Here is a 115,343-nt window from a genome sequence, read left to right as displayed (position 1 = left end):
TGTGGATCCTCCACTTTCCTTCGTCGAAGCGAAGGGGTATTCGTCGCAAGTCGAGTCGGGCACAAGCGGGTCCCTTGGATAGCTCGTGGGGCAAACCTTGTCTCGATTGCTATCCCTGACACCCTGATCCGTCTCACGATGGAGCGGTGAATTCGCTGTCTTGCTACCCGGGTGGGAAGGGAGTTTTTTCATGAGTACCCAGTACATCGCGCTTGCGGTGGGGTGCTTCGCGGTATTCACCGTGAAAGTTGGCGTGTATCGAGAAAAAACACAGCCCACATTGAAGCCGGTGCCAGAGGGCCGCTGGTCGCACCGCACATTTGCATCGATCTCGCTCCAGAGAACATTGTCCGGAGTGGCTACGGGAGAAGTAAAGAAGAGGTTCCATCCGAGCATAAGATTGCTGTAGTCACCACTTCCCTTCTGCCACGAGTTGCTGAAGCTGGCGGTGGCGACATGCTTATCGTCGGGGAGCCATTCTGTCAATCCATTCCAGTACACCTGACTGGTGCTGCATTCGGGGGTCGGAAGGCAGGACGGCACTAGGTTCACTGCCAGCGATACGAGCTTGGGGTCCATGACGATCGGCTGGATGGCCATCGTCTGATTGAACGATGATTCGTTCTCCCACAGTTTTACTTCTTGGCGGGCGAGCCAGCTTGAGGTGCCGACTGGATTGCCATTCAATTTCAGGGTCACCTGGATGGTTTCCCAGAAGCAACCCTCGAAACGGTTTATATGCTTACCGGGCGTTGTTTCGCACCAAGGAACAAAGGAGGAAGACTGCGCCGCCAGGGCCTTTGCTTCCGGCGCACTGACAGGGCTGGCGGTCACGCAGAGCGTTGCCTGCTTCTTGTCGGCGACATCGGAGCACTGAGGCTCGGAGCTGGGCGCACTCTTGGCGAGGCCGCTCGGGCCGCCGCCGATGTCCATCGGTGTTCCGCCGGCGGAGTAGTCGATGTCCGGGGCGTTGGGGTTATCTGCCGGGAGGGTGATGTTGGGGATGATTGAGGCGTCGGCCTCGGTCGCAGCGACAGCAACAGCGTCGAAGGCGATGTCCTGGTCACCGGTTCCGTCAGCCGTGATGGTGGTGAGCCGAATCTTGGGTGCTTCGGCGAAACGGTAGGTGCCCAGGGACACCCAACGGTTACTGGTTCCGGCTTGGCTGATTTCCCGGTATTGCTTTCCGTACGCAGTCTCTATCTCGTACCGTGCCTTTGCCGTCCGGGCGGCGTGGCTTGGTATGTGCACGAATACTTCGGTCAAGCCAGCAATCCGGTCTGTGAAGGACCAGGTACCTGTCACCTTGAGGCGCTGGCCCTTGGCGTCGTCGGCGCGGGTGTGGGCGAAGAACAGGTGCCCGCCGAAGCCGGCTCCCAGTTGGTGTGTGTCGATCTTGGCTGGCCAGCCGGTGGCCGGGGCGCCGTTCTGGTCCTTGATGGTTTCCCCAGGGCCGAAGTCCATCGAGAAGGATCCGGCGTGGGTCCATGTGCGGGGGCAGCCGGGCCGGACGGAGGGGATGTCGTCGGCAACGTCGTCAACGATTCTGGCATTGGCGGGCAGGCCGCTTGTGGAGCAGTTGGGCGGGTAGGCGGTGCCGTCGGGTTCTTCGGGGTAGGTGCTGTTGAAGCGGACGAACTCGTTTCCGCATGAGTAGTCGCAGTCGGTCTTCCATTGCACGGGTTTGTTCCACCAGCAATGGAGGTCGGCCAGAGTGCAGGGTCCTTGGCCGAGCGCGTTAGCAGCGCCGGTGCTGATCTTGGTGGGGTCGCAGTTGTTGTCCGCGCTGCAGAACATGCTGATCGGAGGCTTGGCCTTCGCGCGGTTGTAGGCGGCCGTTCCGACGATCGCCGCGGTGCCGCCGGAGCCGTTCCACCAGGCGGCGCGGAAGCCCGCCACCGTCGTGCCGGGCGATTCGAGGCCCTCGACGGGGTGGCCGGCGAATCCGATGACCTTCTCGGGGTAGGGCCAGTTCTGCGGGTGCGCGGCGTCGGCGTAGTGGTTGTTGCCGAGGCTGTCCTCGAGGAAGGGGTTCCGAGATTCGTCCCACTCGGGGTTGGCGGGGTTGTTGGCCCAGCCGACCCCCCACTTGCCTGCGTTGGAGCCGGCGTCCGCCTGCGGGTAGAAGCCGGAGTTGTAGGCCCACAGGGCGAAGAACCAGTTTTCGATCTTCGCGCCGTTGCCGTTGTTCACAATCAGGCCGGCGCTGCGGGTCTGGTTCCACTTGTCGGTGATGATCTGCATGCCAGCGGCCAGGTTCGCGGTGTAGTCGAGGGCGACGGCGCGCTGCGTCTGGTAGTCCCAGGCCGCTCCGCCCTTGTCACCCTCGCGACCCGCGAGCCGCATGTGGTCGGTGACCTGGGTGACGCCGTAGCCGCAGTCCGCCTTGGACCAGTCGATGTCCCAGTCGTTGGCCGTGGTGCTGTCGTAGATCTGGAGGCCGTAGTAGTTGCCGATCAAGGGGTTCGCCGTCTCGCCCGGCACAGCGCTGCGGGCCGCCTGCCACAGGTTGGACTCCTGGGCTGCGATGCCGAGAAGGACCTGAACGGGAATCTGGCCGCCACCGTTGAGCGGTGTGGCCGGGAAGAGTGCGGTCGGTTGGTACGCCGGCATCCCAAGGTTCTTCCAGTTCGCCGGGCGGCTGAGGGTCATGGTGCCCTTGACCAACTGGTCGGCGGCCCATTCGACCTGGCGAGGCTTGGGCTGCATCGCCTGGTTGCGCGGGTCGTTGCGCGGCACGGAGCAGCTTCGGTCCGACTCGGCGGTCTCGGTGGGTGATCCGGGAGAGGTACCGACGGCGGCCGATGCCTGCGGCTGGGGCAGGGCCGGTGACGGCGAGCTCCCCTGTGCAGCGAGGGGGGCGGTGGCTGCGGCCGGATCAACGGTGAACGCGGTCTCACGACCGGTGCCGATGACCGTCATGTCGATGGCCACCGGCCGGGCACGGTCGGCGGACGCCTCGACGCGGGAGTCCTTGCCGTCCGCCCAAGCGGTCTTGTTGAGGACGGACTGGCCCTGGGTCGACACCGTCGCGTCCTTGGACGCCTTGGGAAGCAGGTGTACCGCGCCGGGAAGCTTGGCCGCGACCTGCTTGGTCGCGCCGGTCACGTACACGGCGCCCTGGCTGCGGGTCACGCCCGTGCCCGTCAGGGGTCCTTCTGCGAGTACCTCGGGCTTGGTGCGGCCGGCATCCGCCGTATCGACCTGGGCCGCTGTGATCCGCTTGGCCTCGGTGGTCATCGCAGCCGTAGCGGGCAAGGCATCTGCGGTACGGGGGAGTGCGGTGCCGCTGGAGCCGTTGACCGAGTCGAGGAAGACAACGCCGCCGTCGCCGTCCGGTGTGATGCGGTACGGCACGGAGTCGGTGCGTACGAGGGCGGCGCGTGTGCCGTCGGCGCCGACCTTGACGACCTCGGCGCCCTCGGCCGCTACGATGCTGCCGTCCTTGACGGGAACGGCTGAGGTGAGCTGGCCGGAAGCCTCGATCGGCGCGCTGAGCGTGCCGCTCTCCGTGTCGAGTCGCAGCAGCCTGGTGGTTGTCTTGTCCTCGCCGGGCGACTGGGTCAGGACGGCAGTCTCACCGACGCCGCAGCCGGGGTTGTAGTAGGACAGCGAGGTCTGCACGCCCAGCTTGGTGACCTGGCCGCTGTCGAGGTCGACGACGGCGGTGAAACCGCCGCGCGCCATGAGCTGGGTCTTGTTGGTGAACGTGCGCGGCGCGTAGACGACGACAGCGCGTTTGCCGGATCCGGTGACGCACGCGTTGCCGATCCACTGGTCGGCGTCGAACCCGGCTTCGCGCAGCGTGGTGACGGTATGCCAGTCGTAGCCGGCCTTGGCGTCGGCTGCGAGGATGTGGAAGCCGTCTGCGTCACCGCTCGTGCTCCAGGCCCGGTCGGCGGACTTCTCCCAGCCCTTGCCCAGGATCTCCCCCCGCTTGGCCGGGGCCACCGCTGACGGGTCCGCCGCGGAAGCGGACGTCTCTGGCTTCTCAGCTCGGGCGCCTGCGCCCGTTAATATCGATGCCGACACCAGGGCGGCCGTCATCACGGCAACTGCGGATCTGGCACGTGGTCGTATCCTCATAGAGTCCCCTCTTTCGGTGCTGTCGCCACGCAGATAGCGCGTGGTCGGTCCCGCGGTCCGCGATCGTTGAGGATCGGTGCGGCGGGAGGTTCGTGTCGCGCCTCGCGCGAGGATGAGGTCCGTAGTCGGGCAGGCGCTCAGCGCCGCAGTGTCTCGGCGGACGGAATTCTGGATGCCCGCCGGGCCGGGTAAAGGCCGGCGGGCAGTCCGGTGGCGAGGCCGGGCGCGGAGGCCGCAGCCAGCGCGGCGGGCTGGGGCTGGGAGTCCAGTGCTTGCCGGCTGTTGAGCCCGGCCGTGGAGGGCGCTACCGTCTCAGCGCCTCGGCAGGCTGGATTCGAGAGGCCCGCCAGGCGGGGTAGGCGCCGGCCAGCAGGCCGGTGACGAGACCCAGGAGCGGGGCAGTGGCGATGGTGGCCGGGTGCAGCACCGGAGTCCACTGCTTGACGGTCGCAACGGCGACGATCGTCACTGTCCCGAGTGATGCTCCGACCACACCACCCAGCAGCCCCAAGGCCATGGATTCAGCGAGGAACTGGGCGGTGATGTGCCGGGCTCTCGCGCCCAATGCCCGACGCAATCCGATTTCACCGCTACGTTCCAGGACGGCGACCAGGGTGGTGTTCGCGATTCCTACGGCGCCGATCACCAGACAGATGGCCGCGAGCAGGAGGAAGAGCTGTCCGAGGTCGTTCTCCACCCCGGACCGCAGATTACGGGGGTCGGGCGGTGGGATCGCACGCAGGTAGTCGGGGTGGTCAGGACGCAGAGCGAGGGGCACCTCAGAGGCGATCTGGGCGGCCGCGCCGAGTTGGGTCGTGATGAGCATCTTGGCCGGGTCGTCGACGGGCGCCCCCCAGAGGTCCTGGGCGCTGGCACGGGGAATGATCACGGACGTCAACAGATCAGGGCGACGTTGGACGTCTGCGAGGATGCCGATGACGACGAAGGACGTACTGCCGATGAACACGGCGGGCTGGCCCTGCAGGTTGGTGATGCCCAAACGGGAGGCGGTAGCCGAACCGAGGACGGCGACGCGTTGGCGGTGCTCCTCGTGGAACTTGTCGTAGACACGGCCTTGTTGGAGGGTCGGGCCGACTGCGCGCAGGGCTCCTGCGGAGACCGCTGTCAGTTGGGCCTGACGGTCCGTGACAGCGTAGGCGGCTCCGGGAGGACCGCTTGCGATGACCTGCCCGGGCTGAAGCCGCACGTGCCAGGAGACGCCGGCAGCGGTCACCCCGTGGAGCCGTTCCACCCGTGCGTCGGCGTCGGCGGGGAAGGCCGGGCCCGGCTGCCCGGGCAGGCTGGGCCCGATGTCGTCGACGGTCACCTCGGTCGCCGTCAACTGGTTGAAACGGGCGTCGATCTGGGAGGCGGCTGTACTGGTCAGGCCGGTGACAGCGATGAGCGCCCCGACGCCGAGGACGGTACCGACGGCAGTGAGTGCTGAGCGGGCCGGGCGCTGCATGACGCCGGCTGCGGCCTCTGCCCCGAGGTCGCGCAGAGACATGCGGGATCGGGGAAGTTTCATGCCAGCACCTGGCCATCGCGAATGGTGATCGTCCGCCGACCGCGGCGGGCGACCTCCGCATCGTGGGTGATCACGACGACTGTCATGCCGTCCCGATTCAGGCCGTCGAGGAGATCCAGGACGGAGGCCGCAGTCTGGGAGTCGAGGTTGCCTGTCGGCTCGTCGCACAGCAGCAGCGAGGGCTGGGCGGCAAGCGCCCGTGCGATCGCGACCCGTTGGCGCTCGCCGCCCGACAGTCGGGAGGGCAGTGCGTCCAGCCGGTGCCCCAGACCCACCCTGCAGAGGGCCTGTTCCGCGCGCTGCCGGCGCGATCCCCGCGCAGTTCGCTGGTAGACCATGGCCAGCTCGACATTCTCGCGGGCGGTGCGGTGGGAAAGCAGGTGGAAGGACTGGAAGACGAATCCGATGCGCGTGCCCCGCAGCGCGGTGCGTTCGGCGTCCTTCACGGCCGCCGTGTCGATGCCGTCCAGTAAGTAGCTGCCGGACGTCGGTTCGTCCAGCAGGCCGATGATGTTGAGGAAGGTGGATTTTCCCGCGCCGGAGGGCCCGACAATAGTGACGTATTCACCCCGCTGGACTGTCACGTCACAGGGACGCAGCGCCACCACCTCAGGTGGTCCCGGATACGTCAGACCGGCTCGGCGTAGATCGATGACCGGTGAAGGGTTCATGGAGTGCTGCCCACCACGACCTTGTCACCGGGCGTCAGTACTGCCCCGGCGCCGGGCGTCACCGCAACGAAGCCGCCTCCGGAGGCACCGGGGCGAACCTGCACCCGACGGAGGTGTCCGTCGGCGCCGAGTACGGTCACGCTGGTCTGGCCGTCCGCGCCTGCCGAGATGGCGGCGGACGGTACGGCGAGGACCGCCCCATCGGTAGAGGAAGCGGTGATGGAGATCCGTACCTCTTTACCGGCGAGTTCGGCGGGTAGGGGACTGCTGGGCATCACACGCAGCAAGTAGCCGACAGCCGGACCCTGCTGGTCGCCCTTGGTGGTCGGCGGCGCATCGACGACGGCCTGAACGACTCCCGGAACCTTCAACCCGCTGTCCTCGGAGAGGATGTCGACCGGCTGCCCCTCCTTCAGTAACGACTTCTCCTGGGCTGACACCTCGGCGACCACCACAGGGGAACCGGCGGAGACGGTCAGCATCTTGTCGGCCGGGGCCTTGCCCACTGCGGCCGAGACCGTGTCCACACGCACGGGCAACGCGCCCAGGAACACCACCTCCGACATTGGCACGGTCACGACGGTCTGGGGTTCGGAAGTACTGGCGGGTGTCCCGGTCGAGGGCGTTTTCGTATCGCCCCCCTTGTCGCTCGTGGCTGGCGGGACGGTCCTCACCCCACCCGGCTTGTCCTCGGGGACGCCGGCCGAAGTGCGGACGGGGCTGTACCCGATCGACTTGTAGAAGGCGACCACCGCCCGTTCAGTGCCCGCTCCGAACGTCCCTGCGATGTCCGGAGCAGTGCGGTACTTGAGTGAGGCCAGGGCCTTCTGGAGCTGGGCGACGTCCTCACCCTTGGAACCGGTCTGCAGGTCGCGATACGCGGGCAACGCGCCGGGAAGACTGAACACCGGCCGACCCGAGATCTCGAACAGCACCTTTCCGTAGGAGAGCTGGTCTCCGGCCTGGACCTTGACCTTGGTGACCACCGGGCGGGTTCCCGGAGCCCCCGCGGACGCCGGCACCGAGATCTCCGCGGCCGATGCCGCGGTCACCTTTCCGCGGGTGACCAGGGTGTCCGCAATCACCCGCTGCTCCACCTCCGCAGTCAACGTGTCCGGGGCGGGCGGAGCGGTCTCCGCGGCCACCTGCGCCGGTGACTTCAGCAACGCGGCGGCCCCCACCCCCGCCGCGCCGACGAGGGCCGAACCGATCACGACGGCGACCAACCATCCATTCCGACGCGTGCCGGACCGGGTGCGGCGACCGTCCGACGCCGAGACCACCGTCTGGGGCTTCCCGACGTCATCCCCATCGGGGGCGGGAGAACTGCCGTGCGTCATCCGACCGCTCCTCTAGCGCTTGCCGGCCAGGACGGCGTTCACGTTCTTCATCGCCGTGTCCAGCTTGGCGCGCCCTTCCTGTAGTGCCTGGGCGTTCTTCTCAAGCTCGGCCTTCTGAAGGCGCACCTCAGCCTCGTACCACACCAGGGCCACATTGGTCCGGTCCCGGCATTTGAGATCGGCCAGCGCGGTGTCGATCTCCTCCTTGGTCACATCACGGCCGAACTTCGGGTTGTCCACCGCGTCGAGCGGCTCAAGGTAGTTGTAGCCGCTCTCCTTCATGCACTTCGACCATTGGGCGAAGGCAGTGGCGGCGTCGGGCTCCTTCTTCGCCTTGGTGAAGGCCCCGTTGGCCAGCTGCTCGGCGAGTTGAAAGCCGGCCTGGGCGTCACCGATCCTCTGCTTGCCCTGCTGACCACAAGTCCTCTCGGCCGCCACCGGTACCCCTTCGGGACGGGCAGCGATCGCAGCCTCGACGGCCGCGTCATGCGCCGCCTTCTCTGCGGCGTCAGGGTGGTAGCCCCGCTTCGCGACGAGCGCAGCGTCATGGATGCCGTATCGCAGGTCCGTGAGGGTTTTGGGCCCCGCCTTGGGCAGCTCCGGCGGAGGACTCCAGCTGCCGTACCCGGCCTTGTGCATGCAGTCCTCGGTGAGCGCGCTCATCGCCCGCCCCAGCTGGCTCTGCTCGTCGTCGGTCATGAGGTAGGCCTCCAACGGAAGCTTCCACGTCGCCGGATTCGCACGGTCAAAGTCTGCTGCGCGGGATTTCCCATCGGCCGACGAACCCGACTTGGGCACAGACCCCGGACGGGTATCCGAAGACGGTGAACCTTGAGAACACCCGGCAGCCGAAGCACATATCAGTGCAGCCCCCAGTGCCACCAAACCTCGTCGACCAATCAGCATTACGAATATCCGATCATTTCGTTCAAGGGCGCCAGAAGTCATGACTTAGCATTCGAAGATTCCGTGGCGGGCGATGATATCGCCCGCCACGAAACCCGTCACCGCCAGTCGAAAGATGCGTTGTTGTTGTAGGTCTCCTTCAGCTTGAACCAGCTCGAGAACGGAGTGAGCGTGTCCCGAGCGCCCTGGCACCAGCTGCTGTAGAAAACTACTGCGCTGTACCGCGTGTTCCGGTTCTGTGCGGAAGCGGCGTTATTTTTGACCCCCGCGTTCGAGCCGTTACCCCAGCCGTCGCAGAAGTACAGAGGCTGCGGCTCGTCGCTCGGAAACGAGCCGCCGTAGGGCTCATCCGCAAAGTTGTTTACACCCGATCCGAAGTTCCGATGGGACCCGGAGTACGACGAGTTGTACCAGAGAGTGAAGTCAAAACCACTCTCGGTGTGAGCGTTGCATGCGTTTGGACTCTGGTGGTTGTCCGCACCGTTCGCGTACGCGGCGGGCCCCGAGAGTGCGCCTATCGCTAACGCGGCGGCGACTCCGGCCAGAGTTGCACGAAGAGATCGCGAGATTCCCATAAACTCCCCCTTTATGGTGTGGATTTACTTCCGACACGGAAGCAGACCCCGCCGGGGGGCAATCAACTCGCAAAGTGGCGGAACTCTGCCGAGCCACCCTCACCCAAGCATCGCCATTTCCACCCCCCGGAAGAAATCTGCATCGATTAAAGCATGCCAGGACTGGGGAAAGCAACCACCAGCGACCCTCAACCAGTAACGAGTCGGCATCTTCAAATTGGCCGAATGGCCTCTTGCCTGTCGAGGACGAAGCCGGGCCATGGATCGACAGGGGACAGGCCGCCAACAATCGGTTGAGCGACTGGTGAACGAACTTCTGATTGACATGCCGAGGACCGTTCTGTCCGGATCCATCGGCGGAAGTCGGTAATCGGAGGAACAGGTGGGGACGAACTGTCGCGAACCAGGCGGTACAGCGCTCGCGCGGCGGTGAGGTTGCACTCGCCCGTACTCTCCGATCCGTCTGGTCGGCGGGACGTGCCGACCTTGGTTGTCAGTGGACGTTAACCTGCGCGTTTCATCCGGGGTCGCGTCGGGATCATCGGAAACGCGAAAGTGCCTTCTGAGCTGCAACGGTGAGGCTTGCCTAACGACCTGGTGCGTGATTGCGGCGCCGATGTGACCAGCGGCGTTGTGGGCGCAGTGATCTGACGCTGTGAAGATCAAGGTGAATCGTGCGGTCCTCGGCCATCGGGTGCTGACCGGCATCTCGCGGCGGCACCTCGCGGATCTGGTCGCCGAACTGGCCGCTCCGTGGCAGGCCGTGGTCGAGGGCTGGCGTGACATTGCCCGTGGTGGAGCGCGGCAACGGGCAGCCGGTGCGGGTTCCCGGCATCGGCTTGTGTTCGTCGGCCGGGTGGGCGCCACGCTCATCCACCTGCGCCACGACCTGCCGCACGCCGTCCTGGCGTTGCTCTTCGGCGTCGACCGCTCAACGATCAGCCGGGCGGTCGGCGAGGTCAGGCGCCTGCTCGCCGCCCGAGGCTTCGCGGTGCCCGACCGTCCCGGGGTCCGTCTGCAGACCCTGGCGGACGTCTTCGCCTACGCCCAGGCCGAGGGCGTCGTGCTTCAGCTCGACGCCACCGAGATCCAGGTCCGCCGCGCAGCCTCTCATCGTGGTGGGCGGCGGGCCTTCGTCTCCGGCAAGAAGAAACAGAACACGATGAAGGCCACCGTCGTCGCCGACGCGAAGGGCCGCACCCTGTGGGCTGGCAGCCTTCGCCCCGAACGCATGCACGACACCAGCGCGCTACGGGCAAAGGCATCGACGACCTCTTCCGTCAGCCCCCAAGGCCCAAGTGCTCCTCTACGATGGTTACTTGGGCCTCCGGAGAGATCATCCTGGCAAGGCCGTCACACCGCCGAAGAAGCCAAACAAGATCGCCGCGCCGGAAGTCCACGAGGCCCGGGAGCAGGCCCGCCACAACCACTTCTCCCAGCGCATTCCCGTCGAGCATGCCCTCGCCGACCACAAGCGCTGGAAGGGACTGGCCCGCTGGACCCACCGCCACGGCACCTTCCCGGCCACCTACCTCGCCGTCGCCGGCCTCGTCTCCGACCGCGCTGCCACCACCTGACAGCGACGGCGGCTCAGGTTGCCACATCGGCGCCGCAATCACGCACCAGGTCGTTATTGCGTCGGCGATCAAGACCTCCTCGTCACCCCCTGTGAGACCGGCCTGCCTCGCACAGTCACTCCCGGTAGGCCAACAAGCAACCGGCCGCGCACTCTCGTGCCTTGGGCCGCGCGTGGACCTCCGCATCACAGCAGCCGACTTATCAGATATCGACAAAATCGATGCTCAAGGATGCCTGGCGAGAATGACCTCCGCACCCCTCGCCAGCAGCCTCGCTACACAGATGGCCGCACCTTGGCCCCACCTGCCGACCGATGGTACGTCGGATGGGACGCACTCCTTCACAAACCCGCAGGTCAGCACCCCAAATTGAGCCCGCTACTACTGAGTGTCCATAAGTCCCGACCTACGCACTCCATGCATAGCCCCACAGGGCTCGATTCGAGCCCTTTTCATGGTCAGACAAGACGAAAAACCCCAGGTCAGAGTCCTGACCTGGGGTTTCCCTTAGAGCCGCCTGCGGGATTCGAACCCGCGACCTACGCATTACGAGTTTGCCCAATCACAGTCCGTGACAGTCCACCCTCGTCCGCACCCCAGGTCAGTGGGCCTCCTGGACGACCACGGACCGGAGCAGGCGCGGTGGACTGAGACTAGAAGTGAGACTGAACGGCGCGCGCCCGGCCGCCGGGCCCCGTCAGCAAGTCCATGCTCCTCCGGGCAGGGACGGCAGAGACCCGGAGGCTCCGCCACTCCCCATATGATCTTCCGCGATCTGGTCGATTCGCCAGAGGGGGATGACGGGGGCAAGTGGATACCACTACGCAGCTGATCACCATCGCTGCCGTGTTGCTGGGCTCACTGACGACGTACGCCACCAACCAGCTGATTGAGTGGAGCCGGCGGCGGGAGACTCGGCGCGTTCGGTGGGATGAGGCAAAGCTCAACGCCTACGCCGAGTACATCGGCCAGGTGCGCGCGGTCATCCACGCCAACGTGCTGCTCTACGAGGTCAGCGCGGGCATGCGGACCATGCCGCGAAGCGAGCATGATCTCTCGATGGACCTCACCGAGGCTGGCGCCGCTCAAGCGATCGCCTTTGAACGGGTCATGCTCCTGGCGGAAGACGACGTGGTCAACGCGGCGCACTCCGTGCAGGAGGCGACGGCTGCGATCGGCTGGCAGGCCAGAGGCGTCGTGGACGGCACGCTCGACGACTGGCGCCGGCTGAACGCTGCGGCTTTTGCTGCCATCAACCGGTTCCACCAGCGCGCGCGGGCTGACCTAGGCGTGAGTGGGCGCTTTGAGGGTGATCAGCACTCCGCCCGCGGCCTGTTGCTTCCCGGTAGCAGGGCGGAGGAGTAAGAGACCAAACGGCCCGGGGCCGACAGCTGCGGCTGTCGGCCCCGGGCCGTTCTGCGTTCTGGGTCAGGCGTCGATACGCCAGCTGGGAAGGGCCGCCAGGGCCCGTGCCCGTGCCTCGACCACGGCCATTCGCGCAGCCCACTCACCTTCGTGGGTATGTGCCGCCTGGCTGGTGCTCTGCCCCGCCCATTTGCGGTAGAGCAGCCCGGTCTCCGCCGTGAACCACCCCCGGCTCACCGCGTTCAGGGCCATCAGCAGGCCCGTGTCCTCAGATGCCGGCAGGGCCATCCATCCACCGAGGGCGAGCAAGACATTTCGCCGGACGAACAGTGTTGCGGGGTGCACCTGCGCACGGTAGCTGTGCGTCGACCAGTGGTCCAGCACCGCGCCGCGCTCGACCGGCCCCTCGGGTGGATCCTGGTCGAAGCCGACCGTCGACCCGTCCGGGAGCAGGTCGAGCACCCGGGACGTAGCCCAGCAAATGCCGGGATGGTCCGTTAGAGCAGCCAGATCCCGTGCCAGGGCTCCGGGGGTCAGCATGTCGTCAGCGTCCAAGACTTTGACGTACTGGCCTGTTGCCCGAGGCAGCGCGAGGGTGCGTGCGACGCCGGCGCGGCCGTGTCGGCCCTGGCCGAAGCTGACCCTGGGGTCAACAGGCAGGTAGGGGCGGACAGCGTCTGTCTCCCCGTCCTCTTGGATGACCCACTCCCAGTCCCACCCGTCGGGGAGCTGCTGGTCGAGCAGCGACTTGTACGCATCCGGCAGGTGCTCGGCTACAGGGCCGTGCACAGCCGTGATGACGGAGATGAGGTTGATCATGGTCACCACCTGTCCAAGGGAGTCGTGAACACCATCTCGGTGCGGTCGCCCGGCAGGGTGACCTCTGAGAACTCGACCACGTGCCCCTCCGTGTCTGTGGAGGTCTTCCGGAGAACGAGCACCGAGACGCCGGCCTTGATGCCCAGCTCCTCCGACTCTTCGGCGGTCGGGGGTCGGGCCGTGATCCGCTCGGTGATCTTCCCCAGCTCAATGCCCAGGGTGAAGAGCTGGTTCTGTGTGCCACCAGGCCACGGCTCCAGTTCCTCGTTGAGAAGATCAGGATTGGCCGCCACGGTGTCGTAGACGAGGTAGGAGCGAACCAGGTTGAACGGCACTCCTTCCTCTCGGTAGCTCGTGCGGTAGCTCCGCTCAAGCAGCCTCGTACCTTCCGGCACACCGAAGACCTCTGCAAGGTCCGACGAAGCAGGAACCTCGTCGTACTTCGCGCTGAACTCAAGGTCGTCGATGGTCAGCCCGGTGTCATGCTCAGTGGCGCCGGTCGTCCGACGCACCTCCTCTGGCTGGCGTGCCCGATCCTTCTCCCACTGGTGGCGCTCGTTGATCCGCTCGACCCGCCTCCGGGGTCGGCGGACGAAGTTGCCGCGGCCGTGAACCTTCTCGATCAGCCCCTCGGCCTCCAGCACGCCGAGCGCCTGCCGCACGGTAGGAAGACTCTTCCCGTACCGCTCCGCCAGGGCAGTTTCGGCAGGCAGCTTCTCGCCGGATGCGAGCTGACCTGAGCGGATGTCCTGCCGCAGCCCGTCAGCAATCCGCTCGTACAACTTCGCCATGGTGGCTCCACCGTCCCTGGTTGATGACTCGCTCAGCATAAGTCCTCAAGAGGAGTTGACGACTACCTGAGAACCCGTCATAGTCTTCAACAGCTCCTAAGGAGGAGTTGAGGACAAGACCTCATTATGAGCAATGAGGCTCCGTCCTTTATGCCCGGCCGACCGTTCGTTTCTGTTCAGGAGGCTTCGCCATGCTCGCCACGTCCCGTTCGTTTGCCACTCCGGCCGTGACCGGTCGTTCCTACGCCCGTCGTGTGGCATCGCTGACCAGCGGTTCCGGCCGGGTGTCGGCCGGTGCCTGGGTGGCGGAGGCCCGGGGTGTCGAGCGGCGGCGCCGGGCGGTGGCGTGCCGGATCGGTCGGCTGACCGGGACGCGGGCGCCGCGGTGGACCGGCGAGATCGGCGAGCAGGAGTGGCGCACGATCCTCGCGGTCGGTGTGGCGGCGCTCGCCGACAGCGCGGCGGCGCCCCGGACCGCCCCCGAGGAGAAGCGCTCCTGCAGCACCTGCGGTGCGCGGCTGAACCGGGCGAGCCCCGGCACGGTGTGCGGCCCCTGCTTGGCCTCCTCCGCTCACGGACCGGCGGAACAGGCCCCCGCCGGCACCCGCCCCGCGCCGGACATGGGCCACCTGGCCGACACCGCGCGGGAGGTCGCGCCGCACCTGACCAGCGGTACGGGCGGCGGCGTGGTCGACCGGACCCGCAACGGCCGCGTCGAGGCCCTGGTCGACGAGCTGCTCGCCGCCCGGCCGGCGGGCGCGCTGGACGTGGTCGGCGAGGACGAGCGCAAGTTGGTCGCGAAGTGGAGCCCGTTCCGGGGAGGTCCGCGCCACGTCGTGCGGTGCGCCGACGGCTCCCGCCGGTACGGCAACGGCGGGCCGGCCCGGGAGCACTAGATCCGCAGTTCAACCCATCTTTTGCCCTGCGCGGTGGACGGCTCCCTAGTCCTTGGCCGGAAGAGGAGCCGTCCCCGCCGGGCCCACCCACCAAGCAGGAAGAGGTAGACCCGTGAGGTCGATTGTGACAGGCAAGAGGACCCGGATTGTGGCAGGCCAGCGGGCCCTGAACGAGGACGAGTTCGCCGAACTCGCGCTCGGAGTGGATTCCGAGTTCACCCGCCTGTTCACCGGGGTGCCCGGTGAGAGCGAGAGCGAGTGCGAGGCCCGGACGGACGCTGCGGCCGACGTCCTGGTGGACCTGCGCCGGGAGGACCCGGCGCTGGCCGCCTTCGCCGAGCGCCTGATGGACCGGGCGCCGGTGCCGCTGCGGCGCCCGGCGGTCATCCGCCGCACCACCAGCGTCGAGCGGGTGGCGGCGTGAACTGCCACGCGCTCAGCACGCTCACGTGCGCCGTGAGCGTGCTCACCACCCGCTCACCGCGGGCGGATCGGGGGCCGCGATGAAGACCGCCATGTCCCCCGCGCAGATCCGTTCCGCCGAGCGCGCGCTGACCGCCGGGACGTGGGCGATCACGTTCGGCGCGGTCCTCTACAGCGTGCTCACGGTGACCCCGCTCATGGCCGGCCACAGCCCGAAGGGCTGGCAGTGGACCGCGCCGATCCTGCCGCTGGTCGTGGACGCGGCGGTGGTGATCGTGGTGCGTATGGACGCCACGCTCGCCCGCCTTCAGGGCGACGGCGGGCGCTGGCCGGCCGTGCTGCGCTGGATGACCGGCCTGATGACGGTCCTGCTCAACGTGGGTCTGTCCGCCCTGGACCGGGACCTGGTCGGGGTGGCGGTCCACGCGGTGGCGCCGCTGCTGCTGATCGTCACGGCGGAGACCTCGCTGGCCTACCGGCGGGCGATCGGCGCCGCGCTGGCTGCCCGTGAGGCCGCTGAGCGGGCCGAGCGCGAGCAGCGCGAGCAGCAGGCGGAGGCCCGGCGCCGGGAGGAGCGGGCCGACCGCATCGAGCGCTTCGCGGCCGCCGAACGGGCCGAGCGTGAGCGCCGTGAGCACGAAGCACTGCTCGCCCGTGAGCAGCGTGAGCACGACGCGAGCATGGCCCGCGACGTGCGCGAGGAGGCCGCCCGGCGGGAGGCCGCGGCGCGTGAGGAGCAGGGGCGGCGGGAGGCTGCCGAGCGGGCCGAGCGCGAGCGCCGTGAGCACGAGGCGAGCGAGCGTGAGCGCCGTGAGCACGCCGCCCGGGCCGAGCGTGAGCGGGGTGAGCGGGAGGCCGCCGAGCGGGCCCGTGCCGAACTGCTGGCCGCCGGCCCGGCCGCCGAGCGCCTGCCGGAGGCACGAGCGCGGGAGGTCGCTGCCGCGGCCGCCGCAGCGGGCCTGTCGCAGCGCATGGCGGCGGAGGTGACCGGGTGGTCGGCCGGCTGGATCGCCGCCCGCTACAAGGACCACCACGCCCGTCCCACCCTGCACTCCGTCCCCGCCACCACGACCAGCAAGGAGCAGGCATCGTGACCACGCTCGCCAGCCAGGCCGACGCCGCACACGCGCTGATGATGATGCTCGCCGAGCACGAGGGCATGCCGCAGCCGGAGTTCGAGCTGTACGACTACGAGACCGACACCGGCGCCCCGGACTGGGGCGTGACCCTGGTCGTCCGCAACCTCGCCCTGTTCGAGCAGTGGCGCGCCGCCCTCGACCTCGACCCGGACGACATCGCCTACCGCGCCTGCCACCACGGCGCCTGCCTGGTCGCCGTCGGCGAGCACGGCGGCGTGCCGGTGGAGCTGTTCGCCGTCGCCGACGTCCCCGGGAAGTAGCCGTGGGCCGGCCCCGCTTCTGGGACCCGGCCGGTGAGCGGCACGGCGGCATGCCCACCTACTCGTGGCGCATGGCCCCGGACGGCCTGCTCACCCGCCGCCAGCTCCGCGCCCTCGGCCTGCGGCCCGGCGGACAGCCCGTCGCCGCCCAGCTCCTGTGGCGCTCCCGCCTCACCACCAGCCCGCGCCCCGCGTACCTCTACCGCCTCGCCCTGGCCAAGCCGGTCCGGCCGATGACGCCGGGCCGCAGGCGGGCCCTGGCCGCCGCCAACGCGGCGCGCCGCACCTGCCCCTCCTGCGGCGCGGACGCCGGTTACATCCTGCCCGCGCACCTGGGCACCTGCCTGCCCTGCGCCGACGGCCTGCCGCTCGCGGCCTGAACCCTCCCCAACTTCCCCGCACCACAGTCTCTTTGGAGAGCATCGTGACCAGCATTCGCGCTGCCCGGTTCGCCGCCGTCTACGCCCTGCTGCGGGTATCGGCGGACGTCGCGGACCACTGGATCCAGACCGACCACCAGGCCGCCACCAAGGGCCAGCACGACCACACCCCGGGCCAGTCCAGCGCCGCCGGGCGCCGGGCCTGCGCCGCGCACGTCGCCGCCTACACCGCCACCCAGGGCGCCGTCCTGCTCGCCGGAACGCGCCTGCTCGGGGTGCGGCTGCGGCCCGCCCCGCTGGCCGCCGCCCTCGCCCTCTCCGCCGTCACCCACTACGCCGCCGACCGGCGCGAGCCGCTGCGGCTGCTGGCCGGCGCCACCGGCAAGAGCGCGTTCTACGCGCTGGGGACCCCGGCGCACCCCGCGCACCCGGTCACCGCCGGCGGCTCCTACGCGCCGACCCTCGGCACCGGCGCCTACGCCCTCGACCAGGCGTGGCACCACGCCTTCGAGACCGCCGCCGCCCTCATCGCCTCCGCCTGAACACCGACGCCACCACCGCCCCGACACCCGCCGAGACAAGGGGAAAGCCCGTGTCCGACCAGCTGTTCATCGCCTACATGGTCGCGTTCCAGCTCTCCGTCAAGCACACCGCCGACTGCGGGCCGTGCCTGGCCATGGAGCCCTGCCCGACCGGTGACCCGCTCCACGACGACTTCGCCACCAAGCAGGACGCCTGGACCGCCGAGCAGCGCGTCCGGGCCGCCAACGAGCGCCGCCGGGCCAAGCGCCGCGCCGACAGCCGCGCCCGGATGGCCCGCCACGCCGCGCACGAGCTGGTCGCCCACGGCCAGTGGGTGAACGGGGCCCCGGCCGCGACCCCGGCCTCCGTCGCACGCCGCGCCAGCGCCATGTACAGCGGCCACCTCAAGGGCGAGCTGATCACCACCACGGAGGCCGCCGCCGCCCTCGCCGCCGTCCTCGGCAACTGACCTGTTCAGCACTGTCCCGGGACGGCCGTCCTGCTTGCCGGCGCGTCGACCGTCCCGGGTCCTTTCCCGCACCACATCGCAGTGAGGAAGGAACACCCAGTGAACCAGCACACCCCGGGCCCGGTGCCCGGTGACGACGCCGAGAACGAGATGTTCGAGCGGCTGTCGGCGGAGATGGCCGCCGAGGGGCTCGGCGTGGTCGATCTCGACAAGGCCCGTGCCGAACGCCGCCCCACCACCACCACTCTCGCCGACGACACCGACCCGGACACCGACGACGGCGACGACGAGCCGCCGGTGTTCGTGGACCGGCCGGCCCCGCCGCTGCCGCTGCCGGTGGGCACGCGCCGCCGGATCCTGCCCGCGTGGCTGCTGTCGAAGGCCGAGCTGAAGACCCAACTCACTTACGCCGCCCACCTCGCCGGACACACCACCGCCTACCACGCGGTCCGCACCCCGCTCTACGTCGGGAAGCTCGCCGCCCGCTCCCCCCGCGGCGCCGCCCGGACCATGACCTTCCTCGGCCGGTGGACCTCCGACGCCGAGGGGCAGCCGCTGCGGGCGGCCGCGGCCCGGCGGGAGGACGCCGAGCTGTACCTGAAGCTGTGCCGCCAGCGCGACAACCGCGTCCGCCTCCGCTCCCTGATCAGCCTCCTGGCCTCGGTGTTCGGCCTGGCCGCGGTCGTGGTCCTGTGGGTCATGACCAGCACCGCCACCCTGCTGGTGCTCGCCTCGGCGGTGGTGCTTGCGCTCGGTGTGGCCGGTGCCCCGGTGGACGAGCCGCTGATCACCCGCGCGGTGGTCAAGGCGAAGGCGCCCAAGCTCACCTCGGACATGGTGATCCGGGCGCTGGAGTCGCTGGGGATCGGCGGGATCACCTCCGCCAAGTCCAAGGGGTCCGGGATCACGTTCCCGGCGCCGATCATGCGCGACGGACCGGGCTGGCGCGCGGACGTGGAGCTGCCGCACGGTGTGGAGGTGGCGGACGTGATGGGCCGGCGCGGTCAGCTCGCCTCCGGTCTTCGCCGCCCGCTGGGCACGGTGTGGCCGGAGCAGGCGCCGGGCGAGCACCCCGGCCGGATGGTGCTGTGGGTCGGGGACCAGGACATGGCAACTGCCAAGCAGCCTGCCTGGCCGCTGGCCCGCAAGGGCACGGTCGACCTGTTCGACCCGATCGCGTTCGCGACCGACCAGCGCGGGAACTGGGTGTCCGTCACCCTGATGTTCATCGCGGGGATCATCGGCGCGGTGCCGCGGATGGGCAAGACGTTCCTGCTCCGCCTGCTGCTGCTGATCGCCGCCCTCGACCCGCGGGCCGAGCTGCACACCTACGACCTCAAGGGCACCGGTGACCTCGACCCGGTCGGCGACAAGGTCAGCCACCGCCACCGGGCCGGGGACGACGAGGAGGACATCGAGTACGCGATCGCCGACCTGCGCGAACTGCGCGAGGAACTGCGCCGGCGCACCAAGGTGATCCGCTCGCTGCCCCGGGACATCTGCCCGGAGTCGAAGGTCACCAGCAAGCTCGCCGACACCAAGTCCCTGCGGCTGCACCCCATCATGGTCGGGGTCGACGAGTGCCAGGTCTGGTTCGAGCACCCCAAGTACGGCGCGGAGTTCGAGGAGATCTGCACCGACCTCGTCAAGCGCGGACCCGCCACCGGCATCGTGCTGCTGCTGGCCACCCAGCGCCCCGACGCCAAGTCCCTGCCCACAGGCATCTCCGCGAACGCGATCCTGCGGCTGTGCCTCAAGGTCATGGGGCAGGTCGAGAACGACATGGTCCTCGGCACCTCGGCCTACAAGCGGGGGGTGCGGGCGACGACGTTCACCCGGGCAGACCGGGGCATCGCCTACTACATCGGCGGCGAGGGCGCGGACGCGCAGATCATCCGCTCGGTGTTCGTGGACGCCCCCGCCGCGGAGGCGATCGCCCAGCGCGGCCGGGAGGCCCGCGAGCAGGCCGGGCTGCTGTCCGGCCACGCCGCCGGCGGGCAGGACACCGCGCCCGCCTCGGCGGCCCCGGCCCACGACCTGCTCGCCGACATCCTCGCCGTCGTCGGCCCCGACGAGCCGAAGCTGTGGTCCGAGACCGTCGTCGCCCGCCTCGGCGAGCTGCGGCCCGATGCGTACGGGGCGTGGGCCGGGCTGGAGGGGCGGGGTAAGGCCGACCAACTGGTGACCGCGCTCAAGCCCTACGGCATCGCCACCGGGCAGGTGTGGGGCACCGCCGAGGACGGCAAGGGCGCGAACCGGCGCGGCATCACGCGCGCCGACATCCTCAAGTCCGTCACCGAGCGCGACAAGAAGCGCGACGCCGGATAGGCCCGAACGGGCGCTAGGTCTAGCGGGCCGCCCCGCTAGACCTAGCAGCCCCGCTAGCGGCCCCCATAGGCCCTGATCAGCGCGCTAGCTCCTAGCGCGCGGCCCCCGCGCACCCCGGAAACCGCCCCGGAGGCAACCGTGACCCCCCTGATCCTCACCCTGCTCGCCGCCACCCTGCTCGCCGGACTCGGTTACGCAGCGTTGTGCTCGGCCAGTCCGTTCGGCGACTGCCGCAAGTGCGACGGCCTCGGCTTCCAGCTCGCCTACGACCGCCGCGGCAAGCCCAAGCGCGGCAAGCACTGCCGCCGCTGCCAGGGCGTCGGCAAGCGCATCCGCATCGGCCGCCACCTCTACAACCTGGCCCACCGCACGTGGCGCGCCGGCACCAACTAGCCCCGCTCCACAGTCCCGCCTTCACCGCCTCGGGAGAGCTCATGACCGTCACCCTGTCCGTCGCCGTGATCACCGGCGTCATCACCGGCGTGCTCGTGTGGACCAAGCGCGTCGGCGCCGGCACCGCCATCGTCGTCTGGCTGTCCGGCCTCACCGCCGCCTCCACCGGCCTCGCCGGACCCGTCAACAGCTTCCTGGCCGCGGTCGTGACCGCCCTCAGCAACCACTGACCGGCCGTGACGACCGCCACCGCCCCGGCCGCGATCCGCCCGCTCGCCGCCGTCCACCTGCGCGAAGCCCTCACCGCCGCCGCCGACCACCGGCCCGCCGCCGCCCTCGCGGCCCTGCTCCACATCGACCCGACGTCCTGGACCGCGATCGAGCAGCGCGCCGCCCTGCTCGGCACCGACCTGATCGACCTGCTCGCCAACGCCGCCCGCACCGGAGGTACCCCGTGAGCACCACTGCTGACCTCGTCACCGCCGCCGTCGTGTTCGGCCCCGGCGCCGTGCTCGGCGCCTGCCACCTCGTCTCCCGCCGCGGCGACAAGAGCGACTCCGCCGCCGTCCGTGCCGTGCTCGCCGAATCCGCCGCCGAACGCGCCACCCGCACCGCCGGCCCGGACACCGCCCCGCCCGACGGCGGCGAGGGCGCCCCCACCCCCGCCGACGGGCAGAACGTCCCGCTCGCCACGGTCCTGGCGTTCCCCGAGGGGCGGGTGCGGCGTGCTGCCTGACACCACCGCGCGGCACACCGGCGGCGGGCTGAGGATCGCGTCACTGTGCTCCGGCTACGGCGGCCTGGAGATGGCCGTCCTCGGCGCCCTCGACGGCCAGGTCGTCATCGGCGCCGAGATGGACCCCTTCGCCGCTCGCGTCTTCGCCCACCACCACCCCGGCGTGCCGAACCTCGGGGACATCACCACCGCCGACTGGCGCACCGTCCGGGCGTTGTACCGGCCCGATGTCGTCGTCGCGGGTTTCCCCTGCACCGATATCTCCAACACCGGCCCGAAGGCAGGCATCCATGGCACCCGTTCCGGGATCTGGAAGAACGTCGCTGAGGCTGTTCGCGTCCTGGAACCCCGAATCGTCTTCCTGGAGAACGTCGCGGCGATCCTCTCGCGCGGCATCGACGTCGTCGCCGCGGACCTGGCCCAGATCGGGTACGACGCGCGCTGGACATGCCTACGCGCTGGTGACCCCGCCGTCGGCGCCCCCCACCCCCGCGACCGCTGGTTCTGCGTCGCCCATCCCGCTGATGCCCACCCCGACCAGTTCGGACGGCAGTGGCGGACCGGGCACCTCGCCCAAGCGCCGGGGCGGGATGAATCTGCGCACCCTGGTCACCAAGCTCCCGCCAGCCGACTGAGGCTCCTCCCCACCCCCAAGGCCAGCGACGGCCCCCACGGCGGCCCCAACCAGCGAGACACCCAGGGCCGCTACTACCTCCCTGGCCAGGCCGTTCGCCTCGACGAGCGGTGGACCGCCGAGGACGGTACCGACTACGGGCCCGCGATCCGCCGCTGGGAGGCCGTCATCGGCCGTCCGGCCCCGGCCCCGTGGGCGCTCGGCCCCCGCGGCGGCCGGCAACTCACCGCACGGTTCACCGAATGGATGATGGGCGCCCCCGACGGCCACGTCACCGGCCTCGGCCTGCCCCGCGCCCAGGAGATCAAGATCCTCGGCAACGGCGTCATCCCCCGACAGGCCGCCTGCGCCTACGGCCAACTCCTCGGCGCACAGCAGGCCACCCCCTCCACTATCCCGCTCGCCGCCTGACCGGAGGGCACGCCCGTGTACGACTACGACTGCGACGACTACGGCCACGACGCGTACGACCCCGAGGACGCCGAGGACTGGATGCCCGGCGCGTGCGACCACTGCCCCGGAGGCGAACCCATCGAGACCCCGATCGGGCTGCTGGGCTGTGCCTGCCTGATGGGGCAGGGCACCGGGCCCATCGACTGCGCCTGCGGTCCCGACCAGGACTGACCGAGCACCGACCCCCGGGGCGGCCGCATTTGCTGGCCAGCTCACCGGCCGCCCCGGGTCCCTGAACCGGCACAACCGAATCAGGAGACACCAGCATGGACCTCAAGCCGTTCTCCCCGCAGCACTTTCCCGCCCTCGCCGCGGCCCTGCTCCCCCTCGCCGGGTGGGGCACGCACGCCGCGGTCCTGCGCCGGCGCCTGGACCGTGCCCGCCGCGATCCGCTGACGGGCCTGCTGACCCGCGAGGGCTTCACCACCGCCGCCGCGCGCCTGCTCCACCGCCCGGACACCGGCGTTCTCGTCCTGGACCTGGACCAGTTCAAGCAGATCAACGACACCCACGGCCACGCCGCCGGGGACGCGGTCCTCGCCGACGCGGCCCGCGTCCTCACCGAGTGGGCCGGGGAACACGGCATCACTGCCCGCCTCGGCGGCGACGAGTTCGCCGTCGCCCGCCCCCTGCCGGCCGCGTGGACCGCCGTGCGCATGGGCCAGCTCGCAGGCGAGTTCGCCCGCCCCGTCGCCTGGCACGGCCGGGCCCTGCACTACGGCGCTTCCGTCGGCCTGGCCCGTGTCGCCGACCTGCCCGACCGGGCCCTCGACACCGCCCTCGGCGCCGCGGACGCGGCGATGTACCGGGCCAAGCGCGCCGGCGGCGGATGGCAGCAGCACATCCCCGGCACCGACCTCGCCACCGCGGACCGCCGTTGGCGCCGCACCCGCGCCGCCGCCTGACGACAGCGGAAACGGCCTTGTCCGGAGCGGCTGGCACATCCCGCCAAGGCTTCCGGCCGCTCCGGTTCCCCTGCTCGAACGAGATGAGGAGACCACCCAGCATGACCCATTCGACCGAGATCCGGGGAGAGCACCTGCTCGTCGCTCTCGCCCTCGCCGCCTCCGGCGTGCCCGTGCTGCCGCTGCGGGCCGGGAAGGTGCCGTTCGGCAACTGCCCGACCTGCGCCGGGAACGCGTGCGGCGGCCGGCCGAACATGAAGACCCCCGGCCCCTGCGTCTGCCCGGCGCCGTGCCACGGTTGGGCCGCCGCCACCACCGACCCCGACGTTCTGAAAGGCCCGGGGTGGGCGCGGGCGTGGCGGGAGGCTGCGGCCGTGGCGTACCACCCCGGCGGCGCGGGCGTGACCGTCGTCGACCTCGACAACGCGCAGGCGATCGCGTGGGCGCGCGAGGCCCTGCCCGCCACCCGGACCGTGCCGACCACCCGGGGCGAGCACTGGCTCTACCGGGGCGCGATGCCGTCCGCCAACCACGTCCGACCGGGCGTGGACGTCAAGTCGTCCATGGCCTACGCCCGGTGGCTCGGCCCCGGCACGGGCACCATGGCGACCCTGCCGGACGTCGTGCGCGCCCTGGTCGTCAGGGAGCCCGTCCCGGTCCGGCCGGCGGCCGTCGCGGTGTCCGTCCCGGCCGGGGGCGGGAAGTGCCCGCACCGCACCCGGACGTTCCTGGAGCGGGGCATCGCCATGGCCGAGCAGCGCATCACCGAAGCCACCGCCGCCGTGCACAACACGGTGTTCGGGGTGTTCCTGGCGGTGCTGTCCACGCATGGGCGGTGCGGATGCCTGACCGTGGCCCACACGGAGCGCCTGTTCGCCGTGGCGCAGGCCAAGGGAGAATCGCCCCGGCACTGCGCCGACGCGTGGGCGAACGCCCTGACGAAGTTGGGGCTGTAGCCGTGGCCGAGGACGAGAAGACCCCGGCGCGCGAGATCATCGCCGACTACGCGCAGGCCCACTTCCGGTACTTCCGCACCGCCGACGGCACCGTCTACGCCCAGAGGACCGGGCACCCCGTGGCGCGTCCGATCCGCTCCCAGGGGACGACCGGCAGCCACCGCCAGGAGTTGATGGTCGGCCTGTACCGGGACGGCATCGGGGTGTTCAACGGGTCCGCGCTCAAGGAGGCGTTGGACCTGATCGAGGCGCTCGCCCTGGTCGAGGACGTGCAGCCCGTCCACATCCGGGTGGCCCCGGGGTTCGACGGGGCGACGTGGCTCGACCTCGGGCGCTCGGACGGCCTGTCCGTGCGCATCCACCCCACCGGCTGGGACATCACCGTCCCGGACCCGCGTGAGGTCTGCTGGCGTCGCACCCAGCTCACCGGGGAGCTGCCGGTGCCGGTGAAGGACACCGACGGCAAGGGCATCGACCTGCTGCTGCGGCTGTGCAACTTCGCGAATGCCCAGACCGAGTGCCTGGCGATCGCGTGGCTGATCGGCTGCCTGGGGCCGTCCGTGCCGGTGCCGGCGCCGTTCCTCACCGGTCCGCAGGGAGCGGGCAAGTCCACCGGCGGGCGGATGCTGGTGCGGATCATCGAGGGCATGAGCGGTGACCTGCGCCGGGCTCCGAAGGACGAGGAGAACCTGATCGCCGCCGTGGCGGCCGGGTGGGTCACCGCCCTGGACAACCTCTCCCACATGGGCCCGGACCTGTCCGACGCGATGTGCTGCATCGTGACCGGCGCCGAGAGCGTCAAGCGCGCCCTGTTCACCGACGGGGACGTCCACCGCTCCAGCTACCGCCGGCCCCTGCTCCTGACCGGCATCGACGTCGGCGTCATCCGCCCCGACCTCGCCGAACGCCTTCTACCGCTGCGGCTGGAGCGGCCCCGCGTCCGGGTCACCGAGGCGGCCTTGTGGGCGGACTACGAGGAGGCTCTGCCCGTCGTGCTCGGGTCGCTGCTCGACCTCACGGTCAAGGTCCGCGCGGCCGAGGCGGAGACCCCGACCGACCTGCGCATGGCGGACTTCGCCCACCTCTGCGCCCAGCTCGACGCAGCCACCGGATTCGGGGCGCTGGCCGCCTACCGGGCCAGCCTGGACGACCTGAACGACGACGTCATCGAGGGCGACCTGCTCGCGCAGACCGTCCTGCGGCACGCCGAGACCATCGAACCCGGCGCCGCGCAGCGCTGGACGTCCACCGAGTGGCTGCTTCGCCTCAGCCGCCTCTACAGCGGCGACGACCTCCGCGCGCTGCCCAAGGGCTGGCCGACCACCGGCAAGGTGCTGTCCGACCGCCTCAAGCGCCTTCAGCCGACCCTCGCAGCCCGAGGCGTCCTCATCGACACCGGCCGCACGAAGGAGGGCCGCTACCTCGAAATGGCCCGCCCCGCACCCGCACCCGCACCCACGCACGAACAGCCCGCGCTGCACTGACCTGCCGCACGGACAAGCAAGAAGAGCACCGGTCGGCGAACAGGTGCTCTTCTTGCTGTTCGGCGAAGCCGCCCAAGGGTCGTGCCGCGCAGCGGCTCCTCACTTCGCTCTGAGAAGGGCGCCCAAGTACGACAGGCAGCCCCACCTTTTTCCTAAGTAGGAAGACGCTGCGTCACCTACGTCACCCGGGCCGGAAAACGGCTCCCGACCTGCGCCGGAACGGGTGACGCAGGCGACGGGCCCTACGTCATCCTGCGTCACCTGCGTCACCCGATGACGCAGCCAATGACGCAGCGGTGACGCACACCCCAACCCCTGCGTCACCCAAAACCGCAGGCCAGAAGCTCGAATGACGCTGATGACGCGGTGACGCAGAAATCCCCACCTCGGACAACACGCGCGGCGGGACCGCAGCACTCCCTGCCCCAACGCCGCCAGCGCCAAGCACCAGCCAGCTGACCGGGCGATCGAGCCCCAGGAAGGAACCACCATGACCGTGCCCACCGCCACGATTCAGCCGGTCCTCCTGACCGCCGAGGACGTCGCGAAGATGATGCGCATCGGACGCTCGACCGTCTATGAACTCCTCTCGGGAGGGGAGTTGGCTTCGATCAAGATCGGCCGATCCCGCCGCATCCGGCCCGCCGACGTCCACGCCTACATCGAGCGGCAGGCCACCGCCACCTGACCGACCCCGACCGACCCACGAGGGCATCCGGCGCGCGCCGGGTGCCCTCGCCCTCTTCCAGGAGCCTCACTTGAACGAGCGCAAGACCCGTCTGCCCAATATGGAGTCGACCGTCTACCCGGGCGTGGACGGCGACTGGCACGGCCGCGTGACCATGGGCGTCAAAGCGGACGGCAGTCCCGACCGGCGCCACCGCAGCGCCAAGACCGAGGCCGAAGTGCGGCGCAAGGTAAAGAAGTTGGAGGCCGAGCGCGACGCCGGGCAGGTCGCTGCGGCTGGCCGGCCACCAACGGTCGAGCAGTGGATGACCACCTACCTCACGACGATCGCGAGCCAGCGTCTGAAGCCGCGCAGCCTGGACGACTACTGGTCGAAGACCCGGAACCACATCATCCCGGGCATCGGCAAGCACCGGCTGGACCGGCTGTTGCCGGAGCACTTGGACGAGCTGTACGGGCAGCTTCGCGCCGAGGGCCGGGCCGGGTCGCACATCCTCAAGGTGCACCGGATCATCTCTCGCGCGTTGAAGATCGCCCACCGCCGGGGGAAGGTCGCCCGCAACGTCGCCACGCTGGTGGACTCCCCCATGGTGGAGGAGACGGACGCGAACCCGTTCACGCAGGAGGAGGCGCGACGCTTCCTGGTGGCCGCGATGAAGCGCCCGACCCGCGTGCGGTGGGTGATCGGCGTCGGTCAGGGTCTGCGCCAGGGTGAGGCGCTGGGGCTGCGCTGGAGGTACGTCGACGAGGAGGCCGGGCAGATGGACACCTCCTGGCAGCTCCAGCGGCTGAAGTGGCGCCACGGGTGCGAGGACCACCACGCGTGCGGCGAACGGCTGCACCGGGACGCGTGCGAGCCCGGGTGCACGAAGCACCGCCGCTACACGCGCGGGTGCCCGAAGCCCTGCCCCCCGAAGTGCGACCGGCACGCCAGTACCTGCCCGAAGCGGCACAGCGGCGGCCTCGCGTTCACCCGTCCGAAGACCAAGGGCAGTCGCCGCACGACCCCGTTGCTCCCGCCGCTGATCCCGCTCCTCGGCGAGCAGCGCCAGCAGCAGGAGGAGTGGAAGGAGGCGGCTGGCGACACGTGGCAGGACTACGACCTGGTGACGTGCCGACCCGACGGCCAGCCGGTCGACCCCCACGCGGACTGGGAGGAGTTCAAGGAGCTGCTGGCCGAGGCCGGGATCGAGGACCGGCGCCAGCACGACGGCAGCCGTCACTCGGCCGGGACGATCCTCAACGAGCTGGGGGTGGACCCGTTCACGATCATGGAGATCCTCGGCCACTCGCAGATCAGCATGACCCGGCGATACGTCAAGACCACCGCTCCGACGACCCGCGAAGCGGCCCGCCGGATGGGCGCCGCGCTCTGGCCCCAGCCGGCCGAAACTGAGACTACGACTGAGACGGGGAACACGCGGGCGGCCCGCGCGCGACGGCGCCGACGGATGCAGTAAAGGCAAAAGCCCCAGGTCACGGCGAGTGAGTCCTGGGGCTTCTACAGAGCCGCCTGCGGGATTCGAACCCGCGACCTACGCATTACGAGTGCGTTGCTCTGGCCAACTGAGCTAAGGCGGCACCGCTGCCGAAGTGTCGGCAACGCGGGCCAGTCTACACAGGTTCGCGGGTGATCCGTAACGCGGTGGGGAGGGGCCGCGGGAGGGGCCGGGGGGTCAGGCGGAGGAGACGGCGAGCTTGGCGGCGAAGCCGGCGAAGAGGGCGGCGACGCTGCCGGTGAGGGTGGCGGAGAGGCGCTTGCGGCGGCGGAAGGCGGAGGCGAGCGAGGTGCCCGCGAAGATCAGTACGGAGAGGTAGAGGACGCTGAAGCCCTGCAGGATCCCGCCGAGGAGGGTGAAGGAGAGCACCGGGCTGCCGTAGGAGGGGTCGACGAACTGGGTGAAGAAGGAGAGCAGGAAGAGGATCGCCTTGGGGTTCAGCAGGCTGATCACCAGGGCGCGGCGGAACGGGCGCTCGGTGGGCCCGGGGGCCTCGGCGGCGACGCCGTCGGCGGCCTCGTCGAGGGCCCGGTGCTCCCGCCACAGGCCGCGGGCGGCACGCAGCATGCCGATGCCTATCCAGAGCAGGTAGGCGGCGCCGCCGAACTTCACCACGGCGAAGACGGCCGGGTTGGCCTTCAGCAGGGAGGCGGCTCCGAGCGAGGTCAGGCTGATGAGGGTGAAGTCGCCGACGAAGACGCCGGCGGCGGCCTTGTACCCGGTGCGGACGCCCTTGCGGGCGGCGACCGAGAGCACGTAGAGGGAGTTGGGGCCGGGGAGGAGGACGATGACGAGGGCGCCGAGGACGTACGTCGTCAGGTCGTTGACTCCGAGCACGGTGGGCTCCGGGAGGGGCGAGGAGGGGAGGGGGCGCCCATCGTAACGGGCGCTCCCTCACCGTCCACAGGTCTTGCCGTTCTCCGGCGGCTCGCCGCCCAGCAGGAAGCGGTTGACCGCGCCGTCGAGGCAGCTGTCGTGCCGGCCGTACGCGGTGTGGCCGTCGCCGTCGTAGGTCAGCAGCCGTCCGGACTCCAGCTGACCGGCCAGCGCCTGCGCCCACGCGTAGGGGGTGGCCGGGTCCCGGGTGGTGCCGACGACCACGATCGGGGCGGCGCCGGCGGCCCGGACGGTGTGCGGTGTGCCGGTCGGCCGGACCGGCCAGTAGGTGCAGGTCAGCGCCATCCAGGCCATGTCGCGGCCGAACCTCGGCGAGGTCCGCTCGAAGTCGGGCACCGCGCGGGCGGCGTCGTCGGGGCCGACGAACGGCGCGGGCAGGTCGAGGCAGTTCACCGCCATGTTGGCGAACATCAGGTTGGGGTACGAGCCGTCCGCCTCCCGCCCGTAGTAGGCGTCGGAGAGCTTGAGCAGGCCCGTGCCGTCGCCCGCCTCCGCGTCGGCGAGCGCGGTGCGCAGCCGGGGCCAGAGGAAGTCCGCGTACATGGCCTGGATGACGCCGGTGGTCGCCTGCGCCTCGCTGAGCCGGCGGGCGCCGTCGTCGGTCGTCAGCGGGTGGGCGTCGACCGCGGCGAACAGGGCGGCGAGCTGCTCGCCCGCCTGCTGCTCGGTCCGGCCGAGCGGGCAGTCCTCGCGTTCGACGCAGTCCCGGGCGAAGGCCGTCCAGGCGGTCTCGAAGCCGCCCGCCTGGGTGCGGTTGCCGGCGAGGGAGTCGAGCGAGGGGTCCATCGCGCCGTCGAGCACCATCCGGCCGGTGCGGCCGGGGAACAGGCCCGCGTAGGTGGCACCGAGGAAGGTGCCGTAGGACTTGCCGACGTAGTGGAGCCGTTCGTCGCCGAGCAGCGCGCGCAGCACGTCCAGGTCGCGAGCGGCCTCGACGGTGCTCAGGTGGCCGAGCCGGTCGCCGGACCGCTGCCGGCAGCCCTCGGCGAACTCCTTGGCGGCGGCCACCAGGGCGTCGACCTCGGACTGGTCGTCGGGGGTGATGTCGGCGGTGGTGTAGGCGTCCATCCGTTCACCGCTGAGGCAGGTGACGGGCGCGCTGCGGCCGACCCCGCGCGGGTCGAGGCCGACCAGGTCGTAGCGGGCGCGGACCCCGGCGTCGTAGGTGCGGGCCACGCCCTCGACGTACTCGACGGCCGAGCCGCCGGGGCCGCCCGGGTTGAGCAGCAGGGAGCCGATCCGCTCGCCGGGGGCGACCGGGTCGCCGGCCCCGGCCGGACCGGCGGGAACGGCCGGAACGGCGGGGGCGCGGACGGCGGCCAGGGTGAGGTCGCCGTCCGCGGGGCGGTCGTAGTCCAGCGGCACCCGGAAGGTGGTGCACTCGTAGCCGTCGTCGCAGGGTGTCCAGCCGAGCTGCTGCGCGTAGTAGGGGGCGAGCGCGGGCGGCACGGCGGCGGGCAGCGGCTCCAGCGGCGTGACGGCCGACGCGCCCCCGGCCGGCCCCGCGAGGCCCGCCGGACCGGCCCCGGGAGAAACAGCCCCGGGAGAAACAGCGGCGGAGGAAACAGCACCGGAGGGAACAGCGCCGGACGGAACATCTCCGGACGGGGCGTCACCGGCGGAGCAGCCGCCCGCCACCAGCCCGGCCGCCGTCACCAGTGCCACCGCGACGGCGATGCCGGTACGACGCTCGCGCGCCCGAGCCCGCGATGACACGTCCTGCCGCCCGTCGGCCCGCATGTGGGATCCCCTCAGCCGTCCACGCCCGCCGGCGGCCGCGCCGCCACCTGGGAGTACCGGAAGCGTAGTGCCCGCGCCGGGCCTGCTCAGGACGCCTTGCCGAGCGTCTCGCCCAGGTACTGGGCCGCCTGCCGGACCAGCCGCAGCCGGATCCGGTCCGCCGAGTAGTCGGTCGCGTTGTCGGAGATCCGCACCTCGGCGCGGGCGGCGGCGCCGGTGCCGCCGTGCAGTGCCGACTGGAGCTTGCGGGCGGCGTCCAGTCCGGCGGTGTCGGCCTTGCCGGCGGCGAGCAGCAGCCTCGGGGTCCCGACGGCGGGCGCCTCGGCGCCGGTCCGGGCGAGCGCGGCGGGGTCGTACCGGCCGGAGACGGCGGCCGCCGCGCCGTACAGGTCGGGGCGGGCGAGACCGGCCGCGGCCGCGCAGGGGGCGCCGTCGCCGACGCCGAGCGTGCCCCAGCTGGCGGGGCCGGGCGGCAGGGTGCGGAAGGTGGCCGCGATGGTGGTGCGCAGCGCCGCGTCGTCGGCGACGGCCATCGGGGCGGCGGCGACCAGTTCGCAGGGGTGCGCGGTGCCGTTCGGCGCCTCGGGGGCGACCAGGATGAACGGCTTGGACTTGGCGCTCTGCACGGCGGAGGCGAGGCCCTCGAAGACGTCCGGGACCTCGGTGTCCGCGGTCTTCCGGGGAGTGGCGGCGTGCATCACGACGACCGGGAAGCGGGCGTTCGGGTCCTTCGCGTACTGGGCGGGCAGCCAGACCCGGACGTTGCGCGGGTGGCCGTCGGGGCCGGGGACCGCGGACTGGAGCAGTTCGCCGCCGCCCGGGTGGCCGACGCTGTCGAACCGGCTGGCCACCGGCAGCGGGGAGGGCGTCGGCGTACTCGCGGAGGTGGTGGAGGCGGCAGCGTCGACGGCCTCGACCGGCGGTGCGGCGGGGCGCCCGGCGACCGGCCCGTCGGCCCCGCCCCCGAGCTCGTTGCCGACCCCGGCCCCGCTCCCCTCGAACCGCTCGGCGGCCGAACCGGTCCGCCCGGAGGCCCCGCCGTCGAGGCTCCCGAACGCGCCCACCGCCGTGAGCAGCGTCAGCACGGTGACGCAGATCCCGCAGACCATCGCCCCGGCCGCGCGCACCAGCATCGGCCACTGGTCCCCGCTCAGTTCGTACGTCTCGGCGACCCGTAGGTCCCGCCAGCGCACCAGCGCGCCGCGGGCCAACCAGACCCCTCCCCCGGCGACGGCGAGCAGGGGGACGAGCAGAAGCGAACGGACCATGGGACGCACCACCTCGGGGGAGGGCCGGACGGGCGGTCGGGCCCGGCACCGTACGGGACGCGACGGCCCCGGCGGCGGGGCGCAGTCGGCCCCCAGCGTGCAGGGCGAGCGGGACGTCGTACGACCGTGCGCCCGGCGCGTATCGCTCGTTCACTCGAAGGTGGGACGCGGCACTGGGGCGGGAAGCCGTACCGACCCCGGCGCGGGACGCCGTGAACAACCCCGGCACGCCGTGGACGACCCCGGCACGAGCCCGCCCCACCGGCCCCGCCCCGGCTCTGCGCGGCGGTCAGCCCGCGCGCAGGGCCACCGTCATCGCCTCGACGGCCAGCAGCGGATCGACGTTGCGGTCCAGCGCCACCCGGCAGGCGAGGATCGCCTCGATCCGGCGCAGGGTGGACTCCGGCGGACCGGCCTGGGCGACCCGGTCGAGCGCCTGCCGCTGGTCCTCGTTTGCGAGCGCGCCGGTCGAGCCGAGCTGGATCGCCAGCACGTCCCGGTAGAAGCCGAGCAGGTCCAGCAGTGCGACGCCGAGGGTCTCGCGGCGGGTGCGGGTGGCCCGGCTCTTCTGCCGCTTCTCCAGCTCCTTGACCGCGCCGGCCATACCGCGCGGCGCCTTGCCGCCCTCGGAGACGCCGTACACGGCCCTGAGGTCGTCGGTCTCCTTGCTGTCCTGGGTGTCGGCGAGCGCCTCGGCGTCGGCCTTGGCGGTGTCGACCAGGCGCTGGGCGGCGGCCAGGCAGCCGCCGATGTCGCCGACCTCCAGCGGGATCCGCAGCACCTCGGTGCGCCGCGACCGGGCCTGGTCGTCGACGGCCAGCCGACGCGAACGCTCGATGTCGCCCTGCCCGGCCAGCGCGGCCAGCCGGGCGGTGTGCGGATCGACGCCGTCGCGCCGCACCAGCATGTCGGCGACCGCCTCGGCGGCCGGGGTGCGCAGCACCAGCAGCCGGCAGCGGGAGCGGATGGTCGGCAGCACGTCCTGCACGGAGGGGGCGCAGAGCAGCCAGACGGTGCGCGGGGAGGGCTCCTCCACGCCCTTGAGCAGCGCGTTGGCGGCGGCCTCGGTGAGCCGGTGGGCGGCGTCGACCAGGATCACCGACCAGCGGCCGCCGGTCGGGTAGCTGGAGGCGCGCAGCACGAGGTCGCGCATGTCGCCGACGCCGATGGACAGGCCGTCGGTGCGGACGTACTTCACGTCGGCGTGGCTGCCCGCGAGAACGGTGTGGCAGCCGTCGCAGAAGCCGCAGCCGGGGGTGCCGCCGAGCGCGAGGTCGGGGCTGGTGCACTGGAGCGCGGCGGCGAAGGCCCGCGCGGCGGTGGTCTGGCCGGCCCCTGGAGGTCCGGTGAACAGCCAGGCGTGCGTCATCAGCGAGGCGTTCGCGCCGGACACCGGCCCGGTGCCCCGCCCGGCGCCGACGATCGCCCCGGCTGCCCGGGCGGCGCCGGTCAGCTGCTCGACCACCCGCTCCTGGCCCACCAGGTCGTCCCAGACGGCCACTGCTGCTCCCACGCTCGGTACGGACCTGCCGCCCCCGCCCGAACCGGCGACGGCGGGAACCGGAGGCCGCCGGACGGACCCGTCCGGCCTTCGTCTCCCGCTTCCCGCCGTCGAGCATACGTGCCCGGTACGACGTCGCCCGGTGCCTCCGGAGCGGGCCCACCGGCACCGGGCCGGGTCACCGCGGGCCCGCCCGGACGTTCCGGCTGTTCCCGCCGTTCCGGACGTTCCGGACGTTCCGACCGCTCCGGCCCGTCAGCTCCGACGGCCCCAGCGCCGGCCCTTGCCCTTGCCGTCGTCCTGGCCCCCGTCACGCCGACCGTCACCGGCACCGTCACCGGCGCCCGGACCCGCCTGGCCCGTCGGACCCGACTGACCGCCCTGACCGGCCTGGCCGCCCTGCCCCCAGCCGGCCCACTCCTCGCGGGTGCCGAGCAGGGTGTCGGTGAGGCTCGGCAGGTCGTCGAGCGGAGTTTCCTCCGCCCAGTCCGGCCGGGGCCTCGCCTCGGCGACGGGCGGCTGCTGCGGGTCGACCACCGGCAGCTCGCGGGTGCTGTCCACCGGACGCTCCGCCGGCGCCGGACGAGGTCCGCTGCCCGGTCGGGCGTCCCGCCAAAGGCCCGGCGGCACCTCGCCCGGAGGAACCTGACCCGACGGGACCTGGCCCGACGGCGCCTGGCCCGACGGCACCTGGCCCCCGGGACGCCCCGGCTCGATCCTCGGCAGCACCGCGGTCCGGTCCGCCTCGTCCGCCGGGATCCGCGGCAGCACCGCGGTCTCGTCCGCCGGGATCCGCGGCAGCACCGTCGTCTCGTCCGCCGGAACGACCGGCAGCACCGCCGTCTCCGCGACATCCGCCGCCTCGCCGGGCCGCCCGACGGCGCCCCCGCCCAGCACCGGAAGCTCCCTGGTCGAGTCGCTGCCGTCCCGCCGGTCCGACGGCCCGGAGTCCTTCACGACCCGCAGCTCGGTGGTCACCGCGTCGTCCGGCCCCGCCCCGGCGGCACCCGGGACGTCCCCGCCCCGGCCCGTGCGCTCCGCACGGTCCGCCGCCTCGGCGGCCGCCGCAGCGGCAGCGGCCAGCGCGGCGGCCTGCGCCAGCCGGGCCTCCTCGGCCCGCTGCAGCGCCTCCTCCGCCCGGCGCCGCTGCTCCTCCCGGGCCAGCTCGCGCTGACGCTGGAGCTCCGCCCGGGCGGCCGCCTCCTCGGCGAGCCGCTTGCGCTCGGCCTCCTTGACGGCCCGGCGCGCCTCTTCCTCGGCCCGCCGCTTCGCTTCTTCCTCGGCCCGCTTGCGGGCCTCCTCCTCCGCCCGCAGGCGCGCCTCCTCGGCGGCCTTGCGCGCGGCCTCGGCGGCGACCCGCGCGGCCTCCTCCTCGGCCAGCCGCTCCTTCTCCGCCTGCTCGGCCCGGAGCTGCGCCAGCACCTCCTGGCGCTTGCGCTCGGCGGCCTCCTCCTCGGCGCGCTTGCGGGCCTCCTCCTCGGCCCGGCGCCGGGCCTCCTCGGCGGCCTTGCGCTCCTGCTCGGCACGGGCGGCCTTCTCCTGCTCGGAGAGCGGCAGCTCCCGGTCGAGCCGGTGCCGGACGGAGGTGGTGACGAGGCCGGGGGCCTGGCTGCCGTCGACGACCAGGTAGCGCGCCGGGTCGGCGGCGGCGAGCGCCAGGAAGCCGGAGCGCACCCGCTGGTGGAACTCGGTCGGCTCGGACTCCAGGCGGTCCAGCGCCTCGGTGAAGCGCTCCCGGGCCCGGGTCGGGTCGACGTCCAGGACGACGGTCAGGTCGGGCAGCAGCCCGCCGGTCGCCCAGCGGGAGATCCGGGCCACCTCGGTGGCGGCCAGGTCGCGGCCGGCGCCCTGGTAGGCGATCGAGGAGTCCATGTACCGGTCGGTGATGACCACGGCGCCGCGGGCCAGTGCCGGGCGGATCACGTTCTCGACGTGCTCGGCCCGGTCGGCCGCGTAGATCAGTGCCTCGGCGCGGTGCGAGAGGCCGGTGTTGCCGACGTCCAGGACGAGGCTGCGCAGACGCTGCCCGATCGGGCTGCCGCCGGGCTCACGGGTGAGCACGACCTCATGGCCCTTGCCCCGGATCCACTCGGCGAGCGCCTGGGCCTGGGTGGACTTGCCGGCGCCGTCGCCGCCCTCCAGGGCGATGAAGAAGCCGGTGCCCGCCCGGTGCGGGGCCGGACCGGTAGCGCCGCGCACCGAGTCGACCAGGTCCCGGCCGAACGGCACGGTGCCGCGGCGGTCGTCGGTGCGCAGCAGCACGACGACGGCCAGGACGAGGGTGAGCAGTCCGGCGGTGCCGACGGCGAGGGCCGCGCCGCCGTGGATGAAGGTGAAGGAGCCGGGCTCGACGGCGCCGTACTGGACGTACCCGTAGGCGGCGGCGATCAGCGGCAGGCCGACCAGCGCGGTGCCGACCACGACCCGCAGCACCGCGTAGAGGTGCTCGGTGACCTTGGGCAGCCGGGCCTCCTCGACCTCCAGGGCGAGCAGGCTGCGGCCGGTGGAGATCACCACGCCGGCGGCCAGCGCGGCCAGCACAGTGAGCAGCAGCAGGAGCACGAAGTCCAGCACCAGACCGGCCAGGACCAGGGCGACGCCCTCGGTGAGCAGCGCCAGGGCGAGCAGCCGGCGGCGGGAGAGCGCGGGCAGCACGGCCCGGGTGATCCGGATGCCCAGCGCGGGGACGGCGGTCGCGGCCAGCACCAGCAGGCCGTAGCCGATCGGCCCGGCGCGGTGCTCGACGGCGGTCAGCAGGGCCAGCGCGGCGACGCCGGCCATCGTCGCGTACCCGGCGGAGACGGCGAAGGTGAAGTACGGGGCGGCGCCGGTGCGGCCCTTGGCCAGGGCGGGGCCGGGGGTGGCGTCGGTCGGGGCGCGCAGCCCCCGCAGCGGCGAGGACGGCGGCACCCGGACCGGACCGCCGGGCAGTTCCTGGACGTACACCCGGGCGGCCGAGACGGCGAACAGGGCGGCCGCGCCCAGGGCGGCGAAGGTGGTCTGGTGGGCGCGCAGCCAGTCCGAGCCGAGCGCCGCGAAGATGTTGTTCAGCAGGGTGAGCAGGACGAGCGCGCCGGCACCGAGCGGCAGCGCGGCCCACCCGGTGCGGTGGTCCAGGGTCCGGACGGTGGCCAGGTTGGCGGCGGACGGACGCCGCTCGCCGGCCGGGGCATAAGGATCGACGGGCGGCAGCAGGGCCGGGACGGCCGCGGCCTTGGCGATCGCCCAGACCCGCTCGGCGGCGCCGGTCAGGAACACGGTGGCGAGCAGCACCCAGGTCGCGGCGCCGGAGGGCTTCGGGCCGGAGCCCAGCCAGACGATCCACCACGGGGCGACGCCGATCAGTACGACGCGCAGCACGTCGGCGCCGAACAGCGTCCAGCGCCGGTCGAGCCTGCCGGTGAGCAGCCCGTGCACCGGGCCGAGCAGGGCGGCGCCGACCAGTCCGGTGGCGGCCAACCGGGTGGCGAGGACGGCGGCGACCGCGAAGGCGAGGCTGCGCGGCAGGTCGCCGAACTGCTGTCCGAGGACGGCCGCGATCACGGTGAGCATCAGCAGCACCAGCAGGCCGAGCCGGTCCGCGGTGCCGCCGATCAGCTGGGTGGTCCACAGGCGCCGGTAGGGGCGCAGCCGCAGCAGCGCCCGGATCCGCTCGCCGGCGGTCCCGGCAGGCGCGACCTCGGGCAGGTCGGGCCTGCCGTTCGGTCCGGCCGCCGCGGCGCTGGGGGTGGGCTGCTCCTCGCTCGTCATACGGTCAGCGTAGCGGTCGGAGCATGGCGCAAAAGAGGGGAGCACGGCTCCGGACGGGCGCCGCCACCGGGTTGTGACAGACCGCGTACGCCCCTGTCACGCCCCCGCCGCGAACGGGACGGGCCCGCGCCGCCGGAGCGGACGCGGGCCCGGGTGCCATCGACCGGGGATCAGCCCTCGTCGGTGGCGGTGGACTTGCTCGCGGCGGTGCTGCTCGCCGCGGTCTTCGAGGCCGCCGTCTTGGCCGCCGCCGTCTTGGTGGCGGCCTTCTTCACGGTGGTGGTCTTCTTCGCCGCCGTCTTGGCCGCCGCGGTGGTCTTCTTGGCCGCGGTCTTCGTGGCGGTCTTCTTGGCCGCCGCCTTCTTCGCCGGGGCCTTCTTCGCGGTCTTCTTCACCGGCCCGCGCGCCCGCTTCTCGGCGAGCAGCTCGTAGCCGCGCTCGGGCGTGATGGTCTCGACCTCGTCGTCCTTGCGGAGCGTGGCGTTGGTCTCGCCGTCGGTCACGTACGGGCCGAACCGGCCGTCCTTGACCACCACCGGACGCTCACTGACCGGGTCGGTGCCCAGCTCCTTGAGCGGCGGCGCGGCGGCGGCCCGGCCGCGCTGCTTGGGCTGGGCGTAGATCGCCAGCGCCTCGTCCAGCGTGACCGTGAACAGCTGCTCCTCGTCGGTGAGCGAGCGGGAGTCGGTGCCGCGCTTGAGGTACGGGCCGTAGCGGCCGTTCTGCGCGGTGATCTCCACGCCCTCCTGGTCGAGGCCGACCACGCGCGGCAGCGAGAGCAGCTTCAGCGCCTCGTCCAGGGTGACGGTGTCCGGCGACATCGTCTTGAACAGCGAGGCGGTCCGGGGCTTGACCGCGTTCTTGCCGGTCTTGGGGGTGCCCTCGGGCAGGATCTCGGTGACGTACGGGCCGTAGCGGCCGTCCTTGGCGACCAGCATGTTGCCGGAGACCGGGTCCGGGCCGAGCTCGAAGTCGCCGCTGGGGCGGGCCAGCAGCTCCTCGGCGAGCTCGACGGTCAGCTCGTCCGGCGGCATCTCGTCCGGGATGTCGGCGCGCTGGCCGGGCTCGCCCTCGACCTCGGAGGCGCGCTCCACGTAGGGGCCGTACCGGCCGACCCGCAGGGTGATGTCGTCGCTGATCCGGAACGAGCTGATCTCCCGGGCGTCGATCGCGCCGAGGTCGGTGACGAGCTCCTTCAGACCGCCGAGGTGGTCGCCGTCGCCGTTGCCGGCCTCGGCGGCGCCGCCCGCGACCAGGCCCTCGCCGGCGCCCTCGCCGAAGTAGAAGCGCTTCAGCCACGGCACGGACTTCGCCTCACCGGCGGCGATCCGGTCGAGGTCGTCCTCCATCCGCGCGGTGAAGTCGTAGTCGACCAGTCGGCCGAAGTGCTTCTCCAGCAGGTTGACCACGGCGAAGGAGAGGAACGACGGCACCAGCGCCGTCCCCTTCTTGAAGACGTACCGGCGGCCGATGATGGTGTCGATGATCGAGGCGTAGGTGGAGGGGCGGCCGATCTCCCGGTCTTCCAGCTCCTTGACCAGCGAGGCCTCGGTGTAGCGGGCCGGGGGCTTGGTCGCGTGGCCCTCGGGGGTGAGCTGCTCGGCGGCCAGCGGGTCGCCCTCGGTGACCTGCGGCAGCCGGCGCTCGCGGTCGTCCAGCTCGGCGTTCGGGTCGTCGGCGCCCTCGACGTAGGCCTTGAGGAAGCCGTGGAAGGTGATGATCTTGCCGGAGGCGGAGAACTCGACGTCCCGGCCGTCGGCGGCCCGGCCGCCCACCTTCACGGTGACCGACTGGCCGACCGCGTCCTTCATCTGGGAGGCGACGGTGCGCATCCAGATCAGCTCGTACAGCCTGAAGTCGTCGCCGGACAGGCCGGTCTCGGCAGGGGTGCGGAAGCGCTCGCCGGACGGGCGGACGGCCTCGTGCGCCTCCTGGGCGTTCTTCACCTTGGAGGCGTAGGTGCGGGGCGCGTCCGGCAGGTAGTCGGCGCCGTAGAGCTGGGTGACCTGCGCCCGGGCGGCGTTGATCGCGGTCTCCGACAGCGTGGTGGAGTCGGTACGCATGTAGGTGATGAAGCCGTTCTCGTACAGCTTCTGGGCCACCTGCATGGTCCGCTTGGCACCGAAGCCCAGCTTGCGGCTGGCCTCCTGCTGGAGCGTCGTGGTGCGGAACGGCGCGTACGGCGAGCGGCGGTACGGCTTGGACTCGACGCCGCGCACCGAGAACGCGGTCTGCTCCAGGGCGGCGGCCAGCGCGCGGGCGGCCTGCTCGTCCAGGTGCAGGGTGTTGGTGCTGCCCGCCTTGAGCCGGCCGTCCTGGCCGAAGTCGCGGCCGCTGGCGATCCGCTTGCCGTCGACGGAGGACAGCCGGGCGCCGAAGTTCTCCGGATTGGCGGCGTCGGCCGCGGTGCGGCCGGTGCCGAAGGTGCCGACCAGGTCCCAGTACGAGGCCGAGCGGAACGCCATCCGCTCCCGCTCACGCTCGACGACCAGCCGGGTCGCCACGGACTGCACGCGGCCAGCCGACAGCTTCGGCATGACCTTCTTCCAGAGCACCGGCGAGACCTCGAAGCCGTACAGGCGGTCGAGGATGCGGCGGGTCTCCTGGGCGTCGACCAGGCGCTGGTTCAGCTCGCGCGGGTTGGCCACGGCCTCCTGGATGGCGGCCTTGGTGATCTCGTGGAACACCATCCGGTGCACCGGCACCTTGGGCTTGAGCACCTGCTGGAGGTGCCACGCGATGGCCTCGCCCTCGCGGTCCTCATCGGTGGCGAGGAAGAGCTCGTCGGACTCCGCGAGGAGCGACTTCAGCTTGCTGACCTGGGACTTCTTGTCAGCGTTCACCACGTAGATCGGGGCGAAGTCGTGATCCACGTCCACCCCGAGGCGGCGCACCTCACCGGTGTACTTGTCCGGCACCTCGGCGGCCGTGCTCGGGAGGTCCCGAATGTGTCCGACGCTCGCCTCGACGATGTAGCCGGGGCCAAGGTAGCCCTTGATCGTCTTCGCCTTGGCCGGCGACTCGACAATGACGAGTCGCTGTCCGTGCGCGGTCTCGCTGCTCGGGGACACCTTCGCTCTTCTCTCCCGGTCGTTATGTGAGCTGGTCGGCGCTGGCAGCACGGGCTGCGCTCCGCCCGACCCCTCCACCGACCCGGGGCTGCCGCTGTACGACGACCCCACCAGCGGAGTGTGACCGTACCCCGGCCACCCTTGTCAAACGGACGGTTCCCGCGATTTCACCGGCAAGGCCGACCGACGCCACTCGAACGGTAACCCGACGACGACGGATCGCGCCCTGCGGAGGGGGGCTTCGGCGGGTTTCGAAGGATGGAATGACGGATTTCAAAATCTGTCAACGGAATATGGGTGCGCCCGGGCGCCACGGATGGTAAGCGGTGGGCATCGCCGCCGGTCGCACCGCCGGTCGCACCGCGGGGTCAGGGGGCCGCCTAGGCCGCGACGAGGAGCAGGACCGCTCCGGCGGCCAGGCAGCCGAGGCCGAGCGCCGTCCACAGCAGGTCGGCGACCAGCGGCCGGGGACCGGCCTCCTCCGCCGCCAGCACCGCGTGGCCGGGGCGACGCGGATCGTAGGCGATCCGTACCGAACCGCCCGGTACGAGATGGGCCGGGCGGCGCAGCGGGGTGTGGCCCCGGGGCCGGGTCAGCACCAGCTCACCGGCCTCGACGCCGGGCGCGCCCCCGGTCCGGCCGGAGGTCCGACCCGCAGACCGACCCGCAGTCCCTCCGCCGGGCACCGGGCGGGTGGCGAAGGAGAGCAGGGGCGCGCTGTCGAGCGCCCCGTGGACGTCGGACTCGGGGACCACGGTGGCGACCGCCGGCAGCCCCCGGCGCCGGATCCGGTGGCGCAAGCGCGCTTCGGCGGCGCACCAGAGCAGGAGTGCGCCGCCGAAGAGGGCGAGTATCACGCCACCCGCCGTCGCCGTCGTCGTTTCCACCCCGGCCGCCCCCAGTTCTGTCCACAGCCTGTGGACAGAGCCTCACAGTCCCGGGCCAACAAGGGGGAGATGTTCGGCGACCGCCCGGCGAACCAGGGGAAACAGTGGGGTGAACCGGGTGCCGCCGACGAGCGCCCGCGCCAGGGCGCCGGGGCATGCCGGCGCACCCGGGACACGTCCGGCCCGGGTGCCCGCGGTCAGGACGCGGTCAGGACGCGGGCTGGATGAACCCCTGCTCGGTGAGCAGCCGCAGCGACTCCGGCACCCGGTCGCGCAGCACCACCCGGTCCTCGCCCAGCAGTTGCGCGATCGCGTCGACGATCTCGCCCGCCGACAGCGTCCCGTCGCAGACCCCGACAAAGCCCGCGCCCACCGTGTCCACCTTGGTGGCCCGCCGCATCCCGCGGTTGTGGCGCAGGACCACGTGCTCCGGGTCCTCCGCCCCCGGGGCGCCCACCTGCTCCTGGACCACCTCGTCGGCCAGCACGTACCGCGCCGCCAGCAGGGCCGCGTCGTCGTGGGTGCGCAGGAAGTCCTGCCGGTCGAACCACTCCTCGATGTGCGGGCCGAGCGGCTGCTCGACCGGGTGCGGCCACTCCTCCACCCGGACGGTCGGACGCTCGGCCCCGCCCGCACGCAGGGTGATCCAGCCAAATCCGATGCCCTCGACCCGGCCCGCCTCGAAGGCGTCCAGCCACTCCCCGTACCGGGCCTGGTAGTCGCCGCCGGCGCCGCGGTGGTCGCCGCCGTCGCGCAGCCACAGCTCCGCGTACTGGGCCACGTCCTGCACCTCGCGCTGGACGACCCAGGCGTCCAGCCCGGTCCCGGCCACCCAGCCGGCCAGCCGGTCCTGCCAGTCCTCGCCCTTGACGTGCTGCCAGTTGGCCAGCAGCTGGCAGTACCCGCCCGGCTCCAGGTGGTCGGCGGCCGAGCGGACCAGGCTGCGGCACAGGTCGTCCCCGGCCATCCCGCCGTCCCGGTAGGTGAACCGCCCACCCGGCGAGATCACGAACGGCGGGTTGGAGACGATCAGGTCGAACCGCCGCTCCCCCACCGGCTCGAAGAGGCTTCCGGCGACGGTCTCGGTGCTGTCGAAACCGGACAGCGCCAGGGTCAGCTCGGTGAAGCGCAGCGCCCGCTCGTTGAGGTCGGTGGCGGTCACCCGCTGGGCGTGCCGGGCGGCGTGCAGCGCCTGCACGCCCGAGCCGGACCCGAGGTCCAGCACCGAGCGGACCGGCCGGCGCACCGTGATGTTGGCCAGCGTGGTGGACGCGCCGCCCACCCCGAGCACGAGGTGCTTGCGGGCCACGCCGTGCGCGGTCTCCCCGGAGCCGATCCCGCCCGCGCCGCCGACCGCGCAGCCCAGGTCGGAGACCACCCAGGCGTCCGAACTCGGCAGCCCGGACACCTCGTTCGCATAGGGCCGGACGTCCACGGTGGCGCGCACCGAGTCGCCGTCCGGACGCAGCCAGCCGTCGGCCAGGCAGTCCTCCACCGGCAGCGCGGCGGCGGCCGCCCGGTAGGGCACGGGCTGCTGCAGCAGGAAGAGCCGCACCAGCGTCTCCAGCGGGCTGCCGCCGCGGGTCGCCCGCAGCGCGGGCACCGCCTCGCTGCGGGCCAGCGCCGCGTACCCGGTGGGCCCGAGCAGGTCCAGGCAGCCGTCGGCGGTGTACGAGGCGGCGAGCAGCGCCTCGCGCAGTTTGGCGAGGCGGGTCGGGTCGAGAACGGGGCTACTGATCACCCCGCCATTGTCCCCCGCCCACCCGGCTGTCCCGCCCCAACACCGCCGCCCCCTCGGCCGATGACCGAGGGGGTGTGCGCCGGGCGGGTGCGGGTGCGCCGGTAGGTGGAGGTGGCGCTCGGGGTCGGTGGGTGGCCCTGCGGGGGCCGGTGGGTCGAAGCGGGGATCAGCTCGCCGAGGCGCTGGGGGCCGGAGTGGACGGCGCCGGAGCACCGGAGGCATCGGTCGCCGCCGGGCTCGCACCGCCGGCCGTCCCGGCCGAGGGCGCGCCCGTGGCCCCGTCGGACGGGGCGCCGGACGCCGGGGAGGTCGGAGCGGCCGCTGCCGAACCCGGCTTGCAACCCTCCTGCTTGGCCATCGCCGAGCCCAGGTCACCGCGCTGGAGCCTGCCCTGCGCCTGCGTGGAGAGCGAGGCCAGCTGCTGCACCTGGTCGGCCACGCTGCGCAGCCCGTCGGCGAACTTCGCCTGGTCGGCGTTGGGGAGCGCGTCCAGCTTCTTCTGGACCTCCAGGTAGCCGTCGGCCGCCTTGGTGAGCTCGGTGACGGTGTCCTTCTGCAGGCTCGTACCGTCGTCGACCTTGGGTGCACCGGCACCGTCGATGGCGGCGGCGATGTCCTGGTTGGTCTTCGCCAGTCGGCCGATGTCCGCCGAAAGACGCTTCTGGAGGTCGGCCGGGGCCTCGCCGGTCTTCACCTGGCCGGTGTCCGCCAGCGCGGTCTGCGCCTGGGCGATCGGGTCCTTGGCCGCGCCGCAGACGTTCGCCGCCCAGGAGTCCAGCTGCTTGCTGTTGTCGTCGCCGCAGCCGACGGCGCCGAACGCGAGCAGCGCCCCGAGCGCGGGTACGGCCAGCAGTCGCTTGTTCACCGGGAGAGCCCTTTCGGTTACGGTCGTCGAACTGCGAACCTACACGGCCGCCGCTCGACCCCCGATTCCCGTTCGGACCCGCTCTTCCGCTCGACCCCTGGGCGTTCTCGTACCCGCCCGTCGCGCACCCGCCCGCCGGACGGTCGGGCATCAGTCGGACGCCGGTCGGACGTCAGACGGCGAACGCGTCCGCCGAGACCGGCCAGCTCATCCGGATCAGACCGCCGCCGGCGCCGCTGGTGACCTCCAGGTCCTCGACCAGGCCGGTGAGCACGGCGAGGCCCAGGGTGTCCTCGTCCTGGTCGCCGCCGTCCGCCGCGGTGGCCGGGACGGTGTCGAGGCCCGCTTCGTCCTCGACCTCGATGAGGAAACGCTTCTCCTGGTCGGTCAGCGCGACGCGCACCGCGCCGGTCACGCCCCCGCGCCGGTGCAGGCCGACCGCGCGCGAGCACGCCTCGCCGACGGCGAGGCGCACCTCGTCGAGCACCGACTCGTCGACCCCCGCCCGTCTGGCCACTGCCGCGGCCACCAGCCGGGCCGTCCGCACGTGCTCGGGGAGCGCGCTGAATCGAAGTTCGACGGTTGCCATCTCTTCCCCCTCGGGGTGTTCCGACCGAGGCCGGACCAACGGCCCCGGTCGCTACGGGTCGGCAGAGCCGACCCGGGGACGGCCGGACGGGCCGGGGCCGCAAGGCCCCGGCGTCCGGACGCATGAGGATCGGACGGGCCGGTCACGGAGGACCGGCCCGGTCCGGTCGATCGGGTCGACTGATCAGTCGGTCGCCTGGACCGCGTCCTCGACCGAGGTGTGGATCGGGAACACCTTGGTCAGACCGGTGATCCGGAAGATCTTCAGAATGCGCTCCTGGTTGCACACCAGGCGCAGCGAGCCCTCGTGGGCACGCACCCGCTTCAGCCCGCCCACCAGCACACCGAGGCCGGTGGAGTCCAGGAAGTCCACGCCCTCCATGTCGACCACGAGGTGGTAGCTGCCGTCGTTGACGAGCTCGACCAGCTGCTCGCGCAGCTTGGGGGCGGTGTACACATCGATCTCGCCGCCAACCTCGACGACCGTGCGGTCGCCGACTGTACGGGTCGACAGGGACAGGTCCACGGAACCTCCAGCACCTTGCCTTGCTACGTCATTGCGATCCTCGGCCGGACGGCCGTCACCGCATGGTCGCGAACCCCGGGCACACCCAGCGAATGCGTGGCAAGCCTCGGCGCTGCGACCCCCGGCCGTACGGCCGTCACGGCCACATTCAACCACCTGCGACCATGACCGCACGATGGCTTAGGACGATTCTCCGTCACGCCGGTGACACACTGGGTCCTCATGCCGCCGCGTCACAGCCTGCCCGAGGCACTGCTCATGACCCTGTCCACCGCCCGGGGGCGGTCGGACCGGCTCACCCATACGGAGCACCTTCCCGCCCGGCCCGCCCGTTATGCGCCGTGGCCCGACTGGATCCGGCCCGAGATCGCCTCGGCCGCCCAGGACATGGGCGTCCAGCAGCCCTGGGCCCACCAGGCGGAGGCAATGAATCTGGCCAAATCCGGTCAATCTGTGGTGATCGCCACAGGGACCGCCTCGGGCAAGTCGCTCGGATACCTGGCGCCGGTGCTGTCCGACCTGCTGGACGGCACCGAGGCACGCAACGGCCGGGGCGCGACCGCGCTCTACCTCGCCCCCACCAAGGCACTCGCCGCCGACCAGCGCCGCCGGGCCGCGGAACTCGCCCCGCCCCGCGTCCGGGCCGCCCTCTACGACGGCGACACCCCGCCCGAGGAACGCGAGTGGGTCCGCCAGTACGCCTCCTACGTCCTCACCAATCCGGACATGCTGCACCGGGGCATCCTGCCCGCGCACGCCCGCTGGTCCTCCTTCCTCAAGACGCTCCGCTACGTCGTGGTCGACGAGTGCCACAGCTACCGCGGCGTGTTCGGCTCGCACGTGGCCCAGGTACTGCGCCGACTGCGGCGGATCTGTGCCCGCTACGGCTCCTCCCCCGTCTTCCTGCTCGCCTCGGCCACCACCGCCGACCCGGCCGTCACCGCCCGCCGGCTGACCGGTCTGCCCGCCGCCGCGGTCACCGACGACGCCTCCCCGCGCGGCCCGATGGTCTTCGGGCTGTGGGAACCGCCCCTCACCGAGAACGTCGGCGAGCAGGGTGCGCCGGTCCGCCGGACCGCCACCGCCGAGGCCGCCCACCTGCTGACCGACCTGGTCGAACGGGAGACCCGCACCGTCGTCTTCGTCCGCTCCCGGCGGGCCGCCGAACTCGTCGCGCTCCAGACCCAGGACCAGTTGGGCCGCCCGCTCGCCGACCGGGTCGCCGCCTACCGCAGCGGCTACCTCGCCGACGAGCGCCGGACCCTGGAGCGCGAACTGCACTCCGGCCGGCTGCTCGGCCTCGCCTCCACCTCCGCCCTCGAACTCGGGGTCGACATCTCCGGTCTGGACGCCGTCCTGATGGCCGGGTACCCGGGTACCCGGGCCTCGCTCTGGCAGCAGGCCGGCCGGGCCGGCCGGGAGGCCCAGGGCGCGCTCGCCGTCCTGATCGCCCGGGACGACCCGCTGGACACCTACCTGGTGCACCACCCGGAAGCGCTGTTCGCCACCCCGGTGGAGGCCACCGTGCTCGACCCGGACAACCCGCACGTACTCGCCCCGCACCTGTGCGCCGCCGCCGCCGAGCTGCCGCTCACCGACAGCGACCTGGAGCTGTTCGGCCCCTCGGCGGCTCCGCTGCTGCCGGTGCTGGAGCGTCGCGGGCTGCTTCGCCGACGTGGCGAGGCCTGGTACTGGACCCGCCGCGAGCGGGCCGCCGACGCCGTCGACCTGCGGGGCAGCGGCGGCAGCCCGGTGCAGATCGTCGAGGCGCCGACCGGCCGACTGCTCGGCACCGTGGACGCCTCCGCCGCCCACACCACCGTGCACACCGGGGCCGTCCACCTCCACCGGGGCCGGACCTACCTCGTCCGGGACTTCGACCTGGAGAACTCCGTCGCCCTGGTCGAGCCCGCCGACCCGCCCTACACGACCTCCGCCAGGGACATCACCTCCATCTCCGTCCTCTCCACCGACACCACCGTGGACTGGGGCGAGGGCCGGCTCTGCTTCGGCTCGGTGGAGGTGGTCAACCAGGTGGTCGGCTACCTCCGCAAGCGGATCTCCACCGGGGAGATCATGGGCGAGAGCAAGCTCGACCTGCCGCCCCGCACCCTGCGCACCCGGGCCGTCTGGTGGTCCGTCACCGAGGACCAGCTGCTCGACGCGGACATCCCGCCCGACCGACTGCCCGGCGCCGCCCATGCCGCCGAGCACGCCTCGATCGGCCTGCTCCCGCTGTTCGCCACCTGCGACCGCTGGGACATCGGCGGTGTCTCGGTACCGCTGCACCCCGACACCGGGCTGCCCACCGTGTTCGTCTACGACGGCCACCCCGGCGGGGCCGGCTTCGCCGAACGCGGCTTCCGGCGGGCCACGCAGTGGCTGACCGCCACCCGGGAGGCGATCGCCGCCTGCGAGTGCGAGCGCGGCTGCCCGTCCTGCGTCCAGTCGCCCAAGTGCGGCAACGGGAACGACCCGCTCGACAAGGCGGCCGCCGTCCGGCTGCTGGACGTCCTGCTCGCCGGTGCTCCCGAGGCCTCCGGGGGCGAGGGGGACACGGAGACGGCGGCGGACGCGGGGAGCACGGGGGCGGCGGAAGTGGCGGAGGTGGGCCCGGAAGCCGCCGGGACGCCCGGGGCGGCGGAGGAGACCGACGAAGCCGACGGTCCCACCGACTGACCGGACGGCTGCCCGCCCGGGCACTCACGGGCCGCCTCCGGCCGGACCGGCCTCGCCCAGGGCGGCCCGCGCGTCCTCGTCCGTCGGCGGGACCGCGGCCCGGAGCGGTCCGGCGCGGGCCCGGGCCCTGGCGGGACCGACCGGCAACCGCACCGGCAGCCCCGTGACCGGTACCTCGGCCACCACCTCCACGGCGTCCGCCGGGAGGTCCGCCGCGCAGGAGACCACGGCGGCCGCCTGCGCCGCCGCCACGGCCCTCGCCCGGGCGCAGCCTCCGTCCGCGTCCACCAGCAGCCGATCGGCCGCCGCCAGCGCGGCGAGGTCCGCGGCGGACTCCGCGCGGTGGCGGGCCCCGACCACCACGCCCAAGGAGAGCGCGGCGGTGAACGCCGCACCGCCGAGCAGCACACCCGCCAGCAGCCAGACCGTCGCCGAGCCGGTGTCCGACCGCCGCCCGCGGGACCTCACCCCGGCCACGGACCACCACCCCCCTCAGCTCCTTTCAGGGTGTCCTCCCTGGCCGCGACCGCCGTGGCGCCCACCCGCACCGCGAGCACCTCCGCGAACCGCCCCGGTGCCCCGTACGGCGCGTCCACGGTGACCCGGACGGTGTCGGGCGCCAGGTCGACCAGGACCGCCGCCCCGGGTGGCGCGGCCGCCCGCGCCACCCCGACGGCATCGGCCTCCCCTCGCGCGGCCGCCCTGGCTCCCTCTCGTGCCGCGTCGACACAGCGGAGTTGGGCGGCTGCCGCGAGGACGGCCCAGACCAGCAGCGCGGCCAGCAGCACCAGTGCCGGCAGTGCGACGGCGGTCTCGGCGGTGACGAACCCGGCGTCGCCACGCCGTCGCCCCCTCCGCCGGACCGGCGGCCGCTGCCCCGGGGACGGCCCCGACGACAGGTCAGGTCGCATGGAGCGCCCGGTCCAGGGCGGCGTGCAGCGCCTCCATCACCGCCGCACTGGTCGCCACCTTGTAGAGCGCGGCCGCCACGGCACACGCCCCGAGCGTGCCGACCGCGTACTCCGACGTGGTCATTCCCGCGTCCGGACCGCCGAGCCCGATCCGGCCCCGACGCCGCATCGCACGTCGAACCACGAGCCGGACCAGGAACCGGGCCGCGTGCCGGCTCCGGACCACCGGCCTTCCGGGCGGGCGCCCCAGGCTCACGCCCGTCGTCCCCCTCCCCGTGCCCGCCACCACCGCGGGACCGATCTCCAGGTTCATGGGTTTCCTCCTTGCTTCGAAGCTTCGAATCCGACAAGAGAGCCCCGCACCGACCGCCCGGCACGGACCGCCCGGCACCGGTCGATGCGTCACATCGACTGCGAAAACCGTGTGGTGAGCCCCACCACCACCGGGACGACACCGATCAGGACGAACGCCGGGAGGAAGCACAGCCCGAGCGGGGCCGTGGCGAGCACTCCCGCCCGCCTGACCCGGGCGTGCGCCGCCCGGACGGCCTCTGCCCGCTGGCCGCTCGCCAGTCCGGCGAGCGCCGTGGCCGCCGGGGCTCCGCTCAGGCTCGTCCGGACCAGGCAACGGGCCAGCGGCGCCAACGGCGGGTACTCCTCCCCGAGCCGGTGCCAGCAGAGCTCCGGGGGTGCTCCCAGTGCGAGTTCGGCCGCCGTGGACAGCAGCCGGGGCCCCATCGGGGCACCGACGCTCCCGCCCACCGCCGCGACGGCCGCCGCCGGCGAGGCGGCCGAACCGAGGCAGGCCGCCAGAAGTTCGGCGGTGAGCGGCAACTGCCGCAGCAGTCGTGCCTCGTCCAGTTCGGCCCGCCGCTCCGCCGGTGACCTCGCCCGGGGCAGCCACCGGTGCAACCCGGCCGCCAGCAGTCCGCCCACCACCAGACCCGCCGTACCGCCGAGGAAGACCGCCGCTCCGAGCCCGGCGCCCAGGGCCGTCGCCGCCCGGCGGACCCGCCCCGGCAGGAGCGGACTCCCCCGTGCCGCCGGCCGGCGCCGCGACGTCCTGCCACCGGCCCGCCCCCGACGCGACCGCTCCTCCTCACCCAGCAGGGCGGCCGCCCTGCGACGCGCCCGCCACCGGCGCCGAGCCCGGCCCCCGGCCGTCGCTCCCGCCAGCACCACCGCAGCGCACACCAACGGCGCCGCGCGCTCGGCCGCCCACTCCATCCGTGTCCCTCCTCCTGCCCGACTCCCTCCTGCGCGCCCGCCCCTGCGGCCGTCCTCGCGGACCGTCACGGGCTCCGGCGCCACCACGCAGGCCCGGCCCAGCACCCGGGTCACCACGGCGGCACCTCCCGCCGGAACGCCCCGCTCGGCCGCGTGGGGCCGGACCGGGTGCGAGCCCGGGTGCGGGTGATCCCGCAGCGCCACTCCTCGGGCCCGTCGACGCCGCTCCTGTCCGGCGCCCGGCCCGACTCACGGCCCCACTCGCTGCCCGACTCACTGCCGGGCTCGTGGCCGGGCTCGTGGCCGGACTCATGGCCCGGGTCGGCCACCGGCCCACCGTCGGCGGCCGCGCGAACGATGCGGGCCGTCCAGACCAGGCCCAGCCCCTCCAGGGCCGCGCCCACCGCCAGGGAGGCCAGCCCGGCGGGCGTGTGGAGCAGGACCTCCAGCGGCCGGGCTCCGAGTGCCGCACCGAGCAGCAACCCCGCCAGCGGCAGGGCCGCCAGGACCGCGATCGTGGTGCGCGGCGCCGCGAGTTCGGCGGCGATCTCCTCCGCCAGCGCCCGCTCGACGCGCAGCGCCTCGGCCACTCCGTCCAGCCCGGCCGCCAGACCCGAACCACCGGCGGAGGCGACCTCCCAACAGGCCGCCACCGCCGCCGCGCCGCTCCCGCCCGGCCGTTCGGCGAGCAGCCGGAACGCCGCAGGGACGTCCGCCCCGTACCGGCCGGCCGCGAGCCGGGCGACCGCCTCGGGGCCGATCCGCTCCATCACCGCCCGATCGGCCGCGATCCTCGTGGTCACCAGGTGGAGCGCCTGCTCGGGTGTCGCCCCGCCGCGCAACTCGCCCGCCAGTCCGGCACACAGCTCCACCACGGCGGCCGACCGGTACCGCGCCTCGGCCGCCGCGGCACGCCGCGACCGCCACCTGCGGGCCGGCAGGACGGCCAGGAGCGCCGCCAGCACCGGGACGGGCGACGCCGTCGCCCACCCCACCGCCAACCCACCGGACAGGAGCAGCAGTTCCGGAGCCCGCCGAACAGTCCGCCGGGGACCGCCCGACCACCGGGCGACCACTGCCGCCGGTCGCGCCACCGCGTGGCCCACGCCGCCGCTCCCGATCCCGATCCCGCCGGAGTCGCCCGCGACCCCGGTCAGCACCGCGCCGACCCGACGACCGCCCGCCAACTGCCGCTGAAGCCGGCACCAGCCCGCCACCGCGACAACGGCCAGCACCAGCCAACACCCCAGCACAATCCCGTACAGCTCCAAGGCCCTTGCCTCCCTCCTCGTCCCGATCACCACACCGACCACCGCACCGACCACCGCACCGACCGACAGGCCGACCACGACACCGACACCGACCGCGACCACCGGCCGTCCGCCGTCGGTCCCTCCACCCGCTCCCCGGCCCGAGGAGCAGCAACGCACCCACCGCGCAGCCGCAGAGCATCAGCAGGAACGCCCCCTCCGCCGGGCCCGCCGTCACGGCGGCCCGTCCGCGAGGACGACCCCACGTGCGGCGAGCAGCCGACCGAGCCTGCTCCAGCCGGGCCCCTCCACCGTGCCGCCGTCCGCCGTGAACGTCACGGCGGGCGTGGTGACGGCCAGCCCGTGCCGGTCGCCGCCCAGGGTGTGGATCTCGGCGACCCGGCGCCTCCCGGTGCCCGGTTCCCGAACCAGGTGCACCACCAGGTCGAGGGCCGCCCGGAGCTGGCTGTGCAGGGCCGGCCGGTCCATCCCGGCCAGCGAGCCGAGCGCCTCCAGCCGGACCGGCACGTCCGCCGCCGTGTTGGCGTGGACCGTCCCCGTGCCGCCCTCGTGGCCGGTGTTGAGGGCGGCCAGCAGGTCGGCCACTTCGGCTCCGCGCACCTCGCCGATCACCAGCCGGTCCGGGCGCATCCGCAGCGCCTGGCGGACGAGGTCCCGCAGGGTCAGCTCGCCCAGCCCCTCCTGATTGGGCGGCCTGGCCTGGAGCCGCACCACGTGCGGGTGGTCGGGCAGGAGCTCGGCGGAGTCCTCGGCGACGACGATCCGCTCCTCCGGACCGACCAGGCCGAGCAACGCCGCGAGGAGCGTGGTCTTCCCGGTGCCGGTGCCCCCGCTCACCAGCAGCGAGAGCCGGGCCCGCACGACGGCCGCCAGCAGCTCGCCGCCGCGCGGCGGGAGTGCCCCGCCCGCCACCAACTCGTCGACGGTGAAGGGCCGGGAGCGGCACACCCGCAGTGAGATGTGGGTGCATCCGGCGGCGATCGGCGGCAGGACGGCGTGCAATCGGGTGCCGTCCGGCAGGCGGGCGTCCACCCAGGGCCGCGCGTCGTCGAGCCGCCGCCCGGCCGCCGTGGCGAGGCGGTGGGCCAGCCGCCGCACCGCCTCGGCGTCGGCGAACCGGACGCCGGTGGCCCGGCGCAGGCCGCCGCCCCGGTCGAACCAGATCTCGTCCGGCCCGTTGACCAGGACGTCCGTGACATCGGGCGCCGCCAGCAGCCGCTCCAGCGGGCCCGCGCCCACCAGTTCGGCGCACAGCGAGCGCACGGTGTCGAGGACGTCGTCGCCGCCGAGCGGCGGCCGGGCCGCCCGCAGGGCGCTCGCCACCGAACCGGCGGTCGGCACGGCCCCGGACTCGGCCAGCCGCAGGCGGACGGCGTCCACCAGCGCGGCGGCGCGCTCCTCCCGCGCCGTCCGCCCGTAGGGGTTCGGTTCCGGCCCCGGTCGGGCCGCCGGGCCGCTCCCGGGGCCGGGCAGGCCCCGCAGCACCCGTCGCTCGCCCGGACCGTCACCCCCGTACGCCGACCGGTACCCGCCCGCCGGAGCCGCTCCACCGGCCCCGCCGACGCCCGGCCGGCCCGCGTCGGGATCCCCGGCACCGCCCGCCCTCCGCAGTCGCACCATCAGTACACGCCCCCCTCGACCGCCGGCACCGTCGGCAGCACCTCGTCGAGGAAGGCCCCGCAGAACCTGGCGAGCGGCCCGCCCTCGCGGATGCCGGGCGGCACCCCCTGTTCGAGGTCGACGGTCAGGCCCGGCTCCGGATCCAGCACCCCGGCGAGCTGCATCCGCAGCCCCCGGGCGATCCGGTGCGCGGGGAGCCCGAACGGCCCCGGCGGACGCACCACCACCCGCACGTCGTCGAGCCGCATCCGCACGGACGCGGCCACCCGGTCGGCGGCCGCCACCGCCCGCAGCTCGGCGGGCACCACCAGCAGTGCCGTGTCGGCCTGCTCCAGCGCCTGCCCGGCCGCCGGGTCCAACCGCCGGGGCACGTCGACCACCACCAGGCCGCCGCCCCGGCGCGCGGCGGCGAGGACGCTGCGCATGGCCTCGGGCGGCACCGCCGGGGTGTCGCCGCGGTCCCAGGACAGGCAGGCCAGCGTGCCGAGCCGCTTGAGCGCGGGCAGCGCCCTGGCCAGCTCGGCGCCGCTGACCCTGCCCCGGGAGCCGGCGAGGTCCGGCCAGCGCAGGCCCGCAGCCGTCTCGCCGCCGAGCAGGATGTCGAGCCCGCCGCCGAGCGGGTCGCCGTCGACCAGGACGGTGCGCAGGCCCCGGCGCGCGGCGGTGACCGCGAGCGCGCAGGCCAGGGTGGAGGCACCCGCGCCGCCCCGGCCGCCGAGGACGGCGACGGTGCGGGCGGGCGGCCCGACGCCCTCGACGGCGTCGGCGATCCGGTCGAGCAGCCAGGTCTCCGCGTCCGGAAGGAACAGCACGTGCTCCGCGCCGAGTTGGACGGCCCTGACCCAGACGCCCGCGTCGTCGAGGTCCAGCCCGAGCAGGAGCACCCCCGGTCTGCGGGGCATCGCGGCGCAGTGCCCGGCCCGGTCGTCGCCGACCAGGACCAGCGAGGCCTCCTCCCAGAACTCGCGCGGCGGCGCGCCCCGGATCAGCCTCGGCTCGGTGCCGGCCGCCGCGCAGATCCGCAGCAGGTGCTCGGCCAGGGCGTCGTCCCCGGTGAGAACGAGCGGCCGGGCGGGCTCGGGCCCTCCGGTGGCGGCGTGGTCGGTGATGGGCTTCGACATGGCGGCTCCCCTGTCCCGGTGCCCGGCCGCGCACAGCGGCCGGGCACACCTACGAAAGGTCCGGCAGTCGGCCGAGGGCCCGAGGGACCGGGCCCGGCAACCGCTGCCGGGCATCACGTTGGACGGTGATCCCGATTCCGTCCTCCGGGTTCCGATTCCCTGTGGACAACTCGGGGGCTGTGGAGGAAAACGTTCACCCGGACGGGGGGCTATTGGACAAAGAATTGACTAATCGGGCTCACGGAGATGAACCGCCATACCTGGCGGAGCGGGATAGCGACGCACGCACCACGTGCTCCCCGGAGCAGGTCCGATCCTCATTCCGGGGGTGGCGACTCCGGAGCTGGACATGACCAAAGCTCTACGGAGAGTGACGAAAACGTCGAGACAGTCGGGCGGGCCGACACCCCCTGTAGAGATCGCCCGGATCAACCGGCGGATCCGCCGGGCCGGCCGTCCGAGCCGCGAAAATGGCTCCGGACGTGCGACGACCCCCGCCGGGGGGGAGAGCGGGGGTCGTCTATCCACGGCCCGACTCGGGGGGGAGGAGCCGGACCGGGTTAGCACGGTCGCGAACGATCCGTGACTTCCATGGTGTACCCGAGCGGCCAGAAACACAAACCCGCACGCCCACGAGTACGCCGAATGGCGGGCAGTTTTGCGGAGCCCTCTATCCTCGGTTCCCGTGGACACCACCGAGAACGCCGACGAGTACGCCGACGAGTCCCCGGACTCCACCGCCGCAGCCGCTGCCGGAACCGGAGGGGCCCCGGGGTCCGACGGGTCCGAGGGGACGGCCGTGACCGCCGCACGGCCCGGAGCGGCCGGTTCCGGCCCGTCCGCGACCCGCACGGCGGCCGTGCGCCCGCGCCCGGCCGGCCCGCGGACCGCGGCCTTCTTCGACCTGGACAAGACGATCATCGCCAAGTCGAGCGCCCTGGCGTTCAGCCGTCCGTTCTACCAGGGCGGCCTGATCAACCGTCGGGCCGTCCTGCGAAGTGCGTACGCCCAGTTCGTCTTTCTGGTGGGCGGCGCGGACCACGACCAGATGGAGAAGATGCGGCAGTACCTCTCCGCGCTGACCCGGGGCTGGAACGTGCAGCAGGTCCGCGAGATCGTCGCCGAGACCCTGCACAACCTGATCGATCCGATCATCTACGACGAGGCCGCCTCGCTCATCGAGCAGCACCACGCGGCCGGCCGGGACGTGGTCATCGTCAGCAGCTCCGGCTCCGAGGTGGTCGAGCCGATCGGCGCGCTGCTCGGCGCGGACCACGTGATCGCCACCCGGCTGCAGATCGAGGACGGCTGCTACACCGGCGAGATCGAGTACTACGCCTACGCCGAGAACAAGGCCGCCGCCATCCGGGAGTTGGCCGCGGTCGAGGGCTACGACCTGGCCGAGTGCTACGCCTACAGCGACTCGTCGACGGACCTGCCCCTGCTGGAGGCCGTCGGCCACCCGTCGGCGGTCAACCCCGACCGGGCGCTGCGCAAGGAGGCACTCGCGCGGGAGTGGCCGGTACTGGTCTTCGACCGGCCGGTGGAACTCCGGCGGCGGCTCCCGGAGTTCTCGGCGCCGAGCCGCTCGGTGCTGACGGCGGTGGCGGTCGGCGCGGCACTCCTGACCGCCGGCGCCGTCTGGTACGCGACCCGTCGGCGCCGCCACCCCCCGGTCTGATCCGGCGGAGCCCCCGACCGAGGCGGCACCGACCCGGCACCCCTTGGACAAAACGGGCAAAAGTCGAAGACTTCTCATTTCGGGTTCCCCTTTCACCCGAAACGCGATACAAAGGAATCACGGCCCGCGAGACCCGGTCAGGACCTAAGAGGTCAAACCGACAACGCAGTTCAGGCCCCACGGACCGTGTGCACAGATAACCGAGCACCCACATGCAGCCGACCCGCTGTCGGGCCGCCGCACCAGACGAACGGGCAGGATCCCCGTCTGATCGGCACTTTCCGGTGCATGCATGGTCACCCGGCATCTGTGCCAGCGGCGGCACCCGGCAGGATCAGGTGCCGCCGCATCCTTGCGTCCGGAGCCGGCCCGAGGTCCGTCCGGAGCCCGCGGGGGCCGTGGGGCCCGCCCGGGAGCGGCCTGCGGCCCGTTCGCGCACCGCACCGGGACCCGCCCCCACCGGGCCCGCTCAGACCATGCCGCGCTGCATCGCCTCGCAGACCGCCGTACTCTCCCGGACCCCGAGCCGCAGCGCCCGCCCGCAGTGGCCGATCCAGGCCGCCAGCCCCTCCGGCGTCCCCGCCAGGTAGCCGGCCAGCGCGCGCCGGTAGGCGTCCGTCCCCAGCTCCACGAGCCCCACCTCGGCCGGGCAGATCGACTTCGGGTCGAGTCCCTCCGCGATCAGCACGATCCGCGCGGCGGCGCGGGCGATCAGGCCGTTGTACGAGCCGAACGGCCGCAGCGCCAGCAGTTCGCCCTGCACGATCGAGGAGACCACCAGGGCGGGCGTCCCGACCCCCTGGCCCTCGGCGCGGGCCACCAGCAGCCGGGACAGCTGGTCCAGCCGGGCGGCGACCTCCTCCGGGCCGGGCGCTGCCGGCAGGGCCGGCACGGGCCCCTCCGGAGCGGCCGGCCCGGCGGACGGGGCCGCGTCCGCCGCGACCCCCTCGGCCGGCTTCAGCTCCAGCGGGAAGAGGTCCTCGACGCCCTCCCCGGCCTGCCTCGGCCGGCCCGCCACGGGGTCGGTGTCGCCGACCGCCAGCAGGTGCAGCCGGGCCAGCACCTGGAGCGGCGAGTGCCGCCAGATGCTCAGCAGCTGCCCCGCCTCGGCGGAGATCCGCAGGGCGGCGCCCACCGTCCGGGTCTCGGGGTCGGCGCCGAAGTCGCTGCGACGGCGGACCTCCTCCAGCGACCAGTCCGAGCCCGCCAGCGCCGCGGAGGCGCGGGCGCCGCGCAGGGCCGACTCGGAGGTGACCTCGGCCGCGCGGCGGCGCATCACCCGGTGGCCGTAGAGGCGGTCGACGGCCTTGCGCACCTCGGCCACCGCGTCGGGCACCCCGGGGAGCTGGGCCAGCGGGGCGAGGGGATCTGTTCCAGTGCTCACCTACCCGAGAGTAATGACCAGGAGGCCCCTGCCGGAACAGCAACCACGCATCACCCGTTCGAGGCAATCCTCACTTCCCTCCCGCAAACGGCCCGAAACCCCGGATAGCATGACTGTCGAAGACGATAACGATTTCCAACTCGGAAGATCGTCGACCTCGTCGCGGCGCGGACCGCGGGCGCGGCGGGTCCTGGAGCGAGAGCCGGAGTCCCAAGATGAAGATCGCCTTCGTCGGCAAGGGCGGCAGCGGCAAGACCACGCTGTCCGCACTGTTCATCCGCCACCTGGCCGCCGCGGGCCGCCCGGTCCTCGCCGTCGACGCCGACATCAACCAGCACCTCGGCCCGGCCCTCGGGCTGACGGACGGCCAGTCCGCCGCCCTGCCCTCGCTCGGGGCCCATCTGCCCGCCATCAAGGAGTACCTGCGCGGCGGCAACCCGCTGATCCGCTCCGCCGAGGAGATGATCAAGACCACCCCGCCGGGGCGCGGTTCGCGGCTGCTCCGGATCGTCGAGGAGAACCCGGTCTACGCGGCCTGCGCCCGCCCGATCGCGCTCGACGAGGGCTCGGTCCGGCTCCTGGCGACAGGCGCGTTCACCGAGGAGGACCTCGGCGTCGCCTGCTACCACTCCAAGGTCGGCGCGGTCGAGCTGCTGCTGAACCACCTGGTCGACGGCCGGGACGAGTACGTGGTGACCGACATGACCGCCGGCTCCGACTCCTTCGCCTCGGGCCTGTTCACCCGCTTCGACCTCACCTTCCTGGTGGCCGAGCCCACCCGCAAGGGCATCTCGGTGTACCGCCAGTACCGGGACTACGCGCAGGACTTCGGCGTCCGGCTGCGGGTGGTCGGCAACAAGGTGCAGAGCCAGGACGACCTGGACTTCCTCCGCCGGGAGGTCGGCGAGGACCTGCTGACCTCCTTCGGGCACTCCGACTGGGTGCGCCGACTGGAGCAGGGCGCGCAGCCGCCGCTGCGCGCCCTCGAAGCCGCCAATCGCTCGGTACTGGACGAGCTGAGGACGGCGGCGGACGCCGCGTACGACCTGCGGGATCCGCGCCGCTACACCGAGCAGGCCGTCCTCTTCCACGTGCGCAACGCCGAGAGCTGGGCGAACGCCAAGGTCGGCATCGACCTCGCCACCCAGGTCGACCCGGACTTCGTGCTCGGCGACGAACCCGCGGCGGCCGGCGCGGCCGTCTGACCGGAGCGGCACCACGCAGCACCGGCGCGGAGCACACTCCCCCCGCACCCCTCGCGCAGCGCCCACGGCCGCGGTCCCGGAAACGGGGCCGCGGCCCTCGCACATCCACCACGCCCCGCCCCGGATCCGGCCCGCAGCACCGCCGCAGCCCCGGCCGCAGCGCCGTCACCAGCAGATTCCCTTCTGTTCGACCACCACCCAATGGGGTGAATCGGGCGGATATTGCCTGTCACTCCGGATGACGCTGTGCAAAGCTCTCATTACCCTCGGTTTACCGAGTCTTGATGTTCCGCATCCGTTCCGGTGCTCCTCGCCGTGGCCTGGCTCCTCCCAGCGCCCCGCCGAGTGACCGCCGGGGCCCCCGATGGTCCAAGGCCCGGCCGGTGACACCCGCACTCCCGGCCCGTCCGCACCATCCCGCCACACCGTCGCGACCCACGACAGCCGATCCGCTCCACCGAGCCCATGACCGGACTCACCGCCGGACCTGACTGCGTTCGTTCCCCCGGACAGACGGGAAGACCCATGACCCTCGACATCTCCAGCGCACCCATCGCCTCCGACACCACCGACCACGCCCCGCCGGGTCGACGTCCCCGCGCCTCCTGGGCGCAGGACCTCTCGGCCTCCCTGGTGGTCTTCCTCATCGCCGTGCCGTTCTCCCTCGGCATCGCCCTGGCCACCGGCGCCCCGCTCACCGCGGGCCTCGCCGCCGCGGCCGTCGGCGGAATCGTGGTCGGACTGTTCGGCGGCACTCCGCTGCAGGTCAGCGGTCCCTCGGCCGCCCTCACCGTGATCACGGCCGGGCTCATCACCCAGTACGGCTGGCAGGCCACCTGCGCCATCACCCTCGCCGCCGGCCTGCTCCAACTCCTCCTGGGAGTAAGGCGGGTGGCCCGGACGGCACTGGCCGTCTCGCCCGCCATCGTGCACGGCATGCTGGCCGGCGTCGGCCTCGCCATCGCGATCGCGCAGTTGCACGTCGTCCTCGGCGGCTCCCCGCAGAGCTCGGCCCTGGCCAATCTGCTCGCCCTGCCGAGCCAGTTGGCGGCCCCGCACCCGTCCGCCCTGATCGTCGGCACGGTCACCGCCGCGGCGCTGCTCGGCTGGCCCCGACTGGGCCGACTCCCCGGCCGCTACGGCGAGTTCGGCACCCGGCTGACCAAGGTCCCCGGCCCGCTGGCCGCCGTCGCCGCCGCCACCACGCTCGCGGTCGCGCTGGACCTGCGGCTCGCCCGGGTCGACCTGCCCGCCTGGCAGCCGCACGACCTCGTCCCCGACCTGCCGCACGGCCCGCCCCTCGCCGTCCTCGCCTCCGTGCTCACCGTCACCGCCGTGGCGAGCGTCGAATCACTGCTCTCCGCCGTCGCGGTCGACCGGATGTCGCACCGCACCGGGGACCTCGACCGCGAGCTGCGAGGCCAGGGGCTGGCCAACATGGTCAGCGGGCTGGTCGGCGGACTGCCGATCGCCGGCGGCGCGGTACGCAGCACCGCCAACGTCCGGGCCGGGGCACGCAGCCGCTGGTCCTCGGTCCTGCACGGGGTGTGGGTGCTGGCGGCCGCGCTGGCTCTCACCGGCGGGCTGCGCCGGATCCCGCTCGCCGCGCTCGCCGCCCTGGTGCTGGTCGTCGGCCTGCAGATGGTGAGCTTCGCGCACATCCGGAAGGTCCACCGGCACCGGGAGTTCCCGGTCTACCTGGTCACCGTGGTCTCGGTGGTGCTGTTCGGCGTGCTGCCGGGCGTGGCGCTGGGCGCCGCGACGGCCGTGCTGCTCGCGCTCTACCGGCTGACCCGCGCGCACGTGGACGTGCTGGCCGGCCCCGACGGCACGCTCACCGTGGAGACGCACGGCCCGCTGACCTTCGCCGCCGTGCCCCGGCTGAGCCGGGCACTCGCCGGTGTGCCGGCCGGCGCCGAGGTCGCCGTCGTGCACGACGGCTCCTTCCTGGACCACGCCGCCTACGAGACGCTGCACAGCTGGCGCACCGCTCATCAGGCGGGCGGCGGTCGGGTGTCGATGGTGACCCGCCGCCAGGACGACGAGGTGCTCGACCCGGACGGCACCGTCCGCACCGGCAGCTCCCCCGGCCCGCACCGCTGCCGCGCCTGGACGCCCTGGGTCGGCCACCACTGCATCGAACAGCAGGAGGACCCGCACGTCCGGCTGCTCGACGGGGTGCGGGTGTTCCAACTGCACACCGCCCCGCTGGTCCGGCCCGAGCTGGCCCGGCTCGCCAGGGAGGGGCAGACGCCCTCCCAGCTGTTCCTGACCTGCGCCGACTCCCGGATGGTCACCAGCATGATCACCAACAGCGGTCCCGGCGACCTCTTCACCGTGCGCAATGTCGGCAACCTGGTGCCGGCGCCGCACGAGCCGGGCGCGGCCGACGACTCGGTGGCGGCGGCGGTGCAGTACGCGGTCGAGGTGCTGGAGGTGCGGTCGATCACCGTCTGCGGGCACTCGGGCTGCGGGGCGATGAAGGCCCTGCTGGACGGGGTGCACGAGCAGCCCGGCCAGCCCACTCCGCTGGCCCGCTGGCTGCGCAACGGCCGGGGCTCGCTGGACCGGCTGCGCCGGGTCCCGGCGGAGTTCACCGACCGCCCGGTGGTCGATGTGACGGAGCAGCTCTGCGTCACCAATGTCGTCCAGCAACTGGACCAGCTGATGGCCAACCCGGCCGTGGAGCGGCGGGTCACCGAGGGCAGCCTGCGGCTGGTCGGCATGTACTTCGACTTCGCCACCGCGCAGGCCTATGTGCTCGACCCGGAGAGCGGCCGGTTCGGCCCGGTCGAGGCGGTGGCACCGACCTCCGTCACCGCATGCACGCCCGCACCCCCGCCCATGCCCGCATACATGCCCGCATCCGCAGCCGTATCCGTTTCCGCAGCAGCTGCAGCCACAGCCGCGTCCACCCCCGCAACACTGCCGTCCACCCCGCGCGGGGAGCACGACACGCCCGAACGAGTGAATGAATTCGAACAGGTTCCGACCACCGGTACCGTCGCCGCGGATCCGGCCAGGGACGGCGGAGGCCCCGGCCTGGCCGCCTGAGAGCCGGGCCCGCGTCCAGCCGGGCGGGCCAAGGACGCGGGCCCACCTCCTCGGGCCGCCCGAGACGCCTCCGACCTCGGGCGGCCGTTCGACGAGCGATCAAAGGTCTACACCAATTAGCCAGAGCCTCTTGTCAACTGACCTCTTCGCCTGGTGAGCTGTGCGCTGGGACACACGGGACAATCCCCACGCACGGGAAACGACCCCGATCATGACTCATGAGGAGTGCGCGTTGAGCAACGAGAGCCTGGCCAACCTGCTCAAGGAGGAGCGGCGTTTCGCCCCGCCGGCAGAGCTCGCCGCAGCCGCCAACGTCACTGCGGCCGCGTACGCCCAGGCATCCGAGGACCGCCTCGGCTTCTGGGCCGAGCAGGCCCGCCGCCTCACCTGGGCCGTCGAGCCCACGCAGACGCTCGACTGGTCCAACCCGCCCTTCGCGAAGTGGTTCGCCGACGGCAAACTCAACATCGCCTACAACTGCGTGGACCGCCACGTCGAGGCCGGCCACGGCGACCGCGTCGCCATCCACTTCGAGGGCGAGCCCGGCGACGGCCGCGCCATCACCTACGCCCAGCTCAAGGACGAGGTCTCCCAGGCCGCCAACGCCCTGCTCGAACTCGGCGTCGGCAAGGGCGACCGCGTCGCCATCTACCTGCCGATGATCCCCGAGGCCGTCGTCTCGATGCTCGCCTGCGCCCGCATCGGCGCCACGCACTCCGTCGTCTTCGGCGGCTTCTCGGCCGACGCCGTCGCCTCCCGCATCCAGGACGCCCGCGCCAAGCTCGTCATCACCTCCGACGGCGGCTACCGGCGCGGCAAGCCCTCCGCCCTCAAGCCCGCCATCGACGAGGCACTCACCAAGGCCGACGGCGTCGAGCACGTCCTCGTCGTGCGCCGCACCGGCCAGGACACCGCCTGGACCGAGGGCCGCGACGTCTGGTGGCACGAGCTCACCGCCCGCCAGTCCACCGAGCACACCCCCGAGGCGCACGACGCCGAGCACCCGCTGTTCATCCTCTACACCTCCGGCACCACCGGGAAGCCCAAGGGCATCCTGCACACCACCGGCGGCTACCTCACCCAGGCCAGCTACACCCACAACGCCGTCTTCGACCTCAAGCCGGAGACCGACGTCTACTGGTGCACCGCCGACATCGGCTGGGTCACCGGGCACTCGTACATCGTCTACGGCCCGCTCTCCAACGGCGCCACCCAGGTCATCTACGAAGGCACCCCCGACACCCCCCACCAGGGCCGGTTCTGGGAGATCGTCCAGAAGTACGGCGTCACGATCCTGTACACGGCGCCCACCGCGATCCGCACCTTCATGAAGTGGGGCGACGACATCCCCGCCAAGTTCGACCTGTCCTCCCTGCGGGTGCTGGGCAGCGTCGGCGAGCCGATCAACCCCGAAGCCTGGATCTGGTACCGCGACCACATCGGTGCCTCCACCGCCCCGATCGTCGACACCTGGTGGCAGACCGAGACCGGCGCCATCATGATCAGCCCGCTGCCCGGCGTCACCGAGACCAAGCCCGGCTCCGCCCAGCGCGCCCTGCCCGGCATCGCCGCCACCGTGGTCGACGACAACGGCACCGAGGTCGCCAACGGCTCCGGCGGCTACCTCGTCCTCACCGAGCCGTGGCCCTCCATGCTGCGCACCATCTGGGGCGACGACCAGCGCTACATCGACACCTACTGGTCGCGCTTCGAGGGCCGCTACTTCGCCGGCGACGGCGCCAAGAAGGACGAGGACGGCGACATCTGGCTGCTCGGCCGGGTCGACGACGTCATGCTGGTCTCCGGCCACAACATCTCGACCACCGAGGTCGAGTCCGCCCTCGTCGGCCACCCCTCGGTGGCCGAGTCGGCGGTCGTCGGCGCCACCGACGCCACCACCGGCCAGGCGATCGTCGCCTTCGTCATCCTGCGCGGCACCGCCACCGACAGCCCGGAGCTGGTCGAGGAACTGCGCGCGCACGTCGGCCGCACCCTCGGCCCGATCGCCAAGCCCAAGCAGGTCAAGGTCGTCGGCGAGCTGCCGAAGACCCGCTCCGGCAAGATCATGCGCCGCCTGCTCCGCGACATCGCCGAGGGGCGCGAGATCGGTGACACCACCACCCTCGCCGACTCCACCGTGATGAACCTCATCCAGGCCCAGCTCCCGCCGGCCGGCTCCGAGGGCTGACCGGAGGGTCCGACCTCGCACCGCTGCTCCGCGCCACGCCCTGAACGTGGCGCGGAGCAGCGCTCACGACGGTGCCCCGGGCGGTTGCTACCGCCCGGGGCACCGCTGTGTCCGAGCGACTCCGGGGGTCAGCTCCCGCCGAATTCGGCGATCAGGACCCGCAGGGTCTCGTGCGCGCTCTGCACCAGGGCACGACTGCGCAGCGGCTGCCCGCCGGCCAGCACGGCCAGGCCCACCTGGGCCCGGGGGCTGAACCCGACGAAGGCGGTGGACCGCCGGGCGGCACCCACGTGGTAGACCACTTCGCCGACGTCGACCGGCCCCGGCCCGTCGGTCGCCGCAGCCGCAGCCACAGCCGCAGGCACAGGCGCACGTACGGGCACAGGAACAGGCACCACCGGTCCCCCGGCAGCCGCAGGCCGCCCGAACGTCCCCGCCACCCCGTCCGTCCTCGGTTCCGCCGCCCCCGCCGGAAGAGCGCGCTGGTTCCACCCCAGACAGATCCGCGGCCCGCCGCGTCGCCCGTCGGTGCGTGGGCGCCGCACCTCGTTCAGCGCCGTCCGCAGCACCGCCGCGTCGGCCCGCTCGGGGAGCGGAACGGCGTCCAGGGCGAGGTGCGCCTGGAGGTAGCGGAGCATGTCGTCCGCCGTCGAACGGAGCGCGGCGGCGGCCGGAAGGGCGGGCAAGCGGAAGGACGGCACCCTGCGCCCGCGCCGGTATCCGGCGTCCTCCTCCCGGCCGGGGCCGCAGGAGGTGTCCATCAGGCCGAGCGGCCCGCAGACCCGGGCGGCGAGCAGATCGTCGTACCGCTGCCCGGCCGCGTTGGCCAGCAGCAGGCCGAGCAGCCCGCAGCCGAGGTTGGAGTACCGGACCTGGGTGCCCGGCGTGCCGCGCACCGCCGTCCGGGGCAGCGCCCGCAGCAGGTGGGCCGGTCCGAACGTGGCGTAGGGACGGGTGAACCAGCGCGGGACCTGTCCGGGCAGCACCCCGTCCGGCAGCCGGGGCAGGCCGGAGGTGTGGGTGGCCAGGTGAAGCAGGGTGATCGGACGCTCCTGCGGGTAGCCGGGGGCCGCGTCGGCGGGCAGGTAGCGGTCGATCGGATCGTCGTAGCCGACCTCTCCCCGGGCGGCCATCTCGGCCAGCAGCAGGCCGGTGAACGTCTTGGTGACGGAGCCGAGTTCGAAGCGGGTGTCGGCGCGGACCGGGCGTTCGGTGGAGCGGACGGCGTGGCCCCGGCAGGCGACGGTCCGCTCGTCGCCGCGGATCACCACGACGGCTGCGCCACCGGCCGGTGCGGCGGCGCGGAACAGCGGGCGGAGCAGGCGGTCGAGTTCGGGGTCGGGCGGGCCGTACAGCGGGGCGTTCATCGGACGGCGCTCCGACCGCCGGACCGGGACGTGCGAGGCACGCAGGACGTGCGGGACGCACAGGACGTGCACGGCACGCAGGGCGCACAAGAAGCGCAGGACGAACGGAAACCGCAGGACGAACGGCACCCGCGAGACGTATACGAACGGAAGGATAAGAGGGGCGGTCTGGGCATGGCGGCGCCTCCACAGCGCGAAGGTGGGGGATCCGGGGAAAGCCCCCGGTCCGGGGCTCCGACCTCGGCCGGGCCCTGCGACCGACGATAGAGAGCCGTTCACCCGTCTGCACGCCGCCGACTCCGTTCGGGTGTCGGTCGGCCGTACGGACGGGTGCACAACAGGCCACCCAGGCTTAAGTCCTGAAGTATGACAATCCGGACGTCGCCTTGTCGGTTCCCGTTATACTGTCAACGACGCATCAAGATCCGCGTCACAGGGCGAGCCGGGAAGTCTGGTCGGCAATGCACCACCGGTGCATCTCCGTACACCCGTCCCCGCCCCCAGGAGGCCGCGCGTGGCCAGCCAGCCGCCCGTCCAAGAGCCGACGACCCGACGCCGCCAGTTCCTCGGCAGGCTGTCCCTTCCCGAGCGCACCTTCATCACGGACGCGCTGCGCACCGAGACCGTCGGCGGCGTGCTGCTGCTCCTCGCCTCGGTCGTCGCACTGATCTGGGCCAATGTCTGGCCGGCCGCCTACCAGTCGGTCCTGGACTACACCGTCGGCCCGTCCACCCCGCTCCACCTGGACCTCAGTCTGGACGCGTGGGCGAAGGACGGACTGCTGACGATCTTCTTCTTCGTGGCCGGGATCGAGCTCAAGCGCGAGTTCGTGGCGGGCGAACTGCGCAGCCCCAGCGCCGCGATCCTCCCCGTCATAGCCGCCGTCTGCGGCGTCGCGCTGCCCGCGATCGTGTTCGCGGTGGCCAACGCCGGCCCCGGCGGGCACCCGAACGGCTGGGCCATCCCGACCGCCACCGACATCGCCTTCGCGCTCGGCGTGCTCGCCGTGGTCGGCAGCCACCTCCCCTCCGCGCTGCGCGCCTTCCTGCTCACCCTCGCGGTGGTGGACGACCTGATCGCGATCCTGATCATCGCGATCTTCTACAGCTCCGGCATCAAGTTCTGGGCGCTCGGGCTGGCCTTCGCCGGGCTGGTGCTGTTCTGGTTCCTGCACCGGCGCGGGGTCCACGGCTGGTACCTGTTCGTTCCGCTCGCCTTCGTGATCTGGGCGCTGATGCACGAGAGCGGCGTGCACGCCACGGTGGCGGGCGTCGCGATGGGTCTGATGCTCCGCTGCCACCGGGAGGGCGACGAGAAGTCCTCCCCCGGCGAGCACATCGAGCACCTGGTCCGCCCGATCTCGGCCGGGTTCGCCGTACCGGTCTTCGCGCTGTTCGCCGCCGGGGTGACGATCTCCGGACCGGCCCTGCGCGAGGTGTTCACCCAGGCGGCCCCGCTCGGGATCGTGCTCGGCCTGCTGGTCGGCAAGACCGTGGGCATCTTCGGCGGCACCCGCCTGGCCGCCCGCTTCACCCGCGCCGAACTGAACCCGCAGCTCAAGTGGGCGGACATGTTCGCAGTCTCGGTGCTGGCCGGCATCGGCTTCACGGTCTCGCTCCTGATCAGCGAACTGGCCTTCCCCGACGACCCGGCCCTCGCCGACCGGGCCAAGGCGGCCGTCCTGGTGGGGTCGCTGCTCTGCGCGCTGATCGCCACCGTGCTGCTGAAGCTGCGCAACCGGCACTACCGCGAGCTGTGCGAGGAGGAGGACCGCGACCTCGACGGCGACGGCATCCCCGACGTCTACCAACTGGACGACCCGGCCTGGCAGGCACGCACGGCCGGACAGCGGGGCCGAGCGGGCGAAGCGGGCCGGCCGGACCAGCCGCAACAGGGCGCGCACCCGGCCGACGAGGGCCCGCAGCACCCGCGTTGAGCCCGGCCCGAGCCGGGTCCGGGCCGGACCTGCCCGGAACACGTCCCTCGCCGGGCCCCCCGGAGTGGTGTCCGCTCCTCCGGTAGGGGCATGATTCTGAACTGTCGACAGTCCACCGACGCCACCGGGCCCGCCCCGGTACCCGGAACCACCGGGGAGCCGCACCGTGCGGCGGCGTCACTCGCCGCACGGCCGAAGAGGAGAACCGCTGATGCCCGCAGGAGCCGCAGACCCGTCCAGCAACGGCCGGGCGCCCTATGAGGGCGAGCGTTCGGTGGGGCAGCTGTTCGCCGCGGCCACCGCCGACCTGTCCGCCCTGGTCCACGACGAGATCGCGCTCGCCAAGGCCGAGATCCGCGCCGACGTCAAGCGCGGTGTCTCCGGCGGCGTCTCGCTGGCCGTCGCCGGTGTGGTGGCCCTGGCCGCCGTCCCGATGCTCAGTGCCGCCGCGGCGTTCGGCATCCACGCGCTGGGCCTCTCGCTCGGCTGGTCGTTCCTGGTCGTGGCCGGCGCGTACCTGCTGCTGGCCGTGCTGCTGGGCCTGCTGGCGCTGCGTTCGTTCAAGAAGATCGAGAAGCCGGTCCGCACCATCGAGGGCGCGCAGAAGACCGCCGACGTCCTGAAGAACGCGCGGCCGCGTCCCGCCACCAAGGAGGAGATCGACCGCGCCCTGGGCCGCATCCAGTAGGCCCGACCCCGGGGTCGTGGACACGCGACCGGTGCTCGGCGGGCCCGAACGGCCCGAGTGCGAGTGCCGGGCGCGTGTCCGGCGCGCGGATGTGACACGCTCTCGGTATGTCGCTCGACCAGAAGCCCGTGCCCGCACAGCCGTCCGCCGGTTCCGGCGACACCGCCTCCGACGGCACTGTCACCGGTGACGACGGCACCGTCACCGGTGAGGGCGGCACCACCCCTGCCGACAGCGGCACCGCCTCCGCCGGCAGCGGCACCGCCTCCGCCGGCAGCGGCACCGCACCCGGTGGCGGCGGCGACACCCGGAGCACGCCCCCGGCCCCCTGGGACGTCCGGCAGCCCGGACCGTGGACCCACCGCGACCTCGCCGCCAACGGCGCCCGCTTCCACATCGCCGAACTCGGCGAGGGCCCGCTGGTCCTGCTGGTCCACGGCTGGCCGCAGTACTGGTGGGCCTGGCGCCACCAGCTGACCGCACTCGCCGAGGCCGGCTACCGGGCCGTCGCCCTGGACCTGCGCGGCATCGGCGGCAGCGACCGCACCCCCCGCGGCTACGACCCGGGCAACCTCGCGCTGGACATCACCGGGGTGATCCGCTCCCTCGGCGAGAACCGGGCGCACCTGGTCGGCCACGCCTCCGGCGGCACACTGTCCTGGGTGGCGGCCGTGATGCGGCCCTCGGTGATCCAGAGCCTCACCGTGGTCTCCGCCGCGCACCCCCGGGACCTCCGCCGGGCGCTGCTGACCGACCGGCGGCAGATGGCCGCCTTCGAGCACATCCTGGGCTTCCAGCGGCCGTGGATACCGGAGCGCCGCCTGGTCGCCGACGACGCCGCGCTGATCGGCCGCTACCTGGACGCCTGGACCGGGCGCAACCAGCTGGACCGCGCGGCGGTGGCCGCGTACCGGGAGGCGATCCGGATCCCCAGCACCGCGCACTGCTCGATCGAGCCGTACCGCTGGCTGCTGCGCTCGATGGCCCGGCCGGACGGCATCCAGTTCGCCCGCCGGATGAAGAAGCCGATCACCGCGCCCACCCTGCACATCCAGGGGGCGGCGGACCCGGTGCTGCTGTCGCACACCGCGCTGGGCGGCGGCGAGTACGTGGCCGCGCCGTACCGCTGGCGCCTGATGCCGGGGATCGGGCACTTCCCGCACGAGGAGGCGCCGGAGCAGTTCACGGCCGAGCTGCTGGACTGGATCGGCCGGCACAAGGACTGAGGCGGCGCGGGGCCCCGGACCGGGCAGAAGGTCCCGGAACCCGATCGGGGGAACAGGGTCCGAGGTCCCAACTCCCTTCAGGTGACGCACATATGACAAGCGCATAGGCCACGTTGGTGGCCGGACGGGCGGTTACCCCTGTCGGCCCAGGGGCATCCATTGCGGTATGACCTGGATGCCCGATCGCGGCAGCGCCCCGCGCGGCCGACAGCACAGCGACAGCTCGCAGCGTTCCGCCCACCGTTCCGAGTGGGCGGAGAGCCGCGGTCACGACCGCGGGTACGACCGCAGTTACGACAACGGCTACGACAGTGGGTACGACGGCGGCTTCGACGGTACGGACGGCCACCCCCGCGGGGCGCAGGACCGGCTCGGTATCCCGCGCATCCTCGGCCGGCGCGCCCGCTGGGTGGGTGCCCGGCTCCGCCGCGACACCTGATCGGCCCGTCGTCCCCGGCCCGTCGTCCCCGGCCCGCGTCCCCGGCTCCCTCCCCGGCCTCACCCGCCCGCCCGCCGTCCCCGACCCGACAGGTCGCCCCGGCGGCGGGCCGGTGGGTCAGAGCGCGCAGCCCTGGGTGTCCGCCCGGCCCGAGGCCACGCTGCCCAGCTCGGCGTCCTGGCGCACCTCGGCCGCGGTCAGCACGTACCCGGTGTCCGCGCTGTCCAGCGACTTGGCGAACACCATCCCGTACACCTGGCCGTCCGGGGTGAGCAGCGGCCCGCCGCTGTTGCCCTGGCGCACCAGTGAGCGCACCGAGTAGACGTCGCGGACCACCTGGCCGCGGTGGTAGATGTCCGGTCCGTTCGCCTGGATCCGGCCGCGGATACGGGCCGGCTGGACGTTGAAGGCGCCGTTCTCCGGGAAGCCCGCCACGATCGCGTTGTCATTGGTCTTCGCCTCGCCGGCGAAGGTCAGGGCCGGTGCGTTCAGCTTCGGCACGTCGAGGATCGCGATGTCGCGCTGCCAGTCGTAGCGGACCACCGTCGCGTCGTACAGCTGGCCGACCCCGCCGATCTGCACGGTCGGCTCGTTGACCCCGCCGACCACGTGGGCGTTGGTCATCACCCGGTGCGGGGCGTAGACGAAGCCGCTGCCCTCCAGGGTCTTGCCGCAGGAGGTGGCGGTGCCCACGACCTTGACCAGGCTCTGCCGTGCCTTGGCCACCGCGGGGCTGCCGGCCAGCGTCGGATCGGGGATGTCGACCTGGGTGATCGGCTCGTGCTCGAAGGGGTTGAACACCTGCGGGAAGCCGTTGCGGGCGAGCACCTTGGAGAAGTCCGAGAACCAGTTCGGGGCGTCGGAGGGCAGGGTGTCCTGGACCCCGCCCAGGATCGCCGAGGTGCGGACCTGCTTGGAGACGGTCGGCAGGGACGTCCCGGCCAGCGCGGAGCCGATCAGCCAGGCCACCAGCAGCATCGAGATCACATTGACCACGGCGCCGCCGGCGGCGTCCAGCGCGCGGGCCGGGCGGCGGTCGATGTGACCGCGCAGCTTCCAGCCGAAGTGGGTGGTGATCGCCTGGCCGATCGCCGCCAGCACGATCACCACCACCACCGCGATCACCGAGGCGGTCGTCCCGGGGCTGAGGTGGTCCAGCAGCAGCGGCAGCAGCTGGACGGCGAGCAGCCCGCCGCCCAGGAAGCCGAGGACCGACAGCACACCGACCACGAAACCCTGCCGGTAGCCCGACACGGCGAATCCGATCGCGGCGGCGATCAACAGCACATCCAGGACATTCACCCGGACACCCTCCCACGACGGACCACCCCGCTGGGCGGGCGATGGTCGAATCCGCCCGCCGTCCGGTTCACTGCGCCCCGGCCTCGCGGCCGAGCACCGCCCGGGAACGCTCGCGGTCGCCCTGCACCAGGTCCAGCGCCTCGTCCGAGAGCTCGACGATCCGGCAGGCGTCCCACGGCCGCTCCAGCCCGCTGTGGTGCAGCACCCGGTCGATCACCCCGGCGGTGAAGCCCCAGACGAGTCGGCCGCCGACCGCGAAGGCCGGCCCCATGTGGCCGGACGGGTGCCGCAGCCTGGCCCGGTTCACCGGATCGGTCAGCTCGTCGATCGGCACCCGGAACACCGCGCCGGTCTCCCCCAGGTCCACCGGCCGGACCGGCGACTCCTCGCGCCACCAGCCGAGCACCGGCGTCACCACGAACCGGCTGACCGGGATGTAGAGCGCGGGCAGCGTCGCGAACACCTGCACCCCGTCCGGGTCCAGGCCGGTCTCCTCCCAGGCCTCGCGCAGCGCCGCCGCCACCGGGCCGGGCCCGGCCGGGTCGCCGTCCTCCGGGTCCAGCGCACCGCCGGGGAAGGAGGGCTGGCCGGCGTGCGAGCGCAGCGAGCGGGCCCGTTCGATCAGCAGCAGGTCCGGGCCGGTCTCGCCCTCGCCGAAGAGCATCAGCACGGCGGCCGCGCGGCCGCCGTCGTCCGGTGGCAGGAAGCGGCTCAGCTGCTCGGGCAGCACCCGTTCCGCGGCGTCCCTGACCGGCTCCAGCCAGCTCGGCAGCCCGTCCCGCTCGACCCCCCTCACCATCCCCCGGTCGCTCACTCGGCCACCGCCAGGTCGGCGACCTCGCCGTGGTGGGCGGCGGCGTCGGCGCGGGCGGCGGCCTCGCCGGGGAAGTCCGCGGGCGGGCGCAGCCGCTGGCCCGGCTGTCCGCCCATCTCGTACTTGAGCAGCTTCTTCGCCTTCTCCGGATCGGTCTCGCCCTCGCCGTAGGAGGGGCAGAGCGGTGCGATCGGGCAGGCTCCGCAGGCCGGCTTCCGGGAGTGGCAGATCCGCCGGCCGTGGAAGACCACACGGTGCGAGAGCATCGTCCACTCGGACTTCGGGAAGATCTCCGCGACCGCCGCCTCGACCTTCACCGGGTCCTCGTCGGTCGTCCAGCCGAACCGGCGGGCGAGGCGGCCGAAGTGGGTGTCCACGGTGATCCCGGGGACGCCGAAGGCATTGCCGAGGACGACGTTGGCGGTCTTGCGGCCGACCCCGGGGAGGGTGACCAGGTCCGCCAGCCGGCCGGGGACCTCACCGTCGAACTCGTCGCGCAGTGCGATCGAGAGGCCGATCAGGGACTTCGCCTTGTTCCGGAAGAACCCGGTCGGCCGGATGATCTCCTCCAGCTCCGCCGGGTTCGCCGCCGCCATGTCCTCCGGCGAGGGGTACGCGGCGAACAGCGCCGGGGTCGTCTGGTTCACCCGCAGGTCGGTGGTCTGCGCCGACAGCACGGTGGCCACCAGCAGCTGGAACGGGTTGTCGAAGTCCAGCTCCGGGTGCGCGTACGGGTACAGCTCCGCCAGCTCCCGGTTGATCCTCCGCGCCCGCCGCACCATCGCCAGCCGCGATTCGGGCTTGGGCGCCCCGCCTGCCTTCCCCACCGGCTTCCCCGCAGACGCGGTCGTCCGGACCTTGCTCTCTGCCATGCGTGAAGGCTACGCCGGACGGCCGCGCTCCTGCGGCGGATCGGCCAGGACCGGACCGGGAAGGACAGGGGAGGGACGGGGGGCTGACGGAGGAGGGGCGGGAGCTGACGGGCAGGTCAGCCCCGGAACAGCGCGTCGACGTCGCCGTAGCCGAGCGCGCCGACCGGCTCCGTCAGGGTGCCGGGGCCGAGCAGTTCGGCGGCGGCCCGGCGCGCGGCGGTGTAGGCGAACTGGGTCAGCGCGGTGCCGGCGCTGATCCGGCGCACCCCGGCGGCCGCGAGTTCGGCGACACCTGGCCCGCCGGCCACGGCCATCGCGTTGACCGGGAGCGGCGAACGGGCGCAGAGCGCGGCCAGCGCGTCGAGGTCCAGCAGACCGGGGACGAAGAGGCCGTCCGCGCCCGCCGCCGCGTACGCCTCGGCGCGGACGAGCACGTCGTCGAGCCCGCCCAGCCCGAACAGGAAGACGTCGGTCCGGGCGTTGACCAGCAGCTCCGGCAGGCCCGCCGCCTCCGCCGCCGAGCGGGCGGCGCGCAGCCGTCCGGCCTGCTCGTCCACCGTGAACAGCGGGCCGCCGGGCGCCGTCGAATCCTCCAGGTTGACCCCGGCCGCGCCGGCCCCCACCAGGGCCCGGACCGTCTCGACGACATCGTCCGGCGTGGGCCCGTAGCCGCCCTCGGCGTCCACCGTGACCGGCAGGTCGACGGCGGCGGCGACCCGGCGGGCGGCCTCGACGGCCGTCGCGCGGTCGAGGCGCTGGCCGTCGCCCCGGCCCAGCGACCAGGAGACGCCGCCGCTGGTGGTGGCGATCGCGGCCGCGCCGGCCGAGGCGATCACGGCGGCGCTCCCGGCGTCCCAGGCGTTCGGCAGGACGAGCACGCCGTCCGCGACCAGCGCCCTCAGCCGCTCGGCCCGCGCACGGAGGGTGGACGGCGGGAGCGGGGAGGAGGTGGACATGAGCGGTCACCGGCTTTCGGTTCGGGAGGGGTCGGGAGGGGTCAGGCGGAGTCGGAAGGGGTCCTGAGAGTCGGGAGGAACTTCAGGAGGAGTCGGGGGGAGCTTCGGGAGGCCCAGGGAGGCAGTGGCGGTTGCGCGCCGTCGACATCCTGCGGCCGGTCGGCGGGCCCCCTCCAGTGATTAAGCTGAGGCTGAATCCTGGGCCGGAGCGGGAGAGTGGGCGGGCACCGATGCGGACCGAACTCGCGTTCTCGACGGACGACCTGGCACGGACCAGGTTCGCCGTCTCCCCCATGTGGGAGGTGGTCACCAGCCTCCGGGTGCTGGCCCACCAAGCCGTCCCCGCCCTGCACCGGCCCTGGGCCGCACAGGTCCGCCGGGCGGCGGAGGGCACCGGGCCCGCGGTGCGGCGGCTGGCCGCGCTGGTCCCGGCCGCAGGCCACCTGCCGGACTTCCTCACCCCGGTCCCCGTCGGCACCGCTCCCGCGCTCACCGAGGAACTGGCCGCGATCGCCGCGACCCCGCCCGAGCGGGTGCGGGCCGATCTCGACATCCTGGCCGGCGAACACGGCGGCCGGCTGCCCGCCGTCCTCGAACCCCTGCACCGCGACCCGGTCGGCGGGCTGCCCCTCCTGGTGGCCGACATCGAGGAGTACTGGGAGTTCGCGCTGCAACCGCACTGGGCCCGGATCCGCGCGCTGCTGGACGCGGACGTGCTGCACCGCGCCCGGCAGGCCGCCGGACGCGGCAGCGCCCAGGTCCTCGACGACCTCCACGAAACGGTCCGCTGGGACGGCGGCGCGCTGCGGCTGGAGCAGCGGCACTGCGCGGTCCGGCGACTGGACGCCGGGGCCGGGCTGGTCCTGGTGCCCTCGGTGTTCGCCTGGCCCCGGGTGCTGACCCGGACGCTGCCGCCGGACCCTCCCCAGCTCGCCTACCCGGCGCGCGGCGTCGCCGCCCTGTGGGAGTCCGGGCCGGTCGCCGACCCGGCCGAGGCGCTCGCCGCCGTCCTCGGGCGCTCCCGGGCCCGGCTGCTCGCCGAACTGGACGCGCCGGCCTCCACCACGGAGCTGGCCCAGCGGACCGGGCTCTCCACCGCCGGGACCTCCCAGCACCTCACCGCCCTGCGCGCGGCCGGGCTGACCAGCGCGCAGCGGGCCGGGCACGCCGTCCTGCACGCGCGCACCGCCGTCGCCGACGCCCTGCTGGCGGCGGAGGCGGACAGCCGGACCGGGTGAGCCTCCGGCGACCGCCGGACGGCTCCCGGGCCGCGCCCGAACAGGTCCCCGAACCGTCCCCGAGCCCGTCCCCGAACTGCTCCCCGAGCCGCCCGGGGACGGGGGCCGGGGCGGCTCCGGCGGTACGAATGGCCCCGCGCAGCACACCTCGGCACACCCCCTCCTCATATGATCGGAGCGACATGCGCCATGCTTGGTGATGCAGAGCACTGTACGAACTTGTGCCGGAGGGCTTGACGGCCGGCCGGCCGAGAAGGAGGAAGCACGTGGACGACGTTCTGCGGCGCGCCGCACTCTTCGCGGCACTCGACGACGAACAGGCCGGCGAGCTGCGCGCTTCCATGACCGAGGTGACGCTCGCCCGCGGCGAGTCGCTGTTCCACGAGGGCGACCCCGGCGACCGGCTGTACGTCGTCGCCGAGGGCAAGGTCAAGCTGCACCGGGCCTCGCCGGACGGCCGCGAGAACATGCTCGCCGTCCTCGGCCCCAGCGAGATGATCGGCGAGCTGTCGCTGTTCGACCCGGGCCCGCGCACCGCCACCGCGAGCGCGCTGACCGAGGTCAAGCTGCTTGGCCTCGGCCACGGCGACCTCCAGCCCTGGCTGCACGCGCGCCCCGAGGTCTCGATCGCACTGCTGCGCGCCATCGCCCGCCGCCTGCGCCGGACCAACGACGTGATGTCCGACCTGGTCTTCTCCGACGTGCCCGGGCGCGTCGCCAAGGCTCTGCTGGACCTCTCCCGCCGCTTCGGCGTGCAGTCCGACGAGGGCATCCACGTCGCCCACGACCTCACCCAGGAGGAGCTGGCCCAGCTGGTCGGCGCCTCCCGCGAGACGGTCAACAAGGCGCTCGCCGACTTCGCCGGCCGCGGCTGGCTGAAGCTGGAGGCCCGTGCGGTCGTGCTGATGGACGTCGAGCGGCTCTCCCGCCGCTCGCGGTAGTCCGCGCTCCCCGAGCCCGTGCGAAGGGTCCGTACGCTCCGGCGTACGGGCCCTTCGCGGGTCCGGGCGCACCAAGTCGTACGGCTCCGGGCAGGCGGTCAGTCCGGGATGAGCCCGTGGTCCCTGAGGTACCGGAGCTGCGCGAGGACCGACAGCTCGGCCGCCGGCCACAGCGCGCGGTCCACGTCCGCGTAGACCCGCGCCACCACCTCGGCCGACGTCCGGCAGCCGGCCTCGACCGCGGTCTCGACCTGGGCCAGCCGACCGGCCCGGTGGGCCAGGTAGTAGTCCACCGCGCCGAGCGCGTCCGCGAGCACCGGTCCGTGCCCCGGCAGCACCGTCCGGACGCCGTGCTCGGCGGCCATGCCGTGCAGGTGCCGCAGCGAGTCCAGGTAGTCGCCGAGCCTGCCGTCCGGGTGGGCGACCATCGTGGTGCCCCGCCCGAGGACGGTGTCGCCGGTGAGGATCGCGCCGTCCGCGGGCAGGTGGAAGGTGAGCGAGTCCGAGGTGTGGCCGGGGGTGCCGACCACCCGCAGGTCGAGGCCGCCGACGTCCAGGCGCTGCCCGTCCGTGAGCCCCTCCGAACCGAGCCGGTGCGCCGGGTCCAGCGCGCGGACCTCGCTGCCGGTCAGTTCGGCGAACCGGGCCGCCCCCTCGGAGTGGTCCGCGTGCCCGTGGGTGAGCAGCGTGAGTGCCACACGCTTGCCCCGCTGCTCGGCGGTCTCGATCACCCGGCGCAGATGGCCCTCGTGCAGCGGGCCCGGGTCGATCACCACCGCGAGGTCCGAGCCCGGCTCGGAGAGCAGCCAGGTGTTGGTGCCGTCCAACGTCATCGGGGACGGGTTCGGCGCCAGCACGCAGAGCGCACGGGGGGTGGCCTCGCCGCCGATCCCGGCGGCGGGGTCACCCGGCAGGAGTCCGCTCACCGGCGGTCCTCGGTGACGCGGTGCAGCGCCCGGAGCGGCAGCGTCCGGGTGAGGGCGCGCTGCGCCACCTCGGTGAAGCTGACGGAGTCGCAGGCCGGGCGGCGCGGGATCAGGCGGCGGGCGGGCATCTCGGGTGCCGTCCGGCGAGCCACGTCGTTGTGGGTCATCGGGCGTCGGTCCTTTCTCGTACGGATCACTCGGGGGTGGAGCGGGGGTACTGCGAGGGCGGATCAGGAACAGGTGGGGCAGGAACGGGTGGGACGCGGTCAGCCGACGCGTTCCTCGGGGAACGTACCGTCGATCGTCAGTTCGTCGTACCCCGGCCAGCGGACGGTCAGACGCTCCCCGCGCACCTCGGCCCGGCCGATCACCGGCTCCAGCGAACGGTCCGCCGCCGCCCCCAGCGCCTCGGCGGCGCTGCGCACCGGCTCCAACTCTCGCAGCACGGTGACGGTCGGCGGCAGCATCCCGAACCGGCCCTCCTCGTAGCCCCGGACGGCCTCGGCCGGGGTGAGCCAGGCGACCCGGTCCGCCTCGCCGACCTCGCGGGCGGCGCGCTGCCCGGTCGGCAGGGCGGCGACGAAGAACCAGGTGTCGTACCGGCGCTCCTCGAAGGCCGGGGTGATCCACCGGGCCCAGCCGGCCAGCAGGTCGCTGCGGAGCAGCAGCCCGTGGTCGCGCAGGAAGTCGGCGAAGGAGAGCTCGTGGGCCTCCAGGGCGGCGCGCTCGGCGGTCCAGTCCCGGGGCTCGGCGACGCTGTCGGCGTCCGGACCGGCCAGCAGGACGCCGGCCTCCTCGAAGGTCTCGCGGACGGCGGCGCAGACCACGGCCTGCGCGGTCCGGGCGTCCACGCCGAGCCGTTCGGCCCACTCCCGCGGGCCGGGACCGGCCCAACCGAGCTCGGCCTCCGCGTCCCGACGGTCGACCCCGCCGCCCGGGTAGGCGTACATCCCGGCCGCGAACGCCATCGACGTCCGCCGCCGCAGCAGGTACGCCTCCGGGCCGGCGTCCGTCCCGGTGTCCCGGAGCAGCACCACGGTGGCGGACTGCCTGGGCACGGGCGGGGTCAGCTCTCCGGCGTCGGCCGCCCTGATCCGGGCGGGCCAGCCGGGAGGCATCGGGAGCGTCGTTGCTCGCTGGTCCATGCCCGGATGCTAAGCGCCCGGGGGCGGGCTTGGACAGGGGTGATCCGTTCTGCGGGCCGTCCCCGGGGGAGCGCCCCTTCGCGGGCCGGGGCGTCCTCGCCCGGGCACGGCCGGACACGGCCGGAGCACGCCCGGACACACGTCCGCCCCGGACTCCGTGCGGGTCCGGGGCGGGCGGGGCGTCGAGGGTGTCCGGCACGTTGAGGGTGGCCGGCGCGAGGAATGTCCTGTGCGAGGGTGTCCGGCGCACTCGACGAGGCCGAGCGCGTCGGGGGTGTCCGGCCGCAGGTGCGGTCGGTCAGGCTCCGGCGCGGACGCGGACCTGGATCTCGACCTCGACCGGGGCGTCCAGCGGCAGCACGGTGACGCCCACCGCGCTGCGGGCGTGCACGCCCGCGTCGCCGAGCACCTTGCCGAGCAGCTCGCTCGTGCCGTTGATCACGCCCGGCTGGCCGGTGAAGTCGGGGGCGGAGGCGACGAAGCCGACGACCTTGACGACCTGCTCGACCAGGTCGAGGTCGCCGATCACCGACTTGACCGCGGCGAGGGCGTTCAGCGCGCAGATCTGCGCGAGCTCCTTGGCCTCCTCCGGGGTGACCTCGGCGCCGACCTTGCCGGTGCTCGGGAGCTTGCCCGCCACCATCGGCAGCTGGCCGGAGGTGAAGACGAAGTCACCGGTGCGCAGCGCGGGCACGTAGGCGGCGACCGGGGCGGCCACCGGCGGAAGGGTCAGGCCCAGTTCGGCCAGCTTCTCCTCGACCTTGCTCATGCCTGCTTCTCCCGCTTGAAGTAGGCCACCAGCTGCTCCGGGTTCGGACCCGGTACGACCTGGACGAGCTCCCAGCCGTCGTGGCCGAAGTTGTCCAGGATCTGCTTGGTGGCGTGCACCAGCAGAGGTGCCGTCATGTATTCCCACTTGGTCATGGCCAGACTCTAGACGTTCCGTCCCGGCGATCGGCCCCGGGCGGCGTCCGGGCGCGCTCCCGCGTGTGAGGTGGCCCACAAAGCGGGCATGATTCGGGTCCGGCGCCCCGGGTAGTCCCGGCATCCGGTGCGGTCCCTGGTTACCCTCGCGGGAGGGCACCTGCGTGGTGCCGGACCTCGGAGACGGACGGAGACGGAGCGTGGCACGCACCCCCGGCCAGGCGGCCCGGCGCGATCCCGACTGGGAGGGCGTACGGCTGCACGTGGTCAGCGGCAAGGGCGGGACCGGGAAGACCACCGTGGCCGCGGCACTGGCACTGGCGCTCGCTGCGGAGGGTCGCCGGACCCTGCTGATCGAGGTGGAGGGCCGGCAGGGCATCGCCGAGCTGTTCGGCATAGCGGCACTCCCCTACGAGGAGCGCCGGATCGCCACGGTCACCCCGGCCCAGCTGGGCCTGCCGGCGAGCGGCTCCGCAGGCGGACCGGCGGGCGGCGCGGCAGGCAGACCGGCGGGCGGACCGGCGGGCGGATCGCCGAGCGGCCCGGTGAGCGGTGAGCTGCACGCGCTCGCCATCGACACCGAGCAGGCTCTGCTCGAATACCTCGACATGTTCTACAAGCTCGGCCGGGCCGGGAAGGCCCTGCAGAAGGTCGGGTTCGTCGACTTCGCGACCACCATCGCCCCCGGCGTCCGGGACGTGCTGCTGACCGGCAAGGCCTGCGAGGCCGCCCGCCGCAAGGGCCCGGACGGACGGCGGACCTATGACGCGGTGGTGATGGACGCACCGCCGACCGGCCGGATCACCCGGTTCCTGAACGTCAACTCCGAGGTGGCCGGGCTGGCCCGGATAGGGCCGATCCACAGCCAGGCGCAGGCCGTGATGCGGGTGCTGAAGTCGCCGGAGACCGCCGTGCACCTGGTCACCCTGCTGGAGGAGATGCCGGTCCAGGAGACCGTCGACGGCATCGCCGAGCTGCGCGAGGCCGGTCTGCCGGTGGGCGGGGTGCTGGTCAACATGGTCCGGCCGCCGCTGCTGGACGCGGCCGCGGTGGCTGCGGTCGACGGGAACCACCGCGAGGAGGTCGCGCTGGCCCTGGGCGAGGCGGGTCTCGGAGGCCGCTCGCGCAAGCCGGAGACCGTCCGGGCGGCGGTCGAACCGCTGCTCGACCCCCTGCTGGCACAGGCCAGGGAGCACGCCGAGCGGGTGGAACTGGAGCGCGCCCGGCGCGCCGACCTGCAGCACCTGAAGCTCCCGACGTACGAACTTCCACTGCTGGGCGAGGGTGTCGACCTCGGCGCGCTCTACCGGCTGGCGGGCGAACTGAAGCGTCAGGGGGCAGCGTGAGCGGGCGGACCGGCACCACCGGACAGGACGGCGCGGGCACCGGCGGCAGCCGGCTCGCCGTGGACGAGCTGATCGACAACCCGAAGACCCGGATCATCGTCTGCTGCGGCTCCGGCGGCGTGGGCAAGACCACCACCGCGGCCGCGATCGGCCTGCGGGCCGCCGAACGAGGCCGCAAGGTCGTCGTCCTGACCATCGACCCGGCCCGGCGGCTGGCGCAGTCGATGGGCCTGACCGAGCTCGACAACACGCCGCGGGTCGTCAAGGGCGTGACCGGCGACGGCGAGCTCCAGGCCATGATGCTCGACATGAAGCGGACCTTCGACGAGGTCGTGCTGGCCCACGCCGACCCCGAGCGGGCCCGCGCGATCATGGAGAACCCGTTCTACCAGTCCCTGTCGGCCGGCTTCGCGGGCACGCAGGAGTACATGGCGATGGAGAAGCTCGGCCAGCTGCGGGCGGCCGAGGAGTGGGACCTCATCGTCGTCGACACCCCGCCGTCCCGGTCCGCGCTGGACTTCCTGGACGCGCCGAACCGGCTCGGGTCCTTCCTCGACGGCAAGGTGATCCGGATCCTGACCGCGCCGGCCAAGGTCGGCGGGCGGTCCGCGATGAAGTTCCTGAACGCCGGGATGGGCCTGCTCACCGGCACCCTCGGGAAGATCTTCGGCGCCCAGCTGCTGACGGACGTCCAGACCTTCGTCAGCGCGACGGACTCGATGTTCGGCGGCTTCCGGGAGCGGGCGGACCGCACCTACCAGCTGCTCCAGGCGCCGGGCACGGCGTTCCTGGTGGTGGCGGCCCCGGAGCGGGACGCGCTGCGCGAGGCGGCGTACTTCGTGGACCGGCTGGCCGCCGACCGGATGCCGCTGGCCGGGCTGGTGCTCAACCGGGTGCACGGGACCGGCGCCCCGCAGCTCACCGCCGAGCGGGCGCTGGCCGCGGCCGAGGCGCTGGAGGAGAACGGTTCGGAGCAGGTCTCGCCGGACGCGGAGCTGCTGGCGGCCGGACTGCTGCGGCTGCACGCCGAACGGATGCAGGTGATGGTGCGCGAGCGGCGGACCCGTGACCGCTTCGTCTCGGTCTACCCGGACGTGCCGATCGTCGAGGTCGCCGCGCTGCCCGGGGACGTCCATGACCTGGAAGGACTGCGGACGATCGGCGAGCGGCTCAGCGGTTCCACGGACTGAAGGTCGACGGACTGGAGGTCCGCGGACCGAAGGCCGCCGGCCCGGCGGACCGAACCCGTCCGGGCTGTCGCACCAGCGCGGCCCGGGCTGTCGACCCGGACCTCCGGACCCGAGCCCCCCGACCCGGGACGTGCGCCCCACCTGTGCTTCTCACCTGTCCAGCCCGACCGTGCTGCCCGACTGTGCTCCGCACGGCCGAAGCGCGTGCGGCGAAGACTCAGCCCGCCTGGGCGTAGTCCGTCAGTATCACGCCGGTGGCCAGCGAAGTCTCGTACTCGGTGCGGGCCGTCTCCAGCAGCCGCCGCCACGAGATCACGGTCGGCCGACGGCGCAGCAGCGCCCGGCGCTCGCGCTCGGTCATCCCGCCCCAGACCCCGAACTCCACCCGGTTGTCCAGTGCGTCCGCCAGGCACTCCGTGCGTACGGGGCACCCGCTGCACACCGCCTTGGCGCGATTCTGCGCCGCCCCCTGGACGAACAGTTCGTCCGGATCACTCGTGCGGCAGGCGGCCTGCGCACTCCAGTCGTCTACCCAGCCCATGCCGGCGCCGTCCTCTCCCGAATCGAGGCTCCCCCACGGCGGCAACGGCATATTCACCGTTGCCAGTTGAGGACGTTACGGAAGAACGACAGCTTGCAACAGCCCCTTCGGGCTCAATCTCGAATGACCCGATTGGACTATGGGTGGCGATCAGCTCACTCGTTGGAGTGATCGCAGGTCGCAAGCATTGCCAGGGCCGCGCTCGCCACTCTCGCCACGCGGGCCGTCACACAGCGCTACCGGACACAGGGGTGCAGCGGCCATCAGCTGCCTCAAAAACACCCCGAAGGTAGATAATTCGGGCAATTCTCATCACTCGCAAGAGTGATCGATGCTGACACAGCGAAGCTGTCGCAAGCTTGTGACAAGCCTAGGCGAACACCTGCCCCGGTGTGCGGCATTCGGCAACGTAGGGTTCTCCCCATGGCACCGAAGCGCCCCCAGGCACCCCAGCCCCCAGGCAACACCGGAGCTCCGCGCGGCAAGCGCCGCGGGTCACCGCTGAGCTACGCGGGACACGGAGTGAAGTTCCTGGGGGTCAGCGTGCTGTCCGGAGTACTGCTGGCGGGCATGGCCCTGCCCGCCGTCGGCGCGCTCGGGCTGACCGCCAAGAACACGGCGGAGGGCTTCTCCAACATCCCGGACGACTTCAAGACGCCGCCGCTCACCCAGGCGACCCAGATCTTCGACGCCAAGGGCGGGCTGATCGCCAAGGTCTACGAGCGCGACCGCACCGTCCTCACCGCCGACCAGATGTCCCCGTACATGCGGCAGGCGCAGGTCGACATCGAGGACGCCCGCTTCTACGACCACGGCGCCGTCGACCTCAAGGGCGTGCTCCGCGCGATCAGCAAGAACGCGGAGAGCGGCACCGCGTCCCAGGGCGCCTCGACGCTGACCCAGCAGTACGTGAAGAACGTCAACGTCGAGAAGGCCGGCGACGACCAGGCCGCCGTCCTGGAGGCCCAGCGCAAGACCCTGGGCCGCAAGATCCAGGAGCTGAAGGTCGCGATCAAGCTGGAGGAGGATCTGACCAAGGACCAGATCCTCACCAACTACCTGAACATCACCTTCTACGGTCACCAGGCGTACGGGATCGAGGCCGCCTCCCAGCGGTACTTCAGCAAGAGCAACAAGGACCTCACCATCGCCGAGGCCGCCACCCTGGCCGGCCTGGTGCAGAACCCGTCGCAGTACGACCCGGTGCGCTTCCCGGACAACGCGGTGAAGCGGCGCAACACCGTGATCGACAAGATGGTCGAGAACAAGCACGTCACCGCGGACCAGGCCAAGGAGGCCAAGGCCGCCCCGCTGGGCCTGAAGTACAAGGACCCGCAGAACGGCTGCATCACCGCCCAGGCGGGCATGGGCTTCTTCTGCGACTACGTCCGGCACGTGGTCAAGCAGGACCCGGCCTTCGGCAAGAACGCCGCCGACCGGAAGAAGTTCTGGGACCAGGGCGGCCTGAACATCTACACCACCCTCGACCCGGACAAGCAGGCCGCCGCCCAGGCCGCGGTCACCGGCAAGGTCAAGGTCACCGACCCGGTGTCGGCCGCCGCGACCATGATGGAGCCGGGCACCGGCAAGATCCTGGCGATGGCCCAGACCCGCCCGTACGGCCTGGAGCCGTCCAAGAACCAGACCGTCGTCAACCTCAACGTCGACGCGGCGATGGGCGGCGGCAACGGCTTCCAGCCCGGCTCGACCTTCAAGCCGATCATCGCCGCGGCCGCGCTCGAGAACGGTATGGCGCCCACCAAGCCGTACCCGTCCGAGAACCGCATCGAGTGGCCGACGATGAAGACCTGCGAAGGCACCTGGAAGAACACCTACAAGGGCAACGAGCGCTACGTCCCGAACGAGAGCAAGAGCGAGGTCGGCCCCTACGAGCTGAAGCAGGCGATGGCCCTCTCGGTCAACACCTACTTCGTTCAGATGGAGCAGGACATGGGGCTCTGCCCCGTCAAGCAGATGCTCGACAAGCTCAACATCACCACCACCGCCTCCGGTGCCAAGCTGGAGGTCGTGCCCTCGATCACCCTGGGCACCAAGGAGATGTCGCCGCTGACCATGGCGAACGTCTACGCGACCTTCGCCGCCCGCGGCAAGCACTGCACGCCGATCGCGATCAACAAGATCAGCACGGTCGACGGCAAGGACATCAAGGTCCCGCAGACCGCCTGCACCCAGGCCTTCTCCGAGCAGACCGCCGACGCGCTGAACACCGTCCTGCTCAATGTGACCGAGAAGGGCACCGGCGCCACCCTCGGCCTGGAGGACGGCCGCCAGATCGCCGGCAAGACCGGTACCACCGACAAGAAGAAGGCCGCCTGGTTCAGCGGCTACACCCCGCAGCTCGCCACCGCGGTCTGGATCGGCGGCCCCACCGGCGGCGTCGAGATGAAGAACATGAAGATCGGCGACACCTACTACGGTGCCGACGGCGTCTTCGGTGCCACCGGCCCCGGCCCGATCTGGAAGATGGCCATGGACGGCGCGCTGAAGGGCTCCCCGAAGGAGACCTTCCAGACCATCGACATCCCGGACCCGGCCCCCAAGCCGGACCCGAACGCCACCCCGACCGCCCCGGCCACCGGCCCGGCCGCGCCCGACCCGAACGCGGGCGGCAACCCGCCGCCGCCGGCGGGCAACCCGAACCCCGGCACCAACGCCGGCGGTCTGATCGGCGGCGGGTTCACCTTCCCGCCGGGGGTCATCGGCGGGAACGGCGACGGCGGGCGCGGCCGCCACTGAGCGGACGGCCGGACCGGGCCGGCCCGAACCGCAGGACAACCAGCAGGACGAAGAGGGGCGCCCCCGAGCGAGATGCTCGGGGGCGCCCCTCTTCTTTGCTCTCCGTCGTGCCGTTGCCCTGCTGCCTGCCGCTCCGCGGACCGATCAGCCGGCGAGCGCGGACTTCACCGCGGCGGCCACCCGGCCGCCCTCGGCCAGGCCGTCGACCTTCGGCCGCACCAGCTTCATCACGGCACCCATGCCCTGCGGACCCACCGCGCCGCTCTCGGCGACGGCGGCGGCCACGATGGCCGTCAGCTCCTCGTCGGACAGCTGCTTCGGCAGGTAACCGGCCAGCACCTCGCCCTCGGCCACCTCACGGGCGGCCTGCTCGGTCCGGCCGGCGCTGCCGAACGCCTCCGCGGCCTCCCGGCGCTTCTTCGCCTCCCGGCCGATCACCTTGAGCACCTCGGCGTCGGAGAGCTCGCGCTTCGTCTTCCCCGCCACCTCCTCGCTGGTGACGGCCGACAGCGTGAGCCGGATGGTGGACGAGCGCAGCTCGTCCCGGTCCCTGATGGCAGCCGTCAGGTCCTGGTGCAGCTGCTCCTTGAGCGTCGTCATGGCCCCGAGTCTCCCACCTGCCACGTTCCGATGCCCACCATTAACTCCACCCGCCCGTGCCCCCTCCTCACCCCTCTCTCCCGCGCCCTCCCCCGCGCTCTTCCCCGTGCCCTTCCCCAGTCACCAATAACCTCTTAAACTGGTTACATGACGGACGAGCGAAGCCCCGGTCTGGTCCTGCACTACCCCGGCGGAGCGCGCTTCCACTTCGACCCCGGCGCGCTCTGCCTGGAACTGCTGCCCACCGGCGGCCCCGGCCCCTTCGCCCGGTACGAGATCCTGCACCGGCCGTCCGACCTGGTCGAGTGGCTCGGACAGTCCAGGCTCGGACTGGCACCCGGCACCGTCCGGATCAGCGACGACCAACTGGCCGCCGTCCGCACCCTGCGGGACGCCCTCCGGCGCCTCACCGCGGCCCGCGCGAGCGGCGACCCCACCCCCGCCGACCCGGCCGACCACACGGTGCTCAACCGGGCCGCCGCCCGACCGCCGCTCGCCCCCCAGATCGCCCCCGACGGCACCGCGGCACCGCCCCTCCCCGGCGACGGCGACCAGCTCGCCTCCACCCTCGCCCGCGACGCCATCGCCCTGTTCACCGGCCCGCACGCGGACCAGATCCGCGAATGCGGCGCCGACGACTGCCAACTGCTCTTCGTCGACACCTCACGGCCGGGCCGGCGGCGCTGGTGCTCGATGGAGCGCTGCGGCAACCGCCACAAGGTCCGGGCCCTGCGCGCCCGGCGCGAACGACCCGAGGGGTGACCGGACGTGTCCCCGGGCGCACCCCGACAGTTCACCTGCTGATCCGCCGTCTGAGAGCATGGACCGATGCGACCGCTGTACTCCGTTCCCCTCGGAATCGCCGCCACCGGCGCCGCCTGCCTCGCCTACTCCGTTGGGTACGAGGTCCGTTCCTTCCGCCTCCGCCGGGTCGAGGTCCCGGTCCTCCCCCGAGGCGCCCGACCCATCCGGGTACTGCAGGTCTCCGACATCCACATGGTGAGCGGCCAGGGCCGGAAGCAGCGCTGGCTGCAGAGCCTCGCCGGCCTGCGGCCCGACCTGGTGGTCAACACCGGCGACAACCTCTCCGACCCGGAGGGGGTCCCCGCCACCCTGGACGCGCTCGGCCCGCTGATGGACTTCCCCGGCGTCTACGTCTTCGGGTCCAACGACTACTACGGCCCCGCCCGCAAGAACCCCGCCCGCTACCTCCAGGCGATGCGCACCGGCAGCCACGGCATGAACAACGCCGACGGCAGCGCCCGCCGCGGCATCACCGGCGCCGTCCACAACCCCTGGGAGAAGCTGCGCGACTCCTTCGACGCCGCCGGCTGGCTCGACCTCACCAACACCCGGGGCCGCCTCACCGTCGCCGGCCTCGACCTGGAGTTCACCGGCCTGGACGATCCGCACATCCGGCGCGACCGCTACAGCGAGGTCGCCGGCGGCCCCTCCCCCGACGCCGACCTCTCCCTCGCCGTCGTGCACGCCCCGTACCTGCGGGTCCTCGACGCCTTCACCGCCGACCGCTACCCGCTGATCCTGGCCGGCCACACCCACGGCGGCCAGCTCTGCGTCCCCTTCTACGGCGCCCTGGTCACCAACTGCGACCTCGACGCCAAGCGGGTCAAGGGCCTCTCCACCCACCAGGCCGGCGGCCGCCGCTCCTACCTCCACGTCTCGGCCGGCTGCGGCACCAACCGCTACACCCCCGTCCGCTTCGCCTGCCCCCCTGAAGCCACCCTCCTCACCCTCACCCCGACCCCCCACTGACCCACCCGCCCCGCTCGCCGAGAAACCGGATTTCGTCTCTCGGCGAGCGTCCGGTAGAGTTCTACTCGTCGCGAAGGAGACGGAGCGACAAACAGAAAGACCGGGGTGTGGCGCAGCTTGGTAGCGCGCTTCGTTCGGGACGAAGAGGCCGTGGGTTCAAATCCCGCCACCCCGACCCAGTCCAGAGGGCCTATCGGAGAGATCCGATAGGCCCTCTGGCGTTTCTGCGTGCCCACCGGGGTGACCGGCCCTCAGGCCCCCGGGCGAACAGGGCGCCACGGCCGGCGCCCCGGTCCGGCGACGGTGGAGCCGTGGGTTCGAATCCGGCTGACCGCATCCCCTGTCGCTGTTGTGCCCGATCGAGGTCGTGTCGCGCCTGCGCACCGGCCGGCCCGAGCGGATCGCGTGGCCGCGGCGGTTGCCGGTGACCGCGCCGGTGGCCGCCGGGGTGGGTGGGGTGGGAATCCGGTGGATGGGGGGTGGGTGGGGGGTGGGGCGGCGTAGCGTCGGAGTGTCATCGTTCCGGTACGTACCGGCGCGTTCCGGTCGCTCGAAGGGGGCGTCTCCACCATGTGGTTGGGCCATTCGCATTTCCTGGTCCGTGCTCGCCGGGTTCGCGGTGGCGCGTGATGAGGCAGGAGCGTGCTCGGCAGACTCGTCGTGCTCTTCTGCACGCTGCGGCAACGGAGTTCGACCTGCACGGGTACGAGGGGACGTCGCTTGCGCGGATCAGTCGGACCGCCGGGGTCACGCTGGGGGCGCTCACCTTCCACTTCCCGTCCAAGGCCGCGCTGGCGGACGCCGTCCGCACCGAGGGGGCCGCTCTCACGGGTGCCGCGGTGCCGGAGGCGGGCGTGGGTGGGTTGATCGAGTTGCTCACCCGGTTGCTGGACGAGGAGCCGAGCGTGCGGGCAGCCGCTCGGCTCAGTTGGGAGCAGCCGGAGTCGGCAGGAAACTGGCACGCGGTCTGGGAGCCCGAGCTGCGTGACCGGCTGGCCCGTGAACGGTCCGCCGGTCCTGCGGGCCTCGCCCCGGTCCTGGACGAGGTCGATCTGGAGACGCTGGCGCACTGCCTGGTGGCCGGTTCGGCGGCACTGCGGCGGGGGATCGTCCCCCTGGGCGGCGCCGGCCCGGCCGCTCCGGAGGAGGTCCGGCGGCGGCTCCGGCGGCTCTGGCAGCACGCGGCGGCAGGCAGTCCCGACCAGCCCTCCGCGCCGAACACTTGACCGCGTCCGTTGCGCGGCCGTCGGCCACCGGGATACCGGAATTCGCCAAAGCGGTTCCGGGGCCCGGAGGGAAGTCGGAACAAAGCGATCGTTCACTATCCTCCCGAGGACGGCACCTCACGGCACCACACCACCCCGGGGAGCTCATCACATGGACGCCCAACCCCTCTCACCGGTCGGCGAAGCCGCCGTCTCCCGGTTCGCCGAGCAGGTGTTCGCCCATCTGGGCCGGACCGACCAGCGTCGCTGGGCCCGGGCCTATCTGCAGGGGCTGCTCGCGGCACCCGGCCGCAAGTCCCTGGCCAACCTGGCCGCCAGTCTGGCCACCGGGCCGACGGAGGCGGCCACCGTGTCGCTCTCGCTCCAGCAGTTCATCAACGGCAGCCCGTGGGACTGGCGTCCGGCCCGCCGGGTGCTCGCCGAACTCGCCGCCGGCCCCCGCCCGGTGCGGGCCTGGACGGCCGCGCTGGCGGTCGTCCCCAAGCGCGGCGACCAGGTGGTGGGTGTCCATCGGCGGTTCGACCCGGCGATCGGACGGATCGTCAAATGCCAGGTGGCGAGCGGCCTTTTCGTCGCCACCGACCGGGATGCCGTCCCGGTGGACTGGTCGCTGCTGCTCGACCCGAGCTGGACGGACGACCCGCAGCGGCGCGCCCGGGCCCGGATCCCCGAGGACACCGCCCCGCAGCCGGCGGGTGAGCTGCTGGTCGGGATGGTGGACCGGCTCGCCGCCCACCATCCGGTGGCGCCGCTGGTCGTCGGCCTCGACGCGGCGGACGACCCGATCCGGCTGGCCGCCGCGCTCGCCCGCCGCTCCGTCCCGTACCTGCTGGAGGTCCGCGGCGGGCAGGCCGTCCGGCCGGTGCTCCAGGCCACCACGGGTCGGCACGGGCGGGTGCACCAGGGCGCCGTGCCCGCCGAGTCGCTGTTCCCCCGGTGGCGGTCGCGGACGACGGCGGGCACGGTGACGGCGTTGCGCGGCACCCCCGTTCTGCCGCCCGGCCCGGTGGCCGCACCGGCCCCGGGGTCGCCGGCGGCGCCGGTGCACCGGCTCTGGGCGCGGTGCGACGACGACAGCGGGCCGCGACGGTACTGGCTGACCGATCTGGCCGAGGACGCCCCCGGCGTGCTCACGCTGCTGGACGCCGCCTCGGCCACGCGGAGCACCGTGGACCGGCTCGGTTCGGACTTCGGACTGCTGGACTTCTCCGGCCGCTCGTACACCGGCTGGCACCACCACATGACGCTGGTCTCGGCCGCGTACGCGCTCGGCCGGGACCTGGCCGTCCGGGTCGGAGGGAGCACCGGGAGCACCGGGAGCAGCCTCCGGGACTCCGCCTAGCCCGCCCGGCCGCGCCGCCCGGGCACAGCGCCCGGCCCGGTCAGGCGTCGACGGCCTGGTAGACCGTGGTCCAGAAGTCGTGGATCAGGTGGGCCGAGTTCGGGACGGTCATCCCGACCTGGGTGAGCACGATGCCGACGAGCCCGTGCTGCGGGTCGGCGTAGGTGGAGGTGCCGCTGCCGCCGTCCCAGCCGAACTGGCCGACGGGGGCGTAGTCGCCGCGATAGGTCCGCACCGCCGAGCCGAGGCCCCAACCGCCGTGCTGGCCCTGGCCGTACGACAGGTGCACGTTGTCCTTGGCCAGGGTCTCGCGCAGGGCGGTCTGCTCCGGGGTGAGGCGGTTGGTGGTCATCAGCTCGACCGCTGGGCGGGAGAGGATGCGCTCGCCGCCGTGCAGGCCGCCGTCGAGCAGCATCCGGAAGTAGGCGTGGTAGTCGTCGACGGTGGAGACCAGGCCGCCGCCACCGCCGGGGAACAGCGGGGGCTTGCTCCAGCGGCCGTCCGCCGACTCGTCCCAGACGTGGAACTCGCCGCTCTGCGGGTCGGGGGCGTAGAGGGCGGGCAGCCGGTCGATCTTCTCGGCGGGCACGTGGAAGCCGGTGTCCGCCATCCCCAGCGGACCGAAGACCCGCTCGCGGAGGAAGCTCTCGAAGGACTGGCCGGTGACCCGGGCGACGAGCACACCGAGCAGGTCGCTGGCGATGTGGTACTGCCAGCGCTCACCGGGCTGGTGCATCAGCGGGAGCGTGCCGAGGCGGCGCAGCCACTCGTCCGGCTCCGGCATCGGCTGCGGCAGGTCGGGCGTGAGGCCGTTCTCGATGATCGCGCCCATGATCGGGCTGCCCAGCGCGGTGATGTCCATGCCGAGGCCGAAGGTGGAGGTCAGCACGTCCCGGACGGTGATCGGCCGCCGGGCCGGCACGGTGTCGTCGAGCGGCCCGTCGATGCGCTTGAGGACGCGGCGGTCGGCGAGCTCCGGCAGCCAGGTCTGCACGAGGTCGTCCAGCCGCAGCCGGCAGTCGTCGAGCAGGACCGCGGCGGCGGCCATGGTGACCGGCTTGGAGGTCGAGGCCATCCGGAAGATCGTGTCCCGGGCCATCGGTGCGCCGCCGCCGTGGCTCATGGTGCCGATGGCCTCGACGTGCGTCTCGTCGCCCCGGCCGATCAGGGCGACGACGCCCGGGACCCGGCCGGACTCGACGTGCCGCGTCAGCACCTCGCGCACCTTGCGCAGACCCTCGTCGGTGAAGCCGCCGTTGCTGCTGGTCATGTTGACCCTCCCCGTCCAGTGGTGTTCATGAACTTCCGAACGCTCAAGAAGCTACATTGCGTTCACAGGTTCGTCAACACCAAAGAAGGGCATGGGGCTTTAAATGCTGGGCCAACGGCACCTTCGTTGCAATGGATCTGAAGTCGAAAGGCAATGCCGGACCGGGACCTCCGTTGCAATGGAGTCGAGGGAGAGGTCAGGCCCGGAGCACCGCCGCCAGCTCCGTCCGCGAGGCGATCCCCAGCTTCGGATAGGCCTTGTAGAGGTGGTGCCCGACGGTCCGCGGGCTGAGGAAGAGCTGCGCGGCGATGTCCCGGTTGGCCAGCCCCCGGGCCGCCAGCCGGGCGATCTGCAACTCCTGCGGGGTGAGCGCCGTCAGCGCACTCGCGGCGGCGGCCGGGGCCGGGGCGGTGGTTCCGGTGGCGGTCAGTTCGGCGCGGGCGCGGTCCGCCCAGGGTTCGGCGCCGAGCCGCTCGAAGGTCTCCAGGGCTGCGCCCAGATGCGGGCGGGCGTCCGTACGGCGGCGCTCCCGCCGCAGCCACTCGCCGTACAGCAGGGCGGTGCGGGCGCGTTCGAACGGACGGTGGACGCCCTCGTGCAGGTCGAGGGCCGCCCGGTACGCGGATTCGGCGAACTCGTCCGGCCCGAGCAGCGCCTGGCAGCGCAGCCGCAGAGCCTCCACCCAGGGCGTCCCGGCCGCGCCCGCCCAGCGGGCGAAGCGCTCGTACGGCTCGGCCGCCCGCTCCGGTTCGCCCAGCCGGACGGCTGCCTCGACCAGGTCGGGAACCGCCCGGGTGGCGCCGACATGGTGCCGGTACGGCCCGGTGGTGAGCGCGTGCAGCCGGTCGGCGGCCGCCGCCGCGCGGCCCCGGCCGAGGTCCAGCAGGGCGAGCGCCCAGTGCGCCCACGGCTCCCCGGCGGCGGGCGCGGCCGAACCGGGGACCAGCGCCGCCGCAGCCAGCTCCGCGCACCGCTGGTCGTCCCCCGCGAAGGCCGCCAAACAGGCCAGCAGCGAGGCGAGTTGGCTGGTCCACTGGGCCTGACCGGTGTCCCGGGCGAGCGCGAGGCCCTCCGTCGCCGTCACCTCGGCGTCGCGGTGCCGGCCGTGGAACAGCTCGGCCTCGGCGAGGAAGAACTGCAGTGTCGGCAGCACCCCGACCGTCCCCTTGACCCGGGCCTCGGCCGTGAGTTCGGAGGCCAGCTCCAGCGTCTCGTGGTCCCGCCCGAGGACGAGGGTGGCGCCGCACAGCTGTACCAGGTCGACCGGGCTCTCCGCCCCGGCCTTCCGGGCCGCCGCCGCGGTGGCGCGGACGTCGGGCAGCGGGCCGGCCGGACGCCCCAGCGCGGGCAGCACGGCGGCCGACAGGTGCCGGGCCAGCGGGGCGAGCGGTTCGTCCGCGCCCAGCGGCAGGGCAGCCAGCCGGTCGAGCACGGTGGCCACCGGCTCCTCGCCGACGTACCAGGCGGCATGGAAGGCCTGGAGCAGCATCCGGGCCGCGTGCGCGGGTTCGATGTCGGTCGCGGCGGCGTCCAGCAGCAGCCGGTACGCGGCCGGGTAGGCGCCGCGCCAGAAGTGCGCGACGGCCCGGACCTGGTCCAGCAGCGCGTGCGCGAAGACGCTGTCGGTGCGCGCGCCGGCCCGCTCGGCGAGCGCCTCGGCCAGCTCCAACTTCCCTTCCTCGGTGGCCGCTTCGGCGGCCAGCACCAGGCGCCGGGTGGCCCCGTCGCGGTCCGGGGTGAGCCCGGCGGCGCGCTCGTACGCGGCGGCCGCGCCGCCGTGGGCACCCCGGGCCTCGGCCCGGGCTGCGGTCCGCTCCAACGCGTCGGCAAGTCCGGCGTCGGGCGCGGTGGCGGAGAGCGCGAGGTGCCAGGTCCGCCGGTCGCCCTCCTCCAGCACCTCGCCGATCGCCCGGTGGGCGGCTAACCTCTGCTGGAGCGGGGCCCGTTGGAGGACGGCCGCGCGCAGCAGCGGGTGCCGGAAGACGAACCGGCGGTCGGCGCCGACGGTGACCAGTCCGGCCCGTTCGGCGGGCTCCAGCGCTTCGGCGCCCGCCCCGAGCGCTGAGGCGGCGGCCAGGACGACGTCCAGCTCGCCGTTCTCCTCGGCCGCGGCGACCAGCAGCAGGGTCTGGGTCGCGGGCGGCAGGCCGGTGACCTGGCCGTGGAAGGCGATCCGGAGCCGGCTGGTGAGGGCGAGTCCGCCGGACGCCAGGTCCGCCTCACTGGAGGGCAGTTCGACGAGGGCCAGCGGATTCCCGGCGGCCTCGGCGAGCAGCCGTCGGCGGGCCGGGCCGGTGAGGGGCGCGCCCGTACGGTCGTCGAGCAGGCGGACCGCGTCCGGTTCGGCCAGGCCGGTGAGCCGCAGCTCGGGCAGGCCGGCCAGCGGTCCGGCCGTCGCACCCGGCCGGGCCGGGCCGTCGACCCCGGCGCCGGCCGCCCCCGCGTCGGCCGCCACCCCGACACCCGCGCCCGCGCCCGCGCCATCGGCGGCCGCCCCGCCGACGTCCGCCCCGGCCCCCGTGTCACGGGCGGCGAGCAGCAGCGCGACGCCCTCGGCCCGGAGCCGGCGCGCCGCGATCAGCAGGGCGTCCAGCGAGGAGCGGTCGAGCCACTGCAGATCGTCGACCACGCACAACAGCGGCTGCTCGGAGGCGAGTTCGGCGAGCAGCCCGAGCGTGGCCAGCCCCGCGAGCAGTCGGTCGGTGCCGCCGGACGCCTCGCCGAGCCCGAACGCGCTCTCCAGCGAACGCCGTTGCGGTCCCGGCAGGGCGTCCAACCGGTCCAGGCCGGACGCCAGCAGCAGGCTCAGCCCGGCGAAGGGGAGTTCGGCCTCGTACTCGACGCCGGTCGCCCGGACCACCCGGAACCCGTCACCGGCCGCCGCCACCGCGTACTCCAGCACGGCCGTCTTGCCGATCCCCGGCTCGCCGCGCAGCAGCAGGACCCCGCTGCGACCCCCGCGCGCCCCGTCGAGCAGCGCGTCGACGGCGGCCCGCTCCCGTTCCCGCCCGTACAGCATCCCGGTCCCCTCCCCCGCAGGCCCCGCGCCCTGCGGCTTCGACCCTACTGGCGCCCACCCCGGTCACCCCTACCTATCCGTGACTGATTCGCCCGCCGCCCGCCGTCCGTAAGTTTTCGACCAGCGGGGAACGGCCCGCCGACCACCGCACCAACCGCCGCACCGGACAAGGGAGAAGACCATGACCGCCAACCTGCCCACCGACCTCGGACAGCTCGCCGCCCGCTACCTCGCCGCGTGGAACGAGACCGACCCGGCCGCCCGCCGGAAGCTGATCGACGAGGCGTGGGCCGAGGACGGCCGCTACACCGACCCGCTGGCCGCCGTCACCGGGCGCGAGGGTGTCGACGCGCTGATCGGCGCGGCGCAGGGGCAGTTCCCCGGCCTGGTGTTCACCCTCGGCCCGGTCGACGCCCACCACGACATCGCACGTTTCACGTGGAACCTCGGCCCGGCCGGGGAGGAGCCGCTGGTCATCGGCTTCGACGTGCTGGTCGCCGACGCGGAGGGCCGGATCGCCTCGGTGTACGGCTTCCTCGACCGCGTCCCCGGCGCCTGAACCGTCGGCCTCCTCCGACTGCCGGCAGTACCCCGGGGCGGGCGACCTGTGCGCCCGCCCCGGCCCCGGGCCGCAACGCCCGCCCCCGCCCGCCCATCCGCCCGCCGCACGCACTCCCGCCGCACACCCACCGGAGCAGACCTTGTCCAGCACCCTGACCGCCCGCAGCACCACCCCGGCCACCGCGCAGACCACCGCCCCGGCGACCGCCCCGGCCGCCCCCGCTCCGCGCGGCCTGCTGCCGGTCCTGCTGACCGCGACCTTCATGACCGCCCTCGACGTCTTCGTCGTCAACGTCGCCGTCCCCTCCCTCCAGGCCGACCTGAGAGCCGGCCCCGCCGCCGTCCAATGGGTGGTCGCGGGCTTCGGCCTCGCCCTAGCCGTCGGACTGATCACCGCCGGCCGGCTCGGCGACCGGTACGGCCGCCGCCGGATGTTCGGCCTCGGCCTGGCCCTGTTCACCCTGGCCTCGGCCGCCTGCGGCCTGGCCCCGACGGCGGGCACCCTGGTCGGCGCCCGGGTCGCCCAGGGCCTGGCGGCGGCGCTGATGGGCCCGCAGGTGCTGGCGATCCTGCGGACCGCGTACAGCGGCGCGGCGCAGGCCCGGGCGTTCGCGATGTACGGGCTGACGATGGGGCTCGGAGCGGTGTTCGGCCAGCTGATCGGCGGCGTGCTGATCCGCGCCGACCTGTTCGGCCTGGACTGGCGCAGCTGCTTCCTGCTCAACCTGCCGGTCGGCCTGGCCGCCCTGGCCCTGGTGCGGCGCTGCCTGCCCGAGTCGCGGGCCCCGCACCGGCCGGGTCTCGACCCGGTGGGCGTCGTGCTGGTCAGCCTCGCCCTGACCGGCCTGGTGCTGCCGCTGATCCAGGGCCGCGAGAGCGGCTGGCCGCTGTGGACCGGGCTCTGCCTGGGCGGCGCGGCGGCGCTGCTCGTGCTCCTCACCGTCCACCAGCACCGGCGCGGACGGTCGGGCGGCTCGCCGCTGGTCGACACCCGGCTGTTCGGGGACCGCGCGTTCACCGCCGGTCTGCTCGCCCAGCTGGCCTTCTGGCTCGGCCAGGCCTCGTTCTTCCTGGTGCTCGCCCTCTACCTGCAGCCGGGCCTCGGTCTGGACGCGCTCGGGGCGGGCCTGGTCTTCACCGCGATCGGCCTCGGCTACCTGCTGACCTCCACCACCGCGCACCGGGTGGCCGCCCGGCTCGGCCGGCAGGCGATCGCGCTGGGCGGGCTGCTGATGGCCGCCGGGCTGGGCCTGCTCGGGCTGGCCGTGCACCTGGCGGGCACCACCGGCAGCGTCTGGTGGCTGGCACCGGGCCTGTTCGTGGACGGGCTCGGGATGGGGCTGGTGATCGCCCCGGTGACCTCGCTGGTGCTGGCCGGCGTCGAACCCCGGCTGGCCGGCTCGGCCGCGGGTCTGGTGGCCACCGTCCAGCAGGTCGCGGGGGCGCTCGGGGTCGCGCTGATCGGCATCCTCTACTACGGCGCCGCCGACCCGGCCGCCGCCTTCGGGCGCAGCCTGGGGGCGCTGGCGGTCCTGGAGCTGCTGCTGGCGGGCCTGGTCCAGCTGCTGCCCCGCCGAACGGGGTGAGCGGACCGGAAGGAGTGGGACAGCTGGAAGGACAGGGAAGACAGGGAGGGCAGGGAGGACAGGAACGACCGGAAGGCCCCGCAGGAACGGGGGTGGGGAGGACCGGTACGGCCCTCCCCACCCCCGTTTCCCCGTCCCGTTCCGTTTCCTCGCCCCGATCTGGTTGGGTGGGTGGATGAGCGAGGAGAAGAGCGCCGTTCCGGCGTGGGAGCAGCGGTTCAGGGCGGCACGGGTCTCCCTGCCGGACTGGGCCGAGGACGCCCCCGACCGGGCGCTGTACGTGTCCAACTCCAGTGGTACCTACGAGGTCTACGCCTGGGACCGCGCCACCGACACCCACCGGCGGGCCACCGACCGTCCGAACGGCACCACCGATGCCGAGCTGTCCCCCGACGGCGAGTGGATCTGGTGGTTCGACGACAGCGACGGCGACGAGTACGGCGTCTGGCGCCGCCAGCCGTTCGCCGGCCGCCCCGAGGGCGCCGCCGGTCCGGACGAGGAGGCCGTCCCCGGTCTGGCCCCGTCCTACGACGCGGGTCTCGCCCTCGGCCGCGACGGCACCGTGGTGGTCGGCCGGTCGACCGACGAGGACGGCACCACCCTGCACCTGCGCCGCCCGGGCGCGGCCGAGGCCGTCGAGATCTACCGGCACGCCGAGTACGGCGGCGTCGGCGACCTGAGCCACGACGGCACCCTGCTGGCCATCGACCACACCGAGCACGGCGACGCCATGCACGGCGCGATCCGGGTCGTCCGCCTCTCCGGCGACGGAACCGCAGTGCCCGGTGACGACGCCTCCGCCGTCCCCACCCTCGCCGAACTGGACGAGGTCACCGGCCACGAGCACCCGCGCGGGGTCGCCTGCCTGGGCTTCGCGCCCGTCGACGGCGACACCCGGCTGCTGGTCGCCCACCAGCGCACCGGCCGCTGGGAGCCGATGATCTGGGACGTCGCGACCGGCCAGGAGACCGCCCTGGCACTCCGCGACGAGCAGGGTCGCGAACTGCCCGGCGACCTCTCCGCCCAGTGGCGCCCCGGCGCCCGCGCGCTGCTGATCGAGCACGAGTACGAGGCGCGCAGCGAGCTGTTCTCCTACTCCCTGGACGACGGCGTGCTCACCCGGCTGGACACCCCGCGCGGCACGGTCGGCGGCGCCACCCCGCGCCCCGACGGCACGGTGGAGTTCCTGTGGTCCTCCGCCGCCGACCCGTCCGCCGTCCGCTCCACCGCCGGCACGGTCGTGCTGCGCGCGCCCGGCAACGTCCCGCCCGGCTCGGTGCCGGTCGAGGACGTCTGGGTGGACGGGCCCGGCGGCCGGGTGCACGCGTTGGTCCAGCGGCCGGCCGGGGCGGGCGAGGGCCCGTTCCCGACCGTGTTCGAGATCCACGGCGGCCCGACCCATCACGACAGCGACTCCTTCGCCGCCGGGCCGGCCGCCTGGCTGGACCACGGCTTCGCGGTGGTCCGGGTCAACTACCGCGGCTCGACCGGCTACGGCCAGGCCTGGACGGACGCGCTGCGCGAGCGGGTCGGCCTGATCGAGCTGGAGGACATCGCCGCCGTGCGCGGCTGGGCGGTGGAGAGCGGGCTGGCCGACCCGGACCGGCTGGTGCTGGCCGGCGGCTCCTGGGGCGGCTACCTCACGCTGCTCGGCCTCGGCGTGCAGCCCGAGCTGTGGAGCCTCGGCGTCGCCGCCGTTCCCGTCGCGGACTACCTGACCGCGTACGACGACGAGATGGAGGCGCTGAAGGCGATCGACCGCACGCTCTTCGGCGGCACGCCCGAGGAGGTGCCGGAGCGCTGGACCGCCTCCTCCCCGCTGACGTACATCGACCGGGTCGCGGTGCCGGTCTACATCAGCGCCGGGGTCAACGACCCGCGCTGCCCGATCAAGCAGATCGACAACTACGTCGCGGAGCTGGAGCGGCTCGGCAAGCCGCACGAGGTGTACCGGTACGACGCCGGGCACGGATCGCTGGTCGTGGACGAGCGGATCAAGCAGTTGCGGTTGGAGATCGACTTCGTCCGTCGGCACCTCGGCGGCCTGCCGGTCGGCGAGAATCGGGCGGACAGCGAGAAGCGGTGAACGGGGGACACGGGTGAGACGCCTGCTGACGATCCTGGGGGCGGGGGTGGCCGGGGCACTGGTGCTCACCGGCTGCTCGGGGCAGGACGGCGGTGACGGCGGCGGGAGCGCGGCCTGTCCGCCGGCCGCCTCGCCGTCCTCCGCCGCGCCGTCGTCCTCGCCCGTGTCTCCCCCGCCGTCCGCCGTCGCTCCGCCGGCGGCCACCTCCGCGGCGGTGAAGGCCGCCTTCCTCACGGCGGTGGCCGGGGGCGGGGACGAGGGCGGTGCGGTGCTGCTCGCCAAGTCGAGCTCGAAGGGGTCGAAGAGCTCCAAGGGTTCGAAGAGCGGCCGCACGACGCGTCACCACACCGACCGGTACGACTCGGACGACGACTCCAACGGCAGCGGCAACAGCAACGGCCGCCGGTGCGACAACCCGCCGCCGACCGCCTCGCCGTCACCGACCGCTTCGCCGACGCCGTCGGGCACGGCGTCCTCGCCCTCGGGCACGGCGGTGGCACCGGTGCCGTCCGGCAAGGCACCGTCGCCGGTACTGCCGTCCAAGCCGGCGGCACCGGCCGTGCCACCGGCGAAGCCGACCCGCTGACGCGACGGCGGCGCCCCCCGATCACCGGGGGCGCCGCCGGTCGGTCAGTCCAGGACCGGGTCCAGTCCGAGCGCCCGGTCCTGCTCGGCCTCCGCCTCACGGCGCAGCAGCCGGAACCACATGAACACCACGAAACCGCCGAAGACGAACCACTCCAGCGTGTAGCCGAGGTTCTGGAACGCCCGCAAGGAGAGGCCGTCACCGCCCTGCGGCTGGACGGTCGGCACCGGGGTGAGCCCCTCGGGCGCGACGTCGGCGGACACCCAGCCGTCGTACCAGCCGTCGAGGGCGAGCTTGTTGACGAGCGCGGCACGGTTGATGGTGCCGAGCTGCCCCTCGGGGAGGCCGCCGGCCACGGCGCCGTTGCTGCCGCTGGTCTCGCCGGCCTGGAGCCGGCCGCCGAGCGTCACCTCGCCGGTGGGCGCGTCCGCCGGAGCCCCGGGCGCGGACGCCCCGGCCGGTGGTGTCCCGGGTGCCCAGCCCCGGACGACCGCGACCGTCCGGCCGTCGGCGGTGCGCAGCGGGGTGAGCACGTAGTAGCCCGGCCGGCCGTCCAGCTCCCGGTTGGGCACCAGCAGCTGGTGCTCCGGGTCGAAGGTGCCGGTGACCGTCACGGCGCGGCCGACGGTGTCGGTGGTGACCTGCGGCCGGTCGGCGGCGAGCAGTTCACCGAGCGGACGGGGCGCGCCGGCGTCGTTCACGGCGCGGCTGATCTCCTGGTGCGAGGAGACGCGGTCCTCGAACCGGCCCAGCTGCCAGGAACCGAGCCAGACGCACACCGCGACGGCCGCCACGGCCAGCGCGGTGCCGCTCAGCCAGCGCGGGGTGAGGAGAAACCGGTACACACCCCCCACGGTAACCACTCCTCACACTCCGCCCGTCCCCAGGTCCCCACCTCGGACCTGAAAGTCGGCCCCGCCGACTTCTCGCGCGCGGCTCCGACCGCGCGGCCCGGGCACGCGGTCGCCCCGCCGACGTCACCCCGCCGACGGCGAGGTACCCGGCGCCGGGGCCCGGCCGTCCGGCACGACGGCGCTCGGCGCGGTGCGGTAGACCGTGCCCGCGCAGGCCTCGGCCAGGACGATCCGGGCCGCGGCCGGATTGCCCGGGGCCGGCGTGTACGCCAGGGTGACGCTCGACGAGCCCCGGCTCGGACCTGGCGCGGGGGTCGCCGACGGGCTCGGGGTCCCGGTGCTCCCCCCACTGGTCGAGCCGCTCGGCTGCGGGGCCGTGCTCGGCGCCCCGGTGGGTCCGACCGCCGGAGCCCCCTCGGTGGCCCCGCCCGCCCGGCTCACCTCGCTCGCTCCGGCGGGAGCACCGGTCGACGTCCCGGGCCCGCCCGGCCGGCCGCCGGTCGCCGCGACTCCGGCGGAGCCCGGCCCGGAGCCACCGCCCGTACTCGCACCCGCGCCGGACCCGGAACCCGAGCCGGAGCCGGAGCCCGAACTGCTCGGGCCGCCGGCCCCGGGAAGCGCGCCGCCCCCGCCCGTGCCGCCGGTCGCGCCCCCGTCACCCGCCGCGGACCCGGTGGCACCGCCACCGGTCGCCCCGCCTCCACCGGTCACCCCGCCCGCCGCACCGCCGCCGGTCGAGCCCGCTCCCCCGGACCCGGCGGAGGCGCTCGGCGAGGTCGTCCCCCCGGGGACGGGACAGCCCGCCGGGTCAGGGATCCAGGCGATGTCGACCCGGTAGACGGCGCGCGGCGCGAGGACGAGGCCGTTGCTCCCGGCGTCGGCCCCCGTCGCGGGGCCGGCCGACGGGCCGGGCGTGGGCAGCCCGATCGCCGGGTCGCCGGCGGTGTGGAAGGCGATCCGGATCCTCCCGGCGTCCGCCCCCGTGCTGCCGGTGCTGCCGGTGGCTCCCGTTCTGCCCGTGACCGTGACCGATCCGGGCCCGCCGAGCCGGCAGCTGCGTCCGGAGACATTGGTCATCGTGAAGGAGCCGTAGACCCGGCCGTCCGCGTCCGGGGCGCCGAGCTGCGCGGTGCCCTGTCCGAGGTCGGCCCGGGTGCACAGCGCCAGGACCGGGGTGTCGGCCCCGCCGCCGGTGGTGGTGGGGCCCGGGTCGAAGGTGCCGGGCAGCTGACCGGTGCTGCTCTGCCCGGCGCTCGGCTCGCTGCCGACGCTGCCGGACGGGCTGCCGGGGGCGGTCGGCGTCCCGCTGTCGGGGACCGGCGGGCGGTGCGCGCCGCCGCTGCCTCCGCCTGGGAGGGTGCCGGCGACGCTCGGGGAGACACTGCCGCTCCCCGCGCCGGACGAGCCGGGACCGCCGGACAGGCCGAGGTGGTCGGTGGTGTGCAGGGCCGGCAGGAGGAACGAGGCGACCACGGCCACGGCGGCGGCGCCGGTCCAGGCCCCGCGCCGGGCGGCCCTCCGCCGCGGCACCGCCCGCCGGATGCGCTGGAGTCCGCCGGGATCCGGTTGCACCCCGGCGACCGCCCTCAGCATCAACTCCCGTACCAGTCGCTCGTCCTGACCGGTCGACGCTGGGGAACCCCCCCGGCCGCCGTCACCCGTCCGACCGTCCTCAGCCATGCCCGGCCTCCATCTGGACCCTCAGCGCGGCAAGCCCCCGTGAGCCGTACGCCTTCACCGAACCGAGCGAGATGCCGAGGGTCTCGGCGACCTGCGCCTCCGTCATGTCCACGAAGTAGCGCAGCACCAGCACCTCCCGCTGACGGCGTTGCAGACCCCGTAGCGCGACCTTCAACTGGTCCCGCTCCAGCGCATCGTAGGCGCCTTCTTCTGCACTGGCCATGTCAGGCATGGGCTTCGGCAGCAGCCGCAGCCCGAGGATCCTGCGCCGCAGCGTCGACCGGGACAGGTTGACCACGGTCTGCCGCAGATAGGCGAGGGTCTTCTCCGGTTCCCGCACCCGCCGCCTGGCCGCGTGCACCCGGATGAAGGCCTCCTGGACCACGTCCTCACAGCTCGACAGGTCGTCGAGGAGCAGCGCGGCCAGCCGCAGCAAGGAGCGGTAGTGCGCCTGATAGGTCTCGGTGAGCAGGTCCTCGCTGGCACCGGCAGCGGTACCGGCGCCAGGACCCGCGGCACCGGGTGCAACTGCCGTCATCTGGCTTTCTTCCGGCCTATCCGCAGGCCACTGGACACGCGACGGGAACGTCACCGCGGCTGCCGCCGAGATGCCCGCTCCTGCCCCCACCATCACGTTCGCCACGCCCGTTGGACACTCGATCCCCTGTCATGGTTGCCCGCCCCGGCGCACATTCTCGCGCATGGGCCGAACGCCCCTCCAGGGAATTCGGCGAGGATTCGTCAAGCAGTCCGCGAACAAACCGCGCAGACTCCGGGTGGACGGGCGGATTCAGCCCGCTCCGACACCGTCCGCGCCCGTCCCGGCACCCTCGGCATCCGTCCCGGCAGCCGCCCCGGAACCACCGGTACCGGCACCACCGGCACCTTCGGTCCCGGCCGCCGCAGCCCGGTCGGCGATCTCCCGCGCCACCAGCTCGGCGATCTGAAGGGCGTTCAGTGCCGCGCCCCGGCGCAGGTTGTCGCCGCAGAGGAAGAGGTCCAGCGCGTTCGGGTCGTCCAGGGCGCGCCGCAGCCGGCCGACCCAGACCGGGTCCGTCCCCACCACGTCGTTCGGCGTCGGGAACTCGCCCGCCGCCGGATCGTCGTACAGCAGCACCCCGGGGGCGTCGCGGAGGATCTCGTGGGCGTGCTCCTGGGTGACCTCGCGTTCGAACACCGCGTGCACGGCGAGCGCGTGGGTGCGCACCACCGGGATCCGCACACAGGTCGCCGAGACCTTGAGCCCGGGCAGGCCGAGGATCTTGCGGGACTCGTCGCGCACGGTCCGCTCCTCCGACGACCAGCCGCCGTCGGTCAGCTCACCGGCCCAGGGCACCGCGTTGAGCGCGAGCGGGGCGGCGAACGGTCCGTGGTCGGCGATCACCGCCCGCAGGTCGCCGGTCTGCTCGCCGACCTCGGTGCCGGCCACCTGGGCGAGCTGGGCGCGCAGCGTGTCCGTGCCGTCCCGGCCGAGCCCGGAGGCGGCCTGGTAGGAGGCGACCACCAGCGACTCCAGGCCGTACTCGGCGTGCAGGGCGCCGATCGCCGCGAGCATGGTCAGGGTGGTGGAGTCCGGGCTCGCCACGATCCCGCGCGAGCGCATCCGGACGGCTGCCGCGTTGACCTCGGGCACCACCAGGGGAACGGCGTCGTTCAGCCGGAACGCGCCGGAGTTGTCGACCACCACCACACCCTTGGCGGCCGCGATCGGCGCCCAGCGGGCGGCGATCTGCTCGGGGACGTCGAACAGCGCGACGTCCACCCCGTCGAAGAGCTCCTCGGACAGCGGGAGGACCTCGACGGACTCCCCGCGCACGACCGCCTTGCGACCGGCCGAGCGCGGGGAGGCGGCGAGACGGATCTCGCCCCAGATGTCCTGGCGGAGGGAGAGCAGGCCGAGGAGCACCTCGCCGACCGCGCCGGTGGCGCCGACGACGGCGAGGTTCGGCCGCCGGGTCATCGCCCGGTGCCCCCGTAGACCACGGCCTCGTCCGTCTCACTGTCCAGCCCGAAGGCGGAGTGGACGGCCTGCACGGCCGCGTTGACGTCGTCGGCGCGGGTGACCACCGAGATCCGGATCTCCGAGGTGGAGATCAGCTCGATGTTGACGCCGGCCGCGGAGAGCGCCTCGAAGAAGGTCGCCGTGACGCCCGGGTTGGAGCGCATGCCCGCGCCGACCAGCGAGATCTTGCCGATCGCGTCGTCGTAGCGGAGCGACTCGTAGCCGATGCCCTCCCGGACCCGGTCGAGCGCGTCGATGGCCTTCTGGCCCTCGGCCTTCGGCAGGGTGAAGGAGATGTCGGTCAGACCGGTCGACGCCGCCGAGACGTTCTGCACGACCATGTCGATGTTGACCTCGGCGTCGGCGATGGCACGGAAGATGCGCGCCGCCTCGCCCGGCTTGTCGGGGACGCCGACGACCGTGACCTTGGCCTCGGACGTGTCGTGGGCGACTCCGGAGATGATGGCCTGCTCCATCTCGCCCCCTTCGGGCTGGTGCGGGTTGTCGTTGCTGACGATCGTCCCGGGAAGACCCGAGAACGACGAGCGTACGTGAATCGGGATGTTGTAGCGGCGCGCGTACTCCACACAGCGGTCGAGCAGCACCTTGGACCCGGACGAGGCCAGCTCCAGCATGTCCTCGTAGGCGATCCAGTCGATCTTGCGGGCCTTCTTCACCACGCGCGGGTCGGCGGTGAACACGCCGTCCACGTCGGTGTAGATCTCGCAGACCTCGGCCTTGAGGGCGGCGGCGAGGGCGACGGCGGTGGTGTCCGAGCCGCCCCGGCCGAGCGTGGTGATGTCCTTGCTCGACTGCGAGACGCCCTGGAAACCGGCCACGATCGCGATGTTGCCCTCGTCCAGGGCGGTGCGGATGCGGCCCGGCGTCACATCGATGATGCGCGCCTTGTTGTGGACGGAGTCGGTGATGACGCCGGCCTGGCTTCCTGTGAACGACTGCGCCTCGTGGCCCAGGGATTTGATCGCCATGGCCAGCAGTGCCATGGAGATGCGCTCTCCAGCGGTCAGCAGCATGTCGAACTCGCGGCCGGCGGGGAGAGGTGACACCTGCTCCGCGAGTTCGATGAGCTCGTCCGTCGTGTCGCCCATCGCGGACACCACGACGACGACCTCATGGCCGGCCTTCTTGGCGTCAACGATTCGACGGGCCACGCGCTTGATGCCCTCGGCATCCGCAACGGATGAGCCGCCGTACTTCTGCACGACAAGGCCCACGTGCGCTCCTCGACTTGTGTCGTTTCCGGGGGCCCTCGGCCCCCGCACCCCCGGGTGGCGGGGGCTGTGCGGTCGGCGCCAGTCTACCGAGCGGGGGTGCCCCGACCTCCGCTTTCCATATGATGAGACACACGTTTCGGCAGGTGAGCGGGGGTGCGGATACCGCCACCGGCAGGTCTGCGGGCGGGCGTCCGCCGTTCCGAAGAATCGGCGGACGAAGGGACGGCCGCCCCGGGGTTTTCCGTCCGGTGGCCGGGAGTGAGGTTTCCGTCACACTCCCGCCGCCGGGGGCCCGGGCGGCCTGTGTCCCCGTGTCCCGCGCCTGCGCCTTCGGGTGGCGTCAGTGGCCCAGGCCGAGTTCCGCCGCCATCAGGTCACCGGCCTGCTGCTCCAGCTGCTCGTCGGTGAGCCCGTCGTTGTCGGTGTCCGCCCCGTCCGGCGCCGCCCCGATCGGGCTGTCCAGCCGGACGTGCGCGATCAGCGACTGCAGCGCCCGCAGGACGGCCGTGCAGGTGGTGCCCCAGTTGGACAGGTACGAGAACTGCCACCACCAGAGCGCCTCGCTGACCCGGCCCTCGCGGTAGTGGGTGAGCCCGTGCTGCAGCTCGCTCACCACCCCGGCCAGGTCGTCCGAGATCCGGAACGCGCTCGGCTTCTCCGGCGGCCCGTACGGGTCGAAGACCTCGTGGTAGACGTCGATCGGCGCGAGCAGCACGGCCAGCCGCTCCCGCAGCTGCTCGGCGTCCGGCTCCGGACCGGCGTCGGGCTCGAACCGGTCCTCGGGGACGACGTCCTCGATGGCGCCCAGCCGGCCGCCGGCCAGCAGCAGTTGCGAGACCTCCAGCAGGAGGAGGGAGACGGCGCTGCCGGGCTCGTCACCCTTGGCGACCTCGGTCACCGAGAGCACGAAGCTCTCCACCGAGTCCGCGATCTGCACCGCGAAGTCGTCCGGCTCCGAGCCATGGGCGTGCGTGTGCGGAGGGTGCGGCACCTGCGCGGTGTCACGCTCCTCCTCCGGCCCGGCCTGATGGGGCGCGTGGGGCTGCTGGTTGATCGTCCGGTCAGACATCGAGCAGTCGTCTCCCTTCGAAGGCGCGACCGAGTGTGACCTCGTCCGCGTACTCCAGATCCCCGCCGACGGGCAGGCCGCTCGCCAGGCGGGTCACCTTCAGGCCCATCGGCTTGCACAGCCGGGCCAGGTAGGTGGCGGTCGCCTCCCCCTCCAGATTGGGGTCGGTGGCCAGGATCAGCTCGGTGACAGTGCCGTCCGCCAGCCGTGCCAGCAGCTCGCGGATCCGCAGATCGTCCGGGCCGACGCCCTCGATCGGGCTGATCGCGCCGCCCAGCACGTGGTAGCGGCCGCGGAACTCCCGGGTGCGCTCGATGGCGACGACGTCCTTGGACTCCTCGACCACACAGATGACCGCGAGGTCGCGGCGCGGGTCCAGGCAGACCCGGCACTTCTCGGCCTCCGCGACATTGCCGCAGACGGCGCAGAACCGGACCTTGTCCTTGACCTCCAGCAGCGCGTGCGCCAGCCGGCGGACGTCGACCGGGTCGGCCTGCAGGACGTGGAAGGCGATCCGCTGCGCGCTCTTGGGCCCGACGCCGGGCAGCCTGCCCAGTTCGTCGATCAGGTCCTGAACCACGCCCTCGTACACGTCGCGCCTTCCCTCGGGTTGGACCGGTGGCACCCGCGCGGGGTGCTCCGGTGCCATCATCCAACGAATCGGACGCCGGGCGCACCGCCCGACGCCCGACTCCCGCATTAATCACACAGGTCCGTTGTCCGAACTCCGGACCCGACTGTCCGCCCCGTACGCTCCGGTGCCCCGGCCCGTACCCGCTGTCACGGGCGGAGCGTCACGCTCGAAGGACCACCGTCAGAACGGCAGACCCGGGATCCCGCCGCCGAGGCCCTGGGTCAGCGGGCCCATCCGCTCGGCCTGCATCTTCTGCGCGGCCTGGTTGGCGTCCCGGACGGCCGCCAGGACGAGGTCGGCCAGCGTCTCGGTGTCCTCCGGGTCGACCGCGGCCGGGGCGATGGTCAGCGCCACCAGCTCGCCGGAACCGGTCACCGTCGCCTCGACCAGGCCACCGCCCGCCGAACCGCTCACCTTGGCCTCGGCCAGCTCCTGCTGCGCCTGGGCGAGGTCCTGCTGCATCTTCTGCGCCTGCTTGAGCAGCGCCTGCATGTTGGGCTGGCCACCACCGGGGAACACGGCTCACTCCTTGCGTTCGGTCCGCTCCTGCTACGTCCTCGACGAGCCTACGTGCTGCTCAGTTGCCACCGTGCCGGATCTCCTCCAGCACCGTGGCGCCCAGCTCCCGGATGATCAGCTCCTGGCCGGAGAACACGTCCTCGTTCAGATCGGGGTCGTCCTCCTCCGGCACGTCGTCCTCCGGGGCCACCCCCTGCGCCGGGTAGGCCGGGTACGCCGGGGACGGCGACGGCGAGGCCTGGACGGGCGGCGGCACCGGCGCGACCGGCGCCGGGGTCGGCGCGGCGGCCGGACGGGGCGCCGGAGCGGGCGCGACCGCGGGAGCCGGCGCGACGGGCGCCATCTGGGGCGCGGGCGCCGCCGGACGCGCCGGTGGGGCACCCCAGCCGCCCCCGCCACCACTCGGGGTCGCGGCAGCGGCGGAGCCGCCGCCGGGGCCACCCGCGCCACCGGACGGGTCGACGATGCACTCGATCCGCCAGTCCACGCCGAGCGCGTCCGCCAGCGCGGCCCGCAGCACGTCGTCGCTGTTGCTGCTCACGAAGCTGTCGCGGGCACCCGCGTTGATGAACGAGACCTGGAGCACGCTGCCGTCGAATCCGGCCACCTGGCCGTTCTGGCTGAGCAGGATCCAGGTGAACCGGCGACGGTTCTTCACCGCCTCCAGGATCTGCGGCCACAGCTGCCGGACCTGGCCCGCGCCCTGCTGCGCCGCCGCCGACGGCTGCCCGCCGGACGCCGGAGCGGGGGCGGGGGCCGGAACGGGGGCGGCCGGAGCCGCCACCGGAGCGGGCTGCGCGGGGGCCGCTGCGGCCACGGGGGCCGGTGCCTCCGCCGCGGGCGCCTCCCCGGCGGGCGGGAAGCTGCGCTTGATCGGCCACGCCCCGGGCGCCGGGCCGGCCGGCTGCGCGGGAGCGGGCGTGGGAGCGGAAGCGGGAGCAGACACGGGAGTCGGCTGCACCTGCACCGGCGCCTGCGGTGCGACCTGCGGTGCCTCGGGCGCCGCCGGCATCACCGCCGGTGCCTGCACCAGCTGCGGCATCGGCGCCGCCGCCACCGGACCGCCGGGCACGGCGACACCGCCGCCCACGGCGAAGCCACCGCTCGCGGCCCGCCGCTCCAGCTTGTCCAGCCGCGCCTGCAACGACAGCTCGTCGCTGTACGCGCCCGGCAGCATCACCCGGGCACAGATCAGCTCCAGCTGGAGCCGGGGTGCCGCGTTGCCGCGCATCTCCGTCAGCCCGGTGTTGACGAGGTCCGCCGCCCGGCTCAGCTCCGCGGCCCCGAACGCGTCCGCCTGCGCCTGCATCACCGCGATCCGGTCGGCCGGGGCGTCGATCAGCCCCTTCTCCCCCGCGTCCGGCACCGTGGCGAGGATCACCAGGTCGCGCAGCCGCTCCAGGAGGTCCGCGACGAACCGGCGCGGGTCGTGACCGCCCTCGACCACCCGGTCGACCACCTGGAACACCGTCGCCCCGTCGTGCGCGGCGAACGCGTCCACCACCTCGTCCAGCAGCGCCGAGTCCGTGTACCCGAGCAGCGACGTGGCCATCCCGTACGTCACACCGCCCTCGGCGGCGCCGGCCAGCAGCTGGTCCATCACGGACATCGAGTCACGCACCGAACCGGCGCCCGACCGCACCACCAGCGGGAACACGGAGTCCTCGACCTGGATCCCCTCCCGGCCGCACACCTCCGCCAGGTAGTCGCGCAGGGTGCCGGGCGGCACCAGCCGGAACGGGTAGTGGTGGGTCCGGGACCGGATCGTCCCGATCACCTTCTCCGGCTCGGTGGTGGCGAAGATGAACTTCAGATGCTCCGGCGGCTCCTCCACCACCTTCAGCAGCGCGTTGAAGCCGGCCGAGGTCACCATGTGCGCCTCGTCCAGGATGAAGATCTTGTACCGGCTGTGCACCGGCGCGAAGAAGGCCCGCTCCCGAAGGTCGCGCGCGTCGTCCACACCACCGTGCGAGGCCGCGTCGATCTCGATCACGTCGATCGACCCGGGCCCGCCCGTGGCGAGGTCCGTGCAGGACTGGCACTCACCGCACGGCGTGGGCGTCGGCCCCTGCTCGCAGTTGAGACAGCGGGCCAGGATGCGGGCACTCGTCGTCTTGCCGCAGCCGCGAGGGCCACTGAACAAGTACGCGTGATTGACCCTGTTGTTGCGCAGGGCCTGCTGGAGCGGAGCGGTCACGTGATCCTGCCCGATGACCTCCGCGAAGGTCTCCGGGCGGTAGCGGCGGTACAGGGCTAGGGACACACCCCCGACGATATCGGGACGGACCGACAAACGCGTCGCCCCTCGACGCCCCGCGCCCCACCGGCCCCCCGGGAACGCAAAGACCCCTCGCGCACCCGCCAGAGCCCTCCTACCCTTGCTGCCTTCCGGCCCTGGGGGAGTTCAGAGAGTTAGCGCCACACGAGGGGCTGGCCCCCACACTACCGGATCCGGGGCCCACCCCTCCACCACCACCCCGCCCCACCATCCGCAGGCCACCCCCGCCCCCGACCTCCGAGATACGTGGTCGCGAGCACCCCAAAACATGTACTAAGCTCTCCCACGGAGGATTCGCCTAGTGGCCTAGGGCGCACGCTTGGAAAGCGTGTTGGGGGCAACCCCTCACGAGTTCGAATCTCGTATCCTCCGCCGGCAGAAGGCCCGGACCGCTCAGCGGTCCGGGCCTTCGTCGTCTCCGGTGTCCGGTTCAACCGCTCACGGCGGCGGAGAGGACCGCGAGGCAGAGCAGCATGCAGCTGGCGAAGGCCGCGCCAGCGGTGATGACAGCACTGTGCCGATCCGTGCCGGCGCTCCGCTTCAGCATGAAGGCCAGCAAGGCGATGATCACGGAGGCAAGCGCGGAGACAAGCAGCCACGGAACTCGCGTGACGACGGGCAGGCTACTCATCTTCGGCTTCCTCTTCTGTGGTGTGGTCGATGTAAGGGACGAGTCCGGCATCGGGCTGGTGGGCGGTCGGCATCGCCGCGATGTCCATCAAGAGCGTTGAGAGCTCGCCCCTGGCGGCATCGGCTGCGGCAGCCACCTGCTCGTGGGCTGCGACCTGGTCGTCGAGCACACGCAGAAGCTCTCCGATGCGGTGCTGCTCCTCGTACGGCGGCAGCGATACCGGGAGCTGCCTCATCGCGCTGGTCTTGATCGAGTCAACGGTCGACATCGCCGCCCGGTCCTTGATCCACGCCTGGGTTCCCGGAAGGGAGAGGTATGCCAGAACGAAACGCGGGTCCACGCCGGGCTCGAAGCCGTGCAGCCGAAGGAGATTTCCGTTGTAGAGGCTGCCGGCGCCCTCCGCTCCCACCAGTGCCACGGGTCCGACCGTCCCGGTACGCGTGCAAAGGATGTCGCCCTCGCTCAACAGGAACCGTTCGAGCTGCTGCGCGTCGCGTGCCGAGATCCTGGTGTCCTCGCTGCCGTGGATCCGCCGGTTTCGCAGGTGCTTGGGCAGCACCACACGAACAGGGCCGTCCTCGGAGTACATCCCGGGGTTCAGCAAGGAGGGTGACGGCCCGGGCTGCACCTTGCACAGATCCTGCAGGAGCACGTTCCGTCGACCACCCGCACTGGGTTCCGGACTGCGGCCGGGCGCTGCCCGCTCCCAGCACCGCCGCGCTTCCTCGTCCAGGGATCCCGCCAGATCCAAGGCATCGTCGAGTTTCCGACGGGCGGATTCCACCTGCGCGGGTGTCGCCGCTACGTACGCACCGAGGCTGACGTAGTCGACAGGGCTCAGCGAGTAACCACGCTCCTCGATCTCCTCCACGGAGACCGATCGACCGAGCGCACGCGCTTCGTCGGGCATCGGGTTCCCGTCACGCAGCGATCGGTGGATCTGCCCCAGGAGCCGTACATCATCGGTGCTCAGCTCTCGGCGGGTCCGAGTGACCAACTCACCCAACTCGCGGGCATTGATGAAGTGCACCTCGGTACGCTGCGACGGTGCCGACAGGAACCAGATGCAGGCCGACACCGCGGTACCGGTGAAGAGATGCGGGGGAAGGGCGAGGATGCCGTCGACGACCCCGTCCTCGACCAAGGCCTGCCGGATCGCACGCTCCCTCGGCTGGTCGGATACGGCAGCGTTGTCCGCCATGATCACCGCAGCTCGTCCGCCGGGCCCGAGGGTGGAGAGGATGTGCTGGATCCAGGCGAAGTTGGCGTTGGACGGCGGCGGGGGCCCATATCGCCAGCCTCCGGCCGCGATCCGGCCCGATTCGGCGTTGAACGGCGGATTGGCCAGAACCAGGTCCACCGGTTCCCGCCGTCGCTCCGCCGGCTCGGGCCATGGTGCGATGTCATGGGTGCTCACCCGTGGAGTCACACCGTGGAGCATCAAGTTCATCGCGGTCAGGCGCAGCGTCGCCTCGTCCGGCTTTCCGGCCGTCACTGCCGACACCGAACCATCGCCGCTGGCCGCCACCATGGCCGACAGCAGTTCACCGCCACGCGGATAGGGATCGTGGATCCGGCCCGACACACCCTCCGGGGCAACCAGCTCGCTCAGCAGGGCCACCACCGTTCTAGGTGTGAAGGCGCTACGACTGTCCATACGCATGATGTCGGCATGCGCATCGAGCAGATCCCGGAAGGCATCCCGGTCGAGTCCAGCCACCGAGGCCATCAACTGCGGTACTTCAGCAGCGGGTAGGGGCTCAAGACCCTGCAGCGCAAACCGCATGGCCGGCGCCACCCCACAGCCCTTCAGCAAGCGATCGGTTCGCTCCCCCACCTCGCTGAGGAAGACCTTGGGTGTCAGCGCCAGGTGTGCGTCGGCCCGGTCCTCCAGGGCCGCCCAGTCCTTGTGTGCTCCCCACCTCAGAAAGATCAGGCACATCGGCAAGGACAGATAAGCCGTCAGCGACGGCGCGCCCCACATTTCCACCATCTGAGGCTTCAGCAACTCCGCCAGAACCCGCCGGGACCGCGACCGCTGCTGCTCGGCACCCGGTGAAGGCACGGCGAACCCAGCGGCCTGTCCAGCCACGGGAACTCCCTCGGACTGCCCGGACAAGGCTCGGACCCTGTCACCGTAGGTAACCCCTGAGGGCTCCTCCTCCCTCCGTGCCGACTTGGGCACAGACCGGACGTCAAGCCATCGCACGATGTCAGCGAGCCGGAACAGTCGCTTGTGGCCGACCCTCAGCTCCTGCGGAAAGTCCGGATAGCGGTTCTGCCAGTTCGTGACCGCAGAGGCCCCGACACCGGCCAGCTCTGCGATCTTGGCTCGGGAGACGAGTCTCCCGTCACTACTCTTGTCACTCAACGCAGTCACTCTCCCCGTCATCGGTCGGCTGCCCCGTGGAGCAAAGCTAGATGACCGACCATTAGGTCACCAAATGCGCACTGAAGTGCGCAAGGCTCCCCACTGCAGCGGCCTGCAAGGGAAACACAGGCCACCGATCAGAAGAGTGAGGATGAGCTGCATCTTTATGGACTGGCCGCGAATGCACCCCTGCGGTCGACCGACACAAGAAGCAAGCCGTGAACTTCACACTTGCAGGGAGGGCGCGCCGCGAGAAGCCTTCGGGAGTCCTCCGGAAGTCAACATCCCCGAAGGTTGCGAGCAGCGTCGACACTCTCCGTAATTCCGACTGGAGAGCGGAGGCATCGCCCCGGCGTCCGCCCCCGTTCAATGCGACCCCATGCAGGACCTCCAGCCCGATCGGCCGCCCTGGGCTCCGGCCTCCGGGGCGCAGTCCTTTCCATTGACTTCGGAACGTGTTCCGAAGTAGCATGGCCGCATGTCCACTCTCACCGTGTCGTTCTCCGATCTCTCGAAGAACTCGAAGCGTGTCGCGGACACCGTCGAGCAAGCGCAGCGCGTCCACGTCACTCGTCGTGACGGCGAGGACCTGTACCTGACCACCGAACGTCACGACCGCGAGCGCGAGGAGACCGCTGACGTCACCGCGCGGCTTTTCGCGGCCCTGATCACCAGCGACGAGGGTGCTCGCGCGGTCCTCCTCGCCCTCCCCGAGGTCTTCCCGTGGACCCGGCACTTGTCGGCCGAGGAGGTGCGCGAGTTCGTCGTCGACCTCATGAACGCCACCCGCGACGTGGTGGAACTGGACGTCCACGCCAATCTTCACCGCGTGATCGTCGAGTGGCGGGCCACCGCCAGGATCCTGGCTGACCCCACGCTGAGCGCCCAGCTCACCGGGCCGCTCACCGGCGATGACCACGGCGAGGTACCCGTCCCGTGAGCCCCAAGCGCGGAGACGACGTCCCGCCACCACCGGTCGGTGACGAGTGGCGGCTGCGATTCGCCACCAACGAAGCTGCCAAGGGGTGGGGCGACCTCTGCACGGAGGCGCCGGGGAACACTCGTCGTTGTTTCGAAGCCCTCCGCAATGCCCCCCTGTCCACGCGTGACCCCGATCGACAGCACCGGCTCCGAGGCCGCCTGGCGACGCGCGTTCTCGGCGGGGACGAGCTACCGCAGTGGGAGTACGAGGTGACTGCCGGCGGGCGCGCGCGCTACCTCGTCGACGAGCCGGGGCGGATCGTCCATCTCGTCTACGCCTCGCCTCGGCATCCCAAGGACACGGATAGCTGACCCTGAGCAAGACGGGTGATCCGGCCGTAGGTGCCAGGCAACGTGGTCTCAGTTTTGGTCTCATTCATCGCCGTCCAACCCGGTACGGCCACCACCCAACGGCTCACTCCGCCGCCGTTCAGGACGGGAGTGAACCCCGGCGGACGGGGTTCGGGAGAATTGGAAAGCGTGTTGGGGGCAACCCCTCACGAGTTCGAATCTCGTATCCTCCGCCTCTGCCAGCCATGGCAGCACGAAGGCCCCGACCGCCCAGCGGTCGGGGCCTTCGGCGTTGTATCGGGCCTGCCGCCTCGGGCTCGCACCAGGTGGGTTCGGGTCAGTCGAGGATGCGGCGGCGGGGCCCGCAGGCCCGGCCCGGTGTCATACGGCCACGAGCCGGACCCGGTCGCCGCAGAGCTTGGCCATGTCGTCGATGTCGGACGTCAGCAGGACGACCGGGCGCTGCTGCCGCAGCGCCATCTCGGCCACTGCCGCGTCGATCGCGTACTTGTGGCCGTGAAGACCTGCGGCGATCAACATCGCGGAAGCCGCCCGGGCCTCCTCGTCACCCACCTGCACGATCCGCACCCCGGACAGGATCCACCGGAGGCGGGCCTGGTCGGTACGGCCGTGCACGGCTTCGATGATGGTCGGAGCGCTGATGACCACCTCCATGCCCCGCTTCCGGGCCTCCGCCACCAGCGCGACGGCGGGCTCGTGGTCGGCGAGCAGCTTGGAGAGACCCTCGGAGTCGAGCACCAGGGTGCCCTCGTGGCTCAACTTGCGACGGGCCATCCGCCCTCCTCGGCGAACACCTCGTCGAAGACCTGCCGTGCGCGCTCCTGCTCCACCGGCGAGATCGATCCCTTCCGGCGTTCGTAGTCGGCCAGGTACTCGTCAAGGATCTGACCGCGCAGTTCCCGCTCGACGGCTGCGGTGATGAACGCCGAGAACTCGCGCTTGCCCACCCGTTGGCGGATCGCCTCGGCCGTACCTTCGGGCAGGGAGAGGCTGACTCTGGTGGCCGGCCCCTCGCCGATGCTGTAGGGCGTCTCAGTCATGGAGCAAAGATTATCAAAGAAGTAGGAATAGAGCCCCCTGGGGCGACGGCTCCCACAAGGCGGCAGGTCCTATCCCGTCGGGGAGACCAGGCCGTGCTCGTAGGCGAGGATGACGAGGTGGACGCGGTCGCGGGCGTCGAGTTTCGCGAGCAGGCGGGTCACGTAGGCCTTGACGGTGGCGGTGCTGATGAACATCGTCTCGGCGATCAGGGCGTTCGACAGGCCCCGGCCGATCAGGGTCAGCACCTCGAGTTCGCGGTCGGTGATGCCCTGGATCTCCTTGGGCCGCGGGGTGGCGGGGTGCTGGGGGCGGGCGGCGAACTCCTCGATCAGGCGGCGGGTCACCTTCGGTGCGATCAGGGCGTCCCCGGCGGCGACGACCCGTACCGCCGTGATGATGTCGTCCAGGGCCATGTCCTTGACGAGGAATCCCGAGGCCCCGGCCCGCAGGGCGTTGTAGACGTTGTCGTCGTCGTCGAAGGTCGTCAGGACGATCACGTGCGGGGCGCCGGCCTCCTTCGTGATCATCCGGGTGGCCTCGATGCCGTCCATGCCGGGCATCCGGATGTCCATGACGACGACGTCGGGGGCCAGTTCCCGCACCAGCCGCACGGCCTCGGCGCCGTTCCCGGCCTCCCCGACCACCTCGACGTCCGGGATGTCGGTGATCACCATGACCAGGCCGGCGCGGATCAGCGGCTGGTCGTCGGCGAGCACGACGCGGACCGGCATCAGACCTCCATCGGGACGGGGAGACGGGCGGTCACGCGGTAGCCGCCCTCGGGGCGCGGACCGGCGGTGAAGTCGCCGTTCAGCAGCCTCACCCGGTCACGCATTCCGGCGATACCGTAGCCGGTGCCCTCGCCCCGGCCGCTGCCGGAGCCGCTGTCGACGACCACGACGGACAGGTCGCCCGGCCGGAATTCCACCGAGACCCGGCACTGCTGCGTCCTGGAGTGCTTCACCACATTGGTGACGGACTCCTGGATGATGCGGAACGCGGACAGGTCGACCTCGGGCGGCAGCGGACGCCGCTCCCCGCGCCACTCGACGTCCACCCGGATGCCGGCCTCGCGAATGTTCTCCACCAGCCTGTCGACGTCCCCGAGTCCGGCGAGCGGCCGACCGGCGGCGCCCGACTCGGCGTCGTGGAGCGCGCCGAGCATGCGCCGGAGCCCGGCGAGCGTCTCCCGGCTGGTCTCCTCGATGACGCCGAGGGCCTTGCGGGCGCCCTCCGGCTGGGTCTCGATGACGCGCCTGGCGGCCCCGGCCTGGATCGCGACGACGCCGATGCTGTGCGCGACCATGTCGTGCAGCTCGCGGGCGATCCGCAGCCGTTCGGCCGTCACCGCCTGCTCGGCGACCCGGGAACGCATCTGCTCGGTGTGCTCGCGTTCCTGACGCCGCGAGTTCCCGACCACCCAGGCCACCACCACCATCATCAGGACGACGGCCTCGATCGAGGTGCCCACCCGGAACCCCAGCGCCAGGCGCGTGCCGACGTAGCCGAGCAGCCCGGCCAGGGCCAGCCCGGCGCAGCACAGCGACGTCCGCCTGGCCTCGGTGGCGGCGGCGAAGCAGAGGGCCACGCAGACCGGCAGGTACTGCTGGGGCGCGATGCTGGTGGTGTGCAGCGGGCCGGTGGTCAGGACCAGCGCGCCGAGCACCAGCAGCGTCGTCGAGACGAGTGCCAGGCGGGTCAGCAGCAGGCAGGCACCGACCGTCAGGGCGGCGGCGAGCAGCAGCATCGCCTGCTCGCGGAGGCTCATCGCGAACGGCTCGATGCGGTGGCTCTTCTCGCCCCAGGGCTGCAGTTGTTCACCCGGCCAACGGATCTGGACGACGAACGAGTACAGCGTGGACACGCACCAGGCGAGCGCCGTCCACGCGCCGGGGGTCACACGGTGGAGCAGCGTCGCGGGCGGGGTCGTGGGCATGGCGCGATCGTAAACGGCATGATCGTCCGGGGGCATCGGGCCGAGGGTGTACACCCTGGGTCGGTGTCCCGGCCCCGGGATGTGGACGACGCTCCGATGCCGCTCGACCAGGGCGGTCGGCAGTGTTCTCGCCATGACCAACACTG

102 protein-coding genes, 3 tRNA genes, 1 other RNA gene and 1 pseudogene (2 of these 107 cut by a window edge) are annotated in these 115,343 nt (G+C 72.9%); 49 read left to right on the top strand and 58 right to left on the bottom strand.

Annotation, left to right across the window (positions count from 1 at the left end):
• The 6 genes from OG715_RS23830 to OG715_RS42465 all read right to left on the bottom strand — a co-directional run.
• Positions 1 to 4,047 carry the 5' portion of a golvesin C-terminal-like domain-containing protein gene (locus OG715_RS23830; protein ID WP_266270896.1) on the bottom strand. Its footprint begins 267 nt before the window's first position, so the window shows 4,047 of its 4,314 coding nt (coding positions 1–4,047); its start codon is at positions 4,045 to 4,047; its stop codon lies beyond the left edge, outside the window.
• Between the two features lie 343 nt (positions 4,048 to 4,390).
• The gene (locus tag OG715_RS23825) at positions 4,391 to 5,614 is read right to left on the bottom strand and encodes an ABC transporter permease (protein ID WP_266270894.1); all 1,224 of its coding nucleotides are present in this window, start codon (positions 5,612 to 5,614) and stop codon (positions 4,391 to 4,393) included.
• On the bottom strand, positions 5,611 to 6,285 hold the full coding sequence (locus OG715_RS23820) for an ABC transporter ATP-binding protein (protein WP_266270893.1): 675 nt from the start codon (positions 6,283 to 6,285) through the stop codon (positions 5,611 to 5,613). Before OG715_RS23820 ends, OG715_RS23825 begins: the two co-directional genes overlap by 4 nt.
• Positions 6,282 to 7,511, bottom strand: a complete 1,230-nt coding sequence (locus OG715_RS23815; RefSeq protein WP_266270892.1) for a peptidoglycan-binding domain-containing protein — start codon at positions 7,509 to 7,511, stop codon at positions 6,282 to 6,284. Before OG715_RS23815 ends, OG715_RS23820 begins: the two co-directional genes overlap by 4 nt.
• A 126-nt stretch (positions 7,512 to 7,637) precedes the next feature.
• The gene (locus OG715_RS23810; protein ID WP_266270891.1) at positions 7,638 to 8,324 is read right to left on the bottom strand and encodes a hypothetical protein; all 687 of its coding nucleotides are present in this window, start codon (positions 8,322 to 8,324) and stop codon (positions 7,638 to 7,640) included.
• 1,368 nt (positions 8,325 to 9,692) lie between these two features.
• Positions 9,693 to 10,004 (bottom strand): hypothetical protein, encoded by a 312-nt coding sequence (locus OG715_RS42465; RefSeq protein WP_266270890.1) that lies wholly within the window; start codon positions 10,002 to 10,004, stop codon positions 9,693 to 9,695.
• Between OG715_RS42465 and OG715_RS42460 the strand changes: the two are divergent.
• From OG715_RS42460 to OG715_RS23800, 3 genes and pseudogenes are all read left to right on the top strand, one after another.
• Positions 9,948 to 10,307: pseudogene (locus OG715_RS42460) on the top strand (transposase family protein); the annotation flags it as partial. The gene OG715_RS42465 and the pseudogene OG715_RS42460 sit on opposite strands and share 57 nt — an antisense overlap.
• Positions 10,308 to 10,425: 118 nt before the next feature.
• The gene (locus OG715_RS42455; protein WP_266270889.1) at positions 10,426 to 10,683 is read left to right on the top strand and encodes a transposase; all 258 of its coding nucleotides are present in this window, start codon (positions 10,426 to 10,428) and stop codon (positions 10,681 to 10,683) included.
• Positions 10,684 to 11,493: 810 nt separating this feature from the next.
• Positions 11,494 to 12,048, top strand: a complete 555-nt coding sequence (locus OG715_RS23800) for a hypothetical protein (RefSeq protein ID WP_266270888.1) — start codon at positions 11,494 to 11,496, stop codon at positions 12,046 to 12,048.
• A 63-nt stretch (positions 12,049 to 12,111) separates the two neighbouring features.
• Here the strand turns inward: OG715_RS23800 and OG715_RS23795 are convergent, their stop codons facing one another.
• Entirely contained in the window at positions 12,112 to 12,867 is a 756-nt protein-coding gene (locus OG715_RS23795) for a glycosyltransferase family 2 protein (RefSeq protein ID WP_266270886.1), read from the bottom strand.
• A gap of 2 nt (positions 12,868 to 12,869) precedes the next feature.
• Positions 12,870 to 13,658, bottom strand: a complete 789-nt coding sequence (locus OG715_RS23790; RefSeq protein ID WP_266270885.1) for a GntR family transcriptional regulator — start codon at positions 13,656 to 13,658, stop codon at positions 12,870 to 12,872.
• Between the two features lie 254 nt (positions 13,659 to 13,912).
• On the opposite strand from OG715_RS23790, the gene OG715_RS23785 reads away from it, so the two are divergent.
• The 19 genes from OG715_RS23785 (at position 13,913) to OG715_RS23695 (ending at position 27,783) form a co-directional block, all read left to right on the top strand.
• Positions 13,913 to 14,554 carry a hypothetical protein gene (locus OG715_RS23785; RefSeq protein WP_266270883.1) on the top strand — a complete coding sequence of 214 codons (642 nt, stop codon included), beginning with the start codon at positions 13,913 to 13,915 and terminating at the stop codon, positions 14,552 to 14,554.
• 148 nt (positions 14,555 to 14,702) lie between these two features.
• Complete coding sequence (locus tag OG715_RS23780) at positions 14,703 to 14,978, top strand: hypothetical protein (protein WP_266270881.1); 276 nt, start codon at positions 14,703 to 14,705, stop codon at positions 14,976 to 14,978.
• Between the two features lie 91 nt (positions 14,979 to 15,069).
• Positions 15,070 to 16,071 carry a DUF2637 domain-containing protein gene (locus OG715_RS23775; protein WP_266271805.1) on the top strand — a complete coding sequence of 334 codons (1,002 nt, stop codon included), beginning with the start codon at positions 15,070 to 15,072 and terminating at the stop codon, positions 16,069 to 16,071.
• On the top strand, positions 16,068 to 16,376 hold the full coding sequence (locus tag OG715_RS23770) for a hypothetical protein (protein ID WP_266270880.1): 309 nt from the start codon (positions 16,068 to 16,070) through the stop codon (positions 16,374 to 16,376). Before OG715_RS23775 ends, OG715_RS23770 begins: the two co-directional genes overlap by 4 nt.
• Positions 16,377 to 16,426: 50 nt before the next feature.
• On the top strand, positions 16,427 to 16,756 hold the full coding sequence (locus OG715_RS23765; RefSeq protein ID WP_266271804.1) for an RRQRL motif-containing zinc-binding protein: 330 nt from the start codon (positions 16,427 to 16,429) through the stop codon (positions 16,754 to 16,756).
• A 44-nt stretch (positions 16,757 to 16,800) separates the two neighbouring features.
• On the top strand, positions 16,801 to 17,298 hold the full coding sequence (locus OG715_RS23760; protein ID WP_323182155.1) for a transcriptional regulator: 498 nt from the start codon (positions 16,801 to 16,803) through the stop codon (positions 17,296 to 17,298).
• Between the two features lie 50 nt (positions 17,299 to 17,348).
• Positions 17,349 to 17,747 carry a hypothetical protein gene (locus OG715_RS23755; RefSeq protein WP_266270879.1) on the top strand — a complete coding sequence of 133 codons (399 nt, stop codon included), beginning with the start codon at positions 17,349 to 17,351 and terminating at the stop codon, positions 17,745 to 17,747.
• A gap of 150 nt (positions 17,748 to 17,897) precedes the next feature.
• Entirely contained in the window at positions 17,898 to 20,075 is a 2,178-nt protein-coding gene (locus tag OG715_RS23750) for a cell division protein FtsK (RefSeq protein WP_266271802.1), read from the top strand.
• A 147-nt stretch (positions 20,076 to 20,222) separates the two neighbouring features.
• Positions 20,223 to 20,468, top strand: coding sequence for a hypothetical protein (locus tag OG715_RS23745; RefSeq protein WP_407661126.1), 246 nt, complete (start codon positions 20,223 to 20,225; stop codon positions 20,466 to 20,468).
• A 41-nt stretch (positions 20,469 to 20,509) separates the two neighbouring features.
• Entirely contained in the window at positions 20,510 to 20,698 is a 189-nt protein-coding gene (locus OG715_RS23740; RefSeq protein ID WP_266270877.1) for a hypothetical protein, read from the top strand.
• A 6-nt stretch (positions 20,699 to 20,704) separates the two neighbouring features.
• Positions 20,705 to 20,926 carry a hypothetical protein gene (locus tag OG715_RS23735; RefSeq protein ID WP_266270876.1) on the top strand — a complete coding sequence of 74 codons (222 nt, stop codon included), beginning with the start codon at positions 20,705 to 20,707 and terminating at the stop codon, positions 20,924 to 20,926.
• Entirely contained in the window at positions 20,923 to 21,204 is a 282-nt protein-coding gene (locus tag OG715_RS23730) for a hypothetical protein (protein ID WP_266270875.1), read from the top strand. Before OG715_RS23735 ends, OG715_RS23730 begins: the two co-directional genes overlap by 4 nt.
• Positions 21,194 to 22,249, top strand: coding sequence for a DNA cytosine methyltransferase (locus OG715_RS23725; RefSeq protein ID WP_266270874.1), 1,056 nt, complete (start codon positions 21,194 to 21,196; stop codon positions 22,247 to 22,249). Before OG715_RS23730 ends, OG715_RS23725 begins: the two co-directional genes overlap by 11 nt.
• A 15-nt stretch (positions 22,250 to 22,264) precedes the next feature.
• Positions 22,265 to 22,462 carry a hypothetical protein gene (locus tag OG715_RS23720; protein WP_266270873.1) on the top strand — a complete coding sequence of 66 codons (198 nt, stop codon included), beginning with the start codon at positions 22,265 to 22,267 and terminating at the stop codon, positions 22,460 to 22,462.
• A gap of 95 nt (positions 22,463 to 22,557) precedes the next feature.
• Positions 22,558 to 23,196 (top strand): GGDEF domain-containing protein, encoded by a 639-nt coding sequence (locus OG715_RS23715; protein ID WP_266270872.1) that lies wholly within the window; start codon positions 22,558 to 22,560, stop codon positions 23,194 to 23,196.
• 101 nt (positions 23,197 to 23,297) lie between these two features.
• A complete protein-coding gene (locus tag OG715_RS23710; RefSeq protein WP_266270871.1) occupies positions 23,298 to 24,152 on the top strand; it encodes a bifunctional DNA primase/polymerase in 855 nt (284 codons plus the stop codon).
• Between the two features lie 2 nt (positions 24,153 to 24,154).
• Positions 24,155 to 25,636, top strand: coding sequence for an ATP-binding protein (locus OG715_RS23705; RefSeq protein WP_266270870.1), 1,482 nt, complete (start codon positions 24,155 to 24,157; stop codon positions 25,634 to 25,636).
• A 490-nt stretch (positions 25,637 to 26,126) separates the two neighbouring features.
• A complete protein-coding gene (locus OG715_RS23700) occupies positions 26,127 to 26,324 on the top strand; it encodes a helix-turn-helix domain-containing protein (RefSeq protein ID WP_266270869.1) in 198 nt (65 codons plus the stop codon).
• Positions 26,325 to 26,424: 100 nt separating this feature from the next.
• Positions 26,425 to 27,783, top strand: a complete 1,359-nt coding sequence (locus OG715_RS23695) for a tyrosine-type recombinase/integrase (RefSeq protein ID WP_266271801.1) — start codon at positions 26,425 to 26,427, stop codon at positions 27,781 to 27,783.
• 47 nt (positions 27,784 to 27,830) lie between these two features.
• Here the strand turns inward: OG715_RS23695 and OG715_RS23690 are convergent.
• The 12 genes from OG715_RS23690 to bldG all read right to left on the bottom strand — a co-directional run bounded on the left by OG715_RS23690 (position 27,831) and on the right by bldG (position 44,656).
• Positions 27,831 to 27,904, bottom strand: a tRNA-Thr gene (locus tag OG715_RS23690).
• 95 nt (positions 27,905 to 27,999) lie between these two features.
• A complete protein-coding gene (leuE, locus tag OG715_RS23685; RefSeq protein ID WP_266270868.1) occupies positions 28,000 to 28,659 on the bottom strand; it encodes a leucine efflux protein LeuE in 660 nt (219 codons plus the stop codon).
• A gap of 57 nt (positions 28,660 to 28,716) precedes the next feature.
• Positions 28,717 to 30,435, bottom strand: coding sequence for an alpha/beta hydrolase (locus tag OG715_RS23680; protein WP_266270866.1), 1,719 nt, complete (start codon positions 30,433 to 30,435; stop codon positions 28,717 to 28,719).
• Positions 30,436 to 30,545: 110 nt separating this feature from the next.
• The gene (locus OG715_RS23675) at positions 30,546 to 31,727 is read right to left on the bottom strand and encodes a hypothetical protein (protein WP_266270865.1); all 1,182 of its coding nucleotides are present in this window, start codon (positions 31,725 to 31,727) and stop codon (positions 30,546 to 30,548) included.
• A gap of 289 nt (positions 31,728 to 32,016) precedes the next feature.
• Complete coding sequence (locus OG715_RS23670) at positions 32,017 to 33,228, bottom strand: DNA polymerase III subunit delta' (RefSeq protein ID WP_266271800.1); 1,212 nt, start codon at positions 33,226 to 33,228, stop codon at positions 32,017 to 32,019.
• A gap of 255 nt (positions 33,229 to 33,483) precedes the next feature.
• Entirely contained in the window at positions 33,484 to 36,978 is a 3,495-nt protein-coding gene (tmk, locus tag OG715_RS23665) for a dTMP kinase (protein ID WP_266270864.1), read from the bottom strand.
• A gap of 170 nt (positions 36,979 to 37,148) precedes the next feature.
• Entirely contained in the window at positions 37,149 to 40,049 is a 2,901-nt protein-coding gene (gene topA, locus OG715_RS23660) for a type I DNA topoisomerase (protein WP_266270863.1), read from the bottom strand.
• Between the two features lie 380 nt (positions 40,050 to 40,429).
• Positions 40,430 to 40,906, bottom strand: coding sequence for a DUF3592 domain-containing protein (locus OG715_RS23655; protein WP_266270862.1), 477 nt, complete (start codon positions 40,904 to 40,906; stop codon positions 40,430 to 40,432).
• Positions 40,907 to 41,144: 238 nt separating this feature from the next.
• Positions 41,145 to 42,677: a DUF7059 domain-containing protein gene (locus tag OG715_RS23650; RefSeq protein ID WP_266270860.1), complete on the bottom strand. Its 1,533-nt coding sequence runs from the start codon at positions 42,675 to 42,677 to the stop codon at positions 41,145 to 41,147.
• Between the two features lie 166 nt (positions 42,678 to 42,843).
• Positions 42,844 to 43,542 (bottom strand): hypothetical protein, encoded by a 699-nt coding sequence (locus OG715_RS23645; RefSeq protein WP_266270859.1) that lies wholly within the window; start codon positions 43,540 to 43,542, stop codon positions 42,844 to 42,846.
• Positions 43,543 to 43,714: 172 nt separating this feature from the next.
• Positions 43,715 to 44,131 carry an ATP-binding protein gene (locus OG715_RS23640; protein WP_266270858.1) on the bottom strand — a complete coding sequence of 139 codons (417 nt, stop codon included), beginning with the start codon at positions 44,129 to 44,131 and terminating at the stop codon, positions 43,715 to 43,717.
• Between the two features lie 183 nt (positions 44,132 to 44,314).
• Positions 44,315 to 44,656 carry an anti-sigma factor antagonist BldG gene (bldG, locus tag OG715_RS23635; protein WP_030392670.1) on the bottom strand — a complete coding sequence of 114 codons (342 nt, stop codon included), beginning with the start codon at positions 44,654 to 44,656 and terminating at the stop codon, positions 44,315 to 44,317.
• A gap of 222 nt (positions 44,657 to 44,878) precedes the next feature.
• Here bldG and OG715_RS23630 point away from each other — a divergent pair, with 222 nt between their 5' ends.
• Entirely contained in the window at positions 44,879 to 47,335 is a 2,457-nt protein-coding gene (locus OG715_RS23630; protein WP_266270857.1) for a DEAD/DEAH box helicase, read from the top strand.
• Between the two features lie 24 nt (positions 47,336 to 47,359).
• Here OG715_RS23630 and OG715_RS23625 read toward each other — a convergent pair whose 3' ends face one another.
• The 7 genes from OG715_RS23625 to ssd form a co-directional block, all read right to left on the bottom strand.
• Positions 47,360 to 47,812 (bottom strand): Rv3654c family TadE-like protein, encoded by a 453-nt coding sequence (locus OG715_RS23625; RefSeq protein ID WP_266270856.1) that lies wholly within the window; start codon positions 47,810 to 47,812, stop codon positions 47,360 to 47,362.
• A complete protein-coding gene (locus OG715_RS23620; RefSeq protein WP_266270855.1) occupies positions 47,800 to 48,246 on the bottom strand; it encodes a TadE family type IV pilus minor pilin in 447 nt (148 codons plus the stop codon). The genes OG715_RS23625 and OG715_RS23620 overlap by 13 nt, the downstream gene beginning before the upstream one ends.
• Positions 48,236 to 48,415 (bottom strand): DUF4244 domain-containing protein, encoded by a 180-nt coding sequence (locus OG715_RS23615; protein WP_266271799.1) that lies wholly within the window; start codon positions 48,413 to 48,415, stop codon positions 48,236 to 48,238. Before OG715_RS23615 ends, OG715_RS23620 begins: the two co-directional genes overlap by 11 nt.
• 233 nt (positions 48,416 to 48,648) lie before the next feature.
• Positions 48,649 to 49,473, bottom strand: coding sequence for a type II secretion system F family protein (locus tag OG715_RS23610; RefSeq protein WP_266270854.1), 825 nt, complete (start codon positions 49,471 to 49,473; stop codon positions 48,649 to 48,651).
• Between the two features lie 110 nt (positions 49,474 to 49,583).
• Entirely contained in the window at positions 49,584 to 50,846 is a 1,263-nt protein-coding gene (locus OG715_RS23605) for a type II secretion system F family protein (protein WP_266270853.1), read from the bottom strand.
• Between the two features lie 111 nt (positions 50,847 to 50,957).
• Positions 50,958 to 52,364, bottom strand: coding sequence for a TadA family conjugal transfer-associated ATPase (locus tag OG715_RS23600; RefSeq protein ID WP_266270852.1), 1,407 nt, complete (start codon positions 52,362 to 52,364; stop codon positions 50,958 to 50,960).
• The gene (ssd, locus tag OG715_RS23595; protein WP_266270851.1) at positions 52,364 to 53,485 is read right to left on the bottom strand and encodes a septum site-determining protein Ssd; all 1,122 of its coding nucleotides are present in this window, start codon (positions 53,483 to 53,485) and stop codon (positions 52,364 to 52,366) included. Before ssd ends, OG715_RS23600 begins: the two co-directional genes overlap by 1 nt.
• Before the next feature lie 859 nt (positions 53,486 to 54,344).
• Between ssd and OG715_RS23590 the strand changes: the two genes are divergently transcribed.
• Positions 54,345 to 55,166, top strand: coding sequence for an HAD family hydrolase (locus tag OG715_RS23590; RefSeq protein ID WP_323182179.1), 822 nt, complete (start codon positions 54,345 to 54,347; stop codon positions 55,164 to 55,166).
• A 469-nt stretch (positions 55,167 to 55,635) separates the two neighbouring features.
• Here OG715_RS23590 and OG715_RS23585 read toward each other — a convergent pair whose 3' ends face one another.
• Complete coding sequence (locus tag OG715_RS23585) at positions 55,636 to 56,550, bottom strand: oxidoreductase (protein WP_266270849.1); 915 nt, start codon at positions 56,548 to 56,550, stop codon at positions 55,636 to 55,638.
• Between the two features lie 215 nt (positions 56,551 to 56,765).
• On the opposite strand from OG715_RS23585, the gene OG715_RS23580 reads away from it, so the two are divergent.
• The 3 genes from OG715_RS23580 (at position 56,766) to acs (ending at position 62,997) form a co-directional block, all read left to right on the top strand.
• Positions 56,766 to 57,755 (top strand): ATP-binding protein, encoded by a 990-nt coding sequence (locus OG715_RS23580; RefSeq protein WP_266270848.1) that lies wholly within the window; start codon positions 56,766 to 56,768, stop codon positions 57,753 to 57,755.
• Positions 57,756 to 58,280: 525 nt separating this feature from the next.
• Complete coding sequence (locus OG715_RS23575; protein WP_266270847.1) at positions 58,281 to 60,809, top strand: SulP family inorganic anion transporter; 2,529 nt, start codon at positions 58,281 to 58,283, stop codon at positions 60,807 to 60,809.
• A 211-nt stretch (positions 60,810 to 61,020) separates the two neighbouring features.
• Entirely contained in the window at positions 61,021 to 62,997 is a 1,977-nt protein-coding gene (gene acs, locus OG715_RS23570; protein WP_266270846.1) for an acetate--CoA ligase, read from the top strand.
• 128 nt (positions 62,998 to 63,125) lie between these two features.
• Here the strand turns inward: acs and OG715_RS23565 are convergent, their stop codons facing one another.
• Positions 63,126 to 64,493, bottom strand: coding sequence for a serine hydrolase domain-containing protein (locus OG715_RS23565; protein WP_266270845.1), 1,368 nt, complete (start codon positions 64,491 to 64,493; stop codon positions 63,126 to 63,128).
• A gap of 385 nt (positions 64,494 to 64,878) precedes the next feature.
• Between OG715_RS23565 and nhaA the strand changes: the two genes are divergently transcribed.
• The 4 genes from nhaA to OG715_RS23545 all read left to right on the top strand — a co-directional run bounded on the left by nhaA (position 64,879) and on the right by OG715_RS23545 (position 68,653).
• Positions 64,879 to 66,300 (top strand): Na+/H+ antiporter NhaA, encoded by a 1,422-nt coding sequence (gene nhaA, locus OG715_RS23560; protein ID WP_266270844.1) that lies wholly within the window; start codon positions 64,879 to 64,881, stop codon positions 66,298 to 66,300.
• A 211-nt stretch (positions 66,301 to 66,511) separates the two neighbouring features.
• A complete protein-coding gene (locus OG715_RS23555) occupies positions 66,512 to 66,988 on the top strand; it encodes a phage holin family protein (RefSeq protein ID WP_266270843.1) in 477 nt (158 codons plus the stop codon).
• 107 nt (positions 66,989 to 67,095) lie between these two features.
• Positions 67,096 to 68,214, top strand: a complete 1,119-nt coding sequence (locus OG715_RS23550; protein ID WP_266270842.1) for an alpha/beta fold hydrolase — start codon at positions 67,096 to 67,098, stop codon at positions 68,212 to 68,214.
• Between the two features lie 166 nt (positions 68,215 to 68,380).
• On the top strand, positions 68,381 to 68,653 hold the full coding sequence (locus OG715_RS23545; RefSeq protein WP_266270841.1) for a hypothetical protein: 273 nt from the start codon (positions 68,381 to 68,383) through the stop codon (positions 68,651 to 68,653).
• 117 nt (positions 68,654 to 68,770) lie between these two features.
• Here the strand turns inward: OG715_RS23545 and OG715_RS23540 are convergent, their stop codons facing one another.
• The 4 genes from OG715_RS23540 to OG715_RS23525 all read right to left on the bottom strand — a co-directional run bounded on the left by OG715_RS23540 (position 68,771) and on the right by OG715_RS23525 (position 72,597).
• A complete protein-coding gene (locus OG715_RS23540; protein ID WP_266270840.1) occupies positions 68,771 to 69,955 on the bottom strand; it encodes a MarP family serine protease in 1,185 nt (394 codons plus the stop codon).
• Between the two features lie 67 nt (positions 69,956 to 70,022).
• The gene (locus tag OG715_RS23535) at positions 70,023 to 70,754 is read right to left on the bottom strand and encodes an NUDIX hydrolase (RefSeq protein WP_266270839.1); all 732 of its coding nucleotides are present in this window, start codon (positions 70,752 to 70,754) and stop codon (positions 70,023 to 70,025) included.
• Positions 70,755 to 70,765: 11 nt separating this feature from the next.
• Positions 70,766 to 71,641: an endonuclease III gene (nth, locus tag OG715_RS23530; RefSeq protein WP_266270838.1), complete on the bottom strand. Its 876-nt coding sequence runs from the start codon at positions 71,639 to 71,641 to the stop codon at positions 70,766 to 70,768.
• A gap of 116 nt (positions 71,642 to 71,757) precedes the next feature.
• Positions 71,758 to 72,597: an isocitrate lyase/PEP mutase family protein gene (locus tag OG715_RS23525; RefSeq protein WP_266270837.1), complete on the bottom strand. Its 840-nt coding sequence runs from the start codon at positions 72,595 to 72,597 to the stop codon at positions 71,758 to 71,760.
• Positions 72,598 to 72,827: 230 nt separating this feature from the next.
• Between OG715_RS23525 and OG715_RS23520 the strand changes: the two genes are divergently transcribed.
• Together OG715_RS23520 and OG715_RS23515 are read left to right on the top strand one after the other, a co-directional pair.
• Entirely contained in the window at positions 72,828 to 73,835 is a 1,008-nt protein-coding gene (locus OG715_RS23520) for an ArsR/SmtB family transcription factor (protein ID WP_266270836.1), read from the top strand.
• A gap of 266 nt (positions 73,836 to 74,101) precedes the next feature.
• Positions 74,102 to 74,776 carry a Crp/Fnr family transcriptional regulator gene (locus OG715_RS23515; protein ID WP_030392646.1) on the top strand — a complete coding sequence of 225 codons (675 nt, stop codon included), beginning with the start codon at positions 74,102 to 74,104 and terminating at the stop codon, positions 74,774 to 74,776.
• 98 nt (positions 74,777 to 74,874) lie between these two features.
• Here OG715_RS23515 and OG715_RS23510 read toward each other — a convergent pair whose 3' ends face one another.
• From OG715_RS23510 to OG715_RS23490, 5 genes are all read right to left on the bottom strand, one after another.
• Positions 74,875 to 75,702 carry an MBL fold metallo-hydrolase gene (locus OG715_RS23510; RefSeq protein ID WP_266270835.1) on the bottom strand — a complete coding sequence of 276 codons (828 nt, stop codon included), beginning with the start codon at positions 75,700 to 75,702 and terminating at the stop codon, positions 74,875 to 74,877.
• On the bottom strand, positions 75,699 to 75,869 hold the full coding sequence (locus OG715_RS23505) for a hypothetical protein (protein ID WP_266270834.1): 171 nt from the start codon (positions 75,867 to 75,869) through the stop codon (positions 75,699 to 75,701). Before OG715_RS23505 ends, OG715_RS23510 begins: the two co-directional genes overlap by 4 nt.
• A gap of 99 nt (positions 75,870 to 75,968) precedes the next feature.
• Positions 75,969 to 76,847, bottom strand: coding sequence for an NUDIX hydrolase (locus OG715_RS23500; protein ID WP_266270833.1), 879 nt, complete (start codon positions 76,845 to 76,847; stop codon positions 75,969 to 75,971).
• 298 nt (positions 76,848 to 77,145) lie between these two features.
• Complete coding sequence (locus OG715_RS23495) at positions 77,146 to 77,616, bottom strand: RidA family protein (protein ID WP_030392643.1); 471 nt, start codon at positions 77,614 to 77,616, stop codon at positions 77,146 to 77,148.
• Complete coding sequence (locus tag OG715_RS23490) at positions 77,613 to 77,771, bottom strand: DUF4177 domain-containing protein (RefSeq protein ID WP_093860985.1); 159 nt, start codon at positions 77,769 to 77,771, stop codon at positions 77,613 to 77,615. Before OG715_RS23490 ends, OG715_RS23495 begins: the two co-directional genes overlap by 4 nt.
• Positions 77,772 to 77,971: 200 nt before the next feature.
• Between OG715_RS23490 and OG715_RS23485 the strand changes: the two genes are divergently transcribed.
• Positions 77,972 to 79,117, top strand: coding sequence for an ArsA-related P-loop ATPase (locus OG715_RS23485; RefSeq protein ID WP_266270832.1), 1,146 nt, complete (start codon positions 77,972 to 77,974; stop codon positions 79,115 to 79,117).
• Entirely contained in the window at positions 79,114 to 80,307 is a 1,194-nt protein-coding gene (locus OG715_RS23480; RefSeq protein ID WP_407661008.1) for an ArsA family ATPase, read from the top strand. The genes OG715_RS23485 and OG715_RS23480 overlap by 4 nt, the downstream gene beginning before the upstream one ends.
• A gap of 217 nt (positions 80,308 to 80,524) precedes the next feature.
• Here the strand turns inward: OG715_RS23480 and OG715_RS23475 are convergent, their stop codons facing one another.
• Complete coding sequence (locus OG715_RS23475) at positions 80,525 to 80,848, bottom strand: WhiB family transcriptional regulator (RefSeq protein WP_037779213.1); 324 nt, start codon at positions 80,846 to 80,848, stop codon at positions 80,525 to 80,527.
• A 423-nt stretch (positions 80,849 to 81,271) separates the two neighbouring features.
• Here OG715_RS23475 and OG715_RS23470 point away from each other — a divergent pair, with 423 nt between their 5' ends.
• Entirely contained in the window at positions 81,272 to 83,605 is a 2,334-nt protein-coding gene (locus tag OG715_RS23470) for a transglycosylase domain-containing protein (protein WP_266270831.1), read from the top strand.
• A 144-nt stretch (positions 83,606 to 83,749) separates the two neighbouring features.
• On the opposite strand, the gene OG715_RS23465 is transcribed toward OG715_RS23470, so the two are convergent.
• The gene (locus tag OG715_RS23465) at positions 83,750 to 84,205 is read right to left on the bottom strand and encodes a GatB/YqeY domain-containing protein (RefSeq protein ID WP_266270830.1); all 456 of its coding nucleotides are present in this window, start codon (positions 84,203 to 84,205) and stop codon (positions 83,750 to 83,752) included.
• 147 nt (positions 84,206 to 84,352) lie between these two features.
• Between OG715_RS23465 and OG715_RS23460 the strand changes: the two genes are divergently transcribed.
• The 5 genes from OG715_RS23460 to OG715_RS23440 all read left to right on the top strand — a co-directional run bounded on the left by OG715_RS23460 (position 84,353) and on the right by OG715_RS23440 (position 88,546).
• Positions 84,353 to 84,967 (top strand): CGNR zinc finger domain-containing protein, encoded by a 615-nt coding sequence (locus OG715_RS23460; protein ID WP_266270829.1) that lies wholly within the window; start codon positions 84,353 to 84,355, stop codon positions 84,965 to 84,967.
• Positions 84,968 to 85,033: 66 nt separating this feature from the next.
• Positions 85,034 to 85,978 (top strand): metallophosphoesterase, encoded by a 945-nt coding sequence (locus tag OG715_RS23455; RefSeq protein ID WP_266270828.1) that lies wholly within the window; start codon positions 85,034 to 85,036, stop codon positions 85,976 to 85,978.
• 101 nt (positions 85,979 to 86,079) lie between these two features.
• Positions 86,080 to 86,153: transfer RNA gene (locus OG715_RS23450), tRNA-Pro, on the top strand.
• A gap of 454 nt (positions 86,154 to 86,607) precedes the next feature.
• Positions 86,608 to 87,204 (top strand): TetR/AcrR family transcriptional regulator, encoded by a 597-nt coding sequence (locus OG715_RS23445; protein WP_266270827.1) that lies wholly within the window; start codon positions 86,608 to 86,610, stop codon positions 87,202 to 87,204.
• Between the two features lie 151 nt (positions 87,205 to 87,355).
• On the top strand, positions 87,356 to 88,546 hold the full coding sequence (locus tag OG715_RS23440) for an IS701 family transposase (RefSeq protein WP_266270826.1): 1,191 nt from the start codon (positions 87,356 to 87,358) through the stop codon (positions 88,544 to 88,546).
• A gap of 40 nt (positions 88,547 to 88,586) precedes the next feature.
• On the opposite strand, the gene OG715_RS23435 is transcribed toward OG715_RS23440, so the two are convergent.
• Both OG715_RS23435 and OG715_RS23430 read right to left on the bottom strand, forming a co-directional pair.
• Positions 88,587 to 89,816: a serine hydrolase domain-containing protein gene (locus OG715_RS23435; protein WP_266270825.1), complete on the bottom strand. Its 1,230-nt coding sequence runs from the start codon at positions 89,814 to 89,816 to the stop codon at positions 88,587 to 88,589.
• A gap of 196 nt (positions 89,817 to 90,012) precedes the next feature.
• On the bottom strand, positions 90,013 to 92,835 hold the full coding sequence (locus OG715_RS23430) for a helix-turn-helix transcriptional regulator (RefSeq protein ID WP_266270824.1): 2,823 nt from the start codon (positions 92,833 to 92,835) through the stop codon (positions 90,013 to 90,015).
• 181 nt (positions 92,836 to 93,016) lie between these two features.
• Here OG715_RS23430 and OG715_RS23425 point away from each other — a divergent pair, with 181 nt between their 5' ends.
• The 4 genes from OG715_RS23425 (at position 93,017) to OG715_RS23410 (ending at position 97,654) form a co-directional block, all read left to right on the top strand.
• The gene (locus OG715_RS23425; RefSeq protein ID WP_045941957.1) at positions 93,017 to 93,394 is read left to right on the top strand and encodes a nuclear transport factor 2 family protein; all 378 of its coding nucleotides are present in this window, start codon (positions 93,017 to 93,019) and stop codon (positions 93,392 to 93,394) included.
• Positions 93,395 to 93,536: 142 nt separating this feature from the next.
• Positions 93,537 to 94,982: an MFS transporter gene (locus OG715_RS23420; protein WP_266270823.1), complete on the top strand. Its 1,446-nt coding sequence runs from the start codon at positions 93,537 to 93,539 to the stop codon at positions 94,980 to 94,982.
• 175 nt (positions 94,983 to 95,157) lie between these two features.
• On the top strand, positions 95,158 to 97,068 hold the full coding sequence (locus OG715_RS23415; RefSeq protein WP_266270821.1) for a S9 family peptidase: 1,911 nt from the start codon (positions 95,158 to 95,160) through the stop codon (positions 97,066 to 97,068).
• A 13-nt stretch (positions 97,069 to 97,081) separates the two neighbouring features.
• Positions 97,082 to 97,654, top strand: coding sequence for a hypothetical protein (locus OG715_RS23410; protein WP_266270820.1), 573 nt, complete (start codon positions 97,082 to 97,084; stop codon positions 97,652 to 97,654).
• A 44-nt stretch (positions 97,655 to 97,698) separates the two neighbouring features.
• Here OG715_RS23410 and OG715_RS23405 read toward each other — a convergent pair whose 3' ends face one another.
• The 10 genes from OG715_RS23405 to ffs form a co-directional block, all read right to left on the bottom strand.
• Positions 97,699 to 98,499, bottom strand: a complete 801-nt coding sequence (locus tag OG715_RS23405) for an SURF1 family protein (RefSeq protein WP_266270819.1) — start codon at positions 98,497 to 98,499, stop codon at positions 97,699 to 97,701.
• A gap of 132 nt (positions 98,500 to 98,631) precedes the next feature.
• Positions 98,632 to 100,188, bottom strand: coding sequence for a hypothetical protein (locus tag OG715_RS23400; RefSeq protein ID WP_266270818.1), 1,557 nt, complete (start codon positions 100,186 to 100,188; stop codon positions 98,632 to 98,634).
• Entirely contained in the window at positions 100,181 to 100,726 is a 546-nt protein-coding gene (locus tag OG715_RS23395) for a SigE family RNA polymerase sigma factor (RefSeq protein WP_266271797.1), read from the bottom strand. The genes OG715_RS23400 and OG715_RS23395 overlap by 8 nt, the downstream gene beginning before the upstream one ends.
• A 252-nt stretch (positions 100,727 to 100,978) precedes the next feature.
• Complete coding sequence (locus OG715_RS23390) at positions 100,979 to 102,148, bottom strand: aspartate-semialdehyde dehydrogenase (RefSeq protein WP_266270817.1); 1,170 nt, start codon at positions 102,146 to 102,148, stop codon at positions 100,979 to 100,981.
• A complete protein-coding gene (locus tag OG715_RS23385; RefSeq protein ID WP_030392623.1) occupies positions 102,145 to 103,425 on the bottom strand; it encodes an aspartate kinase in 1,281 nt (426 codons plus the stop codon). The genes OG715_RS23390 and OG715_RS23385 overlap by 4 nt, the downstream gene beginning before the upstream one ends.
• Before the next feature lie 340 nt (positions 103,426 to 103,765).
• Positions 103,766 to 104,494, bottom strand: a complete 729-nt coding sequence (locus OG715_RS23380) for a DUF5063 domain-containing protein (RefSeq protein ID WP_266270815.1) — start codon at positions 104,492 to 104,494, stop codon at positions 103,766 to 103,768.
• Positions 104,487 to 105,086, bottom strand: a complete 600-nt coding sequence (gene recR / locus OG715_RS23375; RefSeq protein ID WP_266270814.1) for a recombination mediator RecR — start codon at positions 105,084 to 105,086, stop codon at positions 104,487 to 104,489. Before recR ends, OG715_RS23380 begins: the two co-directional genes overlap by 8 nt.
• 222 nt (positions 105,087 to 105,308) lie before the next feature.
• Positions 105,309 to 105,647 (bottom strand): YbaB/EbfC family nucleoid-associated protein, encoded by a 339-nt coding sequence (locus OG715_RS23370; protein ID WP_078879765.1) that lies wholly within the window; start codon positions 105,645 to 105,647, stop codon positions 105,309 to 105,311.
• A 58-nt stretch (positions 105,648 to 105,705) separates the two neighbouring features.
• Positions 105,706 to 107,910 (bottom strand): DNA polymerase III subunit gamma and tau, encoded by a 2,205-nt coding sequence (locus OG715_RS23365; RefSeq protein WP_266270812.1) that lies wholly within the window; start codon positions 107,908 to 107,910, stop codon positions 105,706 to 105,708.
• 78 nt (positions 107,911 to 107,988) lie between these two features.
• Positions 107,989 to 108,079, bottom strand: an RNA gene (ffs, locus tag OG715_RS23360) — signal recognition particle sRNA small type.
• A 133-nt stretch (positions 108,080 to 108,212) separates the two neighbouring features.
• On the opposite strand from ffs, the gene OG715_RS23355 reads away from it, so the two are divergent.
• Positions 108,213 to 108,297, top strand: a tRNA-Ser gene (locus OG715_RS23355).
• A gap of 58 nt (positions 108,298 to 108,355) precedes the next feature.
• On the opposite strand, the gene OG715_RS23350 is transcribed toward OG715_RS23355, so the two are convergent.
• On the bottom strand, positions 108,356 to 108,556 hold the full coding sequence (locus OG715_RS23350) for a hypothetical protein (protein WP_053645724.1): 201 nt from the start codon (positions 108,554 to 108,556) through the stop codon (positions 108,356 to 108,358).
• Positions 108,549 to 110,648, bottom strand: a complete 2,100-nt coding sequence (locus OG715_RS23345) for a type I restriction-modification system subunit M/S (RefSeq protein ID WP_266270811.1) — start codon at positions 110,646 to 110,648, stop codon at positions 108,549 to 108,551. The genes OG715_RS23350 and OG715_RS23345 overlap by 8 nt, the downstream gene beginning before the upstream one ends.
• Positions 110,649 to 111,405: 757 nt before the next feature.
• On the opposite strand from OG715_RS23345, the gene OG715_RS23340 reads away from it, so the two are divergent.
• Both OG715_RS23340 and OG715_RS23335 read left to right on the top strand, forming a co-directional pair.
• Positions 111,406 to 111,867 (top strand): prevent-host-death family protein, encoded by a 462-nt coding sequence (locus OG715_RS23340; protein ID WP_266270810.1) that lies wholly within the window; start codon positions 111,406 to 111,408, stop codon positions 111,865 to 111,867.
• Complete coding sequence (locus tag OG715_RS23335) at positions 111,864 to 112,220, top strand: hypothetical protein (protein ID WP_266270809.1); 357 nt, start codon at positions 111,864 to 111,866, stop codon at positions 112,218 to 112,220. Before OG715_RS23340 ends, OG715_RS23335 begins: the two co-directional genes overlap by 4 nt.
• 360 nt (positions 112,221 to 112,580) lie before the next feature.
• Here OG715_RS23335 and OG715_RS23330 read toward each other — a convergent pair whose 3' ends face one another.
• The 4 genes from OG715_RS23330 to OG715_RS23315 all read right to left on the bottom strand — a co-directional run bounded on the left by OG715_RS23330 (position 112,581) and on the right by OG715_RS23315 (position 115,197).
• Positions 112,581 to 112,994, bottom strand: a complete 414-nt coding sequence (locus OG715_RS23330; protein WP_266270807.1) for a PIN domain-containing protein — start codon at positions 112,992 to 112,994, stop codon at positions 112,581 to 112,583.
• On the bottom strand, positions 112,976 to 113,260 hold the full coding sequence (locus tag OG715_RS23325; RefSeq protein ID WP_266270806.1) for a hypothetical protein: 285 nt from the start codon (positions 113,258 to 113,260) through the stop codon (positions 112,976 to 112,978). The genes OG715_RS23330 and OG715_RS23325 overlap by 19 nt, the downstream gene beginning before the upstream one ends.
• A gap of 69 nt (positions 113,261 to 113,329) precedes the next feature.
• Positions 113,330 to 113,992: a response regulator gene (locus tag OG715_RS23320; protein ID WP_266270805.1), complete on the bottom strand. Its 663-nt coding sequence runs from the start codon at positions 113,990 to 113,992 to the stop codon at positions 113,330 to 113,332.
• A complete protein-coding gene (locus OG715_RS23315; RefSeq protein ID WP_266270804.1) occupies positions 113,992 to 115,197 on the bottom strand; it encodes a sensor histidine kinase in 1,206 nt (401 codons plus the stop codon). The genes OG715_RS23320 and OG715_RS23315 overlap by 1 nt, the downstream gene beginning before the upstream one ends.
• Positions 115,198 to 115,330: 133 nt before the next feature.
• On the opposite strand from OG715_RS23315, the gene OG715_RS23310 reads away from it, so the two are divergent.
• A protein-coding gene (locus tag OG715_RS23310) for an ABC transporter ATP-binding protein (protein WP_266270802.1) crosses the window boundary here: on the top strand, positions 115,331 to 115,343 show its 5' end (the start). 755 nt of this gene lie beyond the right edge of the window; 13 of the gene's 768 nt are visible here — the first part of the coding sequence; the start codon lies at positions 115,331 to 115,333; its stop codon lies beyond the right edge, outside the window.

This window comes from Kitasatospora purpeofusca, from assembly GCF_036010405.1.
GTDB lineage: Bacteria > Actinomycetota > Actinomycetes > Streptomycetales > Streptomycetaceae > Kitasatospora > Kitasatospora purpeofusca.
Note: the sequence above shows the minus strand (reverse complement) of the source record. Positions and strands in the feature narration are given on the sequence as shown.

Bases quoted from the DNA above. Each gene is read 5' to 3' on its own strand.
- OG715_RS23630 (WP_266270857.1), top strand. From the start codon at position 44,879: ATGCCGCCGCGTCACAGCCTGCCCGAGGCACTGCTCATGACCCTGTCC.
- OG715_RS23555 (WP_266270843.1), top strand. From the start codon at position 66,512: ATGCCCGCAGGAGCCGCAGACCCGTCCAGCAACGGCCGGGCGCCCTAT.
- OG715_RS23315 (WP_266270804.1), bottom strand. From the start codon at position 115,197: ATGCCCACGACCCCGCCCGCGACGCTGCTCCACCGTGTGACCCCCGGC.
- OG715_RS23490 (WP_093860985.1), bottom strand. From the start codon at position 77,771: ATGACCAAGTGGGAATACATGACGGCACCTCTGCTGGTGCACGCCACC.
- OG715_RS23775 (WP_266271805.1), top strand. From the start codon at position 15,070: ATGTCCCCCGCGCAGATCCGTTCCGCCGAGCGCGCGCTGACCGCCGGG.
- OG715_RS23455 (WP_266270828.1), top strand. From the start codon at position 85,034: ATGCGACCGCTGTACTCCGTTCCCCTCGGAATCGCCGCCACCGGCGCC.
- OG715_RS23330 (WP_266270807.1), bottom strand. From the start codon at position 112,994: ATGGCCCGTCGCAAGTTGAGCCACGAGGGCACCCTGGTGCTCGACTCC.
- nth (WP_266270838.1), bottom strand. From the start codon at position 71,641: ATGGCAGAGAGCAAGGTCCGGACGACCGCGTCTGCGGGGAAGCCGGTG.
- OG715_RS23525 (WP_266270837.1), bottom strand. From the start codon at position 72,597: ATGTCCACCTCCTCCCCGCTCCCGCCGTCCACCCTCCGTGCGCGGGCC.
- OG715_RS23500 (WP_266270833.1), bottom strand. From the start codon at position 76,847: ATGGACCAGCGAGCAACGACGCTCCCGATGCCTCCCGGCTGGCCCGCC.
- OG715_RS23415 (WP_266270821.1), top strand. From the start codon at position 95,158: ATGAGCGAGGAGAAGAGCGCCGTTCCGGCGTGGGAGCAGCGGTTCAGG.
- OG715_RS23340 (WP_266270810.1), top strand. From the start codon at position 111,406: ATGTCCACTCTCACCGTGTCGTTCTCCGATCTCTCGAAGAACTCGAAG.
- OG715_RS23575 (WP_266270847.1), top strand. From the start codon at position 58,281: ATGACCCTCGACATCTCCAGCGCACCCATCGCCTCCGACACCACCGAC.
- OG715_RS23505 (WP_266270834.1), bottom strand. From the start codon at position 75,869: ATGACCCACAACGACGTGGCTCGCCGGACGGCACCCGAGATGCCCGCC.
- OG715_RS23380 (WP_266270815.1), bottom strand. From the start codon at position 104,494: ATGTCTGACCGGACGATCAACCAGCAGCCCCACGCGCCCCATCAGGCC.
- OG715_RS23820 (WP_266270893.1), bottom strand. From the start codon at position 6,285: ATGAACCCTTCACCGGTCATCGATCTACGCCGAGCCGGTCTGACGTAT.
- OG715_RS23580 (WP_266270848.1), top strand. From the start codon at position 56,766: ATGAAGATCGCCTTCGTCGGCAAGGGCGGCAGCGGCAAGACCACGCTG.
- OG715_RS23610 (WP_266270854.1), bottom strand. From the start codon at position 49,473: ATGGAGTGGGCGGCCGAGCGCGCGGCGCCGTTGGTGTGCGCTGCGGTG.
- OG715_RS23695 (WP_266271801.1), top strand. From the start codon at position 26,425: ATGGAGTCGACCGTCTACCCGGGCGTGGACGGCGACTGGCACGGCCGC.
- OG715_RS23710 (WP_266270871.1), top strand. From the start codon at position 23,298: ATGACCCATTCGACCGAGATCCGGGGAGAGCACCTGCTCGTCGCTCTC.
- OG715_RS23545 (WP_266270841.1), top strand. From the start codon at position 68,381: ATGACCTGGATGCCCGATCGCGGCAGCGCCCCGCGCGGCCGACAGCAC.
- OG715_RS23765 (WP_266271804.1), top strand. From the start codon at position 16,427: ATGCCCACCTACTCGTGGCGCATGGCCCCGGACGGCCTGCTCACCCGC.
- OG715_RS23790 (WP_266270885.1), bottom strand. From the start codon at position 13,658: ATGGCGAAGTTGTACGAGCGGATTGCTGACGGGCTGCGGCAGGACATC.
- OG715_RS23615 (WP_266271799.1), bottom strand. From the start codon at position 48,415: ATGCGGCGTCGGGGCCGGATCGGGCTCGGCGGTCCGGACGCGGGAATG.
- OG715_RS23475 (WP_037779213.1), bottom strand. From the start codon at position 80,848: ATGGGCTGGGTAGACGACTGGAGTGCGCAGGCCGCCTGCCGCACGAGT.
- OG715_RS23740 (WP_266270877.1), top strand. From the start codon at position 20,510: ATGACCGTCACCCTGTCCGTCGCCGTGATCACCGGCGTCATCACCGGC.
- tmk (WP_266270864.1), bottom strand. From the start codon at position 36,978: ATGACGAGCGAGGAGCAGCCCACCCCCAGCGCCGCGGCGGCCGGACCG.
- OG715_RS23400 (WP_266270818.1), bottom strand. From the start codon at position 100,188: ATGGCTGAGGACGGTCGGACGGGTGACGGCGGCCGGGGGGGTTCCCCA.
- OG715_RS23715 (WP_266270872.1), top strand. From the start codon at position 22,558: ATGGACCTCAAGCCGTTCTCCCCGCAGCACTTTCCCGCCCTCGCCGCG.
- acs (WP_266270846.1), top strand. From the start codon at position 61,021: ATGACTCATGAGGAGTGCGCGTTGAGCAACGAGAGCCTGGCCAACCTG.
- OG715_RS23600 (WP_266270852.1), bottom strand. From the start codon at position 52,364: ATGGTGCGACTGCGGAGGGCGGGCGGTGCCGGGGATCCCGACGCGGGC.
- OG715_RS23535 (WP_266270839.1), bottom strand. From the start codon at position 70,754: ATGGTGAGGGGGGTCGAGCGGGACGGGCTGCCGAGCTGGCTGGAGCCG.
- OG715_RS23320 (WP_266270805.1), bottom strand. From the start codon at position 113,992: ATGCCGGTCCGCGTCGTGCTCGCCGACGACCAGCCGCTGATCCGCGCC.
- OG715_RS23700 (WP_266270869.1), top strand. From the start codon at position 26,127: ATGACCGTGCCCACCGCCACGATTCAGCCGGTCCTCCTGACCGCCGAG.
- OG715_RS23440 (WP_266270826.1), top strand. From the start codon at position 87,356: ATGGACGCCCAACCCCTCTCACCGGTCGGCGAAGCCGCCGTCTCCCGG.
- OG715_RS23395 (WP_266271797.1), bottom strand. From the start codon at position 100,726: ATGACGGCAGTTGCACCCGGTGCCGCGGGTCCTGGCGCCGGTACCGCT.
- OG715_RS23470 (WP_266270831.1), top strand. From the start codon at position 81,272: ATGGCACCGAAGCGCCCCCAGGCACCCCAGCCCCCAGGCAACACCGGA.
- OG715_RS23425 (WP_045941957.1), top strand. From the start codon at position 93,017: ATGACCGCCAACCTGCCCACCGACCTCGGACAGCTCGCCGCCCGCTAC.
- OG715_RS23390 (WP_266270817.1), bottom strand. From the start codon at position 102,148: ATGACCCGGCGGCCGAACCTCGCCGTCGTCGGCGCCACCGGCGCGGTC.
- ssd (WP_266270851.1), bottom strand. From the start codon at position 53,485: ATGTCGAAGCCCATCACCGACCACGCCGCCACCGGAGGGCCCGAGCCC.
- OG715_RS23810 (WP_266270891.1), bottom strand. From the start codon at position 8,324: ATGACCGACGACGAGCAGAGCCAGCTGGGGCGGGCGATGAGCGCGCTC.
- OG715_RS23445 (WP_266270827.1), top strand. From the start codon at position 86,608: ATGAGGCAGGAGCGTGCTCGGCAGACTCGTCGTGCTCTTCTGCACGCT.
- OG715_RS23550 (WP_266270842.1), top strand. From the start codon at position 67,096: ATGTCGCTCGACCAGAAGCCCGTGCCCGCACAGCCGTCCGCCGGTTCC.
- OG715_RS23620 (WP_266270855.1), bottom strand. From the start codon at position 48,246: ATGCGACCTGACCTGTCGTCGGGGCCGTCCCCGGGGCAGCGGCCGCCG.
- OG715_RS23350 (WP_053645724.1), bottom strand. From the start codon at position 108,556: ATGAGTAGCCTGCCCGTCGTCACGCGAGTTCCGTGGCTGCTTGTCTCC.
- OG715_RS23825 (WP_266270894.1), bottom strand. From the start codon at position 5,614: ATGAAACTTCCCCGATCCCGCATGTCTCTGCGCGACCTCGGGGCAGAG.
- OG715_RS23325 (WP_266270806.1), bottom strand. From the start codon at position 113,260: ATGACTGAGACGCCCTACAGCATCGGCGAGGGGCCGGCCACCAGAGTC.
- OG715_RS23430 (WP_266270824.1), bottom strand. From the start codon at position 92,835: ATGCTGTACGGGCGGGAACGGGAGCGGGCCGCCGTCGACGCGCTGCTC.
- OG715_RS23520 (WP_266270836.1), top strand. From the start codon at position 72,828: ATGCGGACCGAACTCGCGTTCTCGACGGACGACCTGGCACGGACCAGG.
- OG715_RS23640 (WP_266270858.1), bottom strand. From the start codon at position 44,131: ATGGCAACCGTCGAACTTCGATTCAGCGCGCTCCCCGAGCACGTGCGG.
- OG715_RS23435 (WP_266270825.1), bottom strand. From the start codon at position 89,816: ATGACCAGCAGCAACGGCGGCTTCACCGACGAGGGTCTGCGCAAGGTG.
- OG715_RS23495 (WP_030392643.1), bottom strand. From the start codon at position 77,616: ATGAGCAAGGTCGAGGAGAAGCTGGCCGAACTGGGCCTGACCCTTCCG.
- OG715_RS23675 (WP_266270865.1), bottom strand. From the start codon at position 31,727: ATGGTCCGTTCGCTTCTGCTCGTCCCCCTGCTCGCCGTCGCCGGGGGA.
- OG715_RS23460 (WP_266270829.1), top strand. From the start codon at position 84,353: ATGACGGACGAGCGAAGCCCCGGTCTGGTCCTGCACTACCCCGGCGGA.
- OG715_RS23750 (WP_266271802.1), top strand. From the start codon at position 17,898: ATGTTCGAGCGGCTGTCGGCGGAGATGGCCGCCGAGGGGCTCGGCGTG.
- OG715_RS23795 (WP_266270886.1), bottom strand. From the start codon at position 12,867: ATGATCAACCTCATCTCCGTCATCACGGCTGTGCACGGCCCTGTAGCC.
- OG715_RS23465 (WP_266270830.1), bottom strand. From the start codon at position 84,205: ATGACGACGCTCAAGGAGCAGCTGCACCAGGACCTGACGGCTGCCATC.